Annotated in this window: 106 protein-coding genes, 1 tRNA gene and 3 pseudogenes (1 of these 110 cut by a window edge); 29 read left to right on the top strand and 81 right to left on the bottom strand. The window is 49.9% G+C overall.

Going from position 1 to position 115,343, the window contains the following annotated elements; translation table 11 throughout:
• Positions 1–20: 20 nt before the first annotated feature.
• From PP769_RS06795 to PP769_RS06690, 22 genes and pseudogenes are all read right to left on the bottom strand, one after another.
• On the bottom strand, positions 21–488 hold the full coding sequence (locus tag PP769_RS06795) for a peptidylprolyl isomerase (RefSeq protein WP_376753430.1): 468 nt from the start codon (positions 486–488) through the stop codon (positions 21–23).
• Positions 489–663: 175 nt separating this feature from the next.
• Positions 664–1,413 (bottom strand): ribonuclease III, encoded by a 750-nt coding sequence (gene rnc / locus PP769_RS06790; RefSeq protein WP_312646218.1) that lies wholly within the window; start codon positions 1,411–1,413, stop codon positions 664–666.
• A gap of 171 nt (positions 1,414–1,584) precedes the next feature.
• Entirely contained in the window at positions 1,585–2,838 is a 1,254-nt protein-coding gene (gene fabF / locus PP769_RS06785; RefSeq protein WP_312646216.1) for a beta-ketoacyl-ACP synthase II, read from the bottom strand.
• Positions 2,839–2,959: 121 nt separating this feature from the next.
• A complete protein-coding gene (gene acpP / locus PP769_RS06780; RefSeq protein ID WP_312646215.1) occupies positions 2,960–3,190 on the bottom strand; it encodes an acyl carrier protein in 231 nt (76 codons plus the stop codon).
• 56 nt (positions 3,191–3,246) lie between these two features.
• Complete coding sequence (gene fabG, locus PP769_RS06775; protein WP_376753429.1) at positions 3,247–3,990, bottom strand: 3-oxoacyl-[acyl-carrier-protein] reductase; 744 nt, start codon at positions 3,988–3,990, stop codon at positions 3,247–3,249.
• 40 nt (positions 3,991–4,030) lie between these two features.
• On the bottom strand, positions 4,031–4,966 hold the full coding sequence (gene fabD / locus PP769_RS06770) for an ACP S-malonyltransferase (RefSeq protein ID WP_312646213.1): 936 nt from the start codon (positions 4,964–4,966) through the stop codon (positions 4,031–4,033).
• A gap of 71 nt (positions 4,967–5,037) precedes the next feature.
• Positions 5,038–5,853, bottom strand: coding sequence for an SDR family oxidoreductase (locus tag PP769_RS06765; protein WP_312646212.1), 816 nt, complete (start codon positions 5,851–5,853; stop codon positions 5,038–5,040).
• Between the two features lie 121 nt (positions 5,854–5,974).
• Positions 5,975–6,949, bottom strand: a complete 975-nt coding sequence (locus PP769_RS06760; RefSeq protein WP_312646211.1) for a beta-ketoacyl-ACP synthase III — start codon at positions 6,947–6,949, stop codon at positions 5,975–5,977.
• Positions 6,950–6,970: 21 nt separating this feature from the next.
• Positions 6,971–7,966 carry a phosphate acyltransferase PlsX gene (gene plsX / locus PP769_RS06755; protein ID WP_312646210.1) on the bottom strand — a complete coding sequence of 332 codons (996 nt, stop codon included), beginning with the start codon at positions 7,964–7,966 and terminating at the stop codon, positions 6,971–6,973.
• Positions 7,967–8,011: 45 nt separating this feature from the next.
• Positions 8,012–8,194, bottom strand: coding sequence for a 50S ribosomal protein L32 (rpmF, locus tag PP769_RS06750; RefSeq protein ID WP_312646209.1), 183 nt, complete (start codon positions 8,192–8,194; stop codon positions 8,012–8,014).
• A gap of 38 nt (positions 8,195–8,232) precedes the next feature.
• Positions 8,233–8,850 (bottom strand): YceD family protein, encoded by a 618-nt coding sequence (locus PP769_RS19715; RefSeq protein ID WP_376753396.1) that lies wholly within the window; start codon positions 8,848–8,850, stop codon positions 8,233–8,235.
• Between the two features lie 50 nt (positions 8,851–8,900).
• A complete protein-coding gene (gene rpsR, locus PP769_RS06745) occupies positions 8,901–9,152 on the bottom strand; it encodes a 30S ribosomal protein S18 (RefSeq protein WP_376753428.1) in 252 nt (83 codons plus the stop codon).
• Positions 9,152–9,562 carry a single-stranded DNA-binding protein gene (locus PP769_RS06740; protein WP_312646207.1) on the bottom strand — a complete coding sequence of 137 codons (411 nt, stop codon included), beginning with the start codon at positions 9,560–9,562 and terminating at the stop codon, positions 9,152–9,154. Before PP769_RS06740 ends, rpsR begins: the two co-directional genes overlap by 1 nt.
• Entirely contained in the window at positions 9,546–9,893 is a 348-nt protein-coding gene (rpsF, locus tag PP769_RS06735; RefSeq protein ID WP_312646205.1) for a 30S ribosomal protein S6, read from the bottom strand. The genes PP769_RS06740 and rpsF overlap by 17 nt, the downstream gene beginning before the upstream one ends.
• A gap of 499 nt (positions 9,894–10,392) precedes the next feature.
• On the bottom strand, positions 10,393–10,965 hold the full coding sequence (gene pth, locus PP769_RS06730) for an aminoacyl-tRNA hydrolase (protein WP_312647035.1): 573 nt from the start codon (positions 10,963–10,965) through the stop codon (positions 10,393–10,395).
• A 9-nt stretch (positions 10,966–10,974) separates the two neighbouring features.
• Positions 10,975–11,694, bottom strand: a complete 720-nt coding sequence (locus PP769_RS06725) for a 50S ribosomal protein L25 (RefSeq protein WP_312646203.1) — start codon at positions 11,692–11,694, stop codon at positions 10,975–10,977.
• A 45-nt stretch (positions 11,695–11,739) separates the two neighbouring features.
• Positions 11,740–12,683: pseudogene (locus tag PP769_RS06715) on the bottom strand (ribose-phosphate diphosphokinase).
• A 103-nt stretch (positions 12,684–12,786) separates the two neighbouring features.
• Positions 12,787–13,728 carry a 4-(cytidine 5'-diphospho)-2-C-methyl-D-erythritol kinase gene (ispE, locus tag PP769_RS06710; RefSeq protein ID WP_312646199.1) on the bottom strand — a complete coding sequence of 314 codons (942 nt, stop codon included), beginning with the start codon at positions 13,726–13,728 and terminating at the stop codon, positions 12,787–12,789.
• Positions 13,729–13,760: 32 nt separating this feature from the next.
• Positions 13,761–14,993: a type II secretion system F family protein gene (locus PP769_RS06705; protein WP_312646198.1), complete on the bottom strand. Its 1,233-nt coding sequence runs from the start codon at positions 14,991–14,993 to the stop codon at positions 13,761–13,763.
• A 54-nt stretch (positions 14,994–15,047) separates the two neighbouring features.
• Positions 15,048–16,160 carry a type IV pilus twitching motility protein PilT gene (locus PP769_RS06700; RefSeq protein WP_312646197.1) on the bottom strand — a complete coding sequence of 371 codons (1,113 nt, stop codon included), beginning with the start codon at positions 16,158–16,160 and terminating at the stop codon, positions 15,048–15,050.
• A 24-nt stretch (positions 16,161–16,184) separates the two neighbouring features.
• On the bottom strand, positions 16,185–17,996 hold the full coding sequence (locus PP769_RS06695; protein ID WP_312646196.1) for a GspE/PulE family protein: 1,812 nt from the start codon (positions 17,994–17,996) through the stop codon (positions 16,185–16,187).
• A 22-nt stretch (positions 17,997–18,018) separates the two neighbouring features.
• Positions 18,019–18,591, bottom strand: coding sequence for a CDP-alcohol phosphatidyltransferase family protein (locus PP769_RS06690; protein ID WP_312646195.1), 573 nt, complete (start codon positions 18,589–18,591; stop codon positions 18,019–18,021).
• Positions 18,592–18,761: 170 nt separating this feature from the next.
• Between PP769_RS06690 and PP769_RS06685 the strand changes: the two genes are divergently transcribed.
• From PP769_RS06685 to PP769_RS06585, 21 genes and pseudogenes are all read left to right on the top strand, one after another.
• Complete coding sequence (locus tag PP769_RS06685) at positions 18,762–19,109, top strand: hypothetical protein (protein WP_312646194.1); 348 nt, start codon at positions 18,762–18,764, stop codon at positions 19,107–19,109.
• A gap of 553 nt (positions 19,110–19,662) precedes the next feature.
• Positions 19,663–20,544, top strand: coding sequence for a mechanosensitive ion channel family protein (locus tag PP769_RS06680; protein ID WP_312646193.1), 882 nt, complete (start codon positions 19,663–19,665; stop codon positions 20,542–20,544).
• Positions 20,545–20,852: 308 nt separating this feature from the next.
• Positions 20,853–21,377 (top strand): RNA polymerase sigma factor, encoded by a 525-nt coding sequence (locus PP769_RS06675; RefSeq protein ID WP_312646192.1) that lies wholly within the window; start codon positions 20,853–20,855, stop codon positions 21,375–21,377.
• Positions 21,374–21,556 (top strand): hypothetical protein, encoded by a 183-nt coding sequence (locus tag PP769_RS06670; RefSeq protein ID WP_312646191.1) that lies wholly within the window; start codon positions 21,374–21,376, stop codon positions 21,554–21,556. Before PP769_RS06675 ends, PP769_RS06670 begins: the two co-directional genes overlap by 4 nt.
• Positions 21,557–21,568: 12 nt before the next feature.
• Positions 21,569–22,426 carry a mechanosensitive ion channel family protein gene (locus PP769_RS06665; protein WP_312646190.1) on the top strand — a complete coding sequence of 286 codons (858 nt, stop codon included), beginning with the start codon at positions 21,569–21,571 and terminating at the stop codon, positions 22,424–22,426.
• Positions 22,427–22,524: 98 nt separating this feature from the next.
• Positions 22,525–22,734: a lipopolysaccharide assembly protein LapA domain-containing protein gene (locus PP769_RS06660; protein WP_312646189.1), complete on the top strand. Its 210-nt coding sequence runs from the start codon at positions 22,525–22,527 to the stop codon at positions 22,732–22,734.
• A 558-nt stretch (positions 22,735–23,292) separates the two neighbouring features.
• Positions 23,293–23,733, top strand: coding sequence for an Asp23/Gls24 family envelope stress response protein (locus tag PP769_RS06655; RefSeq protein WP_312646188.1), 441 nt, complete (start codon positions 23,293–23,295; stop codon positions 23,731–23,733).
• Between the two features lie 104 nt (positions 23,734–23,837).
• Complete coding sequence (locus tag PP769_RS06650; protein WP_312646186.1) at positions 23,838–24,269, top strand: Asp23/Gls24 family envelope stress response protein; 432 nt, start codon at positions 23,838–23,840, stop codon at positions 24,267–24,269.
• Positions 24,270–24,286: 17 nt separating this feature from the next.
• A complete protein-coding gene (locus tag PP769_RS06645) occupies positions 24,287–24,622 on the top strand; it encodes a hypothetical protein (RefSeq protein ID WP_312646185.1) in 336 nt (111 codons plus the stop codon).
• 4 nt (positions 24,623–24,626) lie between these two features.
• Positions 24,627–25,211 (top strand): alkaline shock response membrane anchor protein AmaP, encoded by a 585-nt coding sequence (amaP, locus tag PP769_RS06640; protein ID WP_312646183.1) that lies wholly within the window; start codon positions 24,627–24,629, stop codon positions 25,209–25,211.
• Positions 25,212–25,235: 24 nt separating this feature from the next.
• On the top strand, positions 25,236–25,442 hold the full coding sequence (locus PP769_RS06635) for a hypothetical protein (protein ID WP_312646182.1): 207 nt from the start codon (positions 25,236–25,238) through the stop codon (positions 25,440–25,442).
• Between the two features lie 56 nt (positions 25,443–25,498).
• A pseudogene (locus PP769_RS06630) lies at positions 25,499–25,669 on the top strand (BON domain-containing protein); the annotation flags it as partial.
• Positions 25,670–25,991: 322 nt separating this feature from the next.
• Positions 25,992–26,132: a hypothetical protein gene (locus PP769_RS06625; protein ID WP_312646181.1), complete on the top strand. Its 141-nt coding sequence runs from the start codon at positions 25,992–25,994 to the stop codon at positions 26,130–26,132.
• 423 nt (positions 26,133–26,555) lie between these two features.
• Positions 26,556–27,035 carry a hypothetical protein gene (locus PP769_RS06620; RefSeq protein WP_312646180.1) on the top strand — a complete coding sequence of 160 codons (480 nt, stop codon included), beginning with the start codon at positions 26,556–26,558 and terminating at the stop codon, positions 27,033–27,035.
• Positions 27,036–27,259: 224 nt separating this feature from the next.
• A complete protein-coding gene (locus PP769_RS06615) occupies positions 27,260–28,093 on the top strand; it encodes a mechanosensitive ion channel family protein (protein WP_312646179.1) in 834 nt (277 codons plus the stop codon).
• A gap of 4 nt (positions 28,094–28,097) precedes the next feature.
• A complete protein-coding gene (locus PP769_RS06610; protein WP_312646178.1) occupies positions 28,098–28,961 on the top strand; it encodes a magnesium transporter MgtE N-terminal domain-containing protein in 864 nt (287 codons plus the stop codon).
• Positions 28,958–30,262, top strand: a complete 1,305-nt coding sequence (mgtE, locus tag PP769_RS06605) for a magnesium transporter (protein WP_312646177.1) — start codon at positions 28,958–28,960, stop codon at positions 30,260–30,262. The genes PP769_RS06610 and mgtE overlap by 4 nt, the downstream gene beginning before the upstream one ends.
• Positions 30,263–30,601: 339 nt before the next feature.
• Complete coding sequence (locus PP769_RS06600) at positions 30,602–31,810, top strand: hypothetical protein (protein WP_312646176.1); 1,209 nt, start codon at positions 30,602–30,604, stop codon at positions 31,808–31,810.
• Between the two features lie 509 nt (positions 31,811–32,319).
• Entirely contained in the window at positions 32,320–33,792 is a 1,473-nt protein-coding gene (locus PP769_RS06595) for a TolC family protein (RefSeq protein ID WP_312646175.1), read from the top strand.
• Positions 33,789–35,006, top strand: coding sequence for an efflux RND transporter periplasmic adaptor subunit (locus PP769_RS06590; protein ID WP_312646174.1), 1,218 nt, complete (start codon positions 33,789–33,791; stop codon positions 35,004–35,006). Before PP769_RS06595 ends, PP769_RS06590 begins: the two co-directional genes overlap by 4 nt.
• A complete protein-coding gene (locus tag PP769_RS06585; RefSeq protein ID WP_312646173.1) occupies positions 35,003–38,137 on the top strand; it encodes an efflux RND transporter permease subunit in 3,135 nt (1,044 codons plus the stop codon). The genes PP769_RS06590 and PP769_RS06585 overlap by 4 nt, the downstream gene beginning before the upstream one ends.
• Before the next feature lie 300 nt (positions 38,138–38,437).
• Here PP769_RS06585 and PP769_RS06580 read toward each other — a convergent pair whose 3' ends face one another.
• The 5 genes from PP769_RS06580 to PP769_RS06560 all read right to left on the bottom strand — a co-directional run bounded on the left by PP769_RS06580 (position 38,438) and on the right by PP769_RS06560 (position 44,896).
• A complete protein-coding gene (locus PP769_RS06580; protein ID WP_312646172.1) occupies positions 38,438–39,274 on the bottom strand; it encodes a hypothetical protein in 837 nt (278 codons plus the stop codon).
• 820 nt (positions 39,275–40,094) lie between these two features.
• A complete protein-coding gene (locus PP769_RS06575; protein ID WP_312646170.1) occupies positions 40,095–40,907 on the bottom strand; it encodes a hypothetical protein in 813 nt (270 codons plus the stop codon).
• 516 nt (positions 40,908–41,423) lie between these two features.
• The gene (locus tag PP769_RS06570) at positions 41,424–42,665 is read right to left on the bottom strand and encodes a metallophosphoesterase family protein (protein ID WP_312646169.1); all 1,242 of its coding nucleotides are present in this window, start codon (positions 42,663–42,665) and stop codon (positions 41,424–41,426) included.
• 154 nt (positions 42,666–42,819) lie between these two features.
• On the bottom strand, positions 42,820–44,223 hold the full coding sequence (locus tag PP769_RS06565; protein WP_312646168.1) for a sensor histidine kinase: 1,404 nt from the start codon (positions 44,221–44,223) through the stop codon (positions 42,820–42,822).
• Positions 44,216–44,896: a response regulator gene (locus PP769_RS06560; protein ID WP_312646167.1), complete on the bottom strand. Its 681-nt coding sequence runs from the start codon at positions 44,894–44,896 to the stop codon at positions 44,216–44,218. Before PP769_RS06560 ends, PP769_RS06565 begins: the two co-directional genes overlap by 8 nt.
• A gap of 273 nt (positions 44,897–45,169) precedes the next feature.
• On the opposite strand from PP769_RS06560, the gene PP769_RS06555 reads away from it, so the two are divergent.
• Positions 45,170–46,327 (top strand): LbtU family siderophore porin, encoded by a 1,158-nt coding sequence (locus PP769_RS06555; RefSeq protein WP_312646166.1) that lies wholly within the window; start codon positions 45,170–45,172, stop codon positions 46,325–46,327.
• Positions 46,328–46,391: 64 nt separating this feature from the next.
• Here PP769_RS06555 and PP769_RS06550 read toward each other — a convergent pair whose 3' ends face one another.
• From PP769_RS06550 to PP769_RS06540, 3 genes and pseudogenes are all read right to left on the bottom strand, one after another.
• On the bottom strand, positions 46,392–46,862 hold the full coding sequence (locus PP769_RS06550; protein ID WP_312646164.1) for a hypothetical protein: 471 nt from the start codon (positions 46,860–46,862) through the stop codon (positions 46,392–46,394).
• A gap of 209 nt (positions 46,863–47,071) precedes the next feature.
• Positions 47,072–47,650 (bottom strand): antibiotic biosynthesis monooxygenase, encoded by a 579-nt coding sequence (locus tag PP769_RS06545; protein ID WP_312646163.1) that lies wholly within the window; start codon positions 47,648–47,650, stop codon positions 47,072–47,074.
• A gap of 115 nt (positions 47,651–47,765) precedes the next feature.
• Positions 47,766–48,120, bottom strand: a pseudogene (locus tag PP769_RS06540) (nuclear transport factor 2 family protein).
• A gap of 60 nt (positions 48,121–48,180) precedes the next feature.
• Between PP769_RS06540 and PP769_RS06535 the strand changes: the two are divergent.
• Complete coding sequence (locus PP769_RS06535) at positions 48,181–48,486, top strand: HigA family addiction module antitoxin (RefSeq protein ID WP_312646161.1); 306 nt, start codon at positions 48,181–48,183, stop codon at positions 48,484–48,486.
• 435 nt (positions 48,487–48,921) lie between these two features.
• Here the strand turns inward: PP769_RS06535 and PP769_RS06530 are convergent, their stop codons facing one another.
• From PP769_RS06530 to murC, 13 genes are all read right to left on the bottom strand, one after another.
• On the bottom strand, positions 48,922–51,483 hold the full coding sequence (locus PP769_RS06530; protein WP_312646160.1) for an FG-GAP repeat domain-containing protein: 2,562 nt from the start codon (positions 51,481–51,483) through the stop codon (positions 48,922–48,924).
• 1,085 nt (positions 51,484–52,568) lie between these two features.
• Positions 52,569–53,654 (bottom strand): serine hydrolase domain-containing protein, encoded by a 1,086-nt coding sequence (locus PP769_RS06525; protein ID WP_312646159.1) that lies wholly within the window; start codon positions 53,652–53,654, stop codon positions 52,569–52,571.
• A 42-nt stretch (positions 53,655–53,696) separates the two neighbouring features.
• Positions 53,697–54,215 carry a DivIVA domain-containing protein gene (locus PP769_RS06520; protein ID WP_312646158.1) on the bottom strand — a complete coding sequence of 173 codons (519 nt, stop codon included), beginning with the start codon at positions 54,213–54,215 and terminating at the stop codon, positions 53,697–53,699.
• A 24-nt stretch (positions 54,216–54,239) separates the two neighbouring features.
• Entirely contained in the window at positions 54,240–54,539 is a 300-nt protein-coding gene (locus tag PP769_RS06515; protein ID WP_312646157.1) for a YggT family protein, read from the bottom strand.
• A gap of 315 nt (positions 54,540–54,854) precedes the next feature.
• A complete protein-coding gene (locus tag PP769_RS06510) occupies positions 54,855–55,604 on the bottom strand; it encodes a YggS family pyridoxal phosphate-dependent enzyme (RefSeq protein ID WP_312646156.1) in 750 nt (249 codons plus the stop codon).
• 545 nt (positions 55,605–56,149) lie between these two features.
• Entirely contained in the window at positions 56,150–56,509 is a 360-nt protein-coding gene (locus PP769_RS06505; RefSeq protein ID WP_312646155.1) for a laccase domain-containing protein, read from the bottom strand.
• Positions 56,478–56,906, bottom strand: a complete 429-nt coding sequence (locus tag PP769_RS06500; RefSeq protein ID WP_312646154.1) for a laccase domain-containing protein — start codon at positions 56,904–56,906, stop codon at positions 56,478–56,480. Before PP769_RS06500 ends, PP769_RS06505 begins: the two co-directional genes overlap by 32 nt.
• Positions 56,907–56,910: 4 nt before the next feature.
• Positions 56,911–58,107: a cell division protein FtsZ gene (ftsZ, locus tag PP769_RS06495; RefSeq protein ID WP_312646153.1), complete on the bottom strand. Its 1,197-nt coding sequence runs from the start codon at positions 58,105–58,107 to the stop codon at positions 56,911–56,913.
• A gap of 112 nt (positions 58,108–58,219) precedes the next feature.
• A complete protein-coding gene (gene ftsA, locus PP769_RS06490; RefSeq protein WP_312646152.1) occupies positions 58,220–59,473 on the bottom strand; it encodes a cell division protein FtsA in 1,254 nt (417 codons plus the stop codon).
• 3 nt (positions 59,474–59,476) lie between these two features.
• The gene (locus PP769_RS06485) at positions 59,477–60,298 is read right to left on the bottom strand and encodes a cell division protein FtsQ/DivIB (protein ID WP_312646150.1); all 822 of its coding nucleotides are present in this window, start codon (positions 60,296–60,298) and stop codon (positions 59,477–59,479) included.
• Positions 60,295–61,263, bottom strand: coding sequence for a D-alanine--D-alanine ligase family protein (locus PP769_RS06480; RefSeq protein WP_312646149.1), 969 nt, complete (start codon positions 61,261–61,263; stop codon positions 60,295–60,297). The genes PP769_RS06485 and PP769_RS06480 overlap by 4 nt, the downstream gene beginning before the upstream one ends.
• A 76-nt stretch (positions 61,264–61,339) precedes the next feature.
• Positions 61,340–62,260: a UDP-N-acetylmuramate dehydrogenase gene (murB, locus tag PP769_RS06475; RefSeq protein ID WP_312646148.1), complete on the bottom strand. Its 921-nt coding sequence runs from the start codon at positions 62,258–62,260 to the stop codon at positions 61,340–61,342.
• Positions 62,261–62,298: 38 nt separating this feature from the next.
• Positions 62,299–63,678 (bottom strand): UDP-N-acetylmuramate--L-alanine ligase, encoded by a 1,380-nt coding sequence (murC, locus tag PP769_RS06470; RefSeq protein ID WP_312646147.1) that lies wholly within the window; start codon positions 63,676–63,678, stop codon positions 62,299–62,301.
• Positions 63,679–63,730: 52 nt separating this feature from the next.
• Between murC and PP769_RS06465 the strand changes: the two genes are divergently transcribed.
• A complete protein-coding gene (locus PP769_RS06465; RefSeq protein ID WP_312646146.1) occupies positions 63,731–63,898 on the top strand; it encodes a hypothetical protein in 168 nt (55 codons plus the stop codon).
• 92 nt (positions 63,899–63,990) lie between these two features.
• Here PP769_RS06465 and murG read toward each other — a convergent pair whose 3' ends face one another.
• From murG to asnS, 10 genes are all read right to left on the bottom strand, one after another.
• On the bottom strand, positions 63,991–65,079 hold the full coding sequence (gene murG / locus PP769_RS06460; RefSeq protein WP_312646145.1) for an undecaprenyldiphospho-muramoylpentapeptide beta-N-acetylglucosaminyltransferase: 1,089 nt from the start codon (positions 65,077–65,079) through the stop codon (positions 63,991–63,993).
• A 17-nt stretch (positions 65,080–65,096) separates the two neighbouring features.
• Complete coding sequence (gene ftsW / locus PP769_RS06455) at positions 65,097–66,275, bottom strand: putative lipid II flippase FtsW (RefSeq protein WP_312646144.1); 1,179 nt, start codon at positions 66,273–66,275, stop codon at positions 65,097–65,099.
• Entirely contained in the window at positions 66,276–67,697 is a 1,422-nt protein-coding gene (gene murD, locus PP769_RS06450; RefSeq protein WP_312646143.1) for a UDP-N-acetylmuramoyl-L-alanine--D-glutamate ligase, read from the bottom strand.
• A 13-nt stretch (positions 67,698–67,710) separates the two neighbouring features.
• Positions 67,711–68,787: a phospho-N-acetylmuramoyl-pentapeptide-transferase gene (gene mraY, locus PP769_RS06445; RefSeq protein WP_312646141.1), complete on the bottom strand. Its 1,077-nt coding sequence runs from the start codon at positions 68,785–68,787 to the stop codon at positions 67,711–67,713.
• Positions 68,788–68,914: 127 nt separating this feature from the next.
• The gene (locus tag PP769_RS06440) at positions 68,915–70,330 is read right to left on the bottom strand and encodes a UDP-N-acetylmuramoyl-tripeptide--D-alanyl-D-alanine ligase (RefSeq protein ID WP_312646140.1); all 1,416 of its coding nucleotides are present in this window, start codon (positions 70,328–70,330) and stop codon (positions 68,915–68,917) included.
• Between the two features lie 15 nt (positions 70,331–70,345).
• Positions 70,346–71,860, bottom strand: a complete 1,515-nt coding sequence (locus PP769_RS06435) for a UDP-N-acetylmuramoyl-L-alanyl-D-glutamate--2,6-diaminopimelate ligase (RefSeq protein ID WP_312646139.1) — start codon at positions 71,858–71,860, stop codon at positions 70,346–70,348.
• Positions 71,861–71,863: 3 nt separating this feature from the next.
• Positions 71,864–73,633: a peptidoglycan D,D-transpeptidase FtsI family protein gene (locus PP769_RS06430; RefSeq protein ID WP_312646137.1), complete on the bottom strand. Its 1,770-nt coding sequence runs from the start codon at positions 73,631–73,633 to the stop codon at positions 71,864–71,866.
• Positions 73,630–73,977 (bottom strand): FtsB/FtsL family cell division protein, encoded by a 348-nt coding sequence (locus PP769_RS06425; RefSeq protein ID WP_312646135.1) that lies wholly within the window; start codon positions 73,975–73,977, stop codon positions 73,630–73,632. The genes PP769_RS06430 and PP769_RS06425 overlap by 4 nt, the downstream gene beginning before the upstream one ends.
• Positions 73,974–74,888 carry a 16S rRNA (cytosine(1402)-N(4))-methyltransferase RsmH gene (rsmH, locus tag PP769_RS06420; RefSeq protein ID WP_312646133.1) on the bottom strand — a complete coding sequence of 305 codons (915 nt, stop codon included), beginning with the start codon at positions 74,886–74,888 and terminating at the stop codon, positions 73,974–73,976. The genes PP769_RS06425 and rsmH overlap by 4 nt, the downstream gene beginning before the upstream one ends.
• Positions 74,889–75,080: 192 nt before the next feature.
• Positions 75,081–76,382 carry an asparagine--tRNA ligase gene (asnS, locus tag PP769_RS06415; protein ID WP_312646131.1) on the bottom strand — a complete coding sequence of 434 codons (1,302 nt, stop codon included), beginning with the start codon at positions 76,380–76,382 and terminating at the stop codon, positions 75,081–75,083.
• A gap of 112 nt (positions 76,383–76,494) precedes the next feature.
• On the opposite strand from asnS, the gene PP769_RS06410 reads away from it, so the two are divergent.
• Positions 76,495–76,815 (top strand): rhodanese-like domain-containing protein, encoded by a 321-nt coding sequence (locus PP769_RS06410; RefSeq protein ID WP_312646130.1) that lies wholly within the window; start codon positions 76,495–76,497, stop codon positions 76,813–76,815.
• 50 nt (positions 76,816–76,865) lie between these two features.
• Here PP769_RS06410 and PP769_RS06405 read toward each other — a convergent pair whose 3' ends face one another.
• The 15 genes from PP769_RS06405 to PP769_RS06335 form a co-directional block, all read right to left on the bottom strand.
• On the bottom strand, positions 76,866–77,795 hold the full coding sequence (locus PP769_RS06405; RefSeq protein ID WP_312646129.1) for an NAD-dependent epimerase/dehydratase family protein: 930 nt from the start codon (positions 77,793–77,795) through the stop codon (positions 76,866–76,868).
• A gap of 58 nt (positions 77,796–77,853) precedes the next feature.
• Entirely contained in the window at positions 77,854–78,636 is a 783-nt protein-coding gene (locus PP769_RS06400) for a TlyA family RNA methyltransferase (protein WP_312646128.1), read from the bottom strand.
• 64 nt (positions 78,637–78,700) lie between these two features.
• Entirely contained in the window at positions 78,701–78,946 is a 246-nt protein-coding gene (xseB, locus tag PP769_RS06395) for an exodeoxyribonuclease VII small subunit (RefSeq protein WP_312646127.1), read from the bottom strand.
• A gap of 112 nt (positions 78,947–79,058) precedes the next feature.
• Positions 79,059–80,402: an exodeoxyribonuclease VII large subunit gene (gene xseA, locus PP769_RS06390; protein ID WP_312646126.1), complete on the bottom strand. Its 1,344-nt coding sequence runs from the start codon at positions 80,400–80,402 to the stop codon at positions 79,059–79,061.
• A gap of 9 nt (positions 80,403–80,411) precedes the next feature.
• A complete protein-coding gene (locus tag PP769_RS06385; protein ID WP_312646125.1) occupies positions 80,412–81,191 on the bottom strand; it encodes a TIGR00282 family metallophosphoesterase in 780 nt (259 codons plus the stop codon).
• Between the two features lie 20 nt (positions 81,192–81,211).
• Positions 81,212–82,774 carry a ribonuclease Y gene (gene rny / locus PP769_RS06380; RefSeq protein ID WP_312646124.1) on the bottom strand — a complete coding sequence of 521 codons (1,563 nt, stop codon included), beginning with the start codon at positions 82,772–82,774 and terminating at the stop codon, positions 81,212–81,214.
• A gap of 708 nt (positions 82,775–83,482) precedes the next feature.
• The gene (locus PP769_RS06375; protein ID WP_312646123.1) at positions 83,483–83,776 is read right to left on the bottom strand and encodes a cell division protein ZapA; all 294 of its coding nucleotides are present in this window, start codon (positions 83,774–83,776) and stop codon (positions 83,483–83,485) included.
• 16 nt (positions 83,777–83,792) lie between these two features.
• The gene (zapB, locus tag PP769_RS06370) at positions 83,793–84,026 is read right to left on the bottom strand and encodes a cell division protein ZapB (RefSeq protein WP_312646122.1); all 234 of its coding nucleotides are present in this window, start codon (positions 84,024–84,026) and stop codon (positions 83,793–83,795) included.
• Positions 84,027–84,075: 49 nt separating this feature from the next.
• On the bottom strand, positions 84,076–86,328 hold the full coding sequence (locus tag PP769_RS06365) for a transglycosylase SLT domain-containing protein (RefSeq protein WP_312646121.1): 2,253 nt from the start codon (positions 86,326–86,328) through the stop codon (positions 84,076–84,078).
• Between the two features lie 353 nt (positions 86,329–86,681).
• Positions 86,682–87,530 carry an HDOD domain-containing protein gene (locus tag PP769_RS06360; RefSeq protein ID WP_312646120.1) on the bottom strand — a complete coding sequence of 283 codons (849 nt, stop codon included), beginning with the start codon at positions 87,528–87,530 and terminating at the stop codon, positions 86,682–86,684.
• A 208-nt stretch (positions 87,531–87,738) separates the two neighbouring features.
• Positions 87,739–89,586 carry a PAS domain S-box protein gene (locus tag PP769_RS06355; protein ID WP_312646119.1) on the bottom strand — a complete coding sequence of 616 codons (1,848 nt, stop codon included), beginning with the start codon at positions 89,584–89,586 and terminating at the stop codon, positions 87,739–87,741.
• A 120-nt stretch (positions 89,587–89,706) separates the two neighbouring features.
• Complete coding sequence (locus PP769_RS06350; RefSeq protein WP_312646118.1) at positions 89,707–91,170, bottom strand: ATP-binding protein; 1,464 nt, start codon at positions 91,168–91,170, stop codon at positions 89,707–89,709.
• Positions 91,167–92,453: an ATP-binding protein gene (locus PP769_RS06345; RefSeq protein ID WP_312646117.1), complete on the bottom strand. Its 1,287-nt coding sequence runs from the start codon at positions 92,451–92,453 to the stop codon at positions 91,167–91,169. Before PP769_RS06345 ends, PP769_RS06350 begins: the two co-directional genes overlap by 4 nt.
• A 276-nt stretch (positions 92,454–92,729) precedes the next feature.
• Positions 92,730–93,293, bottom strand: coding sequence for a response regulator (locus PP769_RS06340; RefSeq protein ID WP_312646115.1), 564 nt, complete (start codon positions 93,291–93,293; stop codon positions 92,730–92,732).
• On the bottom strand, positions 93,293–94,078 hold the full coding sequence (locus PP769_RS06335; protein WP_312646113.1) for an ATP-binding protein: 786 nt from the start codon (positions 94,076–94,078) through the stop codon (positions 93,293–93,295). The genes PP769_RS06340 and PP769_RS06335 overlap by 1 nt, the downstream gene beginning before the upstream one ends.
• Positions 94,079–94,944: 866 nt before the next feature.
• On the opposite strand from PP769_RS06335, the gene PP769_RS06330 reads away from it, so the two are divergent.
• Together PP769_RS06330 and PP769_RS06325 are read left to right on the top strand one after the other, a co-directional pair.
• Positions 94,945–98,403 (top strand): acyl-[ACP]--phospholipid O-acyltransferase, encoded by a 3,459-nt coding sequence (locus PP769_RS06330; protein ID WP_312646112.1) that lies wholly within the window; start codon positions 94,945–94,947, stop codon positions 98,401–98,403.
• Positions 98,404–98,472: 69 nt separating this feature from the next.
• Positions 98,473–98,781, top strand: a complete 309-nt coding sequence (locus PP769_RS06325) for a hypothetical protein (protein WP_312646111.1) — start codon at positions 98,473–98,475, stop codon at positions 98,779–98,781.
• Between the two features lie 196 nt (positions 98,782–98,977).
• Here the strand turns inward: PP769_RS06325 and PP769_RS06320 are convergent, their stop codons facing one another.
• Positions 98,978–100,654: a tetratricopeptide repeat protein gene (locus tag PP769_RS06320; protein WP_312646110.1), complete on the bottom strand. Its 1,677-nt coding sequence runs from the start codon at positions 100,652–100,654 to the stop codon at positions 98,978–98,980.
• A 1,307-nt stretch (positions 100,655–101,961) separates the two neighbouring features.
• A tRNA-Thr gene (locus PP769_RS06315) sits at positions 101,962–102,036 on the bottom strand.
• A gap of 265 nt (positions 102,037–102,301) precedes the next feature.
• On the opposite strand from PP769_RS06315, the gene PP769_RS06310 reads away from it, so the two are divergent.
• Both PP769_RS06310 and ubiA read left to right on the top strand, forming a co-directional pair.
• Entirely contained in the window at positions 102,302–102,775 is a 474-nt protein-coding gene (locus tag PP769_RS06310) for a DUF2914 domain-containing protein (protein ID WP_312646109.1), read from the top strand.
• 144 nt (positions 102,776–102,919) lie between these two features.
• On the top strand, positions 102,920–103,768 hold the full coding sequence (gene ubiA, locus PP769_RS06305) for a 4-hydroxybenzoate octaprenyltransferase (protein ID WP_312646107.1): 849 nt from the start codon (positions 102,920–102,922) through the stop codon (positions 103,766–103,768).
• Between the two features lie 263 nt (positions 103,769–104,031).
• Here ubiA and PP769_RS06300 read toward each other — a convergent pair whose 3' ends face one another.
• From PP769_RS06300 to PP769_RS06250, 11 genes are all read right to left on the bottom strand, one after another.
• Positions 104,032–105,069 (bottom strand): c-type cytochrome, encoded by a 1,038-nt coding sequence (locus tag PP769_RS06300; RefSeq protein WP_312646106.1) that lies wholly within the window; start codon positions 105,067–105,069, stop codon positions 104,032–104,034.
• Positions 105,066–105,902: an ethylbenzene dehydrogenase-related protein gene (locus PP769_RS06295; RefSeq protein WP_312646104.1), complete on the bottom strand. Its 837-nt coding sequence runs from the start codon at positions 105,900–105,902 to the stop codon at positions 105,066–105,068. The genes PP769_RS06300 and PP769_RS06295 overlap by 4 nt, the downstream gene beginning before the upstream one ends.
• A 44-nt stretch (positions 105,903–105,946) precedes the next feature.
• The gene (locus PP769_RS06290) at positions 105,947–106,675 is read right to left on the bottom strand and encodes a c-type cytochrome (RefSeq protein WP_312646102.1); all 729 of its coding nucleotides are present in this window, start codon (positions 106,673–106,675) and stop codon (positions 105,947–105,949) included.
• 27 nt (positions 106,676–106,702) lie between these two features.
• On the bottom strand, positions 106,703–107,341 hold the full coding sequence (locus PP769_RS06285) for a c-type cytochrome (protein WP_312646101.1): 639 nt from the start codon (positions 107,339–107,341) through the stop codon (positions 106,703–106,705).
• A gap of 60 nt (positions 107,342–107,401) precedes the next feature.
• Positions 107,402–109,288 carry a cytochrome ubiquinol oxidase subunit I gene (locus PP769_RS06280; RefSeq protein WP_312646100.1) on the bottom strand — a complete coding sequence of 629 codons (1,887 nt, stop codon included), beginning with the start codon at positions 109,286–109,288 and terminating at the stop codon, positions 107,402–107,404.
• 41 nt (positions 109,289–109,329) lie between these two features.
• On the bottom strand, positions 109,330–110,160 hold the full coding sequence (locus tag PP769_RS06275; RefSeq protein WP_312646099.1) for a hypothetical protein: 831 nt from the start codon (positions 110,158–110,160) through the stop codon (positions 109,330–109,332).
• 79 nt (positions 110,161–110,239) lie between these two features.
• Entirely contained in the window at positions 110,240–111,352 is a 1,113-nt protein-coding gene (locus PP769_RS06270; RefSeq protein ID WP_312646098.1) for a cytochrome b, read from the bottom strand.
• A gap of 28 nt (positions 111,353–111,380) precedes the next feature.
• The gene (locus PP769_RS06265) at positions 111,381–112,325 is read right to left on the bottom strand and encodes a QcrA and Rieske domain-containing protein (protein ID WP_312646097.1); all 945 of its coding nucleotides are present in this window, start codon (positions 112,323–112,325) and stop codon (positions 111,381–111,383) included.
• Between the two features lie 25 nt (positions 112,326–112,350).
• Complete coding sequence (locus PP769_RS06260) at positions 112,351–113,163, bottom strand: cytochrome c (RefSeq protein WP_312646096.1); 813 nt, start codon at positions 113,161–113,163, stop codon at positions 112,351–112,353.
• A gap of 24 nt (positions 113,164–113,187) precedes the next feature.
• Positions 113,188–114,903 carry a cytochrome ubiquinol oxidase subunit I gene (locus PP769_RS06255; RefSeq protein ID WP_312646095.1) on the bottom strand — a complete coding sequence of 572 codons (1,716 nt, stop codon included), beginning with the start codon at positions 114,901–114,903 and terminating at the stop codon, positions 113,188–113,190.
• Between the two features lie 38 nt (positions 114,904–114,941).
• Positions 114,942–115,343, bottom strand: the 3' portion of a protein-coding gene (locus PP769_RS06250) for a c-type cytochrome (RefSeq protein ID WP_312646094.1). Its footprint extends 159 nt past the window's final position; only the last 402 of its 561 coding nucleotides appear in the window; the start codon falls outside the window, past its right edge; it ends in the stop codon at positions 114,942–114,944.

Raw genomic sequence — 115,343 nt, 5'->3', positions numbered from 1 at the left:
ATGTCTGACCATTCTCTGAGTTATTGAATCAGGTCTATCGTCATTTCAATTCGCTCGAGAGGATTATCTTTCAGGTCACGAGGCTGGCTCACGATCGTATCAATAACGTCAAGACCTTTCACGACTTCCCCAAACACGGTGTACTGGCCATCCAAATGGGGAGCCTTATCCGCCATAATGAAAAACTGCGATCCCGCGCTATTGGGATCTGCCGTGCGGGCTGCGGAAAGAATGCCTTTTTCGTGAATAATCCGATTAAATTCTGCTGGTACCGTATAGCCGGGACCCCCGGTTCCGTATCGGCTTCGATTGGCTGGATCTTTTGTCAAAGGATCTCCCCCTTGAATCATAAATCCAGGAATAACCCGATGAAAAATGGTTCCATTATAAAACCCTGACTTGGCTAATTTGAGAAAACTTTCAACATGCTTGGGTGCTAAGTCCGGGAATAACACGGCTTCCATTTCTCCAAATTTCGTCTTAATCAGAACGTGAGGTGCCTTGGTCTCAGCCTTCGCTCCTTCTTCCGCTGCCGCCTTGTTTGGGACAGGAGAACCACCGGCAGTGACAATGGTGAACAGTCCGATCACCATCATGAGCTGACGTAGACCGCTGGCTAAAGTCCGTGGCTGCAACACACCCCTCATAATTCCTCCTCCATGGCTAATCTGTTGATTTCTTGATTGAATAATTTGGCTCGTCTGAAACATCAAGCCCAGCCTGAGCCATCGCTTGCGCTGCCGCAGCTTGTTCGGCCTCTTTTTTCGTCCGACCCTCTCCCTGACCCATGATTTTCCCTTGTATTTCCACCGTGACAGCAAAAACTTTTTGATGATCCGGGCCGGATTCCCGAACAAGTCGATACTGGGGACTTGCTCCAAATTGTTTATGCGTCCATTCTTGCAGACGGCTTTTCCCATCCCACCCCACTGAAGATACCGGACTGTTGTGTAATGAAAAAAATTCCGCGGTCAAAACTTTTTGAATAAAGGCTCTCGCGGCATCCAACCCCCCATCAAGATACACCGCCCCAATGATCGCTTCAAGGGCATTGGCTAACAGTGATATTTTTTCTCGGCCCTTGGTCGCTTCCTCCCCCCGACCCAATCGTAACCACTGCCCCAACTGGAGACGACTCGCTGCTTTCGAAAGAGTGGATCGGCTAATTAACCCCGCTTTAATCTTGGAGAGTTTGCCCTCTGTAGAATCCGGGAACATCGCCGCAAGACTTTCGCTGACAACCAATCCCAACACCGCATCCCCTAAAAATTCTAACCGTTCATTGTGGGGACTCCCCGCCTGGCGTTGAGTTTGAGAAAAGGAACGGTGGGTGAGCGCCTCACATAGCAGAGCTTGCTGCTTAAATTTATACTCCAACGATTCCTGAATGTCTTCAAATGCAAGAGCAGCCACGAGATCTACAAAGAATTGGTAATATTGACACGCATGATTGTTGTTTTCTTACTTCTTGAGCAAAACGTTGTAGTATATCATATCTTTTCGGGGCGAGGTCGGGGCAACTGCATCCGACGTCCTGAGAGGCACCTCTCTCGAAACAATCTAATCAGGAAGGGACCATGCTGCCTATTCGCCCTTCCAACGCCGGAATACTAGACAGGCATTGACTCCACCAAATCCAAATGCATTGGATATGGCGACATCGATGGCACAGGATCTGGCATGAGTCGGAATATAATCCAAGTCGCATTCGGGATCTGGCGTTTCCAAATTGATCGTCGGAGGAATGATGCCGTGGTGCATAGCTAAAATAGAAAAGACCGCTTCAATTCCCCCGGCAGCCCCCAATAGATGGCCGGTCATGGACTTGGTAGAACCCACAGGAATGGAATAGGCCCGGTCCCCAAAGACGTGTTTGATAACCTGGGTTTCAATCCGATCGGCAAATGTGGACGTGGCATGAGCATTAATATATCCCACAGATTCTTTGGCGATTCCCGCATCCTGAATCGCACGCTCCATACAGGTTACCGCACCGGCTCCATCATCTGGTGGGGCAGTAATATGAAAGGCATCGCTATTCATGGCATAGCCGATCACCTCGGCGTAAATACGCGCGCCTCGAGATTTGGCGTGCTCCAATTCCTCCAGAATTAACACACCGGCACCTTCGCCAATGACAAACCCGTCACGGTCTTTATCAAAAGGCCGACTGGCCCGGTTCGGTTCATCATTTCTCTTGGACAACGCCTTCGCCGCAGCAAATCCAGCTACCGCTGTAGGGCAAATGGTCGATTCCGCTCCTCCCACCAGCATCACATCGGCCTCTCCCCGCTGAATCAGTCGAAATCCGTCCCCAATACAATGATTCCCTGTGGCGCAGGCCGTGACCGTACAGGCATTCGGACCCTTAGCACCAAAACGGATCGCCACCTGACCGGATGCCAAATTAATAATGACCATCGGGATAAAAAATGGGGAAACCCGGTCGGGGCCACGTTCCAGCAACACCTTATGATAATGTTCAATGGCCGGAAGACCTCCAATGCCTGCTCCAATATAGACTCCCACACGGTCCGCCTCATCCGGGTTCACGACAAGCTTGGCATCATCCACCGCTTCCTGACTGGCGGCAAGGGCAAAATGGATGAAGGTATCCATCTTTTTGATTTCTTTTTTCTCAATAAACGTCGAGGGATCAAAATTCTTGACCTCTCCCGCAATCTGCACCGAATACTGACTGGCATCAAATCGGGTAATGGGTCCGATTCCGGATTGGCCTTTGCATAATTTATCCCATGTGTTGGATACACCAATATCCAGAGGTGTAACCAATCCCAATCCTGTCACAACCACACGTCGTGGTTTCCATTCAGTCATTGAGGTACTCCCTACATATCATGGCTGGAAAACCCAGATAATGAACCCGGGGCTTTACCTCCTCGACGCCCGTGATCAACTATGGACGAACCGCAAGTTCGCACAGTACTCGATGATTCTTTCAGACCTTTTCTTTGATAAAATCGATGGCCGCCGAGACCGTTTGAATTTTTTCTGCATCTTCATCCGGAATTTCGATCTCAAACTCTTCTTCTAAGGCCATCACCAATTCCACCGTATCTAAGGAGTCAGCTCCAAGATCTTCTACAAACTTGGCCTCAGGAACCACGTCATCTTCTTCAACACCTAATTGTTCCACAATAATTTTTTTGACACGCTCTTCAACTGCCATTGTTGGCTCCTCCTCCTTACAAAGTTTATCGAATGACACATCCTGTTGCGCATGGGCTAGGACGCCATATGCATCCCGCCATTCACATGTAACACATGCCCGGTAATATACCCGGCCTTCTCCGAACTCAGAAAACATACTGCATCGGCAACATCCGAAGGCTGCCCTAACCGCTTTAATGCAATTTGATTCAGTAATCCCTCTTTAATTTCTGGCGAAAGATGTTGGGTCATCGCCGTATCAATAAATCCCGGAGCCACGGCATTGACGGTAATATTTCGACTGGCATACTCCCGGGCAATTGTTTTGGTGAGACCAATCACACCCGCTTTTGACGCCGCATAGTTAGCCTGGCCCATGTTCCCGATTGCTCCGACAATAGAAGCAATATTAACAATACGACCACTTCGCTGCTTGCTCATGGAAGGCAGAACGGCCTTTGCACAGAAAAACGTGCCGGTCAAATTGACCTGGAGGACGGCAAGCCAATCCTCCTCTTTCATCCGCATCAGCAAGCCATCTCGCGTAATACCGGCGTTATTGACCAAGATATCCACTCGCCCCCATTCTTTGAGGACGCGTTCCATCATTCCCTTGGCCTGTTCCCACTCGCCAACATTGACCGAAACCGCCAACGCTTTGCGACCTGACTGTTGGACAAGATCCACGGTTTCTTGACAACGATCGGCATCAAGATCGGCGACCACCACATCTGCACCTTCCTTGGCCAAGTTAGTCGCAATCGCCTGCCCGATTCCTTGGGCACCGCCTGTCACTATTGCAATTTTTTCCGTCAACAACATTCTTCAATCCTTCTGGAAAATTCGATCCCGTTTGTCCTTAGGCGCAGTGCGACAGGACGTGGGCGTACGATTCCTGATCCATCACATTCCAGGTGGTGGCCTCAGGAACAATGCGCTTCACTAATCCCGTCAAAACTTTCCCTGGACCGATTTCCACGAAATGTGTGATGCCCATCAGCGACATGGCCTGGATGGTTTCCTGCCAGCGCACCGGAGAAGGTAATTGTCGAACAAGGGACTCACGAACCTCCTCCGCTGACAACAAGGCTTTCGCTTCCACATTATTAACCAACGGTACCTTTAAAACAGACCACTTTAGAGAATCAATATCTTTTTTTAGCCTGTCAGCAGCAACCTGCATCAATGGAGTATGAACGGGGACACTGACCGGAAGCGGCATGACCCGCTTCGCTCCACGCGTCTTAGCCAATGCTGCGGCATGCTCCACTGCGGCTTTTTCTCCGGCAATAACCGTTTGGCCTGGAGAATTGAAATTGGCAGGAGCCACAATGCCCATAGATCCTGCTTCTTGACAAACACTTCGGACATCCTTTTCCGAAAGGCCTAAAATCGCGGCCACTAACCCACTTCCTGGAGTCACGGCCTCGGCCATATAACGCGCGCGCTTCTGCACCAGATTAACCGCTTCACCAAAATTTAACGCGCCGGCCGCCACTAATGCGGTATATTCGCCTAAGCTATGACCGGCAACCGCAGCGGGAAGAAGGGGGCCATCACCGACCTGTTGGAATGCTGCGAGACTGGTCACCAGCAATGCCGGCTGCGTATATTCGGTTCGATTGAGTTGTTCTGACGGCCCCTCAAAACACAATGCGGCAATATCATACCCCAAGATATCCGCGGCTTCCTTATAGAGGGCCTGAACCGCAGGACTCCTATCAAAAAGAATCTTCCCCATGCCGACAGACTGAGAGCCTTGCCCAGGAAACAGAAAACCAAAGACTGGCTTCATGCTTTTCGCTCACCCTCTAAAATGCCATGACTCAAGACAGTCCACCACATGGCTCCTCCCACTTCCTGAAACTAGTCAACAATAAACTCTCCACCATCCACACAAATTACATTTCCAGTGATCCAATGAGCTTTCGGATGACTTAACAGGCCTAACGCATCGGCGACATCTTGAGTTGTAGTCAGCCGGTTTGAAGGATTTTTTCGTTTGGCTAAGGTCAGCATTTCATCAGAACCGGGAATTTTACGCAAAGCCGGAGTATCGGTGACACCTGCCATCAGCGAGTTTACCGTGATACCCAGAGGAGCCAGTTCCAGGGCTAATTGCCTCGTATGAGATTCCAGGGCCGACTTTGCAGCGGAAACCGCCCCATAGGTTCGCCAGACTCGTGCGCCTCCGGCGCTGGTCATGGAGAAGATGCGACTCCCTGTACCCAAAAATTTTTGTGCCACTAAATCCTGTGTCCAATACACCAGACTATTAGCCATGACATCCAACGTCATATCCATCTGTGCTTTATTAATGGCCTCTGCATGGGATTCCGCAATATACGGCTTCAGGGTCCCAAAAGCTAACGAATGCAACAACACTCTGACACAGACGGACCTCCCGGATTCTTCTCCCCGTTGCTTCAGTGCCTTCAAAATGTCGACACGCTTTTCGGGATCGGCCGCATTGACATTAAAAAACAGGACCTCTCGACCGAGTGAGCGAATCTGCGAGGCAATGCGCTCCGCATTCGCTTGCGTTGATTTTCGATCAAGATGCACACCACAGATATTCAACCCTAAATTGGCCAGCTCCATAGCTGCCGCCTCTCCAAATCCACTAGAGACTCCTAGAATCAGCGCCCAATCATTATCACCCCATGAGGTCGTTCCAGACATAATTCCCCTCTCTTTAAACCCCAAAAATATTCTGGTTTGCTCTTGTTGGAAGCCTCAGATTCTTCCTCTGCTTTTATGGCAACGATCTCATTCAGGAGGGAGAAATCCGCCGGCAGTCACATTACCAACGAACGACCGCTGAAGCCCAGGTAAGACCTGCACCAAATGCAGCCAACAACACCACACTCCCTTTATGAATTCTTCCCTCCCGGACAGCTTGATCGAGCGCCAACGGAATCGATGCTGCAGAGGTATTACCAAATCGATCTAAATTTATCATCAACTTTTCTCGATCCAACCCCAATCGCTGACCCACGGCATTCAATATCCGCATATTGGCCTGATGAGGAATGAACAGATCGACATCGTCCATTGCTAATTTATTGGCCTCTAATGCCTCTTTGGTGGCCTCCTCCATTGATTTAACGGCGATTTTAAAAGTTTCATTGCCCTTCATTTTTATAAAACATCGTTTTTCTTGAAGAACCTCTTTGGATGCCGGCTCCCGCGATCCGCCTCCGGGAACCTGAATCATATCAGAGAGTCCGCCATTGGCATGCAAATGGGTGGAAAGAATCCCCGAACCTTCAGTGCCTTGCCCTACCACCACCGCCCCAGCTCCGTCGCCAAATAACACGCACGTATTGCGATCGGTCCAATCGGTTATCGCCGACATGACTTCGGAACCAATGACCAATACGTGCCGCATACCATTTCTCACATAAGCATCTGCAATAGCCAACGCATAGATAAATCCACAACAGGCGGCGGAAATATCACACGCTGCTGCCCGATTTGCTCCTAACCGATGCTGGATAAGACAGGCAGTTGAAGGAAGAGGAGAATCTCCAGTACAGGTGGCTAAAAGGATCAGGTCGATCTCCGATGGGGCCACATCAGCAGCGATTAACGCACGCTGAGCCGCCTCAACAGCTAAATCGGAACAGGCCTGCCCTGGGTCAACCACTCGGCGCTCCCTGATGCCTGTCCGTTCAATAATCCAGGTATCCGAGGTCTCAACCATGCGCTCTAAATCCGCATTGGTCAAGATTCGCTTGGGAACATAGGCCCCTGTCCCTAGAATCAGACTATTCATACATGAAACACCGCGTTGAACTCACCTGCACCCTTGGGCAATGTCCCCTCGGATTTCCTCAATCAAGCCACCTTCTGCCAAAGCCTGGGCTCGAAGAATAGCATTCTTGATCGCCTTCGAGGAGGAACGACCATGACAAATCATACTGATACCCTCAACCCCTAAAAGTGGAGCTCCGCCGAATTCGGCATAATCGGTTTTTCGCCGTAAACGCAGAAGGGGTCCGGCCACAAATAGATAGGAAAGCCGACCCAGAGCTGACTGGGCAATTTCTTTCATCAGCATCTTTTTAATCGCATCCGCCAACCCTTCAGAAATTTTCAAGGCCACATTTCCAATAAATCCATCGGTCACAATGACATCGGCATTCCCACTATAGACATCTCGCCCTTCAACATTACCAATGAAATTAATAGGGCTATCCTTCAACAATTTAAAGGTTTCTTTGGTGACTTCATTCCCCTTGGTATCTTCTTCCCCAATACTCAATAGACCGACCCTTGGACGATCAGTTCCCAGGAGATGCCTACCATATTCATGCCCCATTATCCCAAACTGGAAAAGTTGGCGAGCCGTACAATCAACAGTGGCGCCGACATCCAGCATGATTGCCTTACCCTGGCGAGTCGGCAATGTCGCGGCGATTGCCGGTCGTTCTACCCCTTGGATCAATCCCAAAAGAAAAAATGCTGACACCATCGTAGCACCAGTATTTCCGGCACTCACCAACGCGTCAGCTTGCTTATTTTTAACTAATTCTGTGGCTTTCCATATGGAAGAATCTCGTTTTTTTCTGGCAATCAACGCAGGAGATTCATGCATATCCACAACCTGTGGCGCATGAAAAATCTCAATGCCGGCTTTGGTGCCGCCGAGTTTGTCCAGATGAGATTGGAGAGACGGTTCGTCCCCGACCAGGATAATCGAGAGAGAGGATTCCCTTGTAGCCTGTATGGCTCCTTCGACATTGGGAGATAATCCATGATCCCCCCCCATCGCGTCCACGGCTATTTTCATGGGTTTGGTGTTAAAAGATGACGGACTCGAGAAGGAAAATACCGTTTATCCCTCTTCCACCGAAATAATGGCGATGCCCTTATAGGTTCCACAATTTAAACATGTCGTATGAGACGGCTTGGGCTCATGACATTGAGGACACGTAGACAAATTTGGCGGGGTGAGTTTGAGATGAGATCGCCGCTTATCTCTCCGGGCTTTTGAAATTTTGTGTTTAGGATTTGCCATAATAGTCCAACTTTTCTGTTAAGAGGTGACTGATGCCTTCACGATCCTCTTCGAGCAGAAATAGAGGAGCGCTTTGATGGATGTTTTTTTGATATTGTTTGCTGAATTGGCACTGGTGCTGAGCTAGTCACTGGGGTACAACACCCACATATGCCATCATTTAAATTGCTCCCGCATACTTGGCACAACCCGAGGCAGTTTTCATTGCATAAAGATTGAAGGGGGGTAGCAAGAATGACCTGCTCTCGAATAGCCGGAAGAAGGTCGATTTCATTTCCTGTAATAGGGTATACATCTTCCTCTGTCGCATTATCATCGACGGATTTGTCACGCCCCTTTGCCCCTTTGCCTTTATCCCTGTGCGGCACAATCACATTGACCGCTTTCACGGCCTTTTTAAATTCCACCTCACACGATAGGGATAAATCTTCCTCAAATTGATCCAGGCAACGCACACATTCCCTGGCCATCCTTCCGGATATTTTCCCTTGAAAATGTGCTGACCGCTCCCCGGTCAGAAAAAGATCTCCATGACAACTTAAATTCCCAATAGGGATTCCCTCATCATGGGAGAGCAATAAGTCCGAGGGGCTCACCTCATGATGAATTTGAAGACCTGTGGGGGGAACATCAAGTAGATTGATGGCTATAGACATTTAACAACCACACCTTTCTACCTGCCCCGTTTCGAAGAATACTGGTGACCTCAGTGCTCTTCTGCAAATGAAAGGATAGCCACATGCCTGGCACGCTTAATCGCTTGGGTTAATTTTCTTTGATGCCGCAAGCAATTCCCCGAGGTCCGACGAGGAATAATTCGTCCGCGCTCCGTGAGAAAATTCCTCAATAAATTTGCATCCTTGTAATCCAATGGCGTCTTATCGAAGCAAAAGCGGCACACTCTTTTCCGCTGAAACAATCGTCCTTTTTCCACAGAAACCTCTCCTAGGCTAAAAATTAGGGCATGGGGTCTGGATAATACTCTTCCGGATCATAGTTAGACTCCTCACTCACTCCTGCCCCAGAGGTGCCCGAGGAGGACTTTTTCGGCAAGAACGTTACTGTTTGAGCAACGACTTCATGTTTGCTTCTCTTCTGCCCGTCGTCCGTTTCCCACCGCCGTTGTTGTAGGCGACCATCAACGATGGCCCCGTCACCTTTATTGAGGTACTGCCCACAATGTTCAGCTTGTCGTCCAAACACGACAATATCAACATAGCACACCTCTTCTTTTTGATCATCGGCCTGACGGTACCGACGATTGACCGCTAACGGGAAATTAACTACAGGGGTGCCGCTGGGTGTATACCGAAGCTCGGGATCTCTAGTCAGATTTCCAATCAATATGACTTTATTGAATCCCACCATCTTCTGCTTCCTCCACACTTGCTTCACCTACCGCTACCAAATCACTTGGGTTCAGCCGCACAGTCATGAATTTCATCACCTGGTCTTCCATACGCTGAAAGCGCTCCAACTCAAAGACGACCGTTGGGGGGCCTTCAAATTGAACCGTAATATAGGTCCCCTTTCGCTCATGTTGAATATCATAGGCCAGCTTCTTTTTCCCGCTATTATCGAATTTTAAAATATTCGCTCCAGCCTGACTCAGGACTTCCTTCATTTTTTCAATCACTCGCTCATTTTCTGTTTCCGCTTGAACGGGACGAAGAATACACAGTGATTCATACAATTTCATACGTAACCTTTCCCTCTGACAGTATTTTTCTAGTTTTCAGGCAGAGCAATCGTGTTGTATCACAAAAGGGGACACAAGCTACCATAGGGTAAATTGGAGTGTCAAACCTCTCTCAGGAATAGAACCCGCCAATTCAGAATCTAAAAGCCTGCCATTGTTTTTCAGTGAAATTGGGCTTTTTAGCACTTAAAAACAAGCGGTAGACGGTCGAATTCTGTATCCACACCCCAAAGGGATATACAGGTCCCTCCCCAAAAGGGATGCACTTTATAAACAGTCGAAAATCCCATCACCCCTTCATCTGATCTCAATGTCCTACCGAATGCCAATTCACGTCGGCGAGATTCCCTCCGCTCACATTCCAAATCCTTTGAGGTCCCAAGGTCATTTTCCTAATGCAAAGAGCCTGGAAATGAGAGAGGCTGCCTCAGCTCAACCCACGAATTCAACGGGAAGGTTGATCCACTTCTGCCAGGCAGAATGATCAATACACGAATATTTACAGACCTGTCTCCGAGGACCGCACATGAAATCGATTCATGGCAATAGCCGGCCCTTCACAAATAAGACATTCCAACGCATCAACCGCTTTCGGAAGAATTGAGCCAACCTGCTCCCACTCTTCTGATAAAAATGGTGAAAGCACAAAATTTGCCAGGCTTTCATTGTTCTGAGGACGCCCTATGCCAACCTTAATCCTGGAGAATTCTTCCGTTTCCAGGCAGGACAAAACAGAACGCAGACCATTATGGCCACCAGCGCCACCTCTGGTTTTGATCTTGATCATTCCCAGAGACAGGTCCAGATCATCGTGGACAACAATAAGATCAGGCGAGTTGGGAGAAAACTTCTGAAGGACAGACCGAACGGCAACCCCAGCTTGGTTCATCCACGCAAGGGGAAGAAGAAGCAAAACCGGATGGCCCTTAACTTCACCTTGACCGAGAAACCCATCTTCCTGCTTGGCCCAAGTCACACTCCAACGATCAGCCGCCTGCTGAAGAACCATCCAGCCAAGGTTGTGTCGCGTGTATCTGTAGGACTCTCCCGGATTTCCAAGTCCCACCACCACATGCAAGGGCTACTTTTTGCCTTCCTTTGCTTTACTGTCTGATGCGGCCTTCGTTTTATCTGCCGCCGCCACAGCCGCTCCAGTGGGAGCCCCCTCTGCAGCCTTTTCTGCTGTGGCAACTGGAGCCACCCCTTCAGTCACCTCGCGAGCCAAGAGGGACTCTAGCTTCGCTTCGGACATCTTCGTGGCAACATGGGCAACCATGAGATCCTCGTCATCCAAAATCTTGAGACCCGTCGGGACGGTCACTTCCTTCACATGCATACCATCACCAATACCAAATCCTGACGCATCGATTTCAATATGATCCGGAATTTGAGCCGGCAAACACTCAATGTGAAGTTCGCGCATTACCTGATGCAAAATCCCCCCCTCTTTCACGCCAACAGGGACTTCTCCGATAATCGTCACGGGAACTTTAACGCGAATGGCTTTTTTCATCGAGACTTCAAAGAGGTCCACATGGAGAATCGCACCGGTAATGGGATCAATTTGGTGGTCTTGAAGGACGGCGATCCGTTCTTGCCCCCCAGAAATCCGAACAGTCAGCAACCCAGTGTGGCCAACCTGAGAAATCACCAGATTGCGGGCAGTCTTATGGTCCATGGCCACAAATTCAGACTTCCCTCCTCCGTATAGAACTCCAGGAATTTTTCCTTGTCGCCGTAGTTGCCGCGCCACGCCTTTCCCAGCCTGATCCCGTTTTTCAACTTCAAGTTCATATTTCATCGTCTTGCCCTTTTCTAAATGAGAGTGAATGAACAGTTAGCTAATTTATACGAACAAGGATGTCACCGACTCTTCACGATGAATCCTCAAAATCGCCTCACCCAACAAAGGAGCAACTGTGAGAGTCTTCAATTTTGGACATTGCTGATCCTTCCCATTTAAAGGAATGGTGTTTGTTACCATTACCTCACGGAGACAAGACGATTGCAACCTCTCCAGTGCCGGACCAGACAGGACTGCATGGGTACTCCCGGCCCAGGCCGACAGGGCTCCGTTATCCATACAGGTTTGAGCTGTCTGGACAATGGTTCCCGCCGTATGGCAATCATGTCATCAAACAATAACGCATGCTTATCCTGAACATCACCAATAATATTCATCACTTCAGCCTGATTCGGCGATTCCCGCCGCTTATCGATAATCGCGAGAGAGGAATTCAATCGTTTGGCAAATGCTCTCGCTCGCTCGACCCCTCCCGCATCAGGGGAAACGATCACCAAATCAGAAACATTTTGCTTTTTAATATAGTCCAACATCACAGGCATGGCATAAAGGTGATCAACGGGAATATTGAAGAATCCTTGAATCGGTCCGGCATGAAGATCCATGGTCAGAATCCGATTCGCGCCGGCTGCAGTGATCAAATCCGCAATTAATTTGGCACTGATGGGCACTCGGGGTTGATCTTTTCGATCTTGCCTCCCATACCCGTAATAAGGAATGACCGCCGTGATCCTTGAAGCTGATGATCGTTTGACCGCATCGATCAGGAGCAACAACTCCATAATCGAAGTATTCACCGGGTGGCAACAGGATTGAATCAGAAAAACATCGCCTCCACGCACATTCTCATCAATTCTAACCCTGATCTCCCCATCACTAAAGGTTGTAACCGTTGCCTGACTCAAATCCTGCCCAATATACTGGGCAATTTCTCTGGCCAACGCAGGGTTGGAGTTACCCGTGATCAATTTTAAATCTCTGAGCATGGTGGTAGTCTCAACTCGCCTGGGTGAACCTGAACCGTAGCAGATTTTCAGGAAAAAAAGCAGAGCAAAGGTAAATCTACGATTGGCGCCTTGTCAACTCAAATCACTGAATTTCCACGTTGGAAACCTGAGAAGTAGAGCCAACATGGAACGGGTCATGTGGTAAATTCGTCGAACCCATCGGGATATCAAAGATTCTCCAGCTCGTATCACGACGCAACCGAGTGGAAGCCTGCCGAGCATCTTCCTGATTGCGGAAAATCCCAAATACGGTGGCTCCACTACCTGATAATAGAGCGGCCTGAGCCCCAAAGGAAAGCAGCGTGTCTTTAATGAATCCCAAAATCGGATAAAACGGAAACAACGGCGGTTCAAAATCATTTTCCATTATCCCGATCACTTCCTCCCAGGAAAGGCTCAATTCACGATCTATTCTCTTGGTAAATTCACCTAAAGGTCTGACGGCCCCCCGTTGGGAGGACAGCTGTTTATATGCCCATTTTGTCTGTATTGGAAAGCCGGGATTGACGAGAACGACCCACCGTTCGCCTTTGAGAGAACAGGCCGCCACCTCATGGCCCCACCCCCGGACCACTGCACAAGGTGCTTTAAAAAAAAATGGAATATCACTTCCAAGTGTTGCACCCGCCTCACACAAGTCAGATAAAGTCCAATTTAACCCTAGCAAGTGAGTAAGGCCATACAGAGTGGCAGCGGCATCACTACTCCCACCTCCCAGACCAGCCGACAAGGGAATAACTTTGGTTAGCTCAATATCAACCCCTACATTCTTTTCAGAACGCTGCAGCACCAATTCAGCCGCCCGATAAACTAAATTTCCCTTATCCAAGGGCAACGGAGCATCTCCACACGTTAAGACAAGACCCTCCCGATCAGGGTTGAGTCTAATTCGGAGAAGATCAAAGACATCGACTGTATGCATGAGAGACCACAAATTATGATACCCATTAGGCAATCGATCCAATACCCGAATCGACAGATTCACTTTGGCCGGTGCCCGCACGACAATTTCTGTCCCAGACATATCACTCCCACTCATGACCAAAATCCCCAGACTTACCCAATTACTGAACCGATAGAAAAAATGGGAAGATACATCGCCACAACGACAAGGGCAATCCCACAACCCACGACCAAGATAATAACGGGCTCTAACACCGACGTTAACGTGGCTACCGTCCGATCGACCTCTTGCTCAAAAAGATCGGCAATTTTTTCCAGCATAACATCAATGGAACCGGTTGATTCTCCCACTTTAATCATTTGGGGAACCATCGGCGGAAAAACCCGGCCCGTTCTCAAGGTCTCGGAAAGAGGTTGTCCATTTTGAATCGCTATGGCCGCCAGTTTAATGCTTCGCTCGAATATTTTATTACCAGTCACCGTCCCCGCCACACCCAAAGCCGACAGCAACGGCACCCCACGACGAACTAAAAACCCTAATGTTCTGGAAAAACGCACCGTTGCTGCTTTTTGAATTACGGACCCCAGAAGGGGGACCCTCAAAACCCACCCATCAATGCCCTGTCGACTTTTCGGATTTTTGAGAAACCACCGGATACCCATACCCAAACCTCCAAAAAATGTCGCCAACAGAAAAAAGTGATCCCGAACCCCCTCAGCCAGGTCAATCACCACTTGCGTCAACCAGGGAAGCGATTCGCCCATATCTTGGAATAGGCCAGAAAAAAGAGGGACCACCCAAATCAGTAAAAAGACCAGGACAATCATCGCCACAGCCACGAGCAAAGCCGGATATGCTAATCCAGAGAAAATTTTCGCCCGCAACTGAGCCTGTTTATCAAGGTACACAGCCAGTTGGGTCAAACTTTCGTCCAAGCGACCCGTCGTCTCTCCTACTTCCACCATACTCCGGTAAAATTCACTAAAGACGGTCGGATTGCGCTTTAAAGCATGAGCCAACAAGGTTCCGCCCTCCACATCCTCTCGAATATGTTTAACCACTTGTTGCAAGGTCGGGTTTTCAGCTTCGCTGGAGAGAATGTCCAGACATTCCAAAAGAGGTACACCCGCACGAATCAACGTTGCCAGCTGATGGGTAAAGACCACCAATTCTTTACTGCTCACGCCTCTCCAGCTCCACCCGCGGCTCCAGCCGGTCAGCTGACCGCTGAGATTGAATACCCTTTCAACTTTTTCTTGCAGACCGGTTACCAAGACGTCCTGTCTACGAAGAAGTTGCAAGGCCTCACTGGAAGTAGCAGCCAAGACTTCTCCGTGGACCGTCTGTCCATCCAAATTTTTCGCACGATATTCAAATCTCGGCATTTCGAATTATTGCTCGCTTTCTCTGTGGGAGATCAAGAAGGCTTTTAATGACATCTACATCCGAGGCCGCAACCTGGCCAAGGACATCGCCCCGGATCGCTCCCGACCCGTGCGCTCCAATAGCTTGGATAACTCGTCAGGAAGCGTTGTGAGTCCCATAGCGAGTTCAGAGGATATCACTCCCTGGCCAGCCAAATCGGCCAACGCTTGATTCATGGTCTGCATGCCATATTGAGCTTGTCCCGTTTGCATCATGGAATACATTTGATGGATCTTGTCTTCGCGAATCAGATTCCGAATTGCCGGAGAAGTAATCAGAATTTCCAAAGCCAGGACCCTTCCCCTTCCCTCTGAACGTGGCAAAAGTCTCTGTGCCAGAATGCCTTCCAGCACCATCGACAACTGGATACGAATTTCTTGTTGCTGGTGGGAAGGAAACACCGAGACCAATCGTGTCAGCGTGTGAATCGCAGAATTCGTGTGCAAAGTGGCCACCGTAAGATGTCCGGTTTCAGCCATGGTGAGAGCCGCCTGAATGGTCTCGAGATCTCGCAACTCGCCCAAAAAAACCACATCGGGATCCTGCCGTAAGATACCTTTCAGTGCGGACTGGAATTCGCGGACATCAGATCCCACTTCCATTTGAGATACCAAACTTTTTTTGTGCGAATGCAGAATTTCAATGGGGTCTTCCAACGAAATAATATGGGCAGAACGCGCTTCATTTATATGATCCAACATCGAAGCCAATGTCGTACTTTTCCCGCTACCGGTCGGCCCGGTCACCAAAATCAGCCCTTGGGGCTTCCTCATCAATTCCGCAATAATGGGCGGTAGCCCTAATTCTTCAAATGTCGGGATCTTCCCGGACACTGTTCGAATGGCCATGGCCAAGGATCCCTGCTGGGTATAGATATGAACCCGAAACCGCCCGATAGCAGGCACGCTGTAGGCCCCATCCCAAGCTCCGGTCTGTATAACCTGATGATGCTGAGCTTCCGTCAACAGACTCGCGGTTAACTGAGTCATATCCTGGCTGGTCAATGTCGGAGACTCCATTGGACGTAAATGCCCGTCCACACGGAGGCGGGGCACACTGCCGGAAACCAGGTGCAAATCCGATCCGCCCTGCCGGCACAATTCACCTAGAAGTGCAGTTAATTCCATTGGGCATCCATTCTTCTGACGTCCCTATACAAAAGCATCAGATCTCGTTTCGGCAAACACCTCACCAACAGTCGTCAAGCCACCTTGAACTGCCGCAATCCCCGCTTGTCTAAGGCTGCGAAATCCTTCGCCTATCGCACAGGTTATCAAGTCATTCGTCGATGCCCGTGCCAAAATCTTTTCATGCAGTCCCTCAAAAATAGGCAGGGTCTCAAATAAGGCCATGCGTCCTTTAAATCCGGTCTGATGGCAGGACACACACCCACGCCCTTTCATCGCCTGAACCGCCCCGAGCGCATCATCATCAAAACCCAGCTCCCGCAGCTGAAATTGAGATATCGGTTCCACCTCCCGACAATGATCACAAATTTTCCGTACCAAGCGTTGGCCCACAATGAGCGAGACGGCGGAAGACACCAAAAACGGCTCAATGCTCATATCGATGAGCCGGGTAATTGCCCCTGGGGCATTCATGGTATGCAGGGTCGAAAGAACTCGATGGCCAGTGAGAGAAGCCTGAATCGCGATTTGTGCGGTTTCCCGATCACGAATCTCCCCCACCATCATGACGTCAGGATCCTGCCGCAAAAAAGCACGCAATCCGGCGGCAAAATTCAATCCAATCTCTTCATGAATTTGCATCTGATTGATGCCCTGGATTTGGTATTCCACGGGATCTTCGACAGTGACAATATTCATCTGAGGAGTATTCAGAAATTGTAACGCGCTGTATAGGGTTGTCGTCTTCCCGCTCCCCGTAGGCCCCGTCACCAGGATCATCCCATAGGGATTTTCCAAAGCCGTCGTCAAACGATCCAAATCAGGCTGGTTGAGCCCGATATTGGTTAAATGTAACGCAAGCCCTGACTGATTCAAGAGACGCAGAACCGCTTTTTCGCCAAACAAGCAGGGCAGAATGGCCACACGAATATCGACGTGGGGAAAGCCCTCTATCTTCATTCGTCCATCTTGAGGTAACCGCCGCTCCGCAATATCCAGATCGGAAAGAATTTTCACCCTGGCGAGTATTGCCTGATGAAGGCCTTTAGGCAGATTTTGAATCGGGCACAAGACGCCATCCAACCGAAAGCGAACCCGGATCATAGTCTCCATCGGCTCAATATGAATATCACTCGCCTCCATTTCAATGGCCTGCTGGACGAGCCCCTTCACAACCTCCACAGCTGAAGAATCTTTATCAATTTTCACATGACCCCTCAGTCGAGACATTTCTGCTTTGTCCTCAGGCCTTATAAATCGTTCTTGGTCATGCAAATCGTTACCAGAGGAACAGCCAACAGGCTTTCCCATCGAATCGGGTGAAATCCGGTCGCCATTTCCCCTGTTTTTGAAAGTACCCTCCTCATCGATTTTCATAGATTTTGCAGTTGAGGAAGATCCATCCGGACCCTGGCCATACAGATGGGAGATCGCCGTCCGTAGATCCGATTCGGTAGCTACCATGGGAATGATGTGCAACCCTGTCCGGAACCGCAAATCATCTAACAAAGACGCATTCGTGGGGTCGGCCATAGCCAGATTCAGTCGTGAAGTAGTTTTCCGCACAGGCAAAACGAGGTGCCGGCTGACAACGTCATAAGGAACTAATCCCCGAAGACTCCCGTCAATCGAGCACGTAGACAATTCTACGGTGGCCACTCCATAGTGCTGGCTGAGAAACTCCAATAAGGTGGATTCAGACAGAACCCCCATCCGAACCAGAATGCTCCCGAGGCGCCCTCCTTCTCCCTGTTGAATATCAAGCGCCTGAGACAAATCATCGGAAGAGATCACTTTCGCATCCACCAGCTGTAGGCCGACACGCTCTCTATTCACCTGCATCCTCCTGTGTTTTCCCTTATTTCTTGCCTGAGGAATTGAGCCGTTGAATCCCTCGGAACAAATAATGCACTCCAGAACCGGTTGTCAGGATGACCATTATCGAGAGAAATGGAATAATGCTTTCGGAGGGAACACGCCCGGTCGCAAAGAGAATCACCATGATGACATAGCAAATTTGTGCAAAGGTGGTACCCTTTCCCAACCAGGTGGGAGTAATATCAATGTCGATTTCCGTTAAATTAGCCAAAATGGTCCCTGTGAGGAGAATGGCGTCACGACTCACCACAAGAATCACAGCCCAGATAGGAATAAAATGAAGAACAGATAAGGTCACGATGGCCGACATGAGGAGTAATTTGTCAGCCAGAGGATCGAGATACTCGCCGAGGCGAGTGCGTTGATCGGTGATACGGGCAATGGCCCCATCCAGACCATCGGTCACCGCCGCGACTAACAATGTCACGAGGGCATAATCATAGTATTCGTAGAGCAAAAACCCAACGAAGACGGGAACAAGAAGAATTCGGAGGACTGTGAGGCTGTTGGGAAGGTTGATTGGAATGTCGGCACCAGATAACTTGCGGACCATTTCGCCACAACCCCTTTCCCGCAAACGTATTTTTCCTGAGCGTAGGGAAGGTTACGTTGGGATTCTGAGGGAAGTCAACCACGCTTGCGACCCTCATCGAGGCGGCCTATAATCGATTTTCACAATAAGAAAAAATACCGCTACCCATAGTTAAGCCGGAGCCAGAGCACATGACATCGCTTCCTTTATCCTTTCGAGTCAGAAATGCCGTCGTGGAAAAGCATCAATTGGAGGGCATGGATCCTAGTGACCGATATTTCAATCGAATGATCCCAATTAAACGGGTTGAACGCGGATACTCGGGAACGGTCATGTACGAAGCACTAAATCTCCAGTCCCAGGTGTATCGAACCGTGCAGGAAAGCCTGAAGGACCTCATCGATCAACTTCGGGAATTAGGTTTTACCACCATGCGCACCCGCCTCAATTTCAAAGGCCAACAATACCTGGCAGAAAAAGAAACCTGGGTTGATTATCCTGAAGCCAAATCTTGGGGCTCAAATCAAACCACATCATGAGGAACTTTCTATTCCCGAACCCCTTCTCGATCACCTACAATAGCCACCTGTTTCTTCATTCGTTGAGGTATTGCCGCTACCGAACCCAGAGCCGACGACATCCGGGCTAGATCATAATACCGCTGATTTGTAAGATCCGCTTAACATCCTTCATGCTATGCCTCTCCACACCTGATCCACCTGCCTTGCGCTTCACATCAAGTTAGCCTCTGCGCTCCTCTAAAACCCTTGAGTCGGTTCACCTACTATTCCAGGGTGGCGGTATCCCCGATAGCGATCGCCCGACAGGCGTCAAGTACGAAATAGCTCTGCTTCCTTACAGGTTGCACAGCTTCTCATCTAAAGTTGGGGGAAGACGTAACATTTGAATCTCAAGTGGCAAGATTCATCTGTCATATTCTCTTACCTCCGCTTTTTTCTCCTCTATCTTTTCTGACATTTTTCTGGTTAATTCATCTAATCCGCCACGGCAAAAAATGGCAACCCTCCGAAAAAGTCTCTTCTTCAATTTCAACGAGGCAATAAATTAAAAACACCTCAAAGGAGAACCACCATGGATCTTTCAACGGTCCTGAACGCATTGGATCACTTTTTTACCTACCCCTTATTTACCGTCAACCAGACCCCGATTACCCTCTCGTCTCTGGCATTTTTTGCCTTCATCATGGGTGGTTTTATGATCATCAACGCCCTGATACGACGTTTTCTCAGCAACCAATTACTCAAACGCTCGAAGATGCCCAAGGCAACACAATACACCTTAACCCGCATTATTCAATATTTATTGCTCCTCGTTGGGACCGTGATTGCCTTTCAAGTCATCGGTGTCGACCTGAGCGGTCTTGTCGTCATTTTTGGATTTCTCTCCGTCGGAATCGGATTCGGCCTGCAAAATCTGACGTCCAATTTCATCGCGGGACTCATGTTGCTGTTCGAACAACATATTCAAATTGGGGACCGCATCACCGTGGGAGACACCGAGGGAGATGTGGCAGAAATCAACATTCGATCCACAACCATTCGTTCTCTAAACAACGTGGCTATCGTCGTTCCCAATTCCGAATTTATCTCTTCCACGGTGGTCAACTGGTCGCACGGTGACCCCAAAACCCGATTGGAGATTGAAGTGGGAGTCTCTTACAATTCAGATTTAGACAAGGTGATACATTCCCTTTTGGAAGCGGCTAAAGAAAACCCAAGGGTGTTACCCCACCCGGAACCGAAGGCCTGGCTGATGAGTTTCGGAGATTCTGCCTGGAATATGCGTTTATTAGCCTGGGTGGAAGATCCACAAGGCAGAAGGCAGATTCAATCCGATATTAATTGCGCCATCGTTAAGAAATTTCGGAAGAATGGTGTGGAAATCCCTTTTCCTCAAAGGGACCTTCATGTCAGAACCCCTTTACCTCTTCCAATCTCAACGACCGAAGCCTGAAAGTTCCGCGACTTTTCCAGACGAGTGCCTTAATCGCCTGATTGAGGGAAAACGGCTTTTGGGGCCCCGCGATATTATTCCTACAAATCAGATATGAGGTTCATTGCTTCATGGACCATTGGCCAAACGCCAATGCATTCTTATTGGCCATTGCGCCTGACGCTTGTCTACACATCCTATCTAAGGATGTTTGAGAAGGTTTGGCGGCATTGGTACACTGCCACTTTTTCATGTCCTCTCTCAGCGGAAAACCGAGTCACGCAATCACATGACGCAATTACTCTTATAGTAACTTGCCCATTCGTTCCATGGCGCCTTACGAAAACTCTACGGACAATGATCTGGTCGATGCCATCACGCAAGGCGACATTCAAGCCTTTGAAGGTTTGTATGATCGTTATGCCGGCAAAGTCTTAAAACGGTGTTTCTTCATCTGTGTCAATCAGGAAGAAGCGCGTGATTTAATGCAGGAAATCTGGATAAAGGTATTTCTACATCTCCATGATTTCAAGAAGCAGGCTGCATTTTCCTCCTGGTTGTATCGCCTGTCTACCAACCACTGCCTTAACTATATCAAATCAAAGGCTTATTCTGAGTCGTCAGGAATGCAACATCCGTCTGAGACACTCATTCACGAGGACCCAACCTCGAAAATCGATGTGCATCATCTCCTTCAAAAACTCCCACTGGAAGACCGGACCATCCTGGCCATGAAATTCATGGGTGAGTATACCTATGAAGAAATTTCTGCCATTTGCGAAATCAGTCTCAGCGCAGCCAAAATGCGGGTGTCACGATTGATCACAAAACTCCGAGAGGAGGTCAACACATGAATGACGAGGAAGATCTGGTCTTTGAACAGGTGCTGGATGCCTTACAGATACCGGAACCTGATCAAAACACTAAGGAGCAAGTCATGAAGGCCGTGTATTTCCTTAGCGTGGCAAAAGAGATCGGCGCATTTCACGCATCGATCCCTGGAACGTTACTTGACGATTCAATGAGTGAATGAGAGGGGAGCCGTATGATGGTAGGGACGCAAAATGAACTCATGGAATGGGGAAGGGTTGTCCTGGTTTTTTTTCAACAATTCCTGGGAAAAATAGGTGGATATTTACCCCAAGTGCTTGGAGCCATCATCATCCTGGTGATTGGTTGGCTAGGAGCAAAAATATTAAGAGGGCTCACCACAAAAGTATTGCGGGTCTGTGGCGTTGTGGAACTCAGCCAGAAAATCAAACTCCATGACATGCTGGCCAGAATCGGAATTACCAGCAGCCTCGATCAAATCATTGGAGGCTTAATCTATTACATGATCCTCCTCATTGTGCTAATTTCGGCCTCTGAGATCCTGGGATTCACTGTCGTCCTCAACACCCTGAATACCTTAATTGCCTACCTTCCCCACGTCCTGGGGGCCTTTTTAATTCTGATCATTGCGTTATATCTTGCCAAAGTCATCAAAGAAGGGATCGTCTCGGCATCCTCAAGCCTGAACGTTGCCTATGCAGGAGCCTTGAGTTCAGTGTTGGAAATTCTGATTGTCGGTTTCGGCATCGTCATGGCCCTGACCGAATTGGGATTGGATATGACGATCTTCAGCGCCAATATCACCATTATTATTACTGGCATTGTGTTGGCCATGGCACTATCAATTGGCCTGGGAAGTCGGTCCATTATTTCGAATGTTCTTGCTCGGTATTACATCGCCCAACTCTTTCATGTCGGAGAAACAGTGTCGCTGGCCGGTCACAAAGGAACCATTATCAAACTTACTCCTGTGTCCGTTCTCATAAAAACGGATGATGAAGAACAGTTATACATTCCGAATGAACGAATCATTGAGGAAGGGTCCTATAGTCGGAGATCCGGCATGAGATAAAAAAATTGCTCGTCATTCCTGAATGGAAACTGGTCTTCTCCAACCAACGAGTCAGTATTTCACATGGGGACATGCCCGCTCTTAGATACGGTTGTGTCATGAGGAAATTGAAATCGATTGTGACCATTGTATTAGGAGCGCTTGTCGTGCTGATCGCTTTTCAGAACATGGCCGCTGTGGAATTAACCTTTCTTTTCTGGACATTTGAGGCACGTCGGATTGTCTTAATCGGGATTTGCGTAGTCATTGGCTTCCTTCTGGGACGGATCACGTCTACCCACAAACAGACATCTCAAGAAGTTCAATAGGAGAGGCGAACCCCCTAGATAGTGTTCTTACGATAATTAGTAGACTGAGACTTCATGGACAAGGGCACCCCTCCTTCCCACCAATATCCACTCACCGCGTGATCGGTTTCGGCAGTCATATTCCCGTCGCGTAAAACTACCATTTCCTTGGAAATCCCCGAAGATTTAATTTGAGCGTATGTTCCTCGCCCTCCTTTCCCTGTGGGATATCCCGGCAGAAATCACGGTACCGCAAACTTAATCTCTCAATCCCCAGTATGTTGTTTCACAGACATGTGTGATATGCCCTCGTTGGCCACATTTGTACCTCCTCAACTCGAACAAGGCATCATTCTTCGAGGATTTTCCAAAAATGACTTTAACCCACGGTTTTTATTGAACAAATAATTATGTGACCATTTCCCACTCTGAGTTGTCTAAATGGGTGAAAGAACGAGGACCAATGAAAGAGAATTGCCAATAAGATCCAACAAAACGAAAAAGATCTGATTACCTTTTTCTCAAAATCACAGGCTTTCTCATCATCAATTTATAACTTATAAAAGGTGGAGGTACACCATGGCAGACCCCAAAGACGCTCAACGAGGAAATTCAGAATTAGTCACTAAAGATGGGAAAACCACTATCTCAAATGAAGTGGTGGCCAAAATTGTCGCGCTCGCCACCAGGGAAATAGCCGGGGTCCATGAAATGGGATCATTGGGCTTGGGTGATGCGCTAACGGGTATAGCCCAACGAGCATCAAAATTAGGACAGAGCACCCAAGGCGTAAACGTTGAGGTAGGAGAACGAGAAGTGGCCGTCGATATTAAGATCGTCGTGGAGTATGGCGTGAGCATTCCCCAGCTCACCACGGCCATTAGACGAAATCTAGCCACGCGCGTGAACACCATGACAGGCCTCACGGTTAAAGAAGTGAATATTGACGTCACCGGTCTGTATTTCGCCGAAGAAGCCAAAGACAAGCCTGCCGAACGACCGGAGCCACGCGTCGCATAACATCGACGTGGGGCATAAAGGCCATGCCCATCCATCGCTTACCCTTAAAGCACACAGTAACCGGATAGATTCCTGCTATTTATCTTGATGAGGAGAACTGCCTAATGACTGAAGGCATCACGACTACAAACAATCCAGGCCAACGAGTGCCTCAATTAGGGAAAACCACTATTTCCGATGAGGTCGTGGCCCAACTCGTAGAAATAGCGGCCAAGGAAGTCCAGGGCATCCATGAAATCGCGAAACAAGGTATGGGTGAACAGATTGCAGGCTTGACCCAGCGATTAACGGGAAAAGGCCCATCGGGACAAGGGATAATGGTTGAAGTCGGGGAACGCGAAGTGGCCATTGACTTGCGCATCATTGCGGATTACGGAGTACAGGTCCCCGATCTAGCTAGCAATCTCCGTCAAGCCATTATAGAACGCATTGAACGACTTCTTGGTCTCATGGTGAAAGAAGTTAACATCCAAGTCAGTGGGCTTTTCTACCCCGAAGATAAGCCGGCCGAGGCCGTGGCTCGCAGGGTCGAATAAACGAAACGGGAGTTCACATGACCCAATCCATTGCACCACTTGATGAACAACTAATTATGGATGCGGTGACCATGAGTGTATCTCGCATTCCAGGAGTCGCTCTCCTTACCGGTCCCAAAGCCAACCTCTCCACTGTAGGGCCAGGATGGCGGGTATGGGGCATTGCGGTTCATCGAGAAGAAGGAACGCTGAATCTTTCCATTGAACTTGCGGTGACTATTGATAAGGATAGTTCCATACCGGCACTCTCGACTCGCGTGCGCGGCATGGTGCGTGACAAGATTCAATCACTCATTCCAGAAGCGGTGGGATGGATCAATATTCGAATTGGCGATGTCCACCTCACCGAATAAGTCTATGAATATTTTCAACCGATTCTTGGTGATCCTTGGCATCCTTCTTTTAGGGTCGGGATGCAGCGCCATTCTGATGATAATGTTGGGCATGTGGGACCCTGAACAGATGATGCCATCCCCATGGCATCAGGTCTTCATCCCATTGACGCAATTAGAGGGAACAAATTGGTGGAGTGTAGTGGGCGTATGCCTTGGGCTGCTGTGTTTGGGCCTCTGCCTGTTGTTCGTAGAGTTCATCCCACATTCCAGCAAAAAATCGGCAGTGACAGTGAAAAAGGACAATCTGGGACACATCACCGCCTCCCGGGCGAGCATTCAAGACCTGGTCAATCGGGAAGCGGGAAAGATCGAAGGAATCTTGGAAAGTTCGACCAAAGTCAAGGAAGGATCAGATGGCATTCATCTCCATTGCCGCCTAACTGTGACCCCGCAGGCAAGCGCCGATGTGCTGGGGCCTCAAGTACAAGGACGTGCAAAGGAAGTCGTCGAACGCTATTTAGGAAAAAATGTGATTGGGATACACATTCAAACCCAAATGGAACCGTTAAAGAAGAATATGAGAAAAGTGCAATCCCGGGTTCGCTAAGGATTGCAAGAAGGAGTGAATCAGGTGAATAACCTCTTGTCCGCATTGTCAGCCATGACCCAAGGCCTGGGGCATGTGGCGTCCATCGTCCTGGCAGCGTTACTGATCATCCTTGGGTGGTTGGTCATCGTCAACCCTGCCCTTCTTGCATGGATTGTCGGTTTGATCCTTATGCTGATCGGCATCGCCATCCTGGCGGGAGTGTTTGCCCCTGCTGGCCGTGACCGTTAAGCAGAGCAATCTTATGACGAGCTATTACGAAAATAGATCAATGAGTCAAAACGGCGCTTTTGGGTGATTCTGCGGTCAGTGGCATGGATATTCATGTGGAGACCTTTAAAGGACGGGTCCATTTAAATGGATTAGTAGATACCATCACGGAAGCCACCAAAGCCGAAGAACTGGTCCGAGATGTGATTGGGGTGGTATTAGTCACAAATAACATCACCGTTAAGTGAGGCTCAAACTGACAGATCTGGAAAATTTGGAGGTTGGTTTGATTTTCCAAACACCTGAAATCAGAGCCAGTCGACAAAGAGTCTCCTCCCTACTGCCCTTCTTTTGAAGAGGGCATTTCTATCCTGTCCCTCTGGAGTCCTTCTACAAGAAGGATTAAAGCCAGTGTTAAGCCAACTTTTCCGATGCGGCTCAACACCGGCGCTCCGCAGGGGGAGTTACAGGGTCCTGGGCCAGAGCGTTGAGAAGGGAGAAGATAAGACTCATCTGCATCAGACTCGAAATATGACAATCTTCTCATGATGCCCAGGAGGCACAACACCCATGACCATAATGCTCTTCGTATTTGGCGGAGTAATGGTGTTAGCTATTTGCCTGGCAATTCTCAATTGGTATTATTGGGGAAGATCAACTAAAGATCGGTATCACGCTAAGCATACTTCCCTTACCGACAAAATGGACTGACTCTGGCTATGGAATTCATGACATTGAAGCATGACGTTGCGGAGGGAAAGAACCGGTCCCAGCTTCAACGATCCTAAAAAATGAAGAACGGTTCCTAACAAAGTAAGTCCTGGTTTTTTCTAAAATCTGAGGGGAACCGGCAAAGGCTTTTAAAGAAGACCGGCATGTTAGTTGTTATCTTTGTGATGGTCATTGTGTATGATTAATCAGAATCCTGGCTTTTCTCCAAACGGGCGGCATTCAGAATCTCCAGAAATATACGAAAGACTTGAGAGAAAAAAATGAGCAGGGCCCGAAGGACGCAGGAGATCTGGGGGGACGGTCTCGTATGCTTCCAATCTTTCATTCGCTGCCGCGTGGATATTGTCTTCCTTTGAACAGGAAAAGCTGGAACGTTCCACTGAAATACCGGAGAAAATCTACATGAAATCCTTGATGGTCTACATGGCGGTGTTTGTCTTAGGAGTAGGATTGGGTTTAGGAGCACCATTTCTTGCCGCCCGATATGCCCAGCCCTATATACCCCAATTCCTTCAAGAAACCGTCCATCCCCTGACGGGGACCGTCACACATAAGGAACGCCAGCAGGACCGATTGTTAATGACTGTCACCACGCCAAATGGCACCATCCTGGCGACCTTTCGGAAACAGGTTCCAGAGATTGACCTGCTTGTGGAAGAACAGGACTCAGTCACGTTGGACGTCAAACAATACGAACCATTTGTGACTGACCCACCGGTCATTAAAGTCAACAAACTCACACGGCAGGTCCCCGAAAAACCGGCCCAACCCTCACAATCTTCGATCGAACCCGAACCTCTTCCGGACTCCCCGTTGAACCAGGTCCCCGCATCGGGAGAGCCATCTGAGGACACAGAACCTTCTCATCTGCCTCTCAATTAATGCCTGAGGGCCCAGGGGAAGAGAAAACCCCACGGGATAACATGTGGGCTCAACAACGCCAAATACCACTCGGGTAAGGACATTCTCTCTCAGGATGATCGATCGCCCAGCAAAATCTATCTGTCCAGCCGGCACCATGAGGAATATCCTCTCTCTGATCGTCCAGCTCGTTATCGGAGTGTTTACCGTCTTTCTGCTTATTTATTTCTAAGGAGGTCAATCCCATGGATATCACCCTTTGGACCGCAACCCTTGAGGAATCGTTTGAGTACAGTTTCAAGCTGTTTATGGCCTATCTCCCCAAAAGCCTAGGGGCTTTGATGTTGTTAGGTCTGGGAATCCTCTTGGGAAAAATCGTTGAAGCGGGAACGAGCCGCGTGTTGCATATGATCGGCGTCGATCGTTTACTGGGCGGCACCGGTGTTCTCACGCTGCTGAAAAAAATAGGCAGCCAAAAAACAATTTCACAAATTGTCGGCCTTCTAGGGTTTTGGCTGGTTTTTCTCCTCTTTCTGATTTCCGCCACCGAAGCCTTAAGTCTCGCCCTTTTGTCCGAAACGTTAACCGGACTGGTCCACTATCTGCCCAAAATCGGCATGGCTACCCTTATTCTCGTTCTAGGCCTCCTGGCCACAAACTTTGTACGCGACCTGATCTCTGTTGCGTGTGATTCTTCCGGAATCCGGCAAGGCACCATCATTGCGCAAACGGTCTATATAGCCGCTACTTTGCTTGTGCTGGTGACGGCTATCAATGAGTTGGGAATTGACACGTCGCTGCTTAATCAGATCATTGTCATTCTGATTGCCGGACTCATTGCCGGAGCCGCCTTATCCTTCGGAATCGGTTCCCGTTCAGCCGTGAAGAATCTGATTGCCGCCCACTACATTCAGCCCATTGTCCGAATCGGGGAAAAGATTCAGGTTGGCGCCTACAATGGCACCGTCACAGCCATAACTCCCATGGTCGTTGTTCTGGATACGGCGAAAGGACGGGTCGTGATTCCTGCCGCGCAATTTACTGAAGTCACCAGCATTCTTTCTCCAACGGAGGGATAAGCCGATGAATTTGACCCAACAGCTTCGGGAAACCTTTATCCAGGAACATCCTTTAGAGGCCGCACGCTACGTGGAGGAACTTCCGGCTCAGTCGGCGGGAGAAATGTTGCAGACCATGGAACCCCAACATATCGCCGCCTTTCTGGAATATTGTCTTCCCGGCCCAACGGCCGAAATTCTAAAACAGTATCCACCGGCAACCAGCGCGATCATACTCAGCCGGTTATCCTCCCGTTCGGCACGGGCAGTCCTCCGACAGTATGATTCTTCAACACAAACCTCTCTCCTGGATCAGGTTGACCCGGCCATCGGTGCACATCTTCGGCGATCAATCAATTTGCCGGACCATACTGCCGGCAGCCTCGCCGATCCGCATGTCCTGACGCTTCCCCCGGACATCACCGTCGGGAAGGCCTTACAGCGAGTGACCCAAACCGTCGGGCAAGCCATCTATTATTTATACATCATTGATCATCAGACGATCCTGCGCGGAGTCATCCTCATGAAAGAGCTGCTTGGAGCCGAACCGACGATCACCGTGTCCTCCATCATGCGGCAGGACGTGAAAGCGATCCCGGCCTCGGCCAATGCCCTCGACATTGTTGCCCACCCCGCATGGGCTCAATACGACAGCCTTCCGGTCATTGATCAAGACCGTACGTTTATTGGCGCGCTTCGCCATCGAACACTGAGGCAATTTCTTCAGTCACGTTCCGGCGAGTATCAACCGGCATTTCTCTCCGACGCCCTCCTGCAACTGTGGGAAGCGTATTCTCTCTCAGGAATTGGCTTGATGACCGCCCTGGGAGAATCCCTTGGCACATCGACACCCCCCACCTCTCCCCGGAAAGAACAGGAAACACCATGACGACACCTGCAACGACTGAACAGATGCATCAGGCCTTTATTGCCAAATTTCCGGATGAAGCCGCCCACGTGTTTGAATCCTATGATCCCCAGGAGGTGATCCCCATACTTGCCGATCTTTCCCCCGCCATGGTCGCAAAGGTCCTCTCGGTCATGTCACCCTCATTGGCCGCAGACCTGCTCGGAATTTTTCCGCAACCGTTACTCCTGAGTGCCCTTCCTCATCTCCAACCCGCGGTGGCCGCCTCCCTTCTCCAACGAATGCCCGATGAGACCCGTGTAGCCATTTTGGATGCCCTACCCCTGCACGTCTCAGCCGACATTGGACCATTTATGGAGTATTCGGAGGATTCGGTCGGCATACTCATGGATGTCAACTTCTTTGCGCTCCCGGAAGACCTGACCGTCGAGGAAGCCATCCGACAGGTTCGCACCCATGACACCCAGCATCTCAATGAAATCTACATTATTGATCGCCGCCAGGTCCTCGTGGGCGTCCTATCCCTCAGGGATCTTTTTTTAGCCTCTCCAAAGAAGAGCCTGGCGGTATTGATGAAACGAGAATTACCGACCATTCATCCCCTCGAAAATCAGGAACAAGTCGTAGAAATTTGCAACGAATGGAAGGTGCTGACTATTCCGGTCACCGATTTGGACGGCCGCCTCCTCGGAATCATTAGCAGTCAAGACATCATTCAGGTTGAAAAAGAAGAGGCCACCATTAGCATGCAAACCATGGTGGGTGCCAGCAAGGACGAACGAGCCCTGTCGCCGCCGGGATTCGCCATTCGAAAACGTCTCCCCTGGCTGCAAATCAATTTGCTCACAGCCTTTTTGGCAGCGTTTGTGGTGGGGTTATTTGAGGACACCATTGCCAGATTTACGGCTTTGGCCGTTTTGCTCCCTGTCGTGGCCGGGCAATCGGGGAATACAGGGGCTCAAGCGCTCGCGGTAGTCATGCGTGGATTAGCGTTGCGGGATATCCGTCCCTCCCAATGGCTCCGCGTGACCTTGAAAGAATCCTATGTCGCCTTGGCCAATGGAGTAGCAGTGGCCGCGACGACCTGTACGGCCGTATTTTTCTGGAGCGGATCATGGGGCTTAACCATGGTCATCGGCGTCTCCATGGTCATCTCCATGGTCATGGCGGGGTTTTCCGGGGCAATCATTCCCATCATTCTTCGATCTCTGAAACAAGATCCGGCTCAATCATCATCAATCATCTTAACCACTGTAACCGATGTGGCAGGGTTTTTTAGTTTTTTGGGACTGGCCACGCTTTTTTCCAGCCTTTTGGGTTAACTGATGCTCAGGAAATTATGAGAAATAAGGTCATGGTCTGAAAGTAGGATCTCCGGCAAAAAAACTACCCGGGATGAAGACACCACTTTTAAAGGAAAGGCAGTCTAGGTCAGGTGAAATCAGGATCGTCACGCCCTCTTCCCTTGACAGAAACCGCGTCTTTGATACTCTCGCATTACAGGAATTTTGGTTACGTCAAAGTGACTCTCCGCCCGTGAACGGACAAAAAAATCGCTCCACGAGATTCCGTTTTCCAAGCCCACCATCGACAGGGAAATACTGTGTGTGTTGTAAGGATCAACATAGGGGAAAAAACCCCACTTGATGGAAAAGGACACCGTGAAAAAAGAACAAACGCGAAGCTCTTTTTTGGCCTGCATCATGCTCTGGCTCTGGAGTCTGCCTTTTATGCTATCCGGCTGTTTTTCCCCGAAAGCTCTGGAACATGTGGTCATTGCGTATGACCATTCGGTCACCAGATCCCTCGTCGAACAATTGCTCCTCAATATTGCCAGATCCCATCATCATCAACCGGTGCATTTCACAGCCATTTCCAGCATTGCCGCCACCTTCAATTATCAATTTTCGGCCGGGGCTACCCCACCGTTAGGGGGGTTAGATGGCGGATTTGCATTGGCACCCGTCTTTGGGGGCAGCATCGCCGAAAATCCCACGTTTACCATTAGTCCCATTGAAGGAGAAGATTTTACCCAGCGACTCCTAACCCCTCTCCGGGAAGGAAAATTGACCCTCCTGCTGAGACAAGGGGTCGACATTGATTTACTCCTCCGGCTCATGGCAGGGGAAATCCGTACGACCACAAACAATCATGAAACCGCCTACTATAATCGACCTGCGGATCAGATCGGATATCCCAAATTTCGACAAATCGTCCTTCATCTTTCCCGTTTACAGGACAACAATCAGCTCTATATAGAACCCTTGGTATATGACCGGGAATGGATCCTGCCCTTATCCTCCTTTTCTGCCGGAGACTTTCAAACCCTGGAAAATAACTATCGCGTCATTGTGGATGCGGATAAGCAGATCTTTACCATTCAAAAACGGTCGATCGGGCATACCGTGATTACGAACTACGACCCCACCACCATCTCCAATAGAGAGCGGTTGGCCCTGCAGGCCAAGGCGGATCGTTGGCCGCCGAACGATATCCTGGTCGATATCCGACCCGACAACCCCGGAGGCGAATACCCGATACAAGGGGCCTTTCGGCTCCGGAGTTTTCACGGCATTCTCAATTTTCTGGGTCGATCCATCGCGAGTGAGCCGGAGTATCATGTGGATCCGGATCCAGGAACGGGAATCGTCTCAGAAAACCCAGTCCGGGTCTTGGACATTATCGAATCCTCTATTGAACGCCCTAATACTAAACTTTCCGTCACCCATGAGGGACATTTTTATTCCATCGCCGATGAGGAGAAGCGATCATGGAATCAGGAGGCATTCCGCTTGCTGTACCAACTATTTCAAATGACCGTCACCGATGCCCCACGAGGGAATGTCCCCAGTATCACCATTGCTAAATGAAAATTATTCGCAAATCCCCCTCCATTACGCTTGCTCCTTTTACATCCCCCAGAAAACAATGCGGGGGTAGTCTTATGGGTTTAATATTATTATTGATCTCCTCCTTCAGGGTCCCCCTATCCTGTGCCAAGGTGTCCCAAGAAGTGTGAGGGTGAGCTAACCACTCATCGTCACGCCTGCATCCACTCACCAGGGAGATGACAGTTTGTCCCTTTCCGGAACAGCCTATCCCTGGAGTTCCTTCCTGCTCCAACCTGAACCCATTCATTTCAACTGTAATCGGCTTAAACCCTGTTGTTTACTATAAAGGTTTTGTAAGCCCACCCTTTGCCAATGAAACTAATTTATGGAATGCCTCTTGCACAGTTAAATTTATGAAGACCACGTCAAGGTCTTCTTTACAAGAAGCTATTCCAAACGAAGGGATGGGGAAATGTTAGGCGTTTCTACGGCAAAATTTTCCGACATCGGTAAAATTATTATCTTGCCCTCAGGGGTTCCAGGGCGATATGGTACACTCCTTTTTTCCTGGGATCTCTTCTCCCACCACCGGTTCCCAGGATTCAAAATGCGGAAGGAAAGATTGCCATTGGGTAGCTTTTGTTCTCCATTCTCCTCCCCTTCGTGGTGATCCAGGCGTCCCCGGATTATCAATTCCTGCCACCAACATGACATTCCTCATACGTTTCATCCACTGCCTGTTTCTTACGGTGTTCATAGTTGGGGTTCAATTCGAAACGGCATGGGCGCAACCGGATTCAGCCAAAGCTTCAAAGCAGGCATCAGGCACAGTTCCCACCACGGTGACCTTGAGCTTGGACGATTCCTTATCCTTGTTCTTGGAAAAAAATCTTGATCTATTAATGACGAAATATGGGATCGATAATGCCAAGGGAATCGCCATCACAGCGAAACTTTTTCCCAACCCGACTTTTTTACTTTATGGAGGAGCCGCATTTACCGGTAAGCAAACCTTTGAAGGCACTCGCTATATTACTCCGCAGCTCGAACAGATGTTTTTGCTTGCAGGGAAACGGGGCTATCGGATGGAAAGTGCGGGCTATGGCATCCAGGCTTCCGAGGCGACATTCACGGATGCCATTCGTCAACTAACGCTCACACTAAAAGACACGTATTACCAGGTTCAATTGGCATCCCGGCGTCTTAATCTCGCAAAAGATAATCAGGAGCGGTTTCATCGGATCTTAACAATCGGGGAATTACGCTTTAAAAAAGGCTTCATTGCCGAAGTAGACCTTATTCGTCTGCGCCTCCAGGCAGTAGACTTCGGAGCACAAGTCATCAAATTTACGCAGGAAGTCCAAACCGCACTCGCCGACCTCCGACTACTCCTGGCCTTCCCGCCCACAACGGAACTGGTGTTAACCTCCGACCTTATTTATAAACGGGTCACACCTGATATGGAAAGACTTCGGACGGAGGCGTTGAACAAACGCCCGGACCTTCAAGCTAGACGGTTTGTCCTTTCCCAGCAACAAGCCAATTTAAAATTAGCCAAATCACTCAGGATTCCCGATCCCATTGTCGGAGGCGCATTCACCATGCAGGGGCCACAAGGCGGGAGCAACCAACAATTGTATAGCCTCAACCTGGAAGTGCCGCTTCCGGTCTTTGACCGCAACCAGGGAGGCATTGCTCAAGCCGAAATCGCCATTCAAGTCGCGCAGGTCGATCTTCACAAGACCACCTTGGAAATACAAAATGAGATTGAAGTGAATTTCCGGAATTTAATCCAATCTCAACGTCTGGTGGAGGCCTATCAAGCAGGAGTGCTGGACGATGCCAAAACCACATTCTCCATTCTCGAAAAAGCCTATCAAAAGGGTGGGGTCACGCTCATAGATTTGCTCGATGCCGCCCGCACCTCCCAGACCATTCTTCAAAACTATTTGGAAGCCCTCTTTGATTACCAACGCAACCTCTTCCTTTTGGAACGAGCGGCGGGCCAGGATATTTTATGACATCCGGACCTCGTTTATACCCGTGCGTTCTTTTTATGATGATTCTCATTGGAGTGGCCTGCAGCCAGGAAAGCCCCTCGGAAACCTCCGCGACAACGGACCTGGCCCCTACGACACGCGACAAGGCACACCACTCCCTCACAACAGCGGAAACACAAATTGTCACAGCCATAGTGACCGTTGGGCCATCCCACCCCGTCTTGTCCTTAGCAGGAAAAGTGTCCTATGGGGAGGATCGGTATTCAAAAGTCTCTTCAGCCCTGGTCGGTCGGGTACAAAAAATACATGGACAATTGGGAGATTTCGTGAAAGCGGGAGATCTCCTGGTCACCATTGAAAGTCCAGAGATAGCTTCCGCGTATTCGGAATTCATCAAAGAACATTCTGACTTATCTTACGCCCAACGGGCTTACAGTCTGGCCAAAGACCTCTATGAAATCAAAGCTCTTCCTCAGAAAGATTTGAAGCAGGCCGAAAACGATTTCGTGAAAGCCAAGGCTGAATTCCGGAGAGCCCGGGAAAAGCTCCTGGCCCTTCAAGTTTCCAAGGAGGAACTCGATAAGCCCATAGCCGACCAAACGATAACGTCAACCTATCAAATCCGAAGTCCCCTTTCCGGCACCATCGTGGATCGGGCCGTGACCCCCGGACAATCGGTCAGCGGGGATCCCAATCAAGTGCTCTTTACGGTAGCGGACTTAAGCACTGTGCAAGTCATTGCGGACGTCTACGAACGAGATCTGGGACTTGTGCAAATCAAACAACACGCGACGGTAACCGTCGAAGCCTATCCCGAAACGGCATTTCCGGCCACCATCTCAGCCATCGGGGATGTCGTGGATCAGACAACACGGACCATTAAACTCCGGGCGGTCGTGGACAATAGCGGTCGCAAACTCAAGCCGGGGATGTTTGCCCGTTTGAATGTCAAACTGAGCGAGAGCCTCCCTTATCCTCTTATTCCTCAAGAAGCCGTGCTGGAAATTGATGGCAAGATGTATGTCTATGTCGCGGATAGGGAAAACCATTACATGAAACGTCCGGTCAAAACCGGACTTCCCTCCTCCGGTCACATGCCCGTCCTCCACGGTCTTGAGGCGGGCGAAAGGATCGTCGTAAAAGGGGCCGTACTCCTCAAAGGCCAGGACATGAATGTCGAGGACGAGGGATTGTCCTCGGAACACCTTGCCACCAATTCTCCCCAGAAATCATGATCGGCAGACTTGTCGAGCTGTCACTCGTTCAACGTGCTCTGGTCTGCACATTCGGGGTCTTCCTGCTCTTTGGAGGCCTCTATGCCTTTCATATCCTTGACGTGGTCGCCTACCCGGATCCCTCGCCGCCCTTTGTCGAAGTCATTTCTCAGAAATCCGGATGGTCCGCCGAAGAAATGGAGCGAATCATCACCATTCCCATTGAAACCGCTCTCCAGGGCATTCCCGGCCTTACCAATGTCCGTTCCTTGTCTCTTTTTGGATTAAGTGAACTCAAGGTCTATTTTGAATTTGGCACCAATTGGTATGCCGTCCGCCAGGAAGTGCTGAATCGGCTCCACACCGTTGATCTGCCCGATGGCGTCAAACCGGAACTCTCTCCCTGGTGGGCCATCGCAGAAATTTATCGATACGAATTAGTGGGAGACGGCTATTCACTCACCGACCTCAAAACCATCCAGGACTGGCAGGTCCGGCGTGAATTCAAACAGGTACCCGGCATCATTGATGTGACGGCGTTTGGAGGCACCACAAAAGAATATCACGTGGACCTGGATCCCGGCGCCCTGCTCACCTATGGAGTCACTCTTGCTCAGATCAAAGCAGCCCTCGCCAATAGCAATGCCAATGTCGGTGGCAGTTATTTGGCTTTAGGGCCCCAAAGTTACAATGTCAGGGGAGTGGGATTTATCGATAGTTTGGATGACATAGCCAAAGTCGTCGTGGCGGTGAAGGACGGCACTCCCATCTTTATTGAAAATCTCGGTAAAGTGTCCATTGGCAATGCGATCCGTTTGGGACAAGTGGGCATTAACGAGGTGGAAGACACACTGGAAGGGGTGATTCTTCTGCAACGGGACACCCAGGCTCTGCCCACCCTGGCACGCGTCAATCAAAAGGTACAGGACTTAAACCAAAAAAAGCTTCCCGCAGGGGTCCACATTAAAACCATTTATGACCGGACCACCATGATCAACACCGTCATTGAGACGGTCGTACACATATTAATCAACGGCATGATATTGGTGCTCATCGTTCTCCTGTTTTTCCTGGGACACTTCCGGACAGCCCTGATCGTCGCCTGCACCATTCCACTTGCTCTGCTATTCACTTTTTCCGCCATGGTCATCATGGGACAATCCGCGAATCTCATTTCTCTGGGCGCGATTGATTTTGGGATTATCGTGGATGCCCCCCTGGTCATGGTCGAAAGCATTTTCTTTTATCTATGCCACCATGCCAAACCCGGGGTTACACCTCCTCAGCTCATTGCGAGGGCCGCCCGGCATGTAGGACGACCGATCTTATTTTCGACGGTGATTATCGTGGTGGCGTTCATTCCCCTTTTCACCATGACAGGGGTCCCCGGGAAAATTTTCGCGCCCATGTCCATCACCTATGGACTGGCCCTGGCTGGCTCCCTGCTGCTGGCCTGCACTCTTGCCCCGGCCATGTGTTCCTTCCTGCTCAATGGACCGATGCGGGAACAGGAACCCAAACTGGTTTCGATGCTCAGGCAAACCTATCTGAAGGCTCTTCGCTGGGGACTTCATCACCAGAAACAGGTGCTAAGCGCGGTGGGAATGCTATTGGCCGTGACCGTATTAGCACTCAACTTCATGGGTGGAGAGTTCATGCCGGCGTTAGAGGAAGGGAACCTTTGGGTGCGGATTCGCATGCCGATCGATATCCGGTTTGAAGATGCCGCAGCCTTGGCCAGCCGCATGCGGAAAATGTTTATGGAATCCCCCGAAGTGGCCACTGCAGTCTCCCAGCTCGGACGCCCGGATGATGGAACAGACCCCGAAAGTTTTTTTAATGTGGAATATTACGTCAATCTCAAACCCAGGGCTGAATGGCGCCCGGGCCTGACTAAAGAAGGTCTGATCGAAGAAATTGAGAAACGTCTTGAAACGATCCCCGGCCTCAAGGTCAACTTTTCCCAACTCATCCAAGACAGTGTGGAAGAAGCCATGTCGGGCGTAAAGAGCGAAAATTCCATTAAGCTCTACGGGCACAACCTCACAGAACTTCAATCCCTTGCGGAAAAAGTAGAGGGTGAACTCAAAAACATCCGCGGAGTGAAAGAACTCAGCATCAACCGGACCATGGGACAACCCAACCTCCTGATTCAAGTTGACCGGCAAGCTTGCGCCCGTTACGGCATACAAGTCGGCGATGTGAATGCGATGGTTCAGGCCGCCATCGGTGGGGAGGCCGTCACGGAAGTGATCGAAGGGGACCGGCGATTTGAATTAGTGGTTCGGTTCCTTCCCCAATATCGACAAGACGAAACCACGATTGGGCAAATCCAGGTCAGTTCTCCCGAAGGAGTCGGCATTCCCCTAAAACAATTAGCCACCATCGTCCGGCAAACCGGGGCCTTTATGATTTATCGAGAAAATCACGAGCGATATATCCCTATTATGTTCAGCATCCGTGACCGGGATCTGGTAAGTACGATTCAAGAAGCCCAACGACACCTCGAAGACCGGATCACACTCCCGGAAGGGTATCATCTCGAATGGGCGGGGCAATATGACCAATTGGTCAAAGAACAACAACGCCTGATGATTGTCGTGCCCCTGACCATGATCCTGATTCTCTTTTTGCTGTACCTCACGTTTGGCTCATTCCGGTACGCCTTCATCGTGCTCGCCACAGTTCCCTTTGCCATGATCGGAGGGGTACTCTCTCTGGTCCTGACCCATACCCCCTTTAGCATTTCCGCTGCCGTAGGATTTATTTCCACATTGGGGATCGCCATTCTTGGAGGCGTCTTAATCGTCTCAAGTATCCGGGAGTTGGAACAAAACGGCATTCCTCTCAAGGAGGCCATCCTTTCAGGAGCGGAGCTGCAGATGCGACCGGTGTTAATGGCCACTCTGGGTGCCGCACTTGGACTAGTTCCCGCCGCGCTCGCAAGTGGTATCGGTTCCGAGGCTCAAAAGCCCTTGGCCCGCGTGGTTGTGGGCGGCATGTTGACCGCCACCTTTCTCATTTTATTCGTAGTTCCCATCCTGTACCAAATAACCAGTCAGTACTCTAAGAAACGGTCCCGACCTCAGGCCGATTCCGAAAAACAGGAACTCATCAATCAGAACGCTACTCCTAGCAGTGAGGATCGATAACGGTTCGCCCAGCCTGCGTTCCACCCCCTACCCGATTTGCCGAATTTTCCGGAAAAATTTGAGCTCCCTTTTTCTCGGGGGATTCTATGAGAAATTTTCTGGGAACTAGCGGTTAATCTTTACCCTTCAAAAAATATTTTCCGTGACCACCTTAGGGAATCTAATGGAATTGAAGAGCTTCGGGAGAAGGGGGAACTCCGAACCATTATCCGATAGAATGTTGAGGTCGGCGGAATTGGACTCCACGCTTCTCGGTCGTGGAGCCCGGAAATCCCGCCAGCGTCAATTCAGCAATTACGGCTATTCCAGATTAAAGCAACTTTCTACAGCCGTCTGATTATAATTGGCCTCTCTGGCCAGCACTTCATACTTGAACTCTTCGCCCTGCGCTAGAAACTCTGCGGGAATTGTCACTTCTGTTACCCCAGGGGGGAGGATAAGGCTCGTCTTAGAGGTGAATTCCTCTCCCATCACGTCCACGTCTACTTCTAGGACGACCTCATAGTTGTGAATGACGACAGCCACGGGAGGCTGGACGCCGGCCCCGCCTCCATTGGGGTCTGGGTGTGATGTCATCACGGCATCCCAAGAGATGGTGACCGGGGCGCTGGTCACCGTCACATCGTACCCCGGATCCTCCTCGTCACATTGCTGAGCCATCGGCAACCCATTCACATATGGTTGAGGTGGAGCCGGCATCACATGGGAGAGCTGAACTTCACTCTCCAGTTCATTCCCGTCAAGCGCTTCTCCCTCTATCTCATACGTTCCCGCAGGAAACCGGTGAAAAAACCGTTGCGGCGAAAGCTCCTCAAACGTGGGTTCGGCACTTTCAAAGAAAAACTCTGTCAATCCCTGGCGACCTAGGCGCCCGCTGACTCTGACGTTTAGCATTTTTCGTTCATTCGGATCTTCGATTTCGAGCTTTTTCCAGGCGTCGCCGTCGATAAGCGCATGAATACCCAAATCTCCGTCGGTGTTATTAAGTTCGAAGAAGATGTGCGCTTCCGAAAAGGGAATCTCATCCTCATGGTCTCGCTTGTCGCCTTTAGCCCATACCCCTTGGACCGTGCTTGTCAAAACGAATCCAAGAATAGCTACCGAGAAAACCGCATATTGTGGAATTCCTCTTTTCATGGTTTTTTCTCCTTGTGAAACTTGTGGTGTTTAAAATTCTTTAACCCGCGGCCTAACAGGGCCTCTAATAGCGCATGTCTTACAGGAGCCAAGACTTTTCATTCATGGCACTGTTCGCTGAACCGCACTGAGCAGGTGAGCTTTTTCACAACATGCCTCCTTTCTTGGTCATAATTAATTGTGCCCATCCGGTAACAAGCTCATGCACCATGCATCCCGTTCTACTCAGGAACTTACAAGGAGAAGCTCGCGAGAACATGGCCGCAGAATTACCAACTGGTAAGGAAGGAGAAGGAAAAGGAGTTAGGGTGTGGAGATGCGATAGAAAAGAGACGAGCGAAGGTCTTGTGCCTTGGATGACTTACTCATCCTGATAAATTTCCAACCATGCGCCCGTGTTCCTGAATGAGCAACACTGCACCGCAAGTTCGCCCCCTCTCGTGAAAGGCTGGTGCCACAATGATTCATTATTATTCTGAAAGAATTCATTTTCCTTAATTGAGCCGGCTGAATTTTAAGATGGGAATGTAACTGAATACGGATCATGAGGCACACAACCAGCCAGCGGGAAGCAGGGATCCCACAGGAGTAGAGGATCCCCGCTAGAGGGTCAAGATTTTCAAATGACCCTCGTTCCCCCCCTTGAGTCCCCCGCTGGATGAGGCTCCCATTGTTTTGCCAATGGAGCCACAGAACCACAGGTGTATCGACTCAAAAGGCACGGTTTTTTCAAAACCCAGCACCTCTCAATGGGTGCGAAATTCACGCTTTGCCCCCTCTTGCAGCACTTCACATTTGAACTCTTGGGTCTGGGTCAAAATTACGGTTCATCAATTTTTCGGAGCGCCAGATCGCCGTCCAACACCAGTCCCACACCCTGGCAATACCATTTCTCAGAAAGTTCCTTTTTATCCAACGGTGTGGTTTCATCGATTTTCACGCAGTGTTCGAACGTCCCGGCGGGGACGGTGATTTCCAAGCCCATCTCCACATGTTCGGCCCGATCGAGCGCTTCGGCGTTGGGAGCGAGTTCCTGATAGTATTTGGCTCCTAACAAGAAGGCACCTCCGGGAAAAATAATTCCCGGCAAGGCGTCGTCTTCCCCGACACGCCATTGTCCGGGATGGGAACCATCGCCTATCGTCACATCTTCACCAAAATAATACACATCCTGAGTCCCCTCACATTCCCCAAAAAAATTCCTGGAGAGTTCCTTAAATTCCCCATCAGCGGTTTCATATTCTTCAATCACGCGTGCAGTGACATCCACCATCTCCCCGTCATACTCGAAAGAGAGGATCTCGAATTCGGGCAAGACCGTGATCCGCAATTCCTCCATCTCGTCGCACTCCCCCTCCGCAAAACACTGCATATTGTCATAGTGCAGGACGCGGTTTTCTACCAACTTAAAATAGGCGTTACTTCCCGATGGGGAAAATTTACAATCCGTAACGGGAAAGTTCTCCGTAAATTCCACCTTCTTATGCTTATGTTTAAAATGTTTATGGTGAGAGTTTTTGTGTTTATGATTATAGTTTTTGGCCCATCCTCCTTCCGGCAGTACAAGCCCGCCGATGACAAGAGCGAACAATGCAACAAATACCGTATTCCATGATTGGGGTGTGGTGTTCATGGGAAATTCTCCTCGTTAAAAATTATGAAAACACTCTGACACGTTTAGCATCATGGGTCCTTGGCGGCCCGTGCCTTCATACGTCCACGCGTTCCGTCCATGGCATTGACCACAAAGGACGAAGTGGCCGACGAACCGTTTTGCTACATTCCTCCTTTCTTGAGCATGTTTGTGGAGGCCTTATGTTCCGATTGACCCAGGACCATACCCGGAGAGGTTCATGAAAACCTGGCCGCAGGATTACCAACTGGTAAGACAGGAGGAAGAAAAGAAATCAGGCTGAAGAAGGGATAATGGGGAAGGTATTGATGAAGCTACTGCCTTGTGAGGCTTGAATTGTCAGGGTGCTCAGGCAATATGCGCCCGTCTAACAAAAGGGAACACCCTACAGTCACCTCACAACAGTATGGGAAGTGACGCTCTGCAATGGGTGCGGCCAATCCACAACATGATTGTTTATTCACTACCAACAATTGAGCCTCCCAGGACTTTCAATAGTAATAATTGGTAGACCGATTATTTGTTATCATCCGTCGGATCCGAAGGGGAATAGGATTCGGTATTATGTATCAATGTCTTGGGCTTTGAAGGTGAGACACAAGACCCCGATCCCACATCATACGGTTCGCCCCCTTCTATAGGAAGGAATTGCCATGAGTAGTTCTGAGAATTCAAATCGAGCCGCAGAACACCAAATGAATCTGCTCGAAAAGCTTCACTGTTTTCGATTCGTTTTTTTAACGGACGCAAGGGAGCCCCTCCGGTTCCGACCACAAATTGTCGGAAGCCGCGGGAAAGATCTTTGACCCCTTCCGGATTCTGAGGAGCAAACCGTTCGTAATCATGAGCATGTCCCGTCAAAATCACTGAGACACCACGGGCATACAGAGTTTCCAGGATGCGCTTCATTCGGGAACTTCCGGCGTTCTGACCGGAACTGAAAACCGGATGGTGCCAATAGGAGAGGATGCATTGGGCTTTCGTCGCAGCCAAGTCCTGTTTCAGCCACTCATGCTGAGGGGTGACGCCTCCCTCCTGGTGCGTAGGTTCGATTTTGCTGTTGAGGGCAATAATATGCCATTCACCAAGATCAAAACTGTAATACCCCTTTCCCGCCTCTCCGGCCCGCTTTCCCCAATAGGCGAAATACGGCACCGCGCCTTTAGTCTTGTATTCATGGTTCCCCGGAACGGGATAGGTTCTGGACTTGAGCGGCCCCCATGTCCGCTCATAACATTTATTAAATGACTCTGATGAACCGATGGGGTACCCCAGATCACCGATTGCGAGAATGGAACCCTTTAAACCATGAAGCAGTTTCGAAGTTTTTTCTGCATTAGCGTAATGGTCGTTTTCCTCACGGACATGCAGAATTTCAAGCAACTCATTGAAGGCCGACTCCTCCTCTTCTCTCTCTTCCCCCTCATCTTTAGCCAAGACACCCACCAGTTCTAAAAGTTCTTCCCACCAGGGATCTTCCCCATCACATTTGGCAATGTCCCCGGCTGCGAATATGGTTATAGTGGTATCGCGCATTTCCCTATTGGACATCTCATTTTCTTCATCCAAACCAGGTTCTTCGTCATTGGCATCATTCAACGGGGGACTTCCGAACTGAGGTGGTTTCGAGCCCTCCTCTTCTGAAGCTGCCCAGCTCTTTGTCATGGAATCGTCATGATGAACAAAGGTGGGCCAGAGAGGCAGCTCAAAGATAAAGAACGCACCGGCAATGACAAGGGCACGTATATTAATATTCATACCACCACAAGTGAAATATTTACCTGATTTGAGAGTCAGGATCTGTCTGGAGATCTGATTCTTCCGGATAATTCCGCCGCAACTCCACAGGGCTAAGTCGACCGCCCCCTCCCCGCAAGAATATCAACTGGCCATTCTGATAGTATGCGCGATGCTAATCCGTGGAAGGACCGATAGAGAGAACACTGGTAAAGCTACTGCCATGTGAGGATTCACTTGTCACGGTGATATCGCCACCATGCGCTCGTGCCACGGATCGGGCAAAACTTAATCCCAAGCCACATCCCTCTTGTGAGCGGCTGTGCTCACATCGGAAGAACCGGTCAAAGATGCGGGGTTGATCGGATGGTGGAATGCCAACACCCGTATCCGTAATTGTGAGACGACAGTGGTGTGGAGATCGAATTAACTCAATACTGACCTGCCCTCCTGATTGAGTATATTTCATGGCATTGTCCAACAAATTGGCCACCATGCGCTGAAGATGGTGTTTGATCCCGTAAATATGGCAATTCGGTTCAATAGAGACTTTGAAGGTGATGTGGTTTTCTTCCGCCACCGCTTCGAATAATTCACAGAGGTCAGTCAACAGTTGGGAAAGGTCAACCAGTCCTTTCGATCCATTGATAACTCCGGCGTCGACTTCAGCCATATCCAGTGTGGTGTTAATGAGATGCATGAGACGATCGCATTCTCTCATGGTTTCCGTGGCCAAGATCTTATTGTTACTGGTTGAATTGGTTTCGGCAAGCGCCCCTTCGGACATGGCTCGAATGCGTGCCAGAGGACTACGCAAATCATGGGCAATATTGTCTGTCATTTCCCGCATTTCACGGATGAGTCCTCGAATGCGTGCCGCCATGGCATTAAAGGTGTCCATCAGCGTTTGAATTTCCTCCTCCCCCGCCTTGACGGTCACCTGGCGATCCAAATTGCCCCGCTCGATATCCTTGGCCGCGCGGCTAACCTCCTCAATTCCGCTGACCGCTTTCCTGGCAATCACCCATCCCACCCCGCACGCCAAGGGAATGCCCAGAAAAATCATCCCGGCAAAGACCTTAAACAACAACTCCATAATTTCTTCTTTTTTCTCCAGCGTTTCACCGATCAGCAACACCTTATCCTGACCAATCTGGCTCAATACCATCCTGACGGGATAATCATGGTGAGGAAATTCCACGGTTTTCAATACCGGAGTGGTTGGAGCCATATCGTTTGGGAAAATTAAGGCCGTTTTGGCGTCGAGGTCTTCCCACTCCGAAACATCGGTACTAAACACGACCTTTCCTTTTAGGTCCAAAACCCTTAAGAAAACCTCGGTTTCATCACTCGAATTGATTTCCCGTATAATCTCCGCAGTGACTTTTTCCAATCCCCCTTCATCCATTAATTCTCGAAATTCCGCAATATCTTCCTTTAAATCCTCATCCATGCGATGATTAAAGACAGTATCGAGGTAAATGTATAAACCCAACATGGCCACAAGCAGACAGATCAGAAATGTCGAGGCGTACCAGAAGGTCAGGCGAAAACTCAGGGTATTGGGAAGTTTAATCATTGGTTTTCTTTACGACATATCCCAGACCTCGAACGGTGTGAATAAGGGGAAACTCAAAATCCCTATCCACTTTTTCACGAAGCTTGCTGATACGGGCTTCCACGACATTGGTACCGGGATCAAAGTTGTAATCCCACACACGCTCCATAATCATGGTTTTGGACACCACATGGCCTGCATTTCGAATCATATATTCCAGCAAGGCGAATTCCTTGGGTTGGAGATCAATTTTCTTTCCCGAGCGAACGACGGTTCGCGCTAACAGGTCCAACGTAAGATCATGAAACGAAAGACTTGTGGGTTCAATGACATGCTGCGATCTCCGAAGCAAAGACTCCACTCGTGCCTGCAATTCGCTAAATGAAAAGGGTTTAACGAGATAATCATCTCCCCCATGCCGCAGCCCGGTAATACGATCGTCAACCGTTCGCTTGGCACTCAAGATAATGATGGGGAGATTCTTCCGCTCCTGGCGCAAACGATCAAGAATTGACAGGCCATCCAATCCGGGTAACATGAGATCAAGGATTCCCACATCGTATTCCTGCGTCAGGGCGGCATGAAGTCCAATCAACCCATCAGCAAAATGGTCAATGGCAAAGCCAGCCTCCCTCAGACCCTTCTGAATGAAGTCCGCAATAATCTGATCATCTTCAATGAGAAGAATTCTCATACCAGAGACCTCCGGACCATACACAATTTCTTCGTATGTATCTTGCCTGAACCGGATTGGAACAAGTCAAGGTGCATCCGGCCATTCAAAACCTGCAGCGATCCTCATTCGCTCCTACATAAAAACTCATTGTATCCAAAAAGGTCCAGGTTGCCACATTACCATATGGTGAATTCGCCCCCAGGCCGTTGAATAGTTTTCCGGTATCTTGCCATAGTCCAACTGAAAAATTTGAAGTACTCCCGCCAACTGCCGCTTATGGGACCATCTCACATGACAACCTTGAGAGTCGGTTTCTTAGGCTGGGCCCTGCTCATGTGTCTTTTGCTCCCCAACCTAGCCACTGCTCAAGAGGAACCTGCAATCCCGGAAAATTCTTCAACCGGGGAAGACTCTTCCAAGGACAAATTAAAAAGAGCCCCATCCACAGTCAGAATTTACCGGAGCCCGGAAGAGCGAAGAGAAGCGGCCGCTGGAACACAACTCACCCCGTGGCTCAAATTTGGTGCGGTGGTGGACATTGAAAAAGAATGGCAGACCAATAATTTCAAAAATGGGATCAAGACGGTCGACAATCCGGATACCGAACTGGCCATCGAACTCGGGTTCGAAGTCACGTCGATTGAGTGGCTGGAAGCTGAACTGCTGTTTGCGATAGAGGACAATGGTAGCGAGCACTATCAGGAAGTTGATGAAGGCTTCGTCGGAGTGAACCTTGATGACTTTGGGGCAAAAGTGGGCTTGCTATACTTGCCGTTCGGGGAATTTTATTCTCACTTTGTCACGGGACCATTAGTGGAATTCGCACAAACACGAGGACCCGGCGTGATCCTGGACTATACCCTGTGGGACGCGTTGGAACTCTCAGCCTACACCTTCGATGGCAAGGTAGATAAAAAGGGGCACTCTGGCAAGCACCAATTTGATTGGGGGGTGGCTGCCGAGTATGTGAATGAAGACGAATCGATTCGAATTGGTGGCGGATATATCTCGGATCTTGGGGAAGGCGATGCAGAATTCTTTCTTGACTTCAACAATACCTTTCAACAACATGTCCCGGGATGGACGGCCCATGGCCTTATAGCCTTGCCTCCGTTTGAGTTTACGGGAGAGATCGTGCATGCCACGGAGGCGATTAAGGAATTTGATCAGGGTGCCGACAAACCCCTGACCTACAACCTTGAACTCGCGTACTATCCCTCCAAATTCCCATGGATACAATTTGCGCTCCGGTACGAACATAGCACCGAATTGGAAGGTGAACCTCAAGAGATCTATGGCATCGGGACAAGCTTACGGCCCCTTGATAACTTGAGCCTATCTTTTGAATATTTACGGGGTACATTTAAAAATAATTTTTCCCTCGATGACAACGACAATGTACAAACCAGCTACGACCTCATTGCCATTGCAGCCACCTTTCTATTTTAACATTTATGGGTCCCGTTTTTCGGATAAGCGCATACACTCACGATGGTCCGGGCACTTATAAGGGTTAGGCCAGCCGCAACTTGGCTAACGACGCAAGCGAATTCCCACCACTGGTATCCGGTATGATGCTCAACTCAAGCAGATTGACCGCAGGAAGGTCGACGTGGTGATCTTCCGTCTGGCTTGTTGCGCCGTCAGGGCTGAAGTTCCACTGCTGGCGCACGATTTCCCGGAACGACTGCCCGCCATCAGGCGACCAACGTAAAACGTACTCTTGCGTCCGCCCGGTGCGGGTTTCCAGAAAGTTCAGCCAGATCCGCTGGAGCGGTTGCGGAGTGGCAAAGAGAAGCCGGATCGTTTGTTTGCCCGGCCCTGCGGCACGCCACCCAGAAGTCCCTCCGGGCACCAACGCTGCCTCAATTGGAAACGCGGCGTCCTCCGAGGTGATTTCCACCTCCGCAAGCTCCTCCACATTCAGCCAGTCCCCTGGCGGTTCGCTTCCCTCCTGAACCTGACCGATAACTCTCTTGCGCATTCCGTGTGCCTCCTGATTTCATGCTGGAAAAATATCCAACTACCTCTCTATGGATGATTGGATTCCTTATGAGTCTACCGGTCTGGTCCACCAGCAGCAAATGTCTCTGTGGCATACGAAGTCACCCATCGTGTCCTTCACAACATCAAGTTGAGCGCAGCCTCGTGTCTACCGCTTGGAGCAATTTTCGAGGCGAGTGCTTCTCGAAATCAGGTAAACAACCAGCGTTGGATCAGTTTGGTGTAGTGCGGCATCACGAAATAGACCATGACCCATACCACCGAACCGGTGCTAAGCAGCAAGTCCAGATAATGATTTTGAGGTACTCCCAGTTGCCGCAGCCCCATTGCGACAACCAGGGGAATGACAAGCACCAACGGAAAGATGGCGGACCATGTCACGAGAAATTGTTTCCAGCGGACAGGTACCTTCGCCCTCGCGCCCTCGGGCGTGAACCAAAAATCCAAACCACTGCGTATGAAAAAATCATCATCTTGAACAAGGAGGGGTCGCACCCGTTCGATGAGTCGTTTGCGATCCTGTGAACTCATCCATCCCTGGAGGTGTTTCCTGGTATCAAACCGGACGATGACCGTATAGGTTGCCGTGAGTCCGGGAATCGGACGGATAATCTGCAAATCCAGGTGGCCCGGGTAGCTTCTGCATAGCGGACCGATTTCGTTCAACCAGGCGTCATAGCCCTCTTGTTGACCGTCCCGCACACGATGCGTAATCACAGCGGTGGCGCCCCGTCCTAACGTGCTCGTAGAGGGATGTTGATGATTCACAATGTCGACACCTCATATTATTAAGAAATTATGGACGCATAACATCGGTATCGTGGGCATAGTGCACGGCAAAACGTTCCATCCAACGATATGCGAAAAGGCAGGATTCTCCTATTCATAGCCGGTCAGGAATGGGCAAACCATGTAGACGCAGAAATGACAGCTTGTCCCAATACCCGCGTTGGAAGACAATCTTATCATCCAGCACCTGAAAAAACCCGCATCCCCGAGCCAAGCGGGTCGCGCCACTCAAGAATGGCCCAGTCATCGATTTCCAAAATGCGTTCAACGATGCAGCACATCTCCGCCCTGGCAAATTCCTCCGCGAACATCTTGTGAATAGCCGCTCGACCGACAACCGGGTCATTCGCCACCTGGTGATTCACCGCGTCTTCAGTGTAAAAGCCGGCGAGTGCCTCCGCATCGGCCCGATTAAATGCGTCTACCCATGCTCGAACGACTTCTCCGATTTGAGGAAGGGTATGCGCTGGATGTAAATTTAGAGGATTACAATTGAAAAGGAGAATGCTATGAAGACTTTGAAAATGAAGAATCCCCCGCATCCGGGATTTTCCGTTCGCATGGACTGTCTGGAGCCGCATGGGTTGAGTGTGACTGAAGGAGTCAAGGTGCTTGGTGTGTCGCGATCTGCGTTGAGTCATCTGGTGAACGAAAGTGCAGACCTGTCTTGGGATATGGCTGTTCGCTTGGCCAAGGCATTCGGCAGTACGCCGGAGGGATGGATGCGGCTGCAGTTTCAGTACGATGTTGCCCAGGTGGGAGAACGAGCCAAGAAAATCAAGGTGAAGACTTTTGCGAATGCAGCTAATACTTGATGAGAGCTCGTAAAGAGTTCTAAGGATTGCGTTCAGAAAAACTCAACCCATACCCCTCTCCCTTCCTTTTCACTGACGCCTACTGACTGGCCCAGGGCGAACGCTTTTATTCCCAGGCAGACCCTGTCCAAGCCTGGCGAGTTGGTCTGCCCTCCGAAGGCTCGCGTTCGATCTATCCAATGCGGCCAGGCTGGGCGTCAATGGTTTTGGGGACTTTTGCCTCCACAACAAAGGTTGCCCTCCTGGAGACGCATCAGGCAAAAACTCGGCGGCCGGGCCGAAACCCGGCCACGCGCGATTTTCATGACACCACCCGTTAGGCTGCATCCTTTCCACCGTGGCTTATTTCCATTCCGTCTTATTCCCCTACCCAGTCTTAATGATTCAGATTGATCGTGTTGTCCGAAACGCCAGGCGCAACGTCGAGGCCGCCTATTAATCACAATCGTGGCACATGTGGCGCAGCCTGAAATTCCAGCCGTTGCGATTCAGGAAGAAATCTTCTCTGGGCACACCCAGATTGCAAGGGCCGTACTCCCAGATTGCCGTGTTGGTGGGGCTCCGAATCGGCACGCAGCTGGAAGACACCGGGTTCATGATTTTTTCAAGTGGGCTCAAAGATATGGGATCCTTGAAGATATTGTCCTCGACTATTCGCCGGTAGCAATCCTTGTTACTGTTGTCACCCACAAGATAGTACGATATGACATCAATTGGAAGCTCACATTTGGCATCTTTCATGTGGTAGTAGCCAACATTCATGACCCAGATGGAGGGGGAAAGCGTCTGGTACATCCAACGTGCAAATTGCTTGCGACCTTCGCTCTTCGTCCACTTCTGCACCCAGGCATCAGATGGATCCCAGACGCCGGAATCCTTCTGCTGCGCCACGTAAGTCAGCAGACTGGCGTCACTGGCGACGAAGGCGTGGCCATTGGTGATCTTATCCTCGGTCGCTTCCCTCAATTCGGAAAATTTGGTCTGCGCTGCCGACAACTCGCCCTGGAAAGTGGTGCTGCCTGACGCATCCAGCCCGGCGTCGATCAGGGCCGACAGAAGTCCGCCAACGGCTGCCGCGACATCCCCGCCAAGTGATGAGAGGGCAAAAGGCGCAAGGAAGAGATCCTGGAAGAGCGCGTCAACGTTTTTCTCATCCATGTCCTCACCATAGAGCTTTTGGGCGATAGAGGTCAGGAGATCCTTATCATCCGTGAAGATACCGGAATAGAGGGTCGACAAGCCGGTGAAGTAGTCAGAGACTGGCTGTGCCAGCCCCAATTCATCGTAGATCTGTTTTGCGATGTTGTTCCAAGCGGCCAGGGTCGTACCCGAGGGTATTAGGATCGGATGTTGGTTTCCGAGTCCTAGGCAGGAATCGGTCGGCACCTGCGTCCAGTCGTTCCACTTATTGTCATTGGTACCGGTGAACAGACAGGTTTGGTAGTGTGACAGGGTGTTGGAGTCAGTGGTGTATTGATCGCGAATGGTTTCCCCCGTGCCGACGGTTAGAAAATTGTTGATGGCGACGTAGGCGTCCGCTTCAACGGCGGTAAAGGCAGGAAAGCCGAAGGCAACCGGGTTGTCCCAGGCATTGGGAATGACCTTATCATAAGACCAGGTGCGAATGCCGTAGCGACCGCGGGCGATCAGATCAGCCTTTGTATCTCCATCGACATCGCCGGTTTGAATGGTGGTGTAGTTCTTCGCTTCATCCCAATAGTTGTCAGCCAGCTCCGGATTGTCACTGTTGAGGCGGACCCAATGGTCAGTGTCCCACTTATACGTTTCCATGCCACCCGCCGTCCGGCCAAGCAGTTCGGCGGCTTTATCGCCATCAATATCCGCAGTCTGGATGGTTGCGTAGTATTTGCTCTGATCCCAACCGATGTCATCCGACCAGCCTGGATTCTCAGTTTTGAGCTGGTCCCAGGCCGTGCCGTTCCACTTGTAGGTTTCTATGCCGGCTCCGGAACGGCCAAGCATTTCCGCTTTTCCATCCCCGTCGATGTCGGCCATCTGAATGGTTGAATAGAACTGCGGATGTTCCCAGCCAATCGCATCCGACCAACCCGGACTGGCACTCTTGAGGAGTTTCCACTCGCTGCCCGACCACTTGTAGGTATCCATGCCATTTATGCCACGCGCCAACAGTTCATCACCTGGTTCGCCATCGATATCGGCGGTCTGGATCGTAGAGTAGAATTTAGCCTCACCCCAACCGTTACTATCGGACCAGAATGGATCGGCCGACTTGAGCAACGTCCATTCGCTGCCCGACCATTTGTAGGTTTCCATGCCATTTATGGCACGCGCCAGCAGTTCATCCCCTGGTTCACCATCGATATCGGCGGTCTGGATTGTGGAGTAGAATTTGGCGGAAGACCAGCCACCGGCATCAGTCCAGGCTGGACTGTCTGCTCTGAGAATCTGCCAGTTTGTCCCGTCCCATTTGTACGTATACATACCGGAGACTCCTCGGCCAAGCAGTTCGGGGATACCGTCGCCATCAATGTCAGCGGTCTGAATGGTTGAGTAGTATTCCGGGTGATTCCACCCTCCGGGATTGGAGAACGGTCCGCTGGTGGAGAACTCTTTCCAAAGCCCCAGTGTTGCGTCCCATTCGTGGACAGTCATGCCGTTGTAGCCACGGGCCAGCAGTTCGTCGGCATTATCGTTATTGATATCGGCCATCTGAATGGTCGAATAGTACTCAGCCGCCTCCCAACCGGATCCATCGCTCCACGACGGTAGGGTAAAGATCGGTCCGTCTGACGAGTCAAAGATGGATTGCCTATCAACCACTCCCGGGGCATCCTGGGCAGCAACCAATGCCGGCTGGATCAACACGGTTGATAGCAATGGGCTCATCACCAACATGAGCAGGATGACGAGAACGGGAAATCGTGAAGTCGAGAACCCGGAACCGGGAAGGAGATAGGAAAAAGGCGGAAAGAGCGCATGCAGACGGGGAACAGCTAAGAAGGGAAGACGCTTCATGTTTCGGGCCTTTCTGGTTTTTGGCATTCTGGGTACTGTTCCCCATCGTTCTAGGGGAATAGGAATTTCAAAAGACTTTGGTGGGTAAGCAGGAAACTAACAAAGGCCGCATTGGAGGGTCAATTTTCGAACATTGGTGTCTGCCATGCGTGAGTACACCCTGGGCGTAGGCCGGAATTTGCCAGACAGCGAAACTTTGGTTTTTGTACTAAAAGGGAATCCAGGAGGAGATATTGTTCTCAAACACTGCGGGAAATATTTGAGGAGAGTATAAAATAAATCCATGGAATACACCCCAATCTCTACGACTCACCACCTTTTCAACGACGCCTGCTGTTCGGCCCTATAGTCGGACGTTCACATCCCCTGGTAGGCTTTGGAATTTCAGCTCGACTTAAAATCCCTTCGACAAGACCGATGATTTGCGTGAACCCCAGTTACCTGATTGCACACTTTTCCTCATAGGCATTTAAGAAAAGTTTCAAAGTATTATTGTCGGCATGAGCTTCCTTCTTCTCTTTCCCTGACGCCTGCTCACTGGCCCTCGGGGCGAACACTCCCATCCCCTGGCGGGCCTTGTTTGAGCCCTGCGAGTTGGACCGCCCTCTTAAGATTCGCGTTCGCCCTATCTGATCCGACCAGGCAGGGCGTCAATGGTTTTGGCTACTTTTGCCTCCACAACAAAGGTTGCGCTCCTAGAGACGCATCAGGCAAAACCTCTGCTGCCGGGCCGAAACCCGGCCACGCCAGTACCTACCACTCATTCCAAATAGTAGAATATTGTGCTCGAACACGTCGGAATATATTTGGAGGGACAATACAACCATTCATGGAGTACACCCCAATCCCTGCAACCCTCCACTTCCTTTTCAACGACGCCTGCTGTTCGGCCCTATGGGCGGACGCTCTTCAAACATTGGCGGGCCTTGTTTGAGCGGAGCGAGTTGGTCCGCCCTCCTATTTCCCGCGTCCGCTTAATCTGATGAGGCCGAACTGGGCGTCACTGGTTTTGGGTCCTTTTCCCGAAAGAAAAAGGACCTCGGCTGCCGGGCCGAAACCCGGCAACGCTTAAATCTCAGCCGAGATCATGCCCCCAATTCCTGAATAATCGCATCATGAAGTTTAGGACGGAAGGCTTTGATGGCTTGATTGTCCCGGGTAGGATGAACTCGATTGGAAAGAAAAATGACTTCCAGGTCACGAGTCGGGTCTATCCAGATACTTGTTCCGGTAAACCCCAGATGGCCGAATGATTCCGGCGAAAACCACTGGCCCGAGGAGGAGGGTTGTGAGGGCGTATCCCAGCCTAAAGCCCAACTGGTTCCAGGCTGGGCCGCCACAAACTGTTTCACCAGGTGAGAATCAAAAAGACCGGAGTTGCCATTATAACTTTTCAGCCAAGCTTGGGTAACCTGCCCTACGGCTTCGGCAGTTCCAAAGAGTCCTGCGTGCCCGGCAATGCCTCCCAGCGCGAACGCATTTTCATCATGCACCTCCCCCTGCAAAAGACGCCCACGCCAAGGATCCTGTTCAGTGGGTGCGCACCCACCAATTGATGCATCCAATGTGGCAGCCACATTCGGCTCTCGATAGCCAAGTGGGCTCGCATGGAGGGGCCCATAGATCCGTCTCCGGCAAAAATCGGCCAATGATTGATTCGTGATCCGTTCCACGATCAACCCCAGGACCATATAGCCCAAATCACTGTAGAGGCTTTTGGGGTCCGCCCCTGCTTCTATCGGTTCCTTGAGAATTAACTCCAGAAATGCCGTGGCTCGTTCCTGACGGGCTGGAAGATCTGGGGGGAGAGCCGGAGGGAAAGACCTGTAAAACGGACGCCAGGCTGGAAGGCCGCTTTGATGAGAGAGCACGTCCTTGAGACGCACCCGGCCTAATGGGAAGTTTTTCGTTTCAGGGAGCCACGTGTCGATGGACGTTGATAGATCCAGATGTCCATCCTGCACCAGGAGCAGAATAGCCGATGCGGTTGCCAGAGGCTTGGTGAGGGAAGCGAGGTCGTAGATTGTCTGAAGTTGGACAGGATAGGCATCCGGAAGTCCGGAGGTAAGACCCACGGCATGATGCATCCGAAGATAGCCCTGGTGCCGAACGAACAAGACCGCACCAGGAAATACCTGCGCATGAAGTCCTTCAAGGAGGATACGCACCATAGGATCGGTCTGATCCACAATGTACTGAGGAGGTCGAAACGTCTAGCCGGCTTCCCGATGGGAGGCTCGCTCCGCACTCATTTCCGGCTCGCCTTCCCCTTCAAACGCGTCGTCCGGTCGCTCTTCAATTTCTACTAACCGATGGAAGGAACTCAGTGTCAACCGTAGGCGATCCAGCACCAGCGCCCGCTGCTGTTTAAGTGTCGAGATCATTCGACGCATTTCGGCAAGTTCGGCCCGGCTTTGCGCCAGAATTTCTTCGGCTTTCAACTCCGCCTCTTTCACCAAAAGATCCGCATCCCGTTGGGCACCATGCTTGAGTTGGTCGACAAAGGATTGGGTTGAAATAAGCGTACTGGTCAGCGTGGTTTCCGCTCGTTTGAGCTGACCCACTTCATCATCCTTCCCGGACAATTTCTCTTTGAGCACCAGGTTGTCCTTGGTAAGTTCCTCAACCGACTCGGCGATTTCTTCCAAAAATTGGTCCACCTGCGTCTTGTGATAACCTCGCCATTGGGTATCAAAGACTTTATGCTGAATGTCCAACGGTGTAATTTTCATGACGACTCCTTTCCCCCTCACCGGCTAGTGCATTCTGAGCGCGAGATCCTTCAAAGATGCTACCACGGCAATCTGGAAAAACATAATAATAAGGATAGCAATGATCGGAGATAAATCAATTCCCAACCCGAGCATGCCAACCCGACGCCGGATTTGAGAAAGGACCGGCTCCGTCATTCTTTCTAAAAACTGAACAATAGGATTCCAGGGATCGGGGTTCACCCAGGATATCAAGGCTCGAATAATAATAACCCACATATAGATCCATAAAATCGTATCCAGGATGGTCGCAATCGCCTGTAGAACGTTACCGGCAATAAACATGATCCTCCTTTACAGATAAGAATAATGAAAAAGCATGCCCTGAGTCTGGCCGAAGGGACCGCCAGCGGGGTTCCCTGCCTTCGACGAGCCCCCTTCGCCAAAGGGGGCGACAAAGGCGGAAAACGGCTTCGCACAGGCAGGTCGTCACTTGGCCGGCCTCACGTACTTCCTTATACGGGCCCTCCGCCCAAGTGGCTGCGGCTTTGCTGGACGTGCCTTCTTGAACACTCTTTTTTTGTATGGCTTTGGATTTCCCACATGCCGACAAACGGAAATCTTTTCAAATATTCAATAGCGTTATCGACATCGGCCCTGTCATCCCACCGAGTTGGGACTGACGGCTTTCCCTCGACTTCCAAAAATAGCCGTGCCGATCCGAACCATCGTCGCCCCTTCTTCTATCGCGATCTCGTAGTCATGAGACATGCCCATGGACAATTCGGTCATCCGCACACGACGCCATGTCTGTCGGGCCAGCCCATCTCGCAATCGACTGACTTGCGTAAAATAGGGACGAACGTCTTCAGGATTTTCTTTCCAAGGCGGAAGCGTCATGAGCCCCTGGATCTCGAGGTGAGGGAGCCGGTCCAGCTCCTCTATCCTGGCTTCCACCTCCTGTGAGGTAAATCCTCCCTTGCTGGCTTCCTCCCCGACATTCACTTCGAGTAACACGGCTTGTTGAATCCCGATTTTCCCGGCCACGGCATCCATATTCTCGGCCTGCTCCAGACTTTCCACGGAATGCAGCAACGAAAAATTCCCGACAAGATCTTTGAGTTTCCGACGTTGCATCCGACCAATGAAGTGCCAGACTAAGCCTTCTCGTGGCCCCAGAATCTGTCGCTTTTCCTGAGCCTCCTGAAGGCGGTTTTCTCCAAATATTCGCACCCCCGCCCTATAGGCTTCCTCTAAATTGACGGCGGGGACGGTTTTGGTCGCCGCCACCAACCGAACTCCGGAAGGATCCCGCCCGACACGAACGGCGGCCTGCCGGATGTTCTCCTGGATAATCTGAATCCTATGGGTAATGGAGTTGGAAACGTGGCCATCCTTCAACAAGAACACCGAAGATTTTTCATATGACTTCTATTGTAAACGGGATTGCCGCTTGAGTCACGGGCAGGGATAAAAGAGGACAGACTGAATATTGGACTCCTCGCTCTTTCATGTGGAGCCCTGAATGGTTCATCTCCCATGGTCCGACGCCTGCCGTCTGGCCCAAGGGAGGGATGCTCTCATCTGCTGGCGGGCCTTGTTTTCAGTCCTTCGACCCAACTCAGGAAAAACTCCGCGAGTGGGTCCGCCTTCCACAGGCTCGCGTCGTCCCTCTCATGAGGCCAGACGGGGCGTCAATGGTTTTGATGCCTTTTGCCTGCACCACAATAGTCGCGCTCTTCGAGACGCCTCAGGCAAATCCTGGCCTGCGGGACGAAACCCGGCAACGCAGAACTTCACATTGACTCAATAATTGGGGGCACCAATGCCATGCCCTCTTCTACCAGCACTTTTTCTTGGAAACCACAAGGTGGGGCGAATCGCTTAAAATGGGGTCAGCGATGCGTCCCTACATCGCATACAACCTTGCCACTCCCGGCAAGCGAGATCAATCCTTAGGCAGCAGGCAGGATAATTCCACTATACATGCTCCCATTCACCTGCCCCTCCCGCCTGTAAGAATAAAAGAGATCGTCCCGACAATGGGTGCAATGGTCCACCCGTCCAATCTGAGAGTCAGGAACTCCACCGGCGCGGATCTGGTGATAGATCAGTTGTTTGAGGTCTAAGAACCCTTTGCCTTCGCGGGTTTCTTGAAGCACCCCGGGCCACGCTGGATACCGGCTTCGCAACGGGTTGATGACCTGTTCATCGACTTCGTAACAACACGGTCCGATAGAGGGACCGATCGCCAAATGCATATGCTCCGGTTTTGCCCCGAATTCATTCACGCAAGACCGGATGGTTTCTGCCACGATGCCGCCCCACGGCGCCGCGCCATCCGGCATGAATGGCACCAACCACTCCCCTGGCCTTCTCGACCAGCAGCACCGGGACACAATCCGCGGTGCGCACGACCACCAGGGTTTCAGGTTGATTGGTGACCAACGCGTCCCCCTCGGCCTGGTCTAATGCCCCTAGCCCCCGATGGGTGTGGATGACGACCACCCGGGTACTATGGATTTGCTTGAGCGCGACGACAGCAGGAAACTCCCGCGGCCCGCTCGCAATGTGCCCAAGTTGTATATGAGTGGCTAACCCTACCGGCGTACTCCGGGTCCCGAAGAAATGCCGCACAGGGATCATATCACTCGTCAATCCGTCATCAGACACTCCCGATCCCTTAGGGAAGGGACGTTTCTCCACATTCATGGGATTAGTTCTCCGCTTTCCTCCGTAAAAAAGTCGGCACATCCCAATCATCATCCACCAACAGGCTGGTCTTTTCGGGAATCGGTCTGGCAGTCGCCTGTCGTCGCATATAGGTGGGCCGATCGAGATCCTCAGAACCGTTGCTAGCCCCATTTTCCGCAGGCACAGCCACGAGTGCGGGCTTTTTGACAGGCTCCACCACAAGGGTCGGTTGATGCGCATTGGAAAACCGCATGACCGACTCGGTCTGTTCGAATCCTGTGGCAATGACTGTCACGGTTAATTCATCCCCTAGTTCGGGATTAATGACCTGACCCACGATGATATTGGCTTGAGGATCTGCCGCTTCCCGGGCAATATTGGACGCTTCGTTTACTTCATGCAACGTGAGATTGGGCCCGCCGGTAATATTCAATAACAATCCTCTTGCCCCTTCCACGCTTCCATCTTCCAGCAAGGGGCTGGCAATGGCTAGTCTGGCCGCATCGCTGGCTCGGGTCGGACCTCGCCCCGTTCCCATCCCCATCACCGCACGCCCGGAATAGCCCATGACGGTTCGCACATCGGCGAAATCCACATTGACCAAACCCGGAGTGGTAATGACATCAGAAATTCCTTGAATGGCCTGACGCAGCACATCATCCGCAATCTTAAACGCCTCCACAAGCGGCGTACTTTTATCGACCATTCCCAGAAGTTTCTGGTTGGGAATGATCAAGAGGGAATCCACGTATTTTTTTAATTCACGGATCCCTTCTTCGGCAAAGCTGGTCCGCCGGTTTCCTTCGTATTGGAAGGGTTTGGTCACCACCCCCACCGTGAGAATGCCCAACTCTTTGGCAATCTTTGCGGCAACGGGAGCACCGCCCGTGCCCGTTCCTCCACCCATCCCTGCCGTGACAAAGACCATATCCGCTCCTTCCAGGGCTTCACGGATTTGGTGTTCACTTTCCATTGCCGATTCTTTCCCTATCTCCGGCTTGGCTCCTGCCCCCAGGCCCCGCGTCCGTTCCGGACCCAATTGGATTTTGTACGACGCAAGCGAGCGGCCCAGGGCCTGCAAATCGGTATTGGCCACGACAAATTCTACCCGGCTTAAGCCGGCTTCAATCATCGTATTCACCGCGTTGCACCCGGCACCTCCGACACCAACAACTTTGATGTTAATAACCGATTGCTCCTCATCAGACAGTGAAAACATACGACTCCTCCTTTCTACCACTCCCCTGTTAACCCGTGGGGACATTTAAATGATGACTCACCTTGGCTCGCGAAGTAGGCACGGATCCATGATCCTCCTTTCTTGGCATGATTTAAAAAAAGTTCATGATCCATCCCTTCATTTTTCCGACCAGGCCACCGGCCCAACGCCCGGATTTTTTGCCTTTGCCGGCTCCAGGGCCCACTAGTTCAAACTCATTTTCGTGACTCACCGAATGGACGATAAGCCCGACCGCCGTCGAGTAGCTTGGGTTACTGACTATTTCCCGTAAACCTTCCACCCCGATTGGCCTCCCTAACCGCACCGACAGATTCAGGACGTGTTCCGCCACTTCAGCCATGCCCGGAAGTAGCGAGGTTCCTCCCGTCAACACGCCTCCAGCCACGAGCATGCCGTCATACCCGGCACGACGGATTTCACGAAGTACGAGCTCGAACATTTCTTCCACCCGTGGAGAAAGAATTTCCGCGACCAAGGCTCGAGGCATAACCCGGGGCGGCCGTCCTCCGACACTCGGCACTTCAATGGCTTCGTCCTCATTCACAAAGAGACTACTGGCCACTCCATATTTCAGTTTTATTTTTTCCGCCTCCTCCGGCGCGGTTTTCAATCCCATTGCCAGATCCCCGGTGAGATGGCTCCCTCCGATGGGAAGAACCGCCGAGTGCCGGATACACCCCTCGACAAAGATCGCGATATCGGTGGTACCTCCCCCGATATCCACCATCACCACCCCCAGGTCTTTTTCCTCATGGGTCAGCACGGCCGCGCTGGAGGCTAACGGCTGTAACACAATATCGACGACATCCAATCCCGCCCGGCTGACACACCGGATAAGGTTTTGTGCCGAGGTGACCGCCCCGGTCACAATATGCACGTCGACTTCCAACCGTGATCCCGCAATGCCTAATGGATCGCGAATCCCTTCCTGATCATCCACAATAAATTCCCGAGGAAGCACATGAAGAATTTGGCGGTCTGGAGCCGGCACGGCGCAGGCTCGTGCTGTATCGACGGCCCGACGGACATCCGCCTTGGTCACTTCTCGTTTTTTTAAGGCCACCACGCCTTGCGCACTTTCACTCCCGATATGGCTTCCCGCAATCCCCGTATACACGGAATTGATTTGGACCGCCGACATCAATTCTGCTTCCTCCACGGCCCGCTTGATGGACTCCACGGTACTGTCCATGTTGACGACCATGCCTTTTCTCAACCCGTTTGAACGATGTGAGCCCACTCCGATCACATGAATGGAGCGATCATCCTGGATTTCCCCCACCACCGCACAAATTTTTGTTGTCCCGATGTCCAGTCCCACGACGATGTGTTCTTTTTTGGTCATGTCCTATAGTGTCCTCTTGCGAAAAATGACTTTTTGAGCAAATCGCAAATCCACTTCTTGCGACCGACCTTCAATTTTATCCTTCACGGTGGGATACAACACCAAAAATCGTTGCCACTGGTCTTCCACCTCACGCCCGAATTGAAACCGGACATTGGGTAGATCCACGATCGTTGTATGAGGTTGCGACACATCAATCCGTGGCCTGCCCGAAAACTGCCGGGACAGTAACTCAGCAATGTGAATACCCTGCTTGGCGCGTCGATGGCCTTCGGCTTGGTGCTCTGTCATGAATGTGGAGGTCACCCCATCAACAATGGGCAATGTCGTCCCTGCCTGAACCTTCCCTTTCGGCAACAGATACCCTTCTGCATCCAAATAATAGGGTTCGGTTGGTGACCCAAACACCGCTGCCGGCTGACGCTCAGTCACCTTTATCACCAGTGAATGAGGCAACACCCGCTCAAAGTCGACCGACCCGATCCACGGATGCGATTCCAACCGGGTCGCGAGCAGCTCTGAATCCACAGAGAACAAACTGGTCTGTGGCGCTAAGTCCAGCTTCGTCAGAATTTCATCGCGCGTGACTCGATCCAAACCCACAACCGTGATCTGTTGGATTTCCGTCCACTCATCCGCCCACTGCATCACCTGCCGTCCTCCTACTACAATCACCACAATCAGACAGGCCAGGACACCTCCGATCACGACACGCCGGACCCGCAGGGCTCTCGATGACGACTTCGCTTTCCCCGGTCCTCCAGTTTTTTTAAGGGGCCGGTTTTTTCGAGGCCGTTTCGTGTTGAGGGATTCTCCCGATATCATGACGCAGAACTCCTGGTGTTCCTTATTTTCCCGGAGGACGGTACCAGCCTTTTCGGTAGAGCCTCACGCAAAATCCGTTCAACCAGATCATCATAGTCCCACCCGATCTGTGCCGCTGCCATGGGAAGCAAACTCCGTTCGGTCATGCCGGGAATGGTGTTCAATTCAAGAATATACGGACGTCCGTTGGTATGAATGCGAAAATCGACTCGAGCGGCACCCCGACACCCTAACGCCTGATAAGCACGAAGACTGTAATCACGGAGAAGGTTTTCCAGTTTTGAAGTAAGCGATGCCGGACACTCATAACGAGTTGCCGCCTTTCCATATTTGGCCGTAAAATCGTAAAAGCCCCCGGGAACGATGATTTCTACGCCGGGTAAGACCTCGTTGCCAAAAACGCCCACCGCTACTTCCCGACCGGGAATATATTTTTCCACCACTGCCTGCTCCCCATATCGATAGGCTTCTTGCATGGCCTCCTTCCATTGAGATGGCTTGCGCACGATCGAGACACCAAACGTAGACCCCTCCGCACAAGGCTTCACCACCACAGGCAAGCCTAAGCTGGGAGGTGGACGAACCGGGATGATTTTACCGGATACGGTCATACCCGGCGGAACGGGTACCTTGGCAGCCTGAAGGACCACGCGCGTCAATCCCTTGTTCATGCAGACGGCACTCGCCGTCACGCCCGATCCGGTGTACGGCATCTTCATGACTTCCAACATCCCCTGAACCGTGCCATCTTCCCCTCCGGGTCCATGCAAGGCAAGAAAGGCCACCGAAATCTTTTTTGCCCGGATCTGATGCGGCAATGTGGCATCGACTTCAATGGGAATGACCGTATATCCACGTCGTTTTAACGCATCACAGATTGAACGCCCCGTCTTGAGCGAAATCTCTCTCTCGGCTGAAGATCCACCCATCAGCACACCGATTCGCAAAGATTTTTGTGTCATCATTCTCTGTGTCTTCACCTTGTAATAAGCCTTTCACTCTGACTGCATCTTTTCGTCACCACTATCAACCCTGGCATCTCTACGATTCTCCAATAATTTTCCATTCAAGCTGAAGCCGGACCCCAAACTTTTTCGCCACGGTTTGCCGGACTTTTCGTATCAAAGCCAAGACCTGGTCGGCGGTGGCGGCTCCTTTATTCACAATAAAGTTGGCATGTTTGGTCGATACTTCAGCATCACCAATCCGCACGCCCTTTAGCCCTGCGGCTTCAACTAACCGTCCGGCAGAATCCCCCGGCGGATTTTTAAACACGGACCCGGCATTCGGAAGGGTTAACGGTTGGGTCTCCCGCCGGTATTGCAGATAGGTTTTGGTTTTCGCCTCCACCTGCGCTTTATCTGAGAGAGCCAACTGGACCCACGCGCCAACGACGACGCCTTTGGGGAGCGTTGCCTTCCGATACGCAAATGACATGTTGGAAGCCTCCACTCGTACACGATGTCCACGAAGATTCACCAAATCAACCGCAGACAAGACCTCCTGCATTTCCCCTAACCGCGTACCGGCATTCATCACCACCCCTCCACCGACGGTTCCCGGAATCCCCGCCGCCCACTCCATTCCGGACAGATGATGCCCCACCGCAAATTGCATTAATCTGGGCAACCGCACCCCCGCCTGGGCATATACCACGTGACCGGCTTCCTCATGTATCCCGGTTAAGTGTTTCAATTGCATGACAATGCCTCGAATCCCTTTATCGCGAACGACCACATTGGTCCCGCCTAAGACCACAAAGGGAATCTCTTCTGTTCGAGCGCCTACGAGCACGCGAATGACGTCTTCCACATCCAGGGGAAAGATCAGGACATCCGCAGGGCCGCCCACCTGCAACGACAGAAGAGGCGCCAGGGATTCGTTCCAGTGGACTTCTCCTTTCACATGCTGCACGGCTCGTTGAAGCCGTTTCGCTGTCAGTGTCAGCCGGCCGGTCTTCACCTGTACAATCCTCGACTTCCATGACTCACCACATTCGATTACAACGAATCCAACAATTCAGTTCCGACTTTCCAGACATCCCCCGCGCCAAGGGTCAACAGGACATCGCCCTCACGAAGCTCCTCACGCAATTTGGGAATCAAACCGGAGTCACGATTGAGCCATTGGACAGAGGGATGACCAGACGCCCGAATGGTGTCGGCCATCATGTGTCCGGTGATCCCGGGGATCGGCGCCTCACCGGCGGGATAGATATCCATGACATACACGCGATCCGCCTGTTCGAACGCCTTAGCAAATTCGTCGGCCAGGTCCCTGGTTCTTGAAAACCGGTGCGGCTGAAACACCACGACCAACGGGCGCTGCCACGCGGCTCGCGCAGCCGCCAAAGTGGCACGAATCTCGGTAGGATGGTGCCCATAGTCGTCCACCACCACAATGCCGTTTTTTTCTCCACGAATCTGGAACCGCCGCTCGACTCCGGAAAACGCCGCCAGCCCTGCCCGGATCAAATCCACGGGCACATCCAATTCCAATGCCACCCCGATGGCCGCTAACGCATTGGCCACGTTATGGACACCCGGGATACGAATGCGGAAGGGCCCAAGCTTTTGATCCCGGTAATGTGCCCGAAATTCCACACCCATCGCTTTGGTTTCAATATCCGTCGCAAACAAATCAGAGGTCAGCACACCCGAAAAATCACTCATGCCATACGTGTGATATCGCTTCACCACCCGAGGCAGGAGCTTGCGAATCCAGGGATCATCGGCACACACAATCGCCACGCCGTAGAAAGGAATTTTATTGATAAATTCTAAAAACGCCTCTTGAAGACCATCCATGTTTCCGTAATGATCGAGATGCTCACGGTCGATATTCGTCACGACCACGATGGAGGGTGACAACCGCAAAAACGACCCGTCACTCTCGTCGGCTTCCGCAATCAGCAGATCACTCCGGCCTAAACGCGCATGGGTACCCATGGCATTCACCTTTCCCCCAATCACGAATGTGGGATCGAGGCCGGCTTGCGCAAGAATCGATGCGACCATCGACGTCGTGGTGGTTTTTCCATGAGCGCCGGCAATGGCAATGCCGTACTTCAATCGCATCAGCTCTGCCAGCATTTCCGCTCGCGGAATGACCGGGATCACCTTGGCCCGGGCCGCACGAATTTCCGGATTGGACCCGGCAATGGCCGACGACACCACCACCACTTGCGCCCCTTCCACATTCGACTCCTGATGCCCGATAAACACCGTGCCCCCCAATTCTTCTAACCGGCGAATCGTGTCAGACACCCCCACATCGGAGCCGGTCACCTTATACCCTAACGTGAGGAGCACCTCTGCGATGCCACTCATCCCGCTTCCTCCAATACCGACCAAATGAATGTGCTGAATTTTTCGAAACATAATGTTTTAGACTTCCAGGGTTGAAGGGAGGATCACCGAAGACGGTCAGTTGATGCGCCCACTGCTGGGAACGCATGGGCTGTCGGTCTGGAGGTATCGTTTTAATACGGAGTCGGCCTACCGGGCTCGCGACTTCCCCATAAGCCTCTCGTATGACACGACGACTAATTTGGATCTTCCAGACGTGGCCCTGACAGGACGTGCTCTTCATTCCCTGTAAGAGTCCCTCCTCATTAAAGATTGAATAGCTTCAGACAATGGTTTCCACTTTGACTCTATTGCTTGTTCATCCGTGCCATATTTCCCTGTGTCTCACGACGCGACCGGATGCCCCACGAGCGAGAGGCATTCATTCACCATCTGCTCTGTGGCGTTGACTTTCCTGAGGATCCAGCTCTGTCCTGCCATTTCCTGTAGGTGGGGAATATCCAACATCAATCGTTCAATTTCTTCTGCCAGCCGCTGCCCGGTGAGGTCGGATTGCAGGAGCACTCGAGCCGCTCCGGCCGCTTCCATGGACCTGGCATTCATCTCCTGATGATTGTGTGTCGCTTGGGGAAACGGGATCAGGATTCCCACTTTTCCATATGCGGATAACTCAGCCAATGTGCTGGCCCCGGCCCGACAGACAATGAGATCCGCCTTGGCAAGCTCATGAGGCATATCAAAGAGAAAGGGGCGGACATCTGCTTGAACGCCCATTTGTGCATAGCCGGCCTTGACCCGTTCGAAATCGTCCGCTCCGGTTTGATGGGTGATAGTTACCTGCTCCCGCAGCCCCGATGAAATCTCCACAGCCTTCAACATGGCCGAATTAATCGCCCGAGCCCCTTGGCTCCCGCCAAAGATCAATAGATGTGAGATCTTCTGCGGAGGAACCGGAGGACGTTCCAAGGCAAAAGCCTTTCGAATGGGTGTGCCAATCACCTTGACTTTCGATGAGGAAAAGAACGGTTTTGCACTCTCAAAGGCTAGAAAGACTCTGTCGGCCAATGGACCCAACACCCGATTGGCCAATCCCGGCATGGCATTCGGTTCCAACAAGACTCTGGGAATATTCAACAACCAGGCCGCCACGACCACGGGAGGACTAAAATACCCACCCGTCCCAATGACCAGATCGGCTCGGTGACCGCGGAGAATCTGGGTCGCACGCCACAACGACTTCGGGAGCAGCATGAGGGAACGCACCATGCCAACCAGCCCTCGGCCCACAAAACCTTCAACCGTGATCGGTTCAAACCCAAACCCTTCTTTCCCCAGAATTTCTCCCTCTAACGACTTCCCCGTCCCGATAAACACAATGCTCCCTCCAGGGTCATGCTGTTGAAATTCCTTGGCATACGCGATAGCCGGAAACATATGACCTCCCGTCCCACCCGCAGCAATGACGACCCGCATTACACCATTCTCTTCACTTAAGGGCCGGCTCGTCCCTGTCGAGCCACACTCAGCAAAATTCCGAGAGCTAACATGGTGACCAGAAGCGACGACCCTCCGTAACTGACCAAGGGAAGCGTTAAGCCTTTTGTCGGCAACAGCCCACTCACAACGCCTGCATTGATCAGGGCCTGAACACCCAGGAGCATGGTAATTCCCAAAGCGAGATATCGCCCAAATAAATCAGGTGCCAAGGCCGCAACTCGAAATCCCTTACACACCAAAATGGCAAACAGGGCCAACAACCCGCAGGTTCCAATGAGGCCCAGCTCTTCTCCCACCAAGGCCAACACGAAATCGGTATGGCCCTCCGGAAGAAACATCAGCTTTTGCTTGCCCTGCCCAAGACCGACACCAAATAATCCACCATTTTCCAAGGCCAGGATGGACTGGACAAGTTGATAGCCTGCACCTTGTCGGTCCGCGAACGGATTCATAAATGTCGTCATCCGTTCCCATCGTTCAGGACTCATCCAAATGAGAGCACCCACACCCATAATCAGCGGCCCGCCTAAATAGGACAAGTGCCGCACTCTCGCTCCGGCCAGATACATCATGCCGACGAACACCAGGCTGATGACGACGGTACTTCCTAAATCCGGCTCCACGACAATGAGCCCACACATGATGCCCACCATCGCCACAGGGGGAAGAAACCCTCGTTTCCAATCAGTGACTCGTCGTTGTGGATTGGAGAGAAACGCCGCGAGGTACAGCACAACAGCCAGTTTGGCCATTTCCGTGGGTTGAATGGAAAAAAATCCAAGTGCGAGCCATCGTCGAGCACCATTGATTTGAGGGCCCACAGCCAGGACCAGCAGTAATCCAACGATACATCCTCCGACAACCATGGGAATCCATTGCTTCCATTGGCGATAGTCGATGAATGACCCGACCAACAGGACGCCAAATCCCAGCAGCATCCATACGATTTGTCGTTGGAGGTAATAGGTGGCATTGGTAAATTTATTTTCCGCCATAACCCCACTGGCACTAAACACCATGACCAATCCCCCAAGGGACAGTGCCAGGGTGATTCCCACGATCAGAGGATCGATCCGCTTGGAACCGATGCCCTGATTCCCAGGGAACAGATCCGCCCATGCCCGCGACTCCACATGGGAGTTTTTACGCCGCAAGATAGCTGGAATACCCATTTAGTGGAGTTCTCCGACAACCCGCTTAAATTCAAGTCCGCGATGATGATAATTCCGAAACATATCGAAACTGGCGCACGCCGGGGAAAACAACACCACATCCCCGCTGGACGCGAATGTCACGGCCTGGGACACCGCATCCGTCAAGCTGGTTGCGAGGGTCACCGGTTTGATCTGATCCAGGGCCTGGAGAATTTTCTGAGTCGCTTCTCCGATCACCACGACGCCCTTGACCTGTCGTTTAATACTGTCAACCAACTGCGAAAAATCACCGCCTTTGTCTTTTCCACCAAGAATCAAAACCAAGGGTTCATGAAAGCTCTGTAAGGCTTTGAGGGTGGCGTCCACATTCGTACCTTTCGAATCATTGACAAATGTGATGCCCTTCCACTCCCGAACCACCTCTAAGGCATGTTCAAAGGTCGGCGTGCCTTGAAGCGCACGAACCATATCCTCCGCTGAACATCCACAGAGCAATCCGACACACATTGCCGCCATCGCATTTGCCACGTTATGGTCTCCGCGCATCGGGAGGGCATCACGTGAAGCGATGAAAAAATCCTTCCCGTGCATCCGTGCTCTCATCTCGCCTGCTTCGAGATACACCCCCTGATTCACTTTTTTGGTAAGACTGAATTCACAGACCCCTGCCCGTGCCGACAAGGCCAGGGTTCTCACCACAGGATCGTCCACATTAATGAGCGCCCAATCCTGAATCGTCTGATTTTCAAAGATACGCTGCTTGGCGGCCCTATAGTCTTCTTGAGTGGGATGTCGATCCAAATGATCCGGCGTCACATTTAACAATGCGGCAACCCAGGGCTTAAACAGGTGGATCGTTTCTAATTGGAAGCTCGAGACTTCTGCGACAATATACTCATAGTCCGGCCCAGGAGACGGATCCGTTTGCTTGCGCACCGCCTCACATAATGGAATACCCAGATTGCCGCCCACAAATGCCCGCTTTCCACAATGTTGCAGGATCGATCCAATGAGGCGTACCGTGGTACTTTTCCCGTTGGTTCCGGTCACCGCAATGATCGGAGCCCGAAGAAACCATCCGGCTAACTCAATTTCCCCAATAACCGGAATGCCACGTTGGACAGTCTCCTGGAGAAGAGGATGGTCCTTGGGGACCCCCGGACTGACGACCAGGAGTTCGAGGTCTCTCAACCCGTCGGCAACGTCATTCCCTCCTAACACTCGTACGCCTCGAAGACGATACGCGGCGGACGCGATCTCAACATCCTGACTTGTGTGTTCCTCGACGATCGTCACCACCGCGCCAATGTCCAAAAGGAGATCGGCAGCCGCCCTGCCGCTTCGTCCGAGGCCAAACACTGTGACACGCTTGTTTGGCCAACTCGTAATGGGAAACACGGGAGTGACATTCACGGCTTCCATGGCTCCACAGGGTTCCACAAAGATCCTCTGCTTAGCGTAATTTCAATGTGCTAATACTTAGGAGGCCCAAAATGATCGCAATAATCCATAAACGCACAACCACTTTTGGCTCTTCCCAGCCCTTCAGTTCGAAATGATGATGCAATGGCGCCATAAGGAAAATTCGCTTTCCCCTGGACTTAAACGATGCCACTTGAAAAATCACGGACACCGCTTCCATCACAAAAACTCCGCCAACCAGGATTAATAACAATTCATGTTTGCACACCACTGCCACCGTCCCTAAGGCCGCACCCAGAGGTAAGGATCCCACATCGCCCATGAAGACCGACGCGGGATATGTGTTAAACCAGAGAAAACCCAATCCCGCCCCAACAATGGAGGCCGTCAGGATGGCCAATTCCCCGGCTCCTTCAATATGAGGAACGAGCAGGTACCCGGAGACCAATTTATTTCCGACCGCCCAGGCTACCACCGAATAGGCCATCGCTGAAATAATGACCGGTCCGACGGCCAACCCATCCAGCCCGTCAGTGAGATTCACCGCATTGGAACACCCCACAATGACCAGAACGGCAAATGGGATGTAGAAGACTCCTAAATCGGGAGTAAAGTTTTTAAAGAACGGCACACTCAGTTCCGTGGAATATCCAGGAGAAAGATAAAAAAAGAGCCCAATGCCCAACGCCACTCCTAACTGTCCAACGATTTTTTGCGTAGCCGTCAATCCCTTGGATTGGCCACGTAAAATTTTAATGTAATCATCCACAAATCCGATCATCCCGAAACCCACAAGCGATAAGAGGACCAACCAGACATAGAAATTGGAGATATCCGCCCACAACACCGTTGAGAGCAATACCGAAAAGATGATGAGCAATCCTCCCATCGTAGGGGTACCGGATTTTCCCAGATGGGATTGCGGGCCATCAGTTCGAATTTTTTGCCCGAGTTTCAAGGTCTGCAATTTTTTGATCATGGGAGGGGCCAGGAAAAATACAATCAAAAAAGCGGTCACTGCGGCATAAATAATGCGGAAACTGAGATACCGAAAGACATTGAAGATGGCAAATTCGGTATGAAGGGGATAAAGCCAGAGATACAGCATTAGGATGTACTTTCTTCGGGTAGAGGGAAAAAAGCCTCGCCCAGATATTGTTGCTCATTCATCACGGTTAGACGTTTCACTCTCGAGGACTCCTTATGGCCCTGGTATCCAGCCCGATTCATGCAGCCTAGGACCCGGGGCGGACGGCGTCGAGCACTCGTTCCATTTTTGCTCCACGGGAAGCCTTAATGAGCACAGCATCCCCACGCTTCACAATGGTTTTCAGCAAGGCTCCGGCTTCCTTGGCATCTTTCACCACGGACACCTGTGTGGGTCCGTGTACTTTTTGAGCACCTTCGGACATGTTGTGTCCAAACACACCACAAGCAATTAAATGGGTGACATGGTGCTTGGCAGCATGGCGTCCTATTTCCCGATGAAACTGCGCCTCTTTAGGCCCCAACTCAAGCATGTCACCCAATACGGCGATCGTCCTTCGGGCGCCATTCAGCTCAACAAGCGATTCCAACGCGGCTTTGACTGAAGCAGGGTTGGCGTTATAACAATCATAGAGATACAGCACTCCACCCCACCTGCGAATCTCCGACCGCATCGGAGCGGGGCGAAACTTTTGTAATCCTGAAACGATGTCATCGCCCGACAATCCCATGGCACAACCCACTGACGCGCCGGCCAGGGCATTGGCAATATTGTGCGGGCCCATGATTCGCACGCTGGCTCGTTTGGCCAATTTTCGATGCGGTAAGAACAGGCGAAATTCCGTTCTCCGTCCGTTCCACTCCAAGCCGGCCGCCCGAACATCCGCCTGAGCCGACATCCCGAATGAGATCACCGGACATTTCGCTTTCCGGGAAAACATTTTAAAAAATCGGTCGTCGGCATTCAGAATTGCCGCACCATCAGTTCGAGGAAGCCAATCCAATAGTTCAGCTTTCGATGTGGCCGACCTGGCCATTGTGCCGTAAAATTCCAAATGGTCGGGGCCGACATTGGTGATCACCCCTGCCGTAGGCCTGGTCATGTCACACAATTGAGTCGTCTGCCCCACTTGATCCACCCCCATTTCAATGACGGCAGCCTGGTGTCCGGAGTGAAGACCCAGGAGCGTCCTGGGTACACCTATGGCATTATTAAAATTCCCTTGCGTTTTATGGACACGCCAGCGAGTCGCCAGCACCTGATACACCATTTCCTTTGTCGTCGTTTTTCCATTGCTGCCGGTAATGGCCACCACCGGGATTGAAAAGCGCAATCGATGGAACCTGGCTAAGTCCTGGTACGCTCGCAGGGTATTGTTTACCGCCACCACCATGACAGGACCTGGGCCAGCCTGACGTACTTGCATCAACATCTTCCGGGCCTGCTCCTCCTCAACCACCACACCTCGGGCTCCCAGCTTGCAGGCCGTTTTCACAAATTCATGGCCATCGAATTTCTCCCCTTTCAAGGCCAGAAACAAATCACCGGATTTAATCTCCCGCGAATCTGTTTGCACTCGAAGCATTCTCCCTTTCTGTGGGCCCTGTAGGAGCAACCTGCCCCCTGTCGCATCGAGCACTTCGTTGATCTCAAAAGATGCCATCTTAAATCGTCAGCGCTACCGGGAACCCATCTGTCGCCGGATGGCCTTCCTGGCTTCTTCGCGATCATCAAAATGGATTTTTTGAGTGCCGAGAATTTGGTAGTCTTCATGCCCCTTCCCCGCAATCAACAACAGATCTCCATCCTTGGCTTCTGAAACCGCGGCATGAATGGCTTCGGCGCGATCGGTAATGATCCGATAGGGACACCGCTCGTCCGGAAGCAGGGATTGAATGCCCTGTTCGATTTGAGTCAGAATTGTTGCGGGATTTTCCGTTCGTGGATTATCGGACGTGACAATCACCACATCGCTATGGCGTGCCGCAACCTGCCCCATCTTGGGCCGTTTTCCTGGATCGCGGTCGCCCCCACAGCCAAACAGGGTAATGATTCTTCCTTTTGTAATGGCCTGCGCCGCTCGAAGTAACCGATACAGCGCATCTTCTGTATGCGCATAATCCACGACGACCGTAAATGGTTGGCCTTCATTGATGCGTTCAAACCGTCCGGGTACATTGGCCACTGCCTGCAGGGCTTGTTCAATCATCCGAACCGTCATGCCCATTTCCAGGCCAATTCCGATTGCAGCCAGCATATTCGACACATTATGTTCTCCCACCAACTGGCTGTTGATTGTCAACAGGCCCTTGGGACTGTGCACCAGAAATTCCGTTCCTCTCATAGAAAGGCGGACGGATTCGGCTCTGATGTCTGCGTGGGAATGAAGCCCATAGGTCCAGGTCGGAATGGAACAATGTTGAAGAATCAGGGAAGCCCGTTCATCATCCGCATTGACGAGGGCTCGTTTGGGGCGGGTCTTCTGACCGCTATCGACGCATTCGGTAAATAAACGGAGTTTCGCCTGAAAATAGGCATCCAACGTGTGATGAAAATCTAAATGGTCTTGCGTCAGATTGGTAAACACGACGATGTCGAATTCACAGCCGGCTATCCGATCTAAGGCCAACGCATGGGAAGAGACCTCCATGACCGCGACATCCATTCCGGCATTGACCATGGCGCTCAACATGTTCTGTAGTTCGACAGGAGCCGGGGTGGTATGTGACGCCACACGTCGCTCTGTCCCGAACACATAGCCTACGGTCCCCAACAGCCCCACATGATGTCCTTGAGCTTCCAGCAGGGATTTGGCTAAATGCGTCACCGTGGTTTTGCCATTCGTCCCCGTGACCCCTACCATGTGCAGGTGGACAGAGGGCATACCCGAAAGTTTTGCCGCCAACAACCCCAAAGCCTTCCGGGAATTTGTCACTCGAATGAGCGCAGACGAGTCTCCTGCTAATGGTGGATTTTGTGTCTCAAACCCCTCCTCCACCACCACACCGACTGCCCCTTGCTTTTGAGCCAGTCTCACAAACTGATGTCCATCATAGTGCTCCCCCTTGATGGCCACAAATACTGAACCAGGCTTCACTTGTCGGGAGTCCTCGGTAACGGACACAACCTCAGCCTGAAGATCCCCTTCACTTACCACCGTATCCAGTGAGGCAAGAAGCTCTTGAAGCGTCACAGATTACTGCACAATGGGCTGCGGTGAAGAAATTGGCGAATTGGCCGCAGCCGTCCGAATAACTGCGGATTTACCTGGCAACACTCCCAAATGGGGCAAGACGCGCTCTGCGACCTTTCGAAAGACCGGAGCGGCAATTTCCCCACCCCAGTTCCCAATCGCCGGCTCATCAATGACGACTAACATGGCAAGACGCGGGCGTTCGACTGGTGCAAATCCGACAAACGAGGCAATCACTTGTGAAGAAGAGTATGACCCGGTTTTCGGGTCAATTTTTTGAGCCGTCCCCGTCTTTCCCGCAGCACGATATCCGGCAAGCCTGGCACGCTTGCCTGTTCCTGCCTCTACGGCCAGTTCGAGAATACTAGTTAACGTGTCGGTGGTCTCAAGCGAAATGGGTCGCCGTTTGGGTTGCGGATCTTTGGTCAAGACAGCCTGTCCGTCTGAATCCAGGATCGAAGAGACGACGTAAGGCGTCATTAGCCAACCACCATTGGCCACCACTGACATGGCTGTGACCATTTGAATCGGGGTGACGGCGATTTCCTGACCCATGGCAATGGAAGAAAGGCTTCGACCACTCCATTTATTGGGCTCTCGGAGTATCCCTGAGGACTCTCCCGGAAGATCAATTTCGGTTTTTTCTCCAAACCCAAACGCTTTTAAATATTGAAAAACCCGGTCTTGCCCTAATTCCATGGCGACTTTGATCGCACCCACATTACTCGATTGCGCCACCGCTTCGGAAAACGTCATCCAGCTGGTTTTTGCAGGATCATGAACAATGGTCCCTGCCACCGACATTTTTCCATCACCCCCATAAATTAACGTGTCTGGAGACATCACCTGCTCTTCAAGCGCCGCCGCTGCCACCACAATTTTCAACGTTGACCCCGGCTCATAGGGATCCGTCACCAGTCGATTTCGCCAATCCTGAGTGGAAAACTGCCCTAAGTGATTAGGGTCAAAGGTCGGATGCAGTGCCCACGCCAGAATCGCTCCGGTTAAGGGATCCATGATCACAATGCTTCCAGATTTCGCGCCGCTTTGCTTCAAGGCTTGAGCCAACTCCGCCTCCGCAATGAATTGGACAACCTCATCTATGGTCAAAGTGAGATGATACCCGGTCGACAAGGGTATAGAATCATGACTCGGGGGTGAGGCAAGCTTTCTGCCCAAAGCGTCCCTTTGATATTTCACCAGGTTTTTTTCACCCCTTAGATAGGACTCATATTGCAGTTCCACCCCTTCTAATCCTTGGCTATCAATTCCTGCAAACCCCACGAGATGAGAAACCAATTCTCCCTTGGGATAAAAACGATGCGGTTCTTTGGTCAATCCCAGTCCGGATATATTCAATGCCTCCACTTTCTTGACGACCGGTTCCGGAATATTGCGTTTAACCCACACGTATGGCTGATTTCGTGTGAACAAATCGCGTAATTCCTTGACCGGCATTTGTAAGACCGGCGCTAAGGATCGGGCAACCCGTTGTGGATCATTCAAGGACGGCGGCCTCACATACAATGAGGACACTTCCACATTGAGAGCCAGTGGATGACCTTGTCGATCAACAATGACCCCTCGATCCGGCTGAACGATCACAGTCTTTTCGTGTTGCTGTTGTGCCTGATGAGCTCCAACGTCCGCTTGGAGGACCTGTAGGTAAAACAGTCGGCAACCAATAAGCACAAACCCGCAAAGGAGGCCCAAGCAGACAATGCCACTTCGTATTCGACAGACGGGATGAATGTCCTGAGATGGCGTTTTCACGGAAGGCTCACGACGGTATTGCCAAATTCACGGACCAAACGCACAGGAAAATAGCCATCCGATTCAGACTGGGGTAACGTATCCACCGAGACCATAACGATCTGTCCTTCCTGAGCCACGGTGAGTCCCAATTGACTTTGCGCCCGTTGGGCAACTCGCTGCGGATCCGTTAACTGCGACAGCCGAACCTGCAAGCCTTCTTGCTGTTTTTTGAATACCGCACGCTGAGTTTCTAACTCTTCAATGGCATACCCCAGTCGCCACATGTCTATCTTGACCCCAACATAAAGCAGGCACCACACTCCCAATAGAATCATGACGCCAAGGAACACGTTTTTCCTCATAGGGTCTCTCCTTCCGGAAGGCGCTCGGCCACACGCAACTTAGCGCTTCTAGCACGAGTATTTTGTTGTATTTCCGACACACTCGGATTCACAGGCTTCTTGACCAGCAATGCAACTTTTGGATGCTCTCTCTGCGCCAGAGAACGAAACGTCTGCTTTACAATACGATCTTCTAATGAGTGAAATGCGACGACACACACCCTTCCGCCATCCTTCAACAGGTCAATGGCATCCCGGAGAGCCGGCTCGAGCAAGTCCAATTCACGATTCACGCGTATCCGAAGCGCCTGAAAGGTCCTGGTCGCAAAATGTAAGCGCCCCTTTTTGTAGGCAAAAGGAAGCGCACCCTCCAGGACAGACACCAAGGCCTGCGTGGTTAGAATAAGACCGGCGCCTCTGGCCTGCACGATTGCGCGTGCAATTCGACGGGAATACCGTTCTTCACCGTAGGTAAAGATGACATCCGCTAACTCTTTTTCCGGAAGATGATTCACCAGATCAGCTGCTGTTACTTTCTGGGTTTGATCCATTCGCATATCCAATGGCCCACTCAGGGAAAAACTAAATCCACGCTCTGCCTGGTCCAACTGCAACGAGGACACCCCTAAATCAAACACAACCCCGTCAACCTTTTCATAGCCGGACTCCTGAACAAAATCTCGAATGTGGGAGAAATTCCCATGTAGTATATTTACAGACGATTCATATTCACTTAATGTCTTCTTCGCAAGAGCAATGGCCTGATAATCACGGTCCAAACCAATAATATGAGCATTTTTTCCGGTTTTTTCCAGTATCTTCAGCGACGTTCCACCAATTCCCACAGTACAATCAACGTAGACTCCACCAGGAAGCGGATTAAGCCAAAAACAGATTTCCTCTACGAGTACCGGTATATGAACATCATTCATGCACAGCTTGTTTCATTTTTACAATATATGTGGAAATCATCCCACTTCCTCCCACATCTGGAAGTATACAACCCTCGCCTATGATGTCAAGCACTCAGAAAATGTTGTAAGAAGGTAGGAGCTAGGGAATAGGAATTTTAGGAGCCATGGCCATATTATTTGTAAACCTCAAGGCATTTCCCAATTAATATCTCAAGGATACAACGTATAGAGCATCCTGGGGAATGGAATCGTTTCTCGAACGTGGTCCAATCCACAAATCCAGGCAACGACTCGCTCAATTCCCATACCAAAACCAGCATGAGGAACCGTTCCGTATCGTCGCAAATCCACATACCACTTAAAGGCCTCCTCAGGAAGGTCGTGAGCTTTAATTTGCGTCAGCAATTCATCCAAATCATGGATTCGTTGGCCTCCTCCAATAATTTCTCCATATCCCTCCGGCGCGAGCATATCCATACATAACGCCAAGTCTGGCCTCTCTGGATCTTTCGCCATATAAAATGCTTTGGCGGCGGCCGGATATCGATGAACAATCACCGGACGATCAAATTCTTGCGCCAAAGATGTTTCGTCATCGGCTCCGAAATCATCGCCGAATTGAATAGCGACCCCCTTTTGTTGAAGACGCGTCAGGGCCTCTTCATAGGTTATTCGCGGAAACGGTTTGGCCATGGCTTCTAATTTAGGAATATCCCGCTCTAAGATTTCCAGTTCAGGTCGACGAGATTCTACCACTCGCTGAATAACCGTTGAAACCAATTCCTCTGCCAGTTGCATGGCATCCGGTAGGTCGGCAAAGGCCATTTCCGGTTCAACCATCCAAAACTCCATCAAATGACGTCTGGTTTTTGATTTTTCCGCTCGAAAGGTTGGACCAAAGCAGTATATTTTCCCAAAAGCCGTTGCAGCCGCTTCTCCATACAATTGACCACTTTGGGCTAAATAGGCTACCTGGTCAAAATATTGAGTTTGAAATAAGGTCGTGGTGCCCTCGCAGGCGTTTGGCGTAAAAATCGGCGTATCAATTAAGGTAAAACCTCGATCATCAAAAAAATTCCGACACGTCCGAATTATTTCATGGCGAATCCGTAAAATGGCGTGCTGGCGTCGCGACCGCAACCAAAGATGCCGATATTCCATCAGGAAACCAACTCCATGGTCTTTCGGTTGGATGGGAAAGGGTTCTGCGATGTGCATCACTGCCAATTTGGATACATCAAGCTCGAATCCACCTGGCGCTCGAGCATCCCTTCGAGGTTTTCCAGTCAGAATCACAGAAGACTCCTGGGTTAACTGACTACACAAAGAAAATTGGTCGTCACCAACTTCACCTTTGCTTAAAATAGCCTGGAGATCTCCCGTGCCATCACGCACTGTCAAAAAGCTTAATTTACCGCTCGAGCGTCGGTTACGGATCCATCCCTTGATGGTAATGTCCTGGCCTTCAAATTGTGAAATCTGTTCAATCGAGACGACCGCCTGGTCCGGCATGTTGCTGCTCCCTCCCGCTCTCGCAAAGAAAAAATTGACACCCTGAAAATTCAGCCGCTATGATCATTTGTCTATACAGAGATACCTCAGGAACGTAAGGAGGCTTTCAAATATGAGTTACACTATCACTGTCAGCGAATTAAAAGCTCGCATGGATAAAGGCGATAAAATTTTTTTGTTGGATGTCCGAGAACCCCACGAATACTCTCTGGCAAAAATAGAGGGATCAGTGCTGATTCCTCTTGGCCAAGTTCCCCATTCTCTGAAACAATTGGACCCAAGCGCTGAGATTGTCGCGTATTGTCATAAAGGAATGCGGAGTGCGGATGCCGTGGGATTTCTTTTGCAACAGGGATTCTCGAATGTTAAAAATCTGATTGGAGGAATTGAAGCCTGGTCCATTGAGATCGATCAATCCGTTCCCAGGTATTAACAGAGAAGCTAACAGGTGAAATCATTCTCCTCCTACGCGGAACAGAGAGGTTAATTTCCGGTTCCACGAAAAAAATCGACTGTCCGGGTAAGCCCTTCCTGCAAAGTAACCTGAGGATCCCAGCCAAATACCTCTCTGAGTTTTGTCACATCCAACACACTCCTAAATTGCTCGCCTTTCTTTGCCGCTCCATATAGCTCTTTGCATTGACACTTCGTTAAACTTTTAATAATTCCATAACATTCGTTGATAGTCGTCTCCTGGCCAGTTCCCACATTAAAAATTCCCCGAACATCCTCTCCCAAGGTCACCAAGATCGCTTCCACCGCATCATCCACATAGATAAAATCTCTTGTCTGCTTCCCAGTTCCATTAACAATCGGTTGACCACCATCCAACATTTGTTTTGAGAAAATAGCCACGACCCCTGCCTCCCCCTCAGAGTCCTGCCTGGGGCCATAGACATTCGCAAAACGAAGCGCCACATACCGGAGTCCGGTCGCATTTGCATAATAGGCGAGATATTTTTCTCCAGCCAACTTACTGATTCCATAAGGAGAAAGAGGTTCTGTCCGGTGTGACTCTGGGGCCGGAAATATTTCCTGTTCCCCATAGACCACACCACCAGACGATGCAAATGTCACCTTTCGCACACCCTGCTTCACGGCATGTTCTAACACATTGATGGTCCCTAAAATATTGACTTGCGCATCAAACCCCGGATCATCCGTGGAATGGCGTACACTCATTTGCGCGGCCAGATGGACGACAATAAGAGGACGCTCATTTCGGAATACCCGTTCAATCCGCTTACTCTGGATATCCATTTTATAAAATTGGGCTTTTTTATTGACATTCTTTCGCTTCCCTGTAGAGAGGTTATCAACAACAATGACCTCATTGCCTTCCTGGATTAACCGGTCAACCAGATGTGATCCAATGAACCCAGCTCCCCCGGTCACCAGAATTTTTGTAGACATGCCCGGCTTTCTCCTTTTTCATAATTATGTTAAGGGGATACTAATCGGCTTGCTTCCTTCAGAACTCATCTGTCCGCTTTTTCATTCCCACCAACATTTCCTTATTTCCTTTTTTTCCCAATAGGGTCGAATCCATGACACCAATGACATCGAGACGAAGGCTACGGACATAATCCACAAAACCGTCCCTCACCTGCTCACGCAATCGTTCATCACGGACAATGCCTCCCTTTCCGACTTGTCCTTTCCCAACCTCAAACTGCGGCTTGACCAATGCGACAAGATACGCCTGATCACGCAGGACAGGCAAAATCACCGGCAATACCAAACGTAGGGAAATAAATGAAACATCGATTACCGCCAAATCAACCGGTTCAGGAATATCTTGGGGGCACATATGGCGGATATTGCAACGATCCATGACCACAACACGAGGGTCCGTTCTCAGCTTCCAATCTAACTGCCCATACCCTACGTCAATGGCATAGACTCGATTTGCGCCACGTTGCAACACACAATCCGTGAACCCCCCGGTGGAGGCACCCACATCCATCACCACACAGCCTGAACAGGAAATAAAAAATGCTTCCAAGGCAGGTGCCAGCTTTTCACCGGCTCGGCTGGCATAGGCGCATTCCGGCTTTGTCACTTCCAGCGAAACAGTTCTCGCAACCAGCTTCCCTGGCTTATCAATAAGGACCCCATCGACTTTCACTCGACCGGCAAGAATAAGTCGGCAGGCCTGTTCTCTGCTTGTGACCAATTCCTGATTCAGGACAAGGGAATCCAGTCGTTCCTTTGAGGGTCTCCGGGAAGGAGCTGATGGCTGAGCAGCCTTCATATGTTCATGCCCATGAAGCAGACAATGCGAAGATCACCGATTGAGAGATAGCCGTGGAGGAAACTTACGATTCTGGTAAATTGGAATCCTCAATCGAAAAAGCCTGTATACGCTTTCTTCCATCCTTGTCTTGCACAAGGATCTCCACTTTGCGTTCTGCATCATCCAACATTTTCAGGCAGGTTTTTGAGAGCTTGACTCCTTCCTCAAAAATTCTCAAGGATTCATCCAAGGAAAGCTCCCCGCGCTCCAACTCGGCCACAATAGTTTCCAAGCGGGACAATGCTTTTTCAAATTTCAGTACAGCCATAAATTTTGTCCGAAGATGATCAGTGATTCAGTTCTCTCGTAACATGGGTTCATGATCTATGAACCTGCCATGTATTATAGCCATGCCGGAACATGAAGCAAAAGAGAATTCCTTACGTTGAAGGATGGGTACGTTTTACCAGACAAATCAATTCGCCTTCATGAAGTCTGGCGCGTATAGACTCTCCCACAGAAACTTCTGTTGATTGCTTTACAACTTTTCCATTTGGCAGCTTGAGAACAATGCTATACCCCCGTGCTAAGACCGCAAGGGGACTTAATTGATTCAGCTGAGACATCCACAATTCTGTTTGATGGCGTTTACCAAGAATGCATCCGGACATCCCTCGCATAAGCCGAATCCCTCGGTCAACCAGAGCCCGTTGATGCCGATGGATGTCAATCCGGGGATTTCTCTCCCAAATCGAGGACTGATGCTTGAGCAACTGCACCTGGAGATTCCGGCACCAGTGCTTCATTTTGACATAAAGTTGCCGCTCTAACTCATCCACCTGTTGCACGAATTGTCCAAGCACGAGTCTAGGCTCAGGCAATCGTCCGGTCAATTCCTGAACTTGCCCTCTCCACGCGACACATAAACTCCTCATGGACCGTTCCAATCGCACTCGCTGAAGCCCCAAATGATGCCTAACCGTTGAGCAATCGGGAACCACCAACTCGGCCGCAGCGGAGGGAGTGGGAGCCCGATAATCCGCAGCTAAATCTGCGAGCGTCAGATCGGTTTCATGGCCAACAGCGGACACCACCGGAATCCTGGAAGAGGCGATAGCCCTCACCACAATTTCTTCGTTAAATGCCCAGAGGTCCTCCAACGACCCTCCACCACGCCCGACAATTAACACATCCAGTTTGCCTAATTGGTTGAGCACCCCGATAGCCTTGGCGATTTGTCCGGCAGCTTCATCCCCTTGCACGGGAACAGGAGCAATCAGAACCTGTGCAAAAGGCCAGCGACGATGAATGATGGTCAGCAGATCATGGATTGCCGCGCCGGAAGGTGACGTCACCAGACCAATCCGATGCGGGTACAGAGGAAGCACCTTTTTCCCCGAAGCTTCAAATAATCCTTCGGCTTCCAACTTTGCTTTCAGTTGAATAAAGGCTAATTGGAGCGCACCTACACCCTTGGGCTCAACCACCTCCAAGAGTAATTGATAGTCTCCTCGTGGTTCATACACCGAAAGGCGACCGAACACGAAAACTTCCAAACCTTCCTGAAGCGAAAATTTCAGGCGTTCGACCTGACTGCGGAAGAGCACAGCTCTGATCTGACTCGATTGGTCTTTCAGGGTAAAATACCGGTGTCCAGAAGACGGGCAGCGAAGATTAGAAATTTCCCCTTCAACCCAGAGTGGAGGAAAATTTTGTTCGAACGTTGAACGAATCTGTCGGGTGAGAGTCGAGACGGTAAGCACTGAAGGGAAAAGCCCTGGCACAGAAATTCGTTACTCGAACACACGAAGGCGCGTGATGTGAGTGGTTTTTCCAGTTGAGTAATTAATATTTAACACTGCCGCACTTAAAACAGAAGGTCCTGTCGCCACTTCGAATCTTTTCGGAAGTTGTGTCAAAAATTTCTGAATCACCATGTTTGGTTTCATTCCGATGACGGATTGAACAGGGCCGGTCATCCCCACATCGGTTAAATACCCCGTTCCCTGAGGTAAGATTTGTTCATCAGCAGTTTGAACATGCGTATGCGTTCCAAGGACCGCCGACACCTTGCCGTCCAAAAAATACCCCATCGCCATTTTTTCTGAGGTGGTTTCGGCATGCATATCCACCAGAATACAGTGAGTCTGTGTCGTTAATTGAGCCAATTCGCGTTCCGCAACCCGAAAAGGGCAGTCCACCATGGGCATAAACACTCGCCCCATGAGTTGCAAAATCACCAAACGCTCCCCATGAATGGTTTCTACGACACACGTGCCTTTTCCTGGAACTCCATCAGGATAATTCGCGGGACGGATCACGCGCTGCTCTTTTTGCAGATACTCTAAAGCTTCACGCTTATCCCAGGCATGATTGCCCAGTGTAATGACTGAAAGACCCAAATCAAACAAGTCTTCAGCCACTTCCTGTGTGATGCCAAACCCACCTGCCGCATTTTCCCCATTGCCAATAACCAGATCAATCTTATGCTCCTGAATAACTTTTGACAGATGCTTTAAGATCACCCGACGGCCGGGCTCTCCCATGATATCTCCGATAAACAGTACGTTCATGATTTCCTTTACTCACAGAGCTATTTGGCAAATTCGATAAAGCGATTTTCTCGAATGACTGTCACCTTTATCTGTCCAGGATATGTCAGTTCTTGTTCAATCTTTTTGGCCAAATCCCGAGACAGGGCAAAACTTTCACTGTCGTTTAATTCTCCCTGCCGAATTATTACCCGAATTTCACGTCCAGCCTGAATTGCATAGGCCTTATCAACCCCTGTAAACCCAGTAGCTAACGATTCCAGCTTTTCCAATCGCTTGACATAGGCTTCGAGAGTTTCGCGTCTGGCACCCGGGCGGGCGGCCGAGAGAGCTTCCGCCGCAGCCACTAATACCGATTCGGGACAAAGCGGCTCAACTTGTTCATGATGGGCAGCAATGGCATTCACAATGAGTTCCGACTCTCCATACTTCTTTGCCAATTCGGCCCCGAGCATCGCATGCGTACCCTCCTCTTCATGACTAACCACTTTTCCTATATCATGCAAGAGGGCTCCTCGCTTAGCCAATTTCACGTCTAACCCCAGTTCTGAAGCCATAATCCCACAGATATATGATGCTTCCCTGGCATGATATAAATTATTTTGTCCATAACTGGTTCGATATTTCAGACGACCCAATAATTTGACAATTTCAGGGTGAAAATCTGAAAGACCGACTTCAAAGATAACTTTTTCAGCATCGTCTCTCATCAACTTATCTAAGTCGCCCTTGACCTTTTCTACGACTTCCTCAATCCGAGTCGGATGAATGCGCCCATCCTGCATGAGGCGTTCAAGTGCAATTTTGGCGACCTCCCTCCGAAGGGGATCGAATCCGGACACGATCACTGCCTCCGGGGTTTCGTCAATTATAAGATCAACCCCGGTTGCCGCCTCCAAAGCCCGAATATTTCTTCCCTCGCGACCGATAATCCTTCCCTTCATGCTATCATTCGCGAGTGGAACCACTGAGATCGTGGCCTCGTTGACGTAATCTCTTGTGATCCGCTGTATCGACCGAGTTACAATTTCTCTAGCCTCTCGTTCAGCGGTTTCTTTAGCCTCATCCAAAATTCTTTTTGTTAACAACGCCGCATCCATCCGTGCTTCACTTTCAATTTCACCCAGCAACTGGCGTTTGGCTTCCTCGGCCGTAATTCCTGCCACCTGCTCCAGGGCAAGCCGGTGCTCCTTAATGGCTTGGTCGCACGCAGCAGCTTTATTGACCAGAGCTTCCTCCTTCTCCTTAAGGGAACGCTCTTTTCGTCGCATCTCCTCATCACGTTTTTCAAATTGGTTGATTTTACGCTCAAGGGCCTCTTCTCGCTGGATGATTTTTCGATCCGCGGCTTGAATTTCATTCCTCTTTTCCTTTTCTTTTGTTTCAAGTTCAGACTTGGCTTGAAACAGCAGATCTTTTACTTCGATTTTTGCTTCTTTGACTAGATTTTCGGCCTCTCGTTGAGCATTTTGGGTGAGCTGTTGAGCTTGCTCTTCAGCTGCTGACCGACGCTTCAAGTCTCTCTGTTGCTGATACACCTTCGATAACACAAATCCAAGAAAAAGCCCGATCACCACTGCAAGTATGGGAATTACCGTGTCCATTGGTTAGCTCCTATTCGTTTCCTCATGTCACAATCACGAGAAAGATTTATCTTCCCTCTGTTAGGCGGAAACAGACCCGCAAAACCACAGGGGAAAATCAGAAAAGGAAGGAATACGGAAACTGGAGAAAGGCCTATCTGAATATGATAAAAGGCCTATATTTTTAAGAAACGATGAGGAGGAGAGATAGGGCAACTCTCTAAGCCGAAAGGGCACATAGCAACCCGCAAAGGACTCACCCAATGAATCCAGTCTTCACAAATCCTGCTTGAAGTAGAAGAACATGGATACAACCCAGGCCAATAATTTAAAATTTTTAGATCAAAAGGCGAGCCATTTGGATAGAAATGAGCAATTTGCCACGTAAACAACGATTTCCAAGAATTCAACCTGCCCTTAAATAAAATTTCCCTACCTCGTACGATCCCATCATACAAAAAACCCACAATGACTATGAAAATACCTGTCATAGTGGGCCTCCAGTTCAATTCCCTCCACAAGAGGGATATTCCTTTCTTTCTTTGAAATTCAATAACTTATGAAAAGTAAAATATCAGAAGACGATGAGGAATTTCAATAATGTGCCAGTTGAATGATGGGAATAGACGTACAACATTCCGCCAACCATTGGAAAAAAGCACTTCAACCAATTGATTTCAAAGGTAATACCTATTAACGCTGGATAAGAGGAAATGAAGGAGAGAATGGTTAATGCGGGTTGGCCGCGAGATGTTTTTCTATCGTTTCCAGTAAGACTTGAGTCCGACGCTCAATTTCAGCTTCTCCAAACTGCCGGTGCCTCTCCTGTCGAAAGAGCTGATCCGTAATGTTAATTGCAGCTAAAATAGCCAGCTTTGTGGGAGTGCTTGTTCGGGTTTTTTTGGCGAGGGTACGCATTTGCGCATCAACATACCCGGCCAACTCATGAAAATACGCCTCATCTCCCTCTCCCTGGAGAGAGATTCGATGACCAAAGATTTCGACTTCAATGGTCCTCGTCATTCTTAAGTCCTGTAGATTAATCGTTTGAACGGTCTAAAAATTCAAGCTCGCCTAGCACTTTTTCAATTCTGGATCGAATCGTGGTTCGCTCCTCTTCCCATCCTTCAGACATTTCTTCGTGTTTGGCCAGCCGTTCCCGAGTCGATTCCAACTCCTGTTCAAGATGGGATTTATCCTGCCGTAGTTCAATGACCAGATCAAGTAATTTCTTAACTCGAACCTCCAACGTTTCTAATTTCTCTACGCTCACGTGCGCGCCTCCTTATTCGCAAGGTCAAACGAGGCGGACTATAATTCGTTCAACAAAACCTGTCAAGAGAAACACCTCGGCAGGCATCTCCAAACAATGTCCGATAAATTCGATAACTTCCAAGTACGCGTTTCACATATCCACGGGTTTCTCGATATCCAATCAGCTCGATAAATTCATCAGGATCCCGATGACCATTTTGCCCAATCCACCGTTTGACCGCCTGAGGTCCGGCGTTATACGCGGCTACGGCAAAAATAATATTGCCCTGAAATTCATTCAGTAATTGCCCCAGGTAATACGTCCCCAATTGAATATTGCGATTTGGCTCATCCAGGCCCTTTCGATCAGAATCGGAATCCTGTAATCCCAATTGACGTCCAACCTTTTTGGCTGTCTCTGGCATGAGCTGCATCAGGCCAATCGCGCCAACCGGAGAGACAACACGAGCACTATATAGGCTTTCTTCTCGTATAAGCCCCGCGACTAAAAACGGATCCACATGCTTTGGAGCAAACGATTGAATGACACTTTGGTAGCCCATGGGAAAAGCTCCCAACCAGGCGGCAGACGAGGAATGAAGCTGTCCTTTCCGCAACGTCCCGCCAAAATGACGAATAGATAATCGAATCCCGACGTCGTAGGCCCCAACTTCGCTTGCTAACGAGACCAATTGAGGAAAGGCTTTGGGATCCGCTCCGAAGTGGGCAAAAACAACCTCAAGCTCTCGGACTGCCTCTTTAAACAGGCGAAGGGTTCGTAACTCTAGAGTTTTTTGATAATGGATATCCTGTTGAAGATGAGCTGGAGTCTCCACATTCATTATGTCTGTTGATGCCAATACCGCCCATGGTTTCGTCGAAAATTCTGCGGGACCGAGCCGAACCTCCGCCAATTGCCCATAGTAGGTAAAGGGGTAGTCCTGGCTTAAATTTTTTAGACGTTCTCGCGCGGGCTCCATCTGCCCAAGATGTTCCTGGGCACGGGCCAGCCAATAGAAAGCCTGCGAAGCCGCATGCAGAGAAGAGTCGGTTTGAGGAGTTCCAACTGCCTGGATAATCTCCTGAAACATTTCAATGGCTTCAATGAATTGTTTCTGTTGATAATGAATCCACCCCACTCGCCAAAGCGCATCTAACCGCTGCGTCAGCGTATGTGCCACAGCCGCTGCCCGCTTATAGGCCTTCCCAGCCTCTAGCCAGCGCGCATGATCTTCCAACCAAATGCCATAAAAGGTGAGGAGCAACGATTGCTGATCACCTGTTACTTTTTCAATCGACAGGGCTCCGACAAGAGCCTCCAATTCTGGCCCTTTCCCCTGACGCAAATACACTCTTCCTAACCATACCCATGCATCATCTCTTCTGGAGGAGGAGGAACGTGAGAGTGAGGTCAGTATCGTTTCTGCCTGGTCATACCGTTTCAAACGAACTAAGGCCATGGCCAACGTATATTGGACCTGAAAAAGCTGAGGAGCGGGAGGAGATAGAGACGCAATGTGTTGGAATTCCTGAACAGCCTCCTCCAAAGCCCCCCCATTATATAAGGCCATGCTACGCTTGAATCGCTCTTCTAGTGAGGGTAAAAACAAAGACCCCACTTCCCGGCGTAGCCACGACTCAGCCTCCACTCGCTCTTGGGCTAAGGGGAATTTCCACCATAATTCACGGAAAATCTCAATCGCTTTTTCCCGTTGTCCCATCTGAGCAGAACATAGACCCATTTGAAAGAAGGCATTGGCGGATTTGGGATGGTCAGATTTTATACTGAGAGCCTGAGACCACATCGAGAGAGCGGCTTCACAATCCCCCAATTTTGCCAATACATCCCCACCCGCATAGAGTGCGTCAGCTCGGAGCAAAGAATCGGAAAAATGCTCCCTAAATTGTCGAAATGCCTCTGCTGCTTCCTTCCCCAAACCAGCATGGGAGTATGCCTGCCCCATCCAAAAGGTGAGATAATCACTCAGATTAGGGAATTCAGGAAGAGAGGCTTGCAACAAAGGAATAGCCTCAAGAGGGGAGGATTCCTTGAGCCAATATCCATAACGAATCCCGGCATGTTTGGCCAAAGCGGAATTACCATTGACTGCGACAAACTCATTGAAAAATTTGGCATGATCCAAGCGGGCTCCAGAATCAGTTCCGGAAGATTCTAGTTGTTCAAGAAATTGCGCGACACATCCTTCAGGATTCTGACACGGGGCGGAAGGAGGGTCCAAGGAGGCAACGGTCTGAGGGAGAAAGAGGATGCATCCTCCCACGATCACTCCGCCAATCAGATGTACCGACAGAACCTTCATGACTCTCCTCAATTTCATTACCTACCAGCTTACCCAGTATTTGTCATGCATACAATCACCAGAATGCCAGAAAATTTCATCAGTAAAGTGATAAATCGGGTCGTCCGGGTGACTGACCTTCCTCCCCTTTAATTCGAAAACACGAGAAGACACTCTTCAGGCAAATACTACACCCTGTTCTTGCCAATGGGAACCCAAAGAATTCCGGAATTTTAGACCAGACTAGGGAAAAAAAGAAGATAAGATTACGAGGCAAATTTTAACGAAGGTTAATGATAAGCATCCGCCAAAAACATGGGCAGGTCATTGGGGGCATGCGGATCGTCGGATACTGAATTGAGCGATACGAGGGTTCATTGAATCGCCAGTTGCGGAATACTTGGCATCCAGCTTTGCCAAATCGGTAGTTTTTCCCACAGACCTAAACGGGTTAAATAGGCTTCCCCTTCTCTCCCAATGACTCCATCCCAATTCTGAGCGATCCCTCCTCCCTCAACAAAATTTCCGGCATACACCGCCGCCAAAGGGCCGAAGGTCGCATGGGGAACCTTCCATGGATCATCATGAAACGCCACAATCGCCAGTAACACATCATCTATACCCCATCGCGCCAGAAAAGTGGCTCCACTTTCCCCGTGAGTGTACCCTAAGGCCCGTCTTTCCAACTCCCCCAAGCTCCCTCCTCGGCATTGAGATATCTCTACCACCGTCGTAAATGCCTCCGGATGCTGAGTCAAAAACACGAGCATGCCAATATCATGAAGCACCCCTCCCACAAATGATTGCCAAACCATGCGTGGATTCGATCCCTGATGCAAGGCAATCCGTGCAGCCAAGTATCCCGTTCTGAGGCTATGCCGCCACAAGGCTGCAATACTCGAAGATTCTACTGCACATCCCTCGGATAAGAGAAACACTTCGATCCCAAGGTCTAACGCACGCTCCAGATCGACCGGGATCATTCCCGCATTACCCGCTACTACCTGCACATGCATTTCCACCTCAAGGTCAAAATAAGGTGACGCCCGAGATGGAAGCTCATCGAATTTTGTTTGCCCTCCCATCAGCAACCGCGGTGAAAATGATCTGGACCAGGGAGCCAGTGGCTTTCCGGTCTGAAACGAAGACACCCAATTTTTAGGAGTCCATTCTTCCTCCCCCTTCCAAAAGTCATCATCGGTTCTACGCCAATATTCAATCACGGGAGATACTCCAGGAAACCCAGAAAATTGCAGAGGACTGAACGCTTTCTCTCACATCTTCAAAATTTTCTCGGTTTCACCAGACTGACTCTTGAGGTAGGAATTCCTAAGGCAGTCCATGAAAAATGCCAAACAAAAGGAAGAAGCAACAGAACAACACAACGCTCATGAAGAGACGGTCAGAAAAACAATGGAAATTATGAAGAAGTTACAAATCGGGAAAATGAAAATTCCCTGGCAGGTCTAGAAAAAATGTGGCCCCTTGCCCCATACCCTCGCTTTGAGCGCGAAGCGCCCCGCCCATATTTTTTGCCATTAACGCACCGTGATGCAGACTCAAGCCACGTCCTCCATATTTGGTGCTGTACCCTTGACCAAAAATTTTCGTAATGTCGTCGGGAGGAATCCCGCTGCCGGTATCCTGAACTTCCAAGCAAAGAGAATCCGGAGGGCCAATGATGAGCTTGATGCGCACAATTAAGTGCCTCCGAGCAGCCGATTCCATTGCCTGACAGGCATTGCGAATGACATCCACCAAAATTTGAAGGAGTTGATGCTTTTCCACGATGAGCTGTGGGACCTCCTGAAACTCCTGAATCACCGAAACGTTGGTTTCCTCCAACATCTTTTGATTCACTGTCAGGGCCTCCGCTATCACTTCAGCCACACATACCCGTTCCGTCATCCCGCCGGGCTTAGCCAGATCCTGTTGGACCGCAACGCATTGCTGGGCATGCCCGGCATTCTCCCTCAAGCGCTCCAGTTCCAACAAAGCCACTCGCTGCTCTTCCTTTAATTGCTCCGATAATTTCCCCAAATAATGCGGTACTTGTTTCCCCTTGGGGTTTTGCGATAAGTACCTTCCAAGATCTTCACGATGCTTATCCAATAACTCTGAGATACGACCTACATCCCCCACCATCGAATTTTTCAAAAGATCCGTAATGACCCCGATGGATACATTAATGCTATTTAACACATTGCCTACATTATGCAGCACACCCGTCGCCACTTCGGCCATTCCCAACTGCCTTGAGGTTTCCATTAACTGCTCATGCAACTGTAGCTTCTCTTCTTCCATCCGTTTTCGTTCAGTGATATCCTGGGCAACACATACCAACCCCTGAAATTGCCCCTGCAGATCCTGCATCATCGAACCAGAAACCGAAATGGTAATTTTCTCTCCCTCATGTGTCAGGAAACTGGATTCCACCCCACTCACCGATCCTTGAAGTAAGAGATTTTCGATGATAGCACCTTGGGAAAATTCCTCGCCAAAAATCAAGCCGGGCGACTGTCCAATGAGGTCATCCTCCTGATAACCCAAAAGATTTAGCAAAGAGGGATTCACCGCACCAATGGTCATATCGGCGTTAATGACTAACAGAGAGTCGGCCATCGATCTGAGAATATTCTCAACATAGTATCTGGAAGCTGCTAATTCGCCCCGAGCAGATTCCAATGCCCCCGTCGCCTCTTTGCCAATTGTGTCATCAATATCCAGAGAGGGAGTAGAGGAAGAACCGATTTCAGCAGAGTCGGTTGCCCTATCAAACGGGGGCTGCACGGGTTTCGGTAACGGCAGGCTTAAACAACTGGCTAATTGAAAGGCCTCTTCTCCAAGAAATGGAATCCGAAGTACCGCCCATTGTTCGGGCCGACTCACAACCAGGCGATGGGGCCATGATGCGCGATCAGAGGGAAGACAGAAGATGCACCGTAAGGCCTGATCATATTTCCACAGTTCCTCAATCAGATCTCGCACGATCTCCCATTCCCCTGAACGACCCTCAATAACAACGAGAGCAAAAGGATTGTTTACAGCTTGAGCCTCTGCGAACTTCGCTAAGACCTGAGGACCCATTTCCACGCTGACTAGGGTGAACTGCGGTAAAGATGGCTGAGAACCGAAGCTTGCAATACTTTTGTCTCGTAATAAGCTCTCTACCGGCCAGGCATCCACAGACGGCACAGACAACGCATCGCGCAACATACCCTGGATTTCGGGATGCGTCCAAACCAGTAATACAGGGCGATGCGCAGGAGTCGGTACCATAAATTATAATGAGATAAAAAAAAATTTTCCCAATATCCACAAAGCAAATGTCAGCAATCTATACTTCTCCCAATCGGTAAAGCCCTGTGGGTCATCTTTGGAACTGGCCGTCAACTCTTCTCATCGCTGAATGGGGAGCGTGACTATAAAGGTTGATCCTTCTCCCAGCTTGGAACGAACGGAAATGGCTCCACCGCACTGCTCGACAATACGTTGACACACTGCTAACCCAATCCCTGTCCCTTCGAATTCCTCTTTCCGATGAAGTCGCTTAAACATTCCAAAAATATTCTCGAACTGTTCTGGCGGAATACCAATTCCCTGATCATGAATTTCGATTTGACAAAGCTTCCCATGCTGGCCTGAACCTGTGTGACGTCGATCCTGGATAATCCTTGCTGTGATACGAATGACAGGTGGGACCCCCGGCTGATGAAACTTCAAGGCATTGCCCAGCAAATTTTGTAACAATTGTCTGATTTGAGGGGCATTTCCATAAATGATGGGTAATTCCCCAAGTTGAACGACAGCCCGCGATTCCTCGATTCGGGCACCGAGATCCGATAGGATTTCCTCAACCAACTCGCGCAAGACAATCTTCTCCTCTGCCATTTGCGGTAACTCGACCCTGGAATACACCAACAGGCTTTGAATCAGCTGTTGCATACGACCAGCCGCATTTTTGACGCGATCAACATACCCCAGACCATGAGTGTTAAGAGCTGATCCATACTTCAGCCGTAAGAGATCAAGAAATACTTGTATGGAATGAAGCGGTTCCTGTAAATCATGAGCTGCGACGGACGCAAATTGCTCCAAATCGCGATTCGACCTGGCCAATTCATCGGATTTTTGACGCAAAATGACTTCGACCCGTTCCCGTTCATGAATTTCATTCAGCGCATGGTCCCGAACAGCAGAAAGTTCGAGAGTGCGTTCTTCAACATCACGGATCGCGTGAGCTAACTGCGTCTCAACCGCTTGTCGGCTGAGCAAAGCCTGCTCCAAACGACGGTTGGTTTCTTCAAGGAGGCCTGTGCGCGTCGTGACGACCTGTTCAAGATCCTGAACCCGCAACCGAGCCTGCTGAGCCCAATGCCACTTCATCGTCAAAACCGTAGACAATTGCCACACCTCAATCGGGTCAAAGGGCTTACGTAATATTAACAATTGATCCCGGCGTCCTAATCGAGACAATACCTCTGACCAACTACAATCAGGATAGGCCGTACACAATACGACCTGTACATCAGAATCCTCATCCCAAATTCGCTCAACCGTTTCAAACCCGTCCCAACCATTGGGCAATTGCACATCCAAGAACACCACGGCAAAGGGAGAACCCTTTGCCTTAGCTTGCGTGACCAGATCACGCCCTGACTCTTCATTGTCCACACAATCGAGATCGAAGGGTTCTTTCCCATGATGCAGGATGGGCTCATCAAAAAGATCATGATTGCCCTTCGAACACGCATCGGAAATGAACCTTATTGTTGGACACAGAATTTTCCGAAAATCCCGTAAAACGTTCGGGCTATTATCGATTACTAAGATTCGTCGATTAAGAGTACAGACGGGATTCATGTCTGTCCTGCCTCTGCCTCAACCGGAAGGATCAGTGTCAAGGTTGCGCCGGCGCCAACCCCTTCGCTATGGGCCTGCAACAATCCACCCATACGATGAATCTTGACCATCGAACTATGCAGACCAATCCCATTGCCATCATGTTTGGTCGTAAAACCCCGAGTAAACATCCTTGCCAAATGTTCAGCCGCAATTCCCATGCCCGTATCTTGAATGGTGATGACAACGGAAAATTCATCATCTGTCCGAACTTCGACTCGTATGGTGAGCTGGTGGTCAACTCCGTCCTTTAATTGCATCGCCTGTTTAGCATTTCGCAGCAGATTCACGAGAACTTGAAGAAGCTGATGCCGATCGGTTACCACAGCCGGGACAGGCTGATAGTCTCGTTGGATCCTGATCCACTTCGCATCCCCAGGTTGAAAACTTAACTCCACCGCTTGGTCCAGAAGTTCCACCACGGAGAGAGCTTCACTGGTGCCCCGAGACTTCGCCATCGTCTGATGTGAAATGATAATTTGTTTCACGTGATCAATATTGCGCACCAGGCCTTCCAATTCTTTTAGCACGTTCTGTTGCTCTGCTATGAGGTGGCTCCCCAATTTCATAATCGCCGGTGGAATCCGCTTTCCTTTTGGATCCTGAGTGAGGAAAATTTCCCAATCCTCATCATGCCGCTTTAACAGTTCCGCAATTCGATGAACCAAAATCACCGAAGACTGATGAATCAACTCATGGACCACATGCACCGCCACATTGACGCTATTGAGCACATTACCCACATTGTGCAACACGGTTGAGGCGACATCCGCCATCTCAATTTTATAAGAGGCATCCTCCACCTGCCTGCGCAATTGCTCCCGCTCGATCAAGCCCCGACGTCGAACCAACCCCTCTTGAATGGCCCAGGGAATCGCGACACCCGCCATATGCTCATTCACCAGCCAATCAATAGCCGGTTCGTTTATTCCCTCCCCGTCGAAAATATCATCATGAATCAATCCCAAAATGAACGCAGTGTCACAGGTTTGTTTGATATCGCGCGCAATCTCCTCACCCCTCCGCTTCACGCGACAGTCCACGAAAATGAGATCAAATGGGTTGTCAGAGTCCAAACAGGAGAGATGCACTGAAGTATAGTCAAGCCAGGTGATCTGAAGCATGGAACCCCGAGAAGCCAACACCCTCTGACAGGATGGGGAAAGATCCCTTTCCTGAAGTCCCACGATCCCCACACGAAGAAGCGGAAATTCTGAAAGTACCTGCCTATTAGATTCCGACATGCCGTGGACCATCACATGAAGGGGATAAGGAGAGAAGACCAACCATGAAGGAGAAATAGCTCCTCACAAAAAAAAAGCGGTCCACGGTGGACGACTGAATTTTCGCCTTGAACATCCATGTCATTTCATGCTCAGGAAGAAGAATTGACGCTTCCCTGACTTGTCGACATATTGCGCACTCTGAAAAGAAAGGCCATCCCCTAATCCACAAATATCCTTCCAAAAAAAAGACTATCCCATACGCACAAATTTGCAGAATATGAGAGAGCACTTACATCAGTGGGCTTTGATTGTTTCCTCGGCCCGTTCTTCTGCCCATTTGGCTAATAATTCCAATTGCGACTTTGCTTGACGCGATTCTGCCCAGCGTTTGGTAAGGGAATTCGCCAACTGCCAAACTTCAATATTATCAAACGGCTTTCGCAAAATGAGGAGTTGGCCATTGTTATTCAATCGTTGAATGACATCTTCCCATGCATGATCCGAGAATGCCGTACAGATCACAATCTGCAAATCAGGATCTTCTTCCCACAGATGCTCCACAGTCTCTACCCCATCCCAGCCTGGAGGCATGCGCATATCCACAAAGGCAACCGCATACGGCCGTTCAGCCTTCATCGCATCTTGCACCATCCGATGTCCCATTTGCCCTTGGTCCGCAGTTTCAACTTCAAACTTCTCAACAATTTTTTGTTCTTCCACATCATCAAATAATTCGGCCCGAACCTCTTGAAGCAGCGAGGTGTCTAAGGATCTTTCAAGAATTTTTCGAAAATCATCGTGGATCGCCACATTATCATCAATCACCAAAATACGCCGGTTGCCCTGTTCCTTCTCCATTACCGTTCTCCCTCCATGTGAATAACTGGCAAATCAAGGGTAAATATTGCTCCCTGCATAGGACCGTCACTCCACACCCGCAGCGATCCAGCAAGCTCTTTGGCCGCTATAGCACTGGCATGAAGATTCGGCAACAGGTCTGATTGCTCCCCCGGAGCCTGCGGAAAAAACACCCGCGTGAGACAATCCAAAGGGATTCCGCTTCCAGTATCAGCGACCTGCAAGCGGACAAACCCTTCGCGGTCTGGGCAGGGCAACACAGATAGAGTGAGGCGATGGGTCCGGTCGGCTATCTTCCGCATCCCATTGATCGCGTTCCGGATCAAGTTCACCACAATACAGAGAAGCTTGGGTACCTCCAGAATACCTTCGCCAACCATTTGATACTCCCGACACACTTGGACTCCCATTCGATCCAATTCACCCTGATGAGGAGCCAAGGCCTCGTCCATAATCGTTGCAAACTGAATGGTATCTTTAAATCCCCCGACCCGAAGGGGTGCTTGCCCAACCGTCAGACAATACTCCAATTGTTCAAGGTGATAATTGAGTGTGGTCAATTCTGTCAGAGTGTCGAGGTGGTTCTGGGCCAATTCCTCACTCAACTGCCCCAAGAAATGTGGAATTATTTTCCCTTTGGGATCCTGAGTGAGGTATCTACCATATTCATGGCTATGGGCCTCCAACATATCTGCAACCCGCCCAACATCCGCCACATGAAATTCCCGAAGCCGATGGCTAATGAGCCCGGCAGACACATGTATGCTATTCAAGACGTTCCGCATTCGATGGAAGATGGACTCCCCCACTGCTCCCATTTGTCCTTCCGAAACACCTGATGATTTCGTCTGAGTCGTCATCGCGAAAATAGCCGTCGAGCTCCCTTTCCCGAGATGGCATTTCAACTATATTGCGAATATCTATTGATTCTAGAGCGTTTCCACGAATCCCGGTTATGAAAACGGAAGAGAACATGCCAAAACATCTCAACCGAATTCTTGGCGCGGCATATGGGAATGGATCGGCTGTATACGAAAGAACCTTAAGAGCTTTGGAAGCTTAACTTGCATGTTCCTGCATCCTGTGAATAGCCGGATTCTCAAGGGATAAAGGTTAGCCTTGGAAGAAAAAGCACGTGCTGTATCTGGCCTACGGCATGCACTCCCAGAACGGTAAAGAATTTCCGAATTATTTAAAACGGGAGTATCCCTTCACGAGAGGTATCGATCGAAACTGGAAGTAGGTACTGGTGTGATTTCTTTGATAAGATGTGTGGTCCTCAAGGATCGAATCATGATTCCGCCACGTCACAATAAAGGATCAAATCCATGGACCAAAAAATGATTGACGGGGAAGAATGGTTCCTACAAGATAACTCAACTTAGTTATCTCGTTATCACAAAAATGACTTACCCCCTTTTTGTATTCTCAGGGCGGTCTCGACTTCTTTTTACTGGGAAATAATACAATCCATGCTACCATCGAACCATCTCGGGCTCAGGGTATACCCAGATTCTTCAGCCCTTGTAGTCCTATTCAGGGCAACAACCCACAGATAGTTCCGGTTTCGTTATGAAGCCTATTTGTTTAATATCTCCTTGCACTCAAGGATAATTGAAGAAACAACCAACACTCACACCTCGTAATCCCGGTGACTGAATCTTCCTCAGCCTCCCCACCACCCGCAGCTCAGTCTGCAGCTCTCCGCGGCTTGCTCGTCGCGCAATTTTTTGGAGCATTTAATGATAATGCCTGGAAACTCATTGTCGCCCTCCTGGCTATTAAGCAAGCCGCCGCCTCAGTAGGTGCCTCTGGGCCGGATTTTGAAGCAGCCTCCCAGACGACCACCACACAAGCCTTTGTCATCTTTACCCTTCCCCTGATGGTGGTTTCGGCCTTTGCCGGAGTCTTTTCCGATCGGTTCAGTAAGCGAACCGTCATCGTCGTCATGAAAGCCGTTGAAGTCTTGTTGATGGGAGCCGGTACCGCAGCCCTTTTTTGGAATCCGCTGGGTGGAGTCCTCCCCCTCCTGGTACTAGCAGCAATGGGTGCCCAAAGCGCCCTTTTTAGTCCTTCCAAATATGGAATTCTTCCTGAACTCCTGCCTCACCATCGCCTATCATGGGGAAATGGTCAACTCGAGATGTGGACCTTCATCGCCATCATTGCAGGGACCGCATTAGCGGGTCCCTTGCTGGACCTTTCCGGCCAAACCCCATGGCTGACAGGACTAGTGCTTATGGTTTGCTCGGGAATAGGTTTATGGGCTTCATTGTTTATTCCCACAGTCCCAAGGGCTCGCCTTGAGGGCGGAGTGCGAGAAACCTGGAAAGCCGCCATTGAAGCCCTTCGGTTAGATCGAGTCTTGAAATTGGGCATCCTGGGGTCCATGGCATTTTGGACGTTGGCCAGTTTGGTTGGGCAAGATGTATTGATCTATGCAAAAGCCGTCCTTCAATTATCTGATTCTCTTTCAGGACTACCCCTGGCAGCCTTTGGAATCGGAGTTGGCATTGGCTCCCTGTTGGTCGGAAAACTCTCAGCGGCCAAAGTGGAATTAGGCTACCTTCCCCTGGGAGGCACCGGGATAACCGCCAGTCTTTTCGCCTTAGGGTTTGGGGAGCCACAATTAGGAGGAACCCTCATGGCCATGGGGTGTCTCGGCCTCGCCAGCGGATTTGTGGTGGTCCCGCTTAACGCTCTCATTCAATGGCGATCCCCGGCTGATCGACGAGGAGCCGTGATTGCCTTTGCCAACACCCTGGTCTTTGGAGGAGTACTTTTGGGATCTCTGGGATCAGGATTCCTGTCAAAGATCGGGCTTAGCGCCAGCAATATCTTTCTCGTATCAGGCATCGGGAGCGCAACTCTAACCATTTGGGCGCTTCGGGTTCTCCCCGAAATGTTTATTCGGTTGATATTAGTCTTGTTCACCCACACCATTTATCGACTCACTATCACCGGGCGGGATCGAATTCCCCAAGAAGGCGGAGCACTTCTGGTGCCCAACCATGTCTCGTTCATTGACGGACTGCTCCTACTCGCCACCACCGATCGCCCTATTCGATTTCTCGTCGACCAACACTATTATGACCATCGCGTGCTTCATCCCTTTGCCAAAATCATGGGGGTCATTCCAATTTCCTCGAACGGATCTCCCAGAAAAATTTTACATGCGTTACGGCAAGCAGGACAGAGCCTCGATCGAGGCGAACTGGTCTGCATTTTTCCAGAAGGCCAAATTACGCGTACCGGCAACCTCTTACCCTTCCGGTCGGGATTCACCCGTATCGTCAAAGGCCGGGATGCCCCCATTATTCCCATCAACATCGACCGTATCTGGGGGAGTATCTTCAGTTTCATCGGTGGACGATTTTTAGCAAAATGGCCGACTTGCTTCCCCTATCCCATCACGCTCTCTATCGGCGATCCCCTCCCCTCCACCACATCTGTTGAAGAGGTGAGGCAAGCCGTTCAAGACTTAGGAGAAGCCGCATGGCGTTTACGAAAACCCAGCCGACGCCCTCTTCATCACAGTTTTGTATGGTCCATGCGCAAACACCCTTTTCGCCTCATGTTTGGAGATGCGACTACTCCTTACGTGTCCTGCTTCAAGGTGCTGACAGGCGCTATCGCCTTGGCAAGAGCACTCAGACCTCGCTGGGAAGGACAACACACGGTTGGTATTATGCTGCCTCCGAGTGTGGGCGGTGCCCTCGCCAATGTGGCTGCGACTCTGTCGGGAAGAACCACCGTCAATTTGAATTACACACTTGGGATACAAGGGTTGGAGGCTACCGCCAAACAAGCCGGATTAATGACGGTTCTCACCAGCCGCATCTTCTTAAAAAAAGCCAAAGTCGAATTTCCGGCTTACCTTACTCCCATCTGGATCGAGGAGATTCGAAACACGATTCATTTGCAAGCTCGGCTCACCGCGGCGTTGTTGGCGATCTTCGCTCCAATCCGGATTTTGGAGCGTCACTGTGGAGCCACGATACATCCTTCTATCGATGATATCGCCACCATTATTTTTAGTAGCGGAAGCACGGGAGAACCCAAAGGCGTCCTGTTGAGTCACTTCAACCTTGATTCAAACGTGGAAGGTATTGCCCAAGTCCTGCACCTGGATCACAATGACCGACTTTTGGGGATTTTGCCGTTTTTTCATTCTTTCGGATATCTGACAACACTGTGGTTTCCCCTCATCCATGGAGCCGGCGTAATCTACCATCCCTCTCCCTTGGATGCCGGGCCCATTGGAGACCTCATCCACCAGCATCGAATCACCATCCTCCTAACCACTCCGACTTTCCTGCAATTATATCTTCGCCGCTGCACCCCGGAACAATTCGGTTCCCTCAGGATCGTGCTCACCGGCGCAGAAAAATTAACCGACCGGCTACTGATCGCATTCGAAAAACGATTTGGCATTCGTCCCATTGAAGGATATGGAGTCACAGAATGTGCGCCCGTAATTGCCGTCAATTGTCCAGATTTTCGAGCTTCGGGATTTTTCCAATCCGGCTCTCGGCGGGGAACGGTTGGACAGCCACTTCCAGGCGTATCTGTCAGAATTGTTGATCCTGATACTGAACAACCGTTGCCGATCGGCACCCCAGGTATGCTCTTAGTCAAAGGGCCAAACGTGATGGAGGGGTATTTAGGCCGTGAAGATTTGACGGCAAAGGTGATACGACAGGGATGGTACACTACCGGAGATATTGCCGCCCTGGATGAGGATGGGTTTATTACAATTACCGATCGCCTATCCCGATTTTCCAAAATCGGTGGCGAGATGATCCCTCATGGACAGGTTGAGAATGCGTTACTGGAAGCGTCAAACGCGGAAACCATGGTTTTGGCTGTCACCGCCGTACCTGATGAACGGAAAGGGGAGCAGCTGGTCGTCTTACACACCCTCGAAGAATCGGCCATCCCGGAGATCTTGGAAAAAGTCTCGGCTAGTGGATTGCCCAATCTGTTTATTCCCAAACGGGACAATTTTATCAAAGTAGATCAGATCCCTGTATTGGGAACGGGAAAGTTGGATTTGCGCACCTTAAAACAACTGGCACAGGAAAAACTATCAAAAGCACAATTTCCTTAATACCAGTCATGAACGTGCTCCCCATTGCCTTCATCTTCGGGTAACTCATGGCCACAAAGTGGGAAGAAAATGACTGCCCAAAAAGTACCTGAAAAACATACTCAAATAACAATGAAATTCCCTGCGGCACAACCTTCCGACCACACGGACCGAAGGAGTTTTCCATATCCTATAGAGATGCTACACAAAAGCCGAAGCCGTATTGGTGAAAAAGAAATGTTTATCCTTACAGAGGGAAAACAGATTTTGCCCTACGGGCGAGGAAAGAAAGGAAGAACACTGAATCCCATTAACTGGCCACTGACCGCCCTGATTATTCGCCTGAACGAAAAAGTTGTTTTGCGATGGGGCCAGTGGGGGACAGAAGCTACCATGTAGGTACGGTCCCTTGTCGGTTAATCGAAGGTATTTCAAATGGAGGAGTGAAGTGTGCGAGAAAATTCAGGTAGCAAAAAAGAATTTGGAATGACAGCAAATATTGATAAAGGGAAAAATGGAATAGCCCGCACAACCCACACGCCCTTCAAGAAGAACGAGATCATTTGACCTTCGAATCTCTATCTAGTGCTCCTGTCTAGTCTGAGGCAACAATCCGAAATCTCACATCATCAGCTACGTTATAAGCCGAGGCCTCGTCTCCCACAAATAACCCACAACGATAGAGTCCGGGTTTCCAACCTCCTTCCGGTGAAATTTGAAACCGAAAGTATCCGGATTGATCATTCATGCTCATAATGACCCGATCCTGGACTAGCGCGACCTGACTGGAATAAATCTCAGACTTTTCAAGAAAGCATTTGGCAGTTAAGGGGATTTCATCGTAGGAAGGTGTGACTAAACCAAATACCACATATATTTCTGGTTGAGTAACGGGAAAAGTGTCTCCCGGGTCAATGGGAATAAATTCATGAGACCCCATAAGCAGATCATCACGCATCACCATCTCTGCGGGAATGGCGAAGCGGAACCAACTGAAATCCGCGTCACGCCCCATTAGGGATGCTCGGGAATGAACCGGTTCCAAACCCTCTAGGCTTCTTGTTGGTAATTCCTCAATTTGAACCGGCGGCGTATCGGGGATGACGGGATCAGGTCTGGCTGGGCCGGGAACTACTGGGGACTTTGGAGTACTGGGAAGATGGGTCCGAATCTTCTCCAACCATTGTGCCACCTTTTGCATATCGAGAACCGGTGCCCCGGCAACGATTGGAGCATCATCGGTACTTTCCTGGCTCTCCTCAGAAGCAACTCTTGGTACAGAGCCTAACTCTTGAAGTAATTCAAAATGCATCAACGCTTCAGGCCATCGCTCCAATTCCACCAGGCACTGCCCAATACGAAAAATAGAGTCCAAATACACATCATTGGACGCACCCTGATCGATTCCCTTTTGGAGAAAGTCGATGGCTTCTTGATAGCGATTCAATTCCATTAAAGTCTGACCGAGTTCATAAGCCGCTCGATGATCGGAAGGTTTGAGGATGAGAACTTCTCGATATACAGGCTCGGCTTCCTCATACCTGCCGGCCGTAAAAAGTTTCCAGGCCTTATTACGGATCAACGCCCATTGCTTAAGATCTGCCCCAGTGCCCTCCGGGGTAAAGATGGGTTGAAAACGGCGCCCTCTCTCCTTTGTGGCCCCATACACCACCATTAACAAATTGCGAGCAGCGGCTTCGACCGGAGAGCCTTTTGGGACATTTTTCAATACCCCTTCCACTTCTTTTCTGGCCCCTTCATAATCCAAGACATCAAAAAGCGCTCGGCCTAAAGACAATCGCCATCCCGTCATTTCGGGAGCCAGAAGGACCGCTTGGCGATATGATTCAAGAGACTCCTCTAAACGATCAAGTTTCCGGAGTTCTTGTGCTAAACGCAGATGAATCAAAGGGTTTTGAGATGATCGTTTAGCGATACCCCTTAGTTCGGTAATGGCCAAATCTCCTTCTCCAATCCGAATCAATACACTCCATTTTGCCCAACGAACTCCCAACGAATCGGGCTCACGTTCAAGTATGGCATCATAGACCTCTAAGGCTTCCTGGTTCCGACGGATTGTCGTCAGAATGTTTCCTCGAAGTTTTTGGATAATTGTATTTTTGGGAAAATGGGGAATTTCCTGGTCAAGAATATCTAAGGCTTGGCTAGCGGATCCTTTCATCCACGCGGCCCTTGCTTGATTGATCACCTCCTCCTCCGACTTCATTCCCCCCGCATAGGCAAACACCGAGGCCCCAGATAAAAGAATCATAAGAAGCACCGACCCATAAATGGCTCCTTTAATCTGTGGAGGTCGAGCCCAAAAACTATGTGTATTGATTAACAACTTCATAGATAAGTTAAATAGCGTGATGACAGTATAGATGATTATACCTCATCACAAAAATTGGTGAAAAAACGGGATCTAATACCAGGAAGGAACCCAAACATTCTTCGGCATAATCCACTCCACCATGCAGATACAGTCTCTCCGGTTAAACTCAACGCCAAGGAGGTCCCGTAACCAAAAAATTATTGTAGATGAGGAATAATGCGCTGTCGAGCGCTAATGGAAGGAAATGGCTGAGGACAACCCGATCACCGGGTTGTCCTGAGAAGAGTGGAATGAAATTACCATAAAGAAGATTTTGCTCTTGATCGATTCTGCGATTCCGTTGACGGGCATTTGGCCCTAACGTCCGTTTGTGTAAGATCATAATCCTGGAACGCCTCATTACGTTTGTTCGCCATTGCAGAGGAAATTCCTAGATACACCCTTCTGGCAGATTCGGACAATTGCGGGTCGAACGGTGCCCCTCGAAAAGCTGCTTCGGCCGCCTTAAGTTCATCATAAGTCAATGGTCGACTCTGTTTTTTCATGACTCCTCCATATTCATAGTTATATAGATTACAATCATTAATGTACTAAAGGGCGCGGCTCTTTTTCGGCTTGAATCCGTTTTCCACAATTCAAGCAAGCAAAATACAAAAGACTCAATCCAACCTCTAAATCCACAGCGCGTTCTAGCACCATTGATCCCTGACATTTTTCACAGATTTTCATAATGTCCCTCAAATAATAAGTGTTCCTCTTCTCAGCCTCGGTTAAGCAAACCATGTGCCTCTCTTCCGAACTCACCAGACAACCACCATTTCCATAAAATCTAAACGAACAGGGGTGATTGGGGTGTTGGAACACCACAATAGTCTGGATCGACCAAAACCCGGTGTTAAATCCGTTGACAGTTGGTCTAGTCAACCTTCGGCAGTAGGGTGAGATCACGTGCTTTGAGAGCAGATTAATTTGAGTTGCATGGCGACAAATCTGTTAGGAAACCTGACAGGAGTCCCCCAACTCAAATTAGATAAATGGTCGAGATAAATTCTCTAGCTTGAGAGCCTGAATTTCAGAAATAGGTAAGGAGAAGTACCAACAAGTTAGATTCTGACCGGAAAGGAAATGGCAGCCATGTAGGCTCTATACTTCCATTTCAGATTACCGACACTCGTTGTGAAAGAAGAAAAAGACCGAAACTCTTGGACCTATAACTTTAGAAGCCTGTCCGATAGGATATTGGCTGGAGCCGGCGAGTGGGATTGAACCACCGACCTGCTGATTACGAATCAGCTGCTCTACCACTGAGCTACGCCGGCTCACATTTTGAGGAATCAAATCGCGAAAGACAGAACGCTCTGGAGCACTAGCTTGGTAGGTTTTCTTTGTGCCCGTTTATACCTTTCGTCGCTTAGTAACGTCAACTTCCAAAGATTCTAGCTCTTTTGGAAAAATGAAGGATTTTGGGCGAGCAATCGTCGGTTCCGCCCATTTTCCCGCACTTCACTCTCTCCATTGACAAGGCCGCAGGTATATTTTAGTTTCTCGGGTTGACGTAGTCTAAAGGTCCAAATGAGGGCAGAAGTGGGTGATCGAGTAAAACACATATTTAGGGGAATCGGGCTCCTAATCGGTTTGGCAGGTACACCCCTACTGGCACAGGCTGACTTTCTGGTTAAGACTGTCGTGTTATCCAAGGAAGTGAACAAGAGAACCCCACAGGGAATATTCTTGCCTCCGGCGTATTGCGAAAAGGATAAAAACGGGCAAGCGGCCATTCCAATGGTTCAAACTTCAAAAACCTCCCACGTGATATTTTGGACCAAAATCGAAGCAACCACAACAGGAAAGATTCGTCACAGTTGGCATCACAAAACCGACGGAACATGGACAAAAATTTCAGAAGTGGATATCCCTATTCAGCCCTCTCCAGGCTATCGCATGTGGACCAGAAAAACACTATATCCGGATTTACACACCGGCGAATGGATGATCGTGGTCGCCCCTTCCAAAGAACCGGATCGAATCCTCTGTATCGCACGATTTACGGTGAAGTAACCCTGTAGGGCTTCCCAAGTCATGGGATTCACTTCCACCTGAACCAGAACTCAGGAGTCATTTGCTCTGATCAGGCGGATTAAGCCATTCTCATGTTACACCATACGTTTCACTTACTCTTATAGTCATCCCAATAAACGGTCCATGCCTTCTTCCGTTGCATTTGCCAATCTAATCCGGTTGTTCAATCAAACAGGGACTCTACTTTTACTCTTTCCCACGCTTTGGTCCCTGTTTCTTGCTTCGGAGGGTTGGCCCAGCCTTAAACTTCTTATAATTTTTATTTTGGGATCATTCCTCATGCGAAGTGCGGGAGTGATTATGAATGACCTGGCAGACCGATCATTCGATCGGGAAGTCCAACGGACACGGCACCGCCCCCTCGCTTCCGGCCAATTAGCCCCTTCCCAAGCAATAGCATTTTTGGTCGTCTTGCTTGGGCTAGCAGCCATTTTGTTGTTGTTCTTGAATCCCCTGACGCTTGCTTTGAGTCCTGTGGCATTGGTGCTTGCTGGGGTATACCCCTTCTGCAAGCGTTTCATCCATTTTCCCCAATTTGTTTTGGGCTTAGCATTTGGGTGGGGGGGCGTCTTGGCGTGGGCTGCTGTTCGCAACGAGTTGGACCTTTCGGCCTGGGTTCTTTTTGCAGCAACGGTATGTTGGGCGATGGTCTACGATACGATATATGCCATCCAGGATAAAGATGATGACCAAAGGATTGGAGTCAAATCCACCGCCATTCTCTTTGGATCCTTCACCTGGCTTGGGGTGGGAATTGCCGCTTTGATTATGCTGGGGTGCTTGGCCTTGGTCGCCAGAATCAATCATCTGGGAGTTGAATATTCTTTCACCTTAGTGGGAGTAGCCGTCATATTGGGCTATCAAGTCCTTCTTCTCCGCTCAAAGATTTCAGGCAAGAAAGCCTTGTCTTTATTCAAACAACATATCTGGGTTGGGGTTCTTATTTTAGGAGGAATTTTGATGGGCCTTTGATAGGTACACTTGGAAAGTATTACAAATCGACCGCTTCCTTTAATTTTTATTAGCCAGACACCTCCTTCAAATATTAGTCACTCATCTTTTTTTCAAACTTTCAACCTGCCCTGGTCATCAAGAGCATTTCCCGGTGCTTTTGATTTTACGACCATCGGAGTTTAGCGGCTCCTGGCAGAAAAAAAATCATATAAGAGCGCCTGGTCAGGCTAAGGTTAAGCCTAAAAAGATACATCTCAAGGAGAGAAAGGGCCATTGGGAGATTATTCTGACGTGGCACTCTGATTATCAGGCTTTGGGGCCTGGAGCGTCCCGAGATAATATGTGAGAGCCTTTGCATCTGGCTCTGAAATCCCCAAATTTGGCATTCTGGTATGTTTTTTCATGGCTTGAGGATATAGAATCCATCGATAGACCCATGTAGGATTGAGGCGAAAGCCTGCTCGATCCAATGCAGGGCCAACCACCCCGCCCTCATCGTTGAGACTATGACATCCCTGGCAACCATATTTATCATTATATAACTGCTTTCCCAGTTTAGCTTGAGTCGCGCGGTCTTCTTCAGCAATGGAAAGATCAGGTCGTGCAACTTGTGGCTTTTTCGGTCGTTTTAAAAAATTATCAACGGCGGCTTTTGCCGTTTCATATTTTTCATTGGCGGCAAGAAACACTTCTTCTTCAGGAATGGTCACTTCCTTGGGTTCGTAACTTTCAAGCTGCTCATCAGTTAACGTTTCTTCATAGGCTGCCTGTGCAGCCTCTGCCTTTTCGGCGGCTGCCTCGTAGGCGGCCTTTGTGGCTTCCATCTCTTGCTGCGCCACCTGCAATGCCTCTTCTAATTCCTTCTTTCTTGTTTCCAAATCATAGCTCAGCGACATCCCATGAAGGGTTCGAACGTATCCCACAATTGACCAAATTTCTTCCTCCGATAACGTATACTTAAAGGTTGGCATGGTTGGTACAGCAAAATAGTTCTCATCATCAATAACTTTTTGATCAGTGGTATCTTTCATGTCCCGATAAACGGTATGGAAAATCTCCTCATCACTGAAAGTGGACATTTCGGCAGTAGATGCGAGATTTTTGGGGCGGGGGTCGGACATGCGCTCCCAATTGAATCCTTCTCCCTGTTGACCGGTCTCCCCATGGCAATGACTACAATAGTGGTTATAGAGCTTTCGACCCTTCGCCGTTCTTTCATCCTCAAAAAGCGCACAGCCAGAAAATAGCGTGAAGGTTATTCCGAGTACGGCCAACCCGATGACTGTCATATCGCGACCGCCTCCCGCTACCCGTTTCATACTGGTTGCCCCTTTCTCAGTTTTCTGACTATCACCAATTCAAAGGCCGCTGCGAGGGCTAACCCTAAAATAACCCATCCAAAAATGGAATTATCTGCACTCGGTTCTGCCCGAATATACCACCAAGTAGAGACGGCCTTCTGGCCCCCCTTTTCCTTTACCAGACCATCGACAACCGCCCCATCCCAAAAGGCAAATGCTACATTACGCCATTCGCCTTCCTCAACTTGCACATCCTGAGCATCCTCGGTTTTCAATAAACGGGAAAAGACCACTTTCCAAATACCATTTTGCCAAATACCTTTTGCTTGAACATCCTGATGGGGTTGGGTTTCCAAGGTCTTGAACCCTTTTGCGCTCATATCAACTGCCTTGCCACTTTCATTTTTCCAAAACCAAATATTTACCGGTCCCCCTTCAACCTGTAACATTTCTTGACCATGCGCGAAATGAGCCGGTTTATCACCCACCATAAATTCAAGTGCTGCGGCATCGGCGCCATCTTCGGTAGGATCTGCATATTCCACGAGAATAGCCAGTTCTTGGCCATTATGAACCCCTTTGACCTTGACCGACTTCACAGTCACCTCCTGGATTCTAGGAGGCCAATGCACCTGGGGCGCCAGGTTAAATTCAGAACTAGGCACAGTATCCCATTGTGAAGAATTTGGGTCTTCTGACGGCAAGCTGCCTTCTAATTGATACAATCGAACCGAGACACTTCCTGGCTCATCTGAAGCAGGTGGTTCATTGGCAAAAGCTGACGAAAATCCCAGGACCCCGAACAGCCCAATAATGGATAGTGTCCTGAGGCTTCCTAGTCCGTTCAACATGTCATATTCTCCACTCATTCATCCACAACATAATTGGCTTGAGTCTATTCTTCTTCTTCTTCCCAAGTCCGAGGGGATTGGTGTGCCCCATCATATTCACCCATAATAATTTTCCAAATAAACTCTTCTGGCAATTCCTCTTCCCATCTGGGCATAGCCGATTTCCAAGGCATTCCTTCTACAGGTAAACCCACCCCCCCTTTTTTTATTCTCCAGAACAAATACGCCTCTTGTAATTGCGCAATAGTTCCCGGATCACTAAAGTTGGCAGGAGGAGGATTAAAGCCAGGGGCCGCTGGGCCCTTTCCATCATAATTTGCTCCGTGGCAGGGTGAGCAATAAGCGGCATACAGGCCTTTCCCCATCATAATATTCTCAGGGGTTTTAGGATAAGGATTCGATAAGCCGACAAATTCACCTGGCGGGGCCGGATGAATGGTCCTGTTTTCGGCAGGTGGAAGATCGCTAGGGACCAGTCGACTGTACGTTTGCCACCCCACCAGAAGAGGGAACATAACCAACACCGCCAACCGGGCCATCTGCCCTGCTCCCGTTTGTCCTTTCCCCGATAAAAATCTGAAAATTGGCCCCATCATGGCCTCCAAGGAAGGCGCACTCATGGTTCCATAAATCAAAATTCCACTCAGAACAAGAGCCAAATAAAGGTAAATTAAGCTGGCTGGAAGAGGTGCCGTCACTAACGGAAGAAGGAATTTCAAAAATATGAACATTCCAGCAAGAATGATAGCCCCACTAATGATAGGACCTTTCATGATATTCTCCTCATTGTGGCTATTCCTTTATCGATCAGCCAAATTCTGCAATTGGGATGTAAGTGTAGAGGAGACCGAGGCCACCTTTAAAGAATTGGCTGCTTCTTTCACAGTTTCCATTATATCTTCAACTTTGATACTGATGGGCTCCCCACTCATTTTTTGGAGAAACGCAATAACCGAATAAATTTCCTGCTTGCTTAAGCCTATGGGATCCTGGTCGATATGGGGCATCTGAGCAGGATATTCTTTTGGAACACCATCGTGCCTATAGTCCAAATAAATATAGGCTTGAGGCTGGGTTAAACTTTCATAGATAAATTCAGCAGACAGTTTTGCTCCAATGCCATTTAAATCAGGGCATCTGGCCGATTCGCTCGGTCCAATGGAATGGCATAACGCACATTGTCCCTTGCTAAAAAATATTTTTTGCCCAATGGAGGCCAAATCATCCGGACTTTTGACGCTGGCAAGATCGAAGGTTTCTACCGCCGGAGGCAAGGACGCCATTTGGGGAACACTCAAGGCAATTAGGCTAAAGACTCCCAACACCATCGCGACGAAACCAAGCACCCTAAGAAACATGCCCTTAATAAACAAGAGGATGAGGATACCCACCCCAATGACACACATGCCGATTATCTGCAATAGCGCGACTTCACTCATGTTTCCTCACCCATGCTTTTCAAAGATGTATAGCTCTTGAATCTTTCTCTTATTCCATCCCTATTCAAGCTTTTCCCCTGAGCTCGGTGCACCACCAGCCATTGCCGGAGCGGTGTGGCCAGGAATCTCCATGGCAGATCCCTTTGGTGGCTGAGATTTGGCCTTATCACCCAAGGTCGCCACCCAAAATATAAACGCGACGATCAGGCAAAATACAAATGTATTAAGGGACATAAATGCCGCCGCATACCCTAGCGCAGGTGAATAAGCATAATCCGAGGTATCTCTCATGACGCCATAAATGTGCCAGTGCACCCGAGATGATGATCGTGCATATCCCATTAGGGACATGAGCAAAATCACCATCACTGCATTTAGCACCAAGCTATATCCTGCTCGAATTGGCATTTTTCCCCACACCATTTCCGTTGTCGTTTTAGCACTTTTCATTAACAAAGCGGTTAATGGGGTGAACGTAACCATGATGAACAGCACAATTAACACCTGGGCAACCGAGAAATAATTAATACGGATAATGGCTGGGACAAAATATCCCCATACCCCAAGCACCACGACGGCGATACCTGCGATAACCAGTAAGCCTCCCATAATAGCCTTGGCAGCTTTGGCCCATCCTGCGGTTTCTTGTTTTCCCGCCCGCCAATACATAATGAAACTCATAAACGTTACGAGGATCATGATATTGGACACGGTCATTTTTGCGGACATCACCCCGAACACCCCGAGTAAAGGATGGTGGGTACCACCCATTTTTTGTGCTTCCGCCAAGCTCGCCACTAAGGAATGCGGAGTCATCCACACACCAAGGCACAATAACAGGACGATCAACATCCCCATAACCGGTTTTTTATATTGGTTTTCAGACCCTGGAATTCGGTGGGTAATTCCCAACCAAAAATAATAGTTGGCTCCGAGGAAAAGCACTCCAATGAGCATAGCCTGAAGGATAAACAGCCATGCCAAGAAACCACCCATAAGGGTAATCCCCATTTGTTGGTTGTATTGGTAGACCTCCCGCATAAGCCAATAGCCGGCAAATGGGAGAGGTAACATACCAAACACACCAATAAAATTCCCGACATACCCCATCCAATCGTAGTGCTCCCGCTCTTCACGTGATACCGCGAGTAAATAGCGGACACCCGCATACGCTCCGACTATAAATCCACCCAACACCACGTTGGCGATCAATCTATGGATATTGACAGGCCACCAGGTTGGGTTTTGCATAGCCATCCAGGCCCTAGCCCAAGCATCTCCATCCCCTACCACCACAGGACTAGCCTGAAAGGTTGCCCATGAGTTAGGGACGATCATGATTCCGAGGGCAAAAAGATTTAAAAGAAAACCTAAAAAAAGATGGAAAGTCTTTTTATTTCCCTGCATATAATCCCACCCATACCAATACATATACAGGGTAGCCGTTTCCAATAAGAAGAGTAGACAATAGACAAGGAAGGAAGGGAAAAACATATCAGTCAGGTAGGCCATCAACTTTGGATAGAGTCCGATCAGAAGGAACAGAAGGATTCCGCCGAAGAGGGCGGTGGTGGCATATGCTGAAGTTAGGAGCTTTGTAAACTCTTTGGCGAGCTTGTCATACCGTTGTTCTTTGGTTTTCCATCCCACCAACTCGCATATCCAGGCAAAAATCGGAACACCTAAAACGAACCCAGCCAGCAGCAGGTGTTGCTGGGCGACCACCCATACCAGGTTACGGCTACCGATTCCAGGTACATCCCGATATTCAACCGACATGGCCTGAATTTCCGCACCTCCAGCCGCCATGGCCAAAGCCGGGAGAAAGAGAAGGGCCAAAAAACTTCCAAATTTAAGCAATCCAGGCATTCTATTCATTCCTTGCACAACGGTTGCATGTCGTAATTGGCCGGCCGATGTCATTCTGGCCCCCCTTCGATCGTTCATTATTTTGTTCAAGGCTCCTCACCAGAGCCCACAAACCTTGTCTAGGGTTTCCCCCCATCCTCTACTGAAGGTCGCTTGTCAGTCTTATTTTCCGGTATGGCCTTAGGTGAAATTTCGCCAGCTTCTAAAGACGTTTTTGTATCTCCAGACTTTTCCTCCTGAAGCTTACTCACCACAAGTTCCGCGTTGGCCAGAACTTGCTCCGCTTCCTTCAATACCTTTTGGGGCTCAACTTTGACCACTCCTTTTTTTTCAAAAGTATAGACATATTCTTCATGTGGGTGTGGTGTTGTAGGAGGCAGGAGAACCCAAAAGAGAAACACGAGTACTACCCCCGCCCCGGTAAATGCGGTTAGGAGAAGAGGCTGGTCCGATGGTATACGTAAGCTGTCCCAGAAACTAGCCTGGTCCACTGCTGACCCTTTTACCGGTGTCGCATTTCTTACAAATGGTTGAGCAAGCCACCCTAGGCCATACAACCACCCTAATATACAAAGAATAAGAACAATAGACGACACACTCCCCCACATCACCAGCTCAAGACTAATCTGTTCAGCGACGGGAATGACGAATATATTCTCTTTAATTGATTCAACAATACTGGAAACCACCGACTGAGCGGTTTCCGTCACTGCGGACACCACGATCATGATGAGTGGTAATGCCAGAGCACTAAAGGCTACCCATCGGATCCAAAGATGAAGACCAAAACCTGGTTTCGGATTAACCTTTAACCTATCGATAAATACGGTTCTCGCACATAAACCAAGAGCCCAAATATCTACGGGTATGGAGACAAGTAACAATAGAAAAAGTCCGCTTCCCTCCCATGGATGCATATGTGCCGCTAGCAACAATAAGGCAACCACCATCTTTATTGGAAACCCGGTCCAGAATGTAGGCCAGAAAACTAAAAGCCCTAACTTCGTATTTGACATATGTTCCCAGAGATTAGTCTAAAAAGTGGCGGTTTATAATGGCTGACACGGTAAACACCAGAATAAAAACCATAATCACCGTCCAACCAATAAGAGCCATTGGCCGCTTAAAGATATTTCGCTCCGAACTTGTGTCCAAAAAAGGCAGGGCCGCTAAAAACGCCATAAATGCCCCTGGTATGGCCATAGCTCCAAGAAATTGGCCAAACTCCCCGCCAAAAATTTTCAATCGAAGCAACTGAAACAAGAACAAGAAATACCACTCTGGCTCAGGATGATAATCGCCGGGATCCGGAGTCGCTTGTTCCAGCAACACGACTGGCTCAATGAAAGCAAGGGAGCAAATGATTAAAAAAACTGTGGCCATGGCCACAATATCTTTCCAGATTTGACGCGGGAAAAAGTAATCCGTTTTGGCCTTAATTTCCTCTGGTGTGCCTCTAAACGGACCTGCGGGCCCAGCCTTTCTAAAAAGAAAAATATGAAGGCCAGCCAGCCCCGCTAAGGCAGCCGGCAAGACCATGACATGAATAACAAAAAACCGGCTTAAGGTCATTTGCCCTGGAGTGGGACCCCCCTTAAGAAAACGAGCCAAAAAATCCCCTACAATTGGAGTTTTATCCATGATTTCTACGCCAACCACCGTTGCCCAGTATGCGCGTTGATCCCATGGGAGGAGATAACCTGTAAAACCAAAACCCATCACAATGCCAAATAAAGCCAAGCCGACTAACCAGACCAGTTCTCTGGGTTTTTTATAGGCACCCCATAAAAATACTTGGGACATATGCGCGAAGACCATCACTACCATGGCAGATGATCCCCAAAAATGGTAGCTCAGAAGAAACCACCCATAGTCCACTTCGTGTATAATATATTGTGTACTTGCGTAAGCGTGATCGGTACTGGGGACATAATAGAACATCAGCAGTATCCCCGTGACAACTTGAAGAACAAAGATAAATAGCAATACGGAGCCAAAAGCATAGGCCCAGCGAGAACCACCAGGAATTGGCTCATTCAGCATTTTGGCCTGTATATTCTTCAGACCTACACGCTCATCAACAAATTCAACAACCTTTTCGAAAGCGTTTTGTTGACTTGCGACTTGACTGTCTTCCTTCATGCGCCTTTCACCATTCCATCCTAGGCTTTTACAGAAGCCGAATTTGGTTATTAACCCCGGCTTTATACTCAACATCAATGATCTTCACTTCTCCACCGGCATCAACTTTCAGAGGAAGTACATCAAGCGGTCTCGGTGCCGGCCCGTCGATAACTTTTCCAGCTTCGTCATAAATACTCAGATGACAAGGGCACAAAAACACCCCATCTGGAAAGTTTTTTGTTTTCCTCCATTTATACCCACAACCCAAATGGGGACATTTCCCAGAGTAGCCGATATAGGGAGAATTTGACTTGTTAACCCAAATGACATCCCCCTTATCATCATAAAACTTCTTATCATTTCCCTCGTATACGGCTTGTTGTACGGCCGGAGTCGCCTTGACCACCCAAATATTTTTCTCAATCTGTTGCTCTGGCATAAAGGCTTCTTTAAATCCACGGGTAAATTTAAATTGGAAGCCAATATTCTCTTTATTCACCTTCTTTACGTTGCCCACGGAAAACCAGGCATTATCGTAGGGTTTGAACATGGGTTTCATGAGATACTTCAACACAGGAAACACTAAGGGCAGGGCAATTAAGGTCCCAATCGCATGTGTCATATTGGTAAAAAATGTGCGCCTGGGTACCCCTTGCTCCAATCGTGGAAGAGGGACCAAAATCTCCCCAGGTTCAACATGCAAATGATCCTCCAAATGGGCAATTTCAACTTCCTTAATCGTCACATACTGATCTCGCTCCAGTACGGGAAATTGACCGAATTCTTCGGGTGAACACCGAAGGACAATTTCCTCCTCGCTCACTACTTCCTGAATTTGGTCAATAGGAATCTGGCGTTGCGCACCGTGGCCATTCAATTCTTGAACGATGATATGGCTGATTTCGTGGGAAAGTGGATCAACAATAACCTTAGAAATCTTCCCGACTTCCTTGTTCGCACACAATGCTTTTGCTGTCAATTTTGGTTGCATAGCCAGGAAAAACCTCAGATGTTGATTAATTCATTTTTATTGGCTTCGGAGTTTTAACTGACTCGTCTTTTAACGAGGCAAGAAAGGCAACAAGCGCATCAATTTCTTGTGGGAACATGAGATCTTTATACTTATCAGGCATTTTCCCTTTATCGTAATCCTTATCGAACCCTTCTGCTTTCCAACTCTTTGGATCAATAATCTTTTCTTTCAACTGTTCAACGGTCATAAGATTACCGATATTATCCATCTCAGGCCCACGTTTTTTCCCACCTTGTCCATACAGCTTATGGCAGTTATAACATTCTTGTAGTTCCCATTGTTCTTTCCCAATGGCCACGAGATCGCCGGAGGCTGCTCCACCCCCGCCTCCACTGGTTGCAACCGCCACCTCAACTTTAGCATCAGCACCTAAAGAACTCAGTTGCTTCGAAATAGCTTTAGCCCGTTCATCCAATTCCTTTGCCCTGGCAATTAATTCATCGGCCTTCCCTTGCTCTGTTTGGGCCCGGCGAAGTTTCAAAACTTTTTCAATTTTTCCCTTCTCATCCTCCGGGTCAAACTGTGGCAGAATCGACGCTCCGGCGATATAGAGACCAGAAAGCAGGAGGTAAAATACCACCAACGCCCCCACCGCCTTCACACCTTCCAACCGTTTCATCGCTGGAGCATCTAAAAGAATGAACACCAAAGCCCCTAGTATCGCGTAAAGAAAAAACATGATCTGAAAGACTGGTGGGAAATGGGTGTATTTAGCGCCCACCACCAACAACAGCCCAATAATGACCCCCACGGCGGTCTTCTTCATGACACTCTTGGCAAAACTCTGGTTAGCCATTTGTTTCCTCTTTTTTCAACCTACTCATTTAGCTTCAACCGGTACTGACGATGCCAATGACGTAGCCGGCTTCGGACTTCCCGCTCTCAGCGTGACAAGGATGGCAAAACTTACGACAGCGTAAAACACGATAGTCACCCCCGTTATCCACCAGGCCGAGTAGGCCAGAGTCGGCGTAAACGCTTCAGGAGTAAAATCGGGAACGAGGTTATAGACATGATAATATTTACGAGTTAACGAGCGTACCGCCCCCATGAGGCCCATTGTCCAAATGGCGCTAAAAGCCAGAAATATGAGGACGAACTGGGACGCAAAATCAATTTTCCCCCATACAATCGTCCCTCGCTTAATGGCGCGGTTATAAAGCAGATAATTGACCACAGTCAGGAATACGAGAGTAAAGGCTGCAGCATTCTTTGCCGGCATGAGCGCTAATTCACTTGCCCAAGAAGGCAGCTCGACTTCCTCGGTGGCCAGCCCTTGGGTCGGGACGAAACCATGAGGGGTCATCCAAATCGCATCGGCCACCACAATCATCAAAAAGCCAACTTTGATCATGGTAAATGCCGATACCGTGAAGTTCTTGAGACCAGGAACTTTAGCAAGAATCATAGGGAGGACGACTATTATCACTAAGACAATTAACGATTGCCATTCAGGCGGAGGGAACATTTTCCATGTAAATCCCATAATGGCAGGCATGAGCAGCACCACTACCGCCACAAATCCGGATATCCGTACCTGTTCAACACCCTGTATTCGCTTTAGACTTAGCCAGATATAATAGTTACTGGCCAGGAAGATGAGGCCGACCATGGCACCTTGCATTTCAAAGAACATCGACAACTGATCAGCCATCATGTAGGGACAAATCGAGGCATCATAGTCACAGAGCTCATAGGCCAGGAGGTAGCCCATGAACGGAAGAAGCAGAAGCGCCCCTACCCCGATCATGTTACCCACAAATCCCATCCAGTCGTAATAGGCTCGCTCCTCATCTGTTTTTGATCCCATAAACATATAGGCCGCAATTAGACCGGCGATAAACCCACCAAACGTGACATTTCCAACCAGGCGATGAAGGTTCAGGGGCATCCAGCTAAAATTCGCCATTTTATCCCACAAACTGGCGGTCTGGATAAACTCTACTAATGATAAATCTCCCGCCGCTTTGGCCGGGGTATTCATGAAAGAGGTTGGACCGTCAATGACAAAGAGAGTCACGGTTCCCACAATATTCAACAGAATACCAAGAGCGATGTGGCGTCCTTTCTTCGCTCCTTTCATGGAATCCCATGAATAGAAGTAGGTATACAAGATAATGGTTTCAAGGATAAATAACAGAGGATAGATAACCGCAAACACAAGGAAAAAATGCTTGATCAACCATGTCGAAAAGTCAGGATACGTCCCGAGTAGGACAAAAATAAACAACCCTCCGGTTAAGGCAGTCATGCTGTATAAGATGACCGTCACCTTAATAACTTCCTTGGCCAGACGGTCATATTTGGGATCGTTATTCTTATATCCCAGCCACTCTGCTACCACCGCAAATATTGGAGCACCTAATATAAACGCCGCGAACAAAATATGAAGTTGAGCGACGACCCACACCGCCGTTCGATTTCCCGAATAAGGAAAGTCCACAAGTGGAGCATCCGGAACTTGCCCAAAGGCAGCAGCCCCACCGCATAGGCCCAACGCTAGAATTATCCATAGACTTCGATTCAGTGTATTCAAGGGTCCCCGCCCTCCTTATTTTTCATTCAATTCCTGTATTACTCTGCCGCTTTTTCAGCCTCTCCACCAGCTGGAGCTTCGGCGGCAGGAGCATCACCTCCAGGCGCTGACCCGGCTGTCCCCGCAGGAACCCATTGCTTTTTCGCAACATCATATTCCATGCCCTTGAGCCCAAACGTCGCTTCATACGCAACCACTTTCCATATGGCATCCTCGGAAAGCTTGCTCTTCCACGCTTTCATTTTTGTCCCAGAAACTCCCTCAGACACTCGCCAAAACCATACCGAATCCGAATAAAGTTGCATTTGCTCTGTCCGACGGAAATCCCGCGCACCGGCCTTAACAGGCTTTCCATCTTTTCCGTGACAGCTCGCACAATTCACATCAATGTTCTGTTGTCCAGTAAAGATGGCCTCTCCCTCTTTCAAAATTTCTGGATT

Source organism: Candidatus Nitrospira allomarina, assembly GCF_032050975.1.
GTDB classification, from domain to species: domain Bacteria; phylum Nitrospirota; class Nitrospiria; order Nitrospirales; family UBA8639; genus Nitrospira_E; species Nitrospira_E allomarina.
This window is presented reverse-complemented; position numbering and strand designations above follow the sequence as displayed.

Bases quoted from the DNA above. Each gene is read 5' to 3' on its own strand.
- PP769_RS06570 (WP_312646169.1), bottom strand. From the start codon at position 42,665: ATGAATATTAATATACGTGCCCTTGTCATTGCCGGTGCGTTCTTTATC.
- PP769_RS06560 (WP_312646167.1), bottom strand. From the start codon at position 44,896: ATGAGAATTCTTCTCATTGAAGATGATCAGATTATTGCGGACTTCATT.
- PP769_RS06480 (WP_312646149.1), bottom strand. From the start codon at position 61,263: ATGATGACACAAAAATCTTTGCGAATCGGTGTGCTGATGGGTGGATCT.
- murG (WP_312646145.1), bottom strand. From the start codon at position 65,079: ATGCGGGTCGTCATTGCTGCGGGTGGGACGGGAGGTCATATGTTTCCG.
- amaP (WP_312646183.1), top strand. From the start codon at position 24,627: ATGAATATTTTCAACCGATTCTTGGTGATCCTTGGCATCCTTCTTTTA.
- PP769_RS06660 (WP_312646189.1), top strand. From the start codon at position 22,525: ATGAGGAAATTGAAATCGATTGTGACCATTGTATTAGGAGCGCTTGTC.
- PP769_RS06355 (WP_312646119.1), bottom strand. From the start codon at position 89,586: ATGGTACCGACTCCTGCGCATCGCCCTGTATTACTGGTTTGGACGCAT.
- PP769_RS06665 (WP_312646190.1), top strand. From the start codon at position 21,569: ATGATGGTAGGGACGCAAAATGAACTCATGGAATGGGGAAGGGTTGTC.
- PP769_RS06325 (WP_312646111.1), top strand. From the start codon at position 98,473: ATGACTGCCCAAAAAGTACCTGAAAAACATACTCAAATAACAATGAAA.
- PP769_RS06385 (WP_312646125.1), bottom strand. From the start codon at position 81,191: ATGAACGTACTGTTTATCGGAGATATCATGGGAGAGCCCGGCCGTCGG.
- PP769_RS06700 (WP_312646197.1), bottom strand. From the start codon at position 16,160: ATGGAATTAACTGCACTTCTAGGTGAATTGTGCCGGCAGGGCGGATCG.
- PP769_RS06300 (WP_312646106.1), bottom strand. From the start codon at position 105,069: ATGAAACGGGTAGCGGGAGGCGGTCGCGATATGACAGTCATCGGGTTG.
- PP769_RS06760 (WP_312646211.1), bottom strand. From the start codon at position 6,949: ATGAATAGTCTGATTCTAGGGACAGGGGCCTATGTTCCCAAGCGAATC.
- PP769_RS06375 (WP_312646123.1), bottom strand. From the start codon at position 83,776: ATGACGAGGACCATTGAAGTCGAAATCTTTGGTCATCGAATCTCTCTC.
- PP769_RS06345 (WP_312646117.1), bottom strand. From the start codon at position 92,453: ATGTCGGAATCTAATAGGCAGGTACTTTCAGAATTTCCGCTTCTTCGT.
- PP769_RS06690 (WP_312646195.1), bottom strand. From the start codon at position 18,591: ATGGTCCGCAAGTTATCTGGTGCCGACATTCCAATCAACCTTCCCAAC.
- ftsZ (WP_312646153.1), bottom strand. From the start codon at position 58,107: ATGTTTTCACTGTCTGATGAGGAGCAATCGGTTATTAACATCAAAGTT.
- PP769_RS06405 (WP_312646129.1), bottom strand. From the start codon at position 77,795: ATGTCTACAAAAATTCTGGTGACCGGGGGAGCTGGGTTCATTGGATCA.
- PP769_RS19715 (WP_376753396.1), bottom strand. From the start codon at position 8,850: ATGTCTATAGCCATCAATCTACTTGATGTTCCCCCCACAGGTCTTCAA.
- PP769_RS06365 (WP_312646121.1), bottom strand. From the start codon at position 86,328: ATGAAGGTTCTGTCGGTACATCTGATTGGCGGAGTGATCGTGGGAGGA.
- PP769_RS06575 (WP_312646170.1), bottom strand. From the start codon at position 40,907: ATGAACACCACACCCCAATCATGGAATACGGTATTTGTTGCATTGTTC.
- PP769_RS06400 (WP_312646128.1), bottom strand. From the start codon at position 78,636: ATGAAGGCTGCTCAGCCATCAGCTCCTTCCCGGAGACCCTCAAAGGAA.
- PP769_RS06260 (WP_312646096.1), bottom strand. From the start codon at position 113,163: ATGGCTAACCAGAGTTTTGCCAAGAGTGTCATGAAGAAGACCGCCGTG.
- PP769_RS06350 (WP_312646118.1), bottom strand. From the start codon at position 91,170: ATGAATCCCGTCTGTACTCTTAATCGACGAATCTTAGTAATCGATAAT.
- fabF (WP_312646216.1), bottom strand. From the start codon at position 2,838: ATGACTGAATGGAAACCACGACGTGTGGTTGTGACAGGATTGGGATTG.
- PP769_RS06410 (WP_312646130.1), top strand. From the start codon at position 76,495: ATGAGTTACACTATCACTGTCAGCGAATTAAAAGCTCGCATGGATAAA.
- rpsF (WP_312646205.1), bottom strand. From the start codon at position 9,893: ATGAAATTGTATGAATCACTGTGTATTCTTCGTCCCGTTCAAGCGGAA.
- ftsA (WP_312646152.1), bottom strand. From the start codon at position 59,473: ATGACCAAAAAAGAACACATCGTCGTGGGACTGGACATCGGGACAACA.
- PP769_RS06645 (WP_312646185.1), top strand. From the start codon at position 24,287: ATGACCCAATCCATTGCACCACTTGATGAACAACTAATTATGGATGCG.
- PP769_RS06530 (WP_312646160.1), bottom strand. From the start codon at position 51,483: ATGAAGCGTCTTCCCTTCTTAGCTGTTCCCCGTCTGCATGCGCTCTTT.
- PP769_RS06555 (WP_312646166.1), top strand. From the start codon at position 45,170: ATGACAACCTTGAGAGTCGGTTTCTTAGGCTGGGCCCTGCTCATGTGT.
- PP769_RS06610 (WP_312646178.1), top strand. From the start codon at position 28,098: ATGAATTTGACCCAACAGCTTCGGGAAACCTTTATCCAGGAACATCCT.
- rny (WP_312646124.1), bottom strand. From the start codon at position 82,774: ATGGACACGGTAATTCCCATACTTGCAGTGGTGATCGGGCTTTTTCTT.
- PP769_RS06295 (WP_312646104.1), bottom strand. From the start codon at position 105,902: ATGTTGAACGGACTAGGAAGCCTCAGGACACTATCCATTATTGGGCTG.
- PP769_RS06515 (WP_312646157.1), bottom strand. From the start codon at position 54,539: ATGTTTATTGCCGGTAACGTTCTACAGGCGATTGCGACCATCCTGGAT.
- PP769_RS06340 (WP_312646115.1), bottom strand. From the start codon at position 93,293: ATGGAGAAGGAACAGGGCAACCGGCGTATTTTGGTGATTGATGATAAT.
- PP769_RS06675 (WP_312646192.1), top strand. From the start codon at position 20,853: ATGGCGCCTTACGAAAACTCTACGGACAATGATCTGGTCGATGCCATC.
- PP769_RS06740 (WP_312646207.1), bottom strand. From the start codon at position 9,562: ATGGTGGGATTCAATAAAGTCATATTGATTGGAAATCTGACTAGAGAT.
- PP769_RS06535 (WP_312646161.1), top strand. From the start codon at position 48,181: ATGAAGACTTTGAAAATGAAGAATCCCCCGCATCCGGGATTTTCCGTT.
- acpP (WP_312646215.1), bottom strand. From the start codon at position 3,190: ATGGCAGTTGAAGAGCGTGTCAAAAAAATTATTGTGGAACAATTAGGT.
- PP769_RS06680 (WP_312646193.1), top strand. From the start codon at position 19,663: ATGGATCTTTCAACGGTCCTGAACGCATTGGATCACTTTTTTACCTAC.
- ftsW (WP_312646144.1), bottom strand. From the start codon at position 66,275: ATGGGTATTCCAGCTATCTTGCGGCGTAAAAACTCCCATGTGGAGTCG.
- PP769_RS06500 (WP_312646154.1), bottom strand. From the start codon at position 56,906: ATGAATGTGGAGAAACGTCCCTTCCCTAAGGGATCGGGAGTGTCTGAT.
- mraY (WP_312646141.1), bottom strand. From the start codon at position 68,787: ATGCTGTATCTCTGGCTTTATCCCCTTCATACCGAATTTGCCATCTTC.
- ubiA (WP_312646107.1), top strand. From the start codon at position 102,920: ATGCCTTCTTCCGTTGCATTTGCCAATCTAATCCGGTTGTTCAATCAA.
- PP769_RS06725 (WP_312646203.1), bottom strand. From the start codon at position 11,694: ATGAAATATGAACTTGAAGTTGAAAAACGGGATCAGGCTGGGAAAGGC.
- PP769_RS06425 (WP_312646135.1), bottom strand. From the start codon at position 73,977: ATGAGGAAAAACGTGTTCCTTGGCGTCATGATTCTATTGGGAGTGTGG.
- PP769_RS06485 (WP_312646150.1), bottom strand. From the start codon at position 60,298: ATGATATCGGGAGAATCCCTCAACACGAAACGGCCTCGAAAAAACCGG.
- PP769_RS06525 (WP_312646159.1), bottom strand. From the start codon at position 53,654: ATGGTGCGTATCCTCCTTGAAGGACTTCATGCGCAGGTATTTCCTGGT.
- PP769_RS06625 (WP_312646181.1), top strand. From the start codon at position 25,992: ATGACCATAATGCTCTTCGTATTTGGCGGAGTAATGGTGTTAGCTATT.
- PP769_RS06320 (WP_312646110.1), bottom strand. From the start codon at position 100,654: ATGATTCTTTTATCTGGGGCCTCGGTGTTTGCCTATGCGGGGGGAATG.
- PP769_RS06280 (WP_312646100.1), bottom strand. From the start codon at position 109,288: ATGAACGATCGAAGGGGGGCCAGAATGACATCGGCCGGCCAATTACGA.
- PP769_RS06335 (WP_312646113.1), bottom strand. From the start codon at position 94,078: ATGCGGAACGTCTTGAATAGCATACATGTGTCTGCCGGGCTCATTAGC.
- fabD (WP_312646213.1), bottom strand. From the start codon at position 4,966: ATGAAGCCAGTCTTTGGTTTTCTGTTTCCTGGGCAAGGCTCTCAGTCT.
- rpmF (WP_312646209.1), bottom strand. From the start codon at position 8,194: ATGGCAAATCCTAAACACAAAATTTCAAAAGCCCGGAGAGATAAGCGG.
- PP769_RS06595 (WP_312646175.1), top strand. From the start codon at position 32,320: ATGGTACACTCCTTTTTTCCTGGGATCTCTTCTCCCACCACCGGTTCC.
- PP769_RS06265 (WP_312646097.1), bottom strand. From the start codon at position 112,325: ATGCAACCAAAATTGACAGCAAAAGCATTGTGTGCGAACAAGGAAGTC.
- PP769_RS06615 (WP_312646179.1), top strand. From the start codon at position 27,260: ATGGATATCACCCTTTGGACCGCAACCCTTGAGGAATCGTTTGAGTAC.
- PP769_RS06285 (WP_312646101.1), bottom strand. From the start codon at position 107,341: ATGAGTGAAGTCGCGCTATTGCAGATAATCGGCATGTGTGTCATTGGG.
- PP769_RS06585 (WP_312646173.1), top strand. From the start codon at position 35,003: ATGATCGGCAGACTTGTCGAGCTGTCACTCGTTCAACGTGCTCTGGTC.
- mgtE (WP_312646177.1), top strand. From the start codon at position 28,958: ATGACGACACCTGCAACGACTGAACAGATGCATCAGGCCTTTATTGCC.
- PP769_RS06565 (WP_312646168.1), bottom strand. From the start codon at position 44,223: ATGATTAAACTTCCCAATACCCTGAGTTTTCGCCTGACCTTCTGGTAC.
- rsmH (WP_312646133.1), bottom strand. From the start codon at position 74,888: ATGAATGATGTTCATATACCGGTACTCGTAGAGGAAATCTGTTTTTGG.
- PP769_RS06685 (WP_312646194.1), top strand. From the start codon at position 18,762: ATGACATCGCTTCCTTTATCCTTTCGAGTCAGAAATGCCGTCGTGGAA.
- asnS (WP_312646131.1), bottom strand. From the start codon at position 76,382: ATGCCGGACCAGGCGGTCGTCTCGATTGAACAGATTTCACAATTTGAA.
- PP769_RS06580 (WP_312646172.1), bottom strand. From the start codon at position 39,274: ATGAAAAGAGGAATTCCACAATATGCGGTTTTCTCGGTAGCTATTCTT.
- PP769_RS06290 (WP_312646102.1), bottom strand. From the start codon at position 106,675: ATGAAAGGTCCTATCATTAGTGGGGCTATCATTCTTGCTGGAATGTTC.
- PP769_RS06705 (WP_312646198.1), bottom strand. From the start codon at position 14,993: ATGCCGAGATTTGAATATCGTGCGAAAAATTTGGATGGACAGACGGTC.
- xseB (WP_312646127.1), bottom strand. From the start codon at position 78,946: ATGGCTGTACTGAAATTTGAAAAAGCATTGTCCCGCTTGGAAACTATT.
- PP769_RS06620 (WP_312646180.1), top strand. From the start codon at position 26,556: ATGAAATCCTTGATGGTCTACATGGCGGTGTTTGTCTTAGGAGTAGGA.
- PP769_RS06440 (WP_312646140.1), bottom strand. From the start codon at position 70,330: ATGGCATCTTTTGAGATCAACGAAGTGCTCGATGCGACAGGGGGCAGG.
- PP769_RS06520 (WP_312646158.1), bottom strand. From the start codon at position 54,215: ATGAAAATTACACCGTTGGACATTCAGCATAAAGTCTTTGATACCCAA.
- PP769_RS06765 (WP_312646212.1), bottom strand. From the start codon at position 5,853: ATGTCTGGAACGACCTCATGGGGTGATAATGATTGGGCGCTGATTCTA.
- PP769_RS06275 (WP_312646099.1), bottom strand. From the start codon at position 110,160: ATGGTGGTTGCCTTATTGTTGCTAGCGGCACATATGCATCCATGGGAG.
- PP769_RS06465 (WP_312646146.1), top strand. From the start codon at position 63,731: ATGCGCCCACTGCTGGGAACGCATGGGCTGTCGGTCTGGAGGTATCGT.
- ispE (WP_312646199.1), bottom strand. From the start codon at position 13,728: ATGTCTGGGACAGAAATTGTCGTGCGGGCACCGGCCAAAGTGAATCTG.
- PP769_RS06550 (WP_312646164.1), bottom strand. From the start codon at position 46,862: ATGCGCAAGAGAGTTATCGGTCAGGTTCAGGAGGGAAGCGAACCGCCA.
- PP769_RS06670 (WP_312646191.1), top strand. From the start codon at position 21,374: ATGAATGACGAGGAAGATCTGGTCTTTGAACAGGTGCTGGATGCCTTA.
- PP769_RS06270 (WP_312646098.1), bottom strand. From the start codon at position 111,352: ATGAAGGAAGACAGTCAAGTCGCAAGTCAACAAAACGCTTTCGAAAAG.
- plsX (WP_312646210.1), bottom strand. From the start codon at position 7,966: ATGAAAATAGCCGTGGACGCGATGGGGGGGGATCATGGATTATCTCCC.
- PP769_RS06655 (WP_312646188.1), top strand. From the start codon at position 23,293: ATGGCAGACCCCAAAGACGCTCAACGAGGAAATTCAGAATTAGTCACT.
- PP769_RS06590 (WP_312646174.1), top strand. From the start codon at position 33,789: ATGACATCCGGACCTCGTTTATACCCGTGCGTTCTTTTTATGATGATT.
- PP769_RS06650 (WP_312646186.1), top strand. From the start codon at position 23,838: ATGACTGAAGGCATCACGACTACAAACAATCCAGGCCAACGAGTGCCT.
- murC (WP_312646147.1), bottom strand. From the start codon at position 63,678: ATGTTTCGAAAAATTCAGCACATTCATTTGGTCGGTATTGGAGGAAGC.